We start from the raw sequence: 114,256 nt of genomic DNA, 5'->3' as shown, positions 1-114,256 counted from the left end.
ACGCGGTGCTGACGATCCAGGCCGACGAACGCACGGCCATCGTCGCCCTGACCCACGATCCGCGTCTGGACGACATGGCGCTGCTGACGGCTCTGGATTCCAAGGCTTTCTATGTCGGTGCGCTGGGCTCGCGGGTCAACAGCCTCAAGCGTCGGGATAACCTGGCTCAGCTAGGCTTGTCACCACAGGCCATCGAACGGTTGCACGGTCCGATCGGTTTGCACATTGGCAGCCACAGTCCGGCGGAAATCGCCTTGTCGCTGCTGGCCGAAATTGTGGCGATCAAGAACGGCGTCGAACTCAAGCAGAAGAAGCCGTTGCAGGAGGTTGTATGAGTGAGCCCATCGGCATCATCGTCCTGGCGGCGGGGCAGGGCAGTCGTTTCAGGCAGGTGGCGGGGACGGACAAGGACAAGTTGCTGGCTGATTGCACGGGCCGTGACGGCGTGGTTCGCTCCGTCATCGAGCAAGTCCTGGTGAGCCTGCCTGCTTCGCTGGGGAAGCGAGTGCTGGTGACCACCGAAGATCGTCCCCAAGTGATACGCATGGCTCAGGCGTACGGCTTCGAGATCGTGGTGATCGAGCCTGCCGGGATGGGCGACAGCATTGCTGCCGGGGTGAAGGCGTGTCCGGAGCTGGGTGGCTGGCTGATTGTACTGGGGGATATGCCGTTTATTTTGCCGTCGAGTATTGATCAGGTGCTGACAGGAATTGCTGATGATTGCGTCAGCGTGCCGGTGCATGAAGGAAAGTTTGGGCATCCGGTGGGGTTTGGCCGCCGCTTTGGACCGGGGTTGATGGGGTTGTCCGGCGATCACGGTGCCAAGCCGCTGTTCGCGCAGGGCAGGGTGGTCGAGGTGGCGGTGGATGATCCCGGGGTGTTGTGGGATGTCGATGTCCCGGAGAAATTGCTCTTCAAGTAGCTTCAGCACAAATCCCCTGTGGGAGCGCGGTTATTTACAACGGGAATAAAAAAAGCCCCGCCTGGATTACCAGGCGGGGCTTTTTAGTGGCCGATGGAATCAGACGAGTGGTTTAGGCTCGTGTTCTTTTTCCAGGGCTTGTTGGTGTTGCTCTACCGCTTCCTGTACGGAGCGCGGTGCTTCTTCGATGACCGACTCGGCAACAGGTGCCGAGTCGACCACTTCAGCTGCAACCGGTGCAGGCTCGGAAACCGGAGCCGGAGCCACTTCAGCTGGAGCAGCAGCGGCAGCCAGTTCGGCTTCTTTCTTCAGGCGCTCTTCTTCACGCTTGCGACGACGCACTTCACGCGGGTCGTTAGGCGCACGGCCGCTCGGCGTCAGGGCGCTGACAGGGGCAGCTTCGACTTGCGGTGCAGCCACTTCAGCCACAACCGGCGCTTCCACGACCGGAGCAGGCTCGGCGGCAGCAACCACTGGCTCGGAGACTATCGCTTCAGCCACCGGGGCTTGCACAACAGGTGCTGGAGCTTCGACAGTTACCGGCTCGGCAACCCAGTTGAACGCGGTTTGTTCTTCGCGAACTTCACGGACAGCTTCGGTTACGGTTTCGCTGGAGGTTTCGACAGCTGGCTCGGCGGCAGACACTGGTTCGGCGACAGGTGCAGCTTCAACCACAGGCTGTGCTTCTTCGCGAACTGGAGCTACTTCGATTTCCGGTGCGGCGGTGGCTTCGACCGGAGTCGTTGCTTCAACCACTGGAGCTTCAACCGGAGCTGTTTCCAAAGTAACGGCAGTAGCGCGTTCGGCTTGCTCGTGGGCTTGTGCTTCAGCCGGCGCGCTGATCACGGTGCTGGCAACGGCTGCGGTAACAGCCAGGCCGGCGGCCAGATCGGAAGTGCTTGGCGCTTCGTTGCGGTCGGCAGCTTCGTTGCCTTCGCCAGACTCGGATTCTTCCGAACCTTCGATCACGTTGCCGTTGGCATCACGCTGACGCTCGCGACGGTTGCTGCGACGACGCTGACCACGGGAGCGGCGGCGTGGACGATCGCCTTCGGCGCCTTCCTGACCGTCTTCCTGCAGTTGCTCTTCGTTGGTCACCAATTCTTCTTCGGCGACGGCAGCAGCAGCTTGCTCGGCACGTGGCTGACGTTCTTCACGCGGTGGGCGTGGAGCGCGTTCTTCACGTGGCTGGCGAGCTGGACGCTCTTCAGTGGTAACGGCAGCAGTCGCGACAGCGGCAGCGGTAACTGGAGTGGCATCCAGCGGCTCGCGCAGTTCACGAACCGGACGCTCTTCGCGGTCGCCGCGTGGCTTGCGATCTTCGCGTGGAGCGCGCGGGGCACGTTCTTCGCGAGGGGCGCGTGGTGCGCGTTCTTCACGAGGCGCGCGTTCTTCGCGAGCAACAACAGGCGTTTCTTCACGAGCTTCACGTGGCTCACGTGGTGCGCGCTCTTCGCGTGGTGCACGTTCTTCACGAGGCTTGCGTTCTTCATCGCGGCGACCATTACGGTTGCGGCTCTGCTGACGACCGTTGCGACGCTCTTCGTTGCGGGCCGGACGCTCGGTGGTTGCTGGTTTTTCAACCACAACCGGAGCGACAGGCTCTTCCTTGGTCGCGAACAGGCTGACCAGCGACTTCACCAGACCCTTGAACAGGCTTGGCTCTGGCGCGACGGCCGGTGCAGCGACTGGTGCGGCAGCGACGACTTCGGTCGGAACCGGAGCGTTGGCGCGGGCCGGAGCGGTCTTGACCGCGGCTTCCTGGCGAACCAGGGTGCGGGTCGCGGCGGCTGGCTGGACTTCTTCGACTTCGGCAGCGGCAGCAGCGATTTCGTAGCTGGACTGGCCGACTGCGGCTTCCGGGCTGTCATCGCGCAGACGCTGAACTTCGAAGTGCGGCGTTTCGAGGTGATCGTTCGGCAGAATGACGATGCGAGCACGGGTGCGCAGTTCGATCTTGGTGATCGAGTTGCGTTTTTCGTTGAGCAGGAACGCAGCCACCGGGATCGGCACTTGGGCGCGAACTTCGGCGGTACGGTCTTTCAGGGCTTCTTCTTCGATCAGACGCAGGATCGCCAGCGACAGCGATTCAACGTCACGGATGATGCCGGTGCCGTTGCAACGCGGGCAGACGATGCCGCTGCTCTCGCCAAGCGATGGACGCAGGCGCTGACGGGACATTTCCAGCAGGCCGAAGCGCGAGATGCGACCGACTTGCACGCGAGCGCGGTCGGCTTCCAGGCATTCGCGGACTTTCTCTTCCACGGCACGCTGGTTCTTGGCAGGGGTCATGTCGATGAAGTCGATGACGATCAGGCCGCCGATGTCGCGCAAGCGCAACTGACGGGCGATTTCTTCGGCGGCTTCAAGGTTGGTCTGCAGGGCGGTTTCTTCGATGTCGCTGCCTTTGGTGGCGCGCGCCGAGTTGATGTCGATGGACACCAGGGCTTCGGTCGGATCGATAACGATGGAACCACCGGAAGGCAGTTCGACGACGCGCTGGAAAGCGGTCTCGATCTGGCTTTCGATCTGGAAACGGTTGAACAGCGGAACGCTGTCTTCGTACAGCTTGATCTTGCTGGCGTACTGCGGCATCACCTGACGGATGAAGGTCAGGGCTTCGTCCTGGGCTTCAACGCTGTCGATCAGCACTTCGCCGATGTCCTGGCGCAGGTAATCGCGGATGGCGCGGATGATCACGTTGCTTTCCTGATAGATCAGGAACGGCGCGGAGCGATCCAGCGAGGCTTCTTTGATGGCGGTCCACAGTTGCAGCAGGTAATCGAGGTCCCACTGCATTTCTTCGCTGCTGCGGCCAAGGCCGGCAGTGCGTACGATCAGACCCATGTCGGCCGGGGCAACCAGGCCATTCAGGGCTTCGCGCAGCTCGTTGCGCTCTTCACCTTCGATGCGACGGGAGATACCGCCGGCACGTGGGTTGTTCGGCATCAGCACCAGGTAACGACCGGCCAGGCTGATGAAAGTGGTCAGGGCGGCGCCCTTGTTGCCACGTTCTTCTTTTTCGACCTGAACGATGACTTCCTGGCCTTCGCTCAGGACGTCCTTGATGTTGACGCGGCCTTCAGGGGCTTTCTTGAAGTATTCGCGGGAGATTTCTTTGAGGGGCAGGAAGCCGTGGCGCTCAGAGCCGAAATCGACAAAGGCAGCCTCAAGGCTTGGTTCGATGCGAGTAATCCGGCCTTTATAGATGTTGGCCTTCTTCTGCTCGCGTGCACCGGATTCGATGTCCAGGTCGTAGAGGCGTTGGCCATCTACCAGTGCAACACGCAACTCTTCGGGTTGAGTTGCGTTAATCAGCATTCTTTTCATGTAGTACCGTCGGTTTCCGGGCTGCCGGAAACGGCGTTCGGCACACACGACTTCTCATGGTCGGTGTCAGGTGCGTCGGGAGTGGTTGGCCATTCCCGTGTCCAGCGATGTCTGGCCAATTGGGCCGTTATCGCGACGTACGCGTCCTGCTTGCTGTGGCTACTTAAGCACTCAGTCAGGAGGAGGAATCAACCAGCGGCTGTGGACGAGATGAAGCGTCTTGATAAAGCCTATTGCTACACAGTCCAGCGGTTGTGCATCTCCACCCTACACGTATCCCTGATAATTCGGGTGCTGCCGCGCGCAGAATCCGCAGCGGGTTGGCATTTACCGTGAGCTCCGAAGGGGGAGGTCACGCATCATGGCTAATTTAGGCGGTGTTTCCGAAGCCTTCGCTCGAGGTCGTTCGTCGCTGACTGCACTTTGTGAACTGGCCGTGAATATTGGCTCGCAAAGCGAGTGAAAACTCTGCTTTGTGGCTTGATTCAGGCCTCATGTCACCTGCGCTTGTTACAGCTGCAAACTCCACCGTTACGTAGCGAAAGCCCCGTAGGACGGCCTCGCGTCCTGGTGAATTGCGTTGGTCAGGGCCGGTTTTTGACCGTTAGTCCGCTGTCCAGGCCGCTTTTGGCGGCGTTCGCGACTATAGCAGCAATGATTAAGTGCTTCAATTCCATAAAAAATTGTTATCATCCGCGACATGACGACTACTGCCCCTTCGACCCCAGCCGTACAACTGCTGGAGGTCTCGCCGGAATATGCCGGCCAACGTATTGATAACTTCCTTCTCGCTCGGCTCAAAGGCGTGCCCAAGACTTTGATTTACCGCATTTTGCGCAAAGGCGAAGTGCGGGTGAACAAAGGTCGGATCAAGCCCGAATACAAGCTGCAGGCGGGCGATATCGTGCGCGTGCCGCCGGTTCGCGTGCCTGAGCGCGACGAGCCTGTACCGCTGGCCCAAGGCCTGCTGCAGCGCCTCGAAGCGTCGATTGTCTTCGAGGACAAGGCGCTGATCGTGATCAACAAGCCTGCCGGCATCGCTGTTCACGGTGGCAGCGGCCTGACTTACGGGGTGATCGAAGCCTTTCGTCAGTTGCGTCCCGATTGCAAGGAGCTCGAACTGGTTCACCGTCTCGACCGTGATACCTCCGGCCTGTTGATGATTGCCAAGAAGCGCAGCATGTTGCGCCACTTGCACACTGCCTTGCGCGGCGACGGTGTCGACAAGCGCTACATGGCGCTGGTTCGCGGTAACTGGGCGACATCGATCAAGCAGGTCCGCGCGTCGCTCGGCAAGAGCAACCTGCGCTCGGGCGAGCGCATGGTCGAGGTCGACGAGGAGGAGGGCAAGGAGTCTGTGACCGTATTCAAGGTCCTGCGTCGCTTCGGCGACTTTGCCACCATGGTCGAAGCCAGGCCGATCACCGGCCGGACTCACCAGATTCGCGTTCACACCTTGCACGCCGGGCACTGCATCGCGGGCGATACCAAGTATGGCGATGAAGCGTTCAGCAAGGAAATTCGCGACCTGGGCGGCAAACGCCTGTTCCTGCACGCCTACATGCTGACTGTGCCGCTGCCCGATGGTGGCGAACTGAAGTTGCAGGCGCCTGTCGATGAAATGTGGGCCAAGACCGTGGAGCGCCTGAGTGCACCCCTCTGATTACAGGCTGCTGATATTCGATTGGGACGGCACGCTCGCTGACTCCATTGGTCGGATTGTCGAGGCGATGCATGTCGCCTCCGAGCGATCCGGATTTCAGTTGCGCGATGATTTTGCCGTCAAAGGCATTATCGGCCTGGGCTTGCCCGAGGCCATTCGCACCTTATATCCCGATATTGGCGATGCCGAACTCGTGGCGTTCCGTCAGCACTATGCCGATCATTACATCGCCTCCGAAGCCGTGCCTTCACCGCTGTTCGAGGGGGTTGTTGAGTCGATGGAGGCGTTTCGCGCCGAGGGTTATCATTTGGCCGTGGCAACGGGCAAGGCGCGTCGCGGGCTGGATCGGGTGCTCAAGTCTCATGGTTGGGAAGATTATTTCGATATCACCCGCGCCGCTGACGAAACCGCCAGCAAGCCTCATCCGCTGATGCTCGAGCAGATTCTGGCGCATTGCAACGTCCGCCCCGAGCAGGCGTTGATGGTCGGCGATTCTTCGTTTGATCTGCAGATGGCGCGCAACGCCGGCATGGATTCGGTGGCGGTCAGCTATGGCGCGCAATCGATCGAGGCGCTGAAGTTGTTCGAGCCGGCACTGGCCATTGACCATTTTTCAGAATTGCATGCCTGGCTGGGACAGCGGGCTTAATCGTTTTTTGCTGGGGTAGATGTCATGACCGACGAATGGAAAGCGCCCGCCAAGGCGAGCGCAGAGAGCGGTGACGAAAAAAGCTGGAAGCTGCTGGAAAAAACCTTGCTGGCCAGTGTGCAGGAGCAGCGCCGGTCTCGTCGCTGGGGGATTTTCTTCAAATTGCTGACCTTTGTGTACCTGTTTGGCGCACTGGTCCTGTTCACGCCGCTGATGGACATGGAAAAAAGCGCCACCCGCGGTTCCCACTACACGGCATTGATCGACGTGACCGGCATGATTGCCGACAAAGAGCCGGCCAGCGCAGACAACATCGTCGGCAGCTTGCGTGCGGCGTTCGAGGACGAAAAGGTCAAGGGCATTATCCTGCGCATCAACAGCCCGGGCGGCAGTCCGGTGCAGTCGGGTTATGTGTATGACGAAATCGTCCGTTTGCGCGGTCTGCACCCGGACACCAAGGTGTATGCGGTGATTTCAGACCTGGGCGCGTCCGGTGCCTACTACATCGCCAGTGCCGCAGACCAGATCTACGCCGATAAGGCGAGTCTGGTGGGTTCCATTGGTGTGACGGCGGCCGGGTATGGTTTCGTTGGCACCATGGAGAAGCTTGGCGTTGAGCGTCGGACCTATACGTCGGGCGAGCACAAATCGTTCCTCGACCCGTTCCAGCCGCAGAAACCCGAAGAAACCCAGTTCTGGCAGGGCGTGCTTGATACGACTCACCAGCAGTTCATCAACAGCGTCAAGAAAGGGCGTGGGGATCGCATCAAGGACAAGGAGCATCCAGAGCTGTTCTCTGGTCTGGTCTGGAATGGCGAGCAGGCGTTGCCGCTGGGTTTGATCGATGGTCTGGGTAATGCCAGTTCGGTTGCGCGCGATGTGATTGGCGAGAAGGAGTTGGTGGATTTCACCGTTCAGGAATCGCCGTTCGATCGCTTCTCGAAAAAACTCGGAGCCAGCGTTGCCGAGCAATTGGCGATGTGGATGGGTTTTCACGGTCCGTCGTTGCGCTGATCCTCCGGTTTTTTTCAAGCCAAAAGATCGCAGCCTCGTTGCACTCGACAGCTCCTACAGGAATACGCATTCCAATGTAGGAGCTGTCGAGTGCAGCGAGGCTGTGATCTTTTGACCTTTAAGGTATCTGCACACCTTCGGCCAGCAGCATGTCGATCAGGCGAATCAGTGGCAGGCCGATCAGGCTGGTGGCGTCAGGGCCTTCGGTGCTTTGAAACAGGCTGACCCCTAAACCTTCAGCCTTGAAGCTGCCAGCGCAGTCGTAGGGCTGTTCGGCGCGCAGGTAGCGCTCGATGCGTGCCGGGTCGAGCGTGCGCATGTGTACGGTAAAGGGTACGCAGTCGACCTGGCAGTCGCCGGTCTGGCTGTTGAGCAGTGCCAGGCCGGTGAGGAAAGTGACGCTGGCACCGCTCGAAGCCAGCAGTTGTTCGCGGGCTTTTTCGAAGGTATGGGGTTTGCCGATAATCCTCTCGCCAAGTACGGCGACCTGGTCGGAGCCGATAATCAGATGAGCGGGGTGGCTGGCGGCCAGCGCCAGCGCCTTCTCTTTGGCGAGGCGCTTGACCAGATCAATGGCTGGCTCGCCCGGACGATGGCTTTCGTCGATATCCGGTGAGCTGCACGTGAATGGCAGCTGCAGGCGGGCCAGCAATTCCCGGCGATACACCGAGCTTGAAGCGAGTAATAAAGGCAGCATGCGCATCTCCAAAGGGCAGGTGCGAATTCTAGCGGAGGCGTGCAAGTGACGGACAGGGCTGAATTTCCTTTGACATGGCTGGGGGCATCCCTATAATGCTGCGCCTATGTTGAATGACCCGATTCCACCTCACGTTGACCCGCGCAAATTGGCTGATCGTGGCACCACCCTTCAAGGTGAATTGCTGCTAGCCGATTTGGAGAGACTCTGCGACCCGCTTTCCGACACTGTCGGTACGGTGCAGGCTAAATTCGTTTTTGAACGAGATGAACGTAAATCTGTGGTAATTCACAGCTTTATCGACACCGAAGTCAAAATGGTTTGCCAGCGTTGTCTTGAGCTGGTCACCCTGCCGATCCATAGCGAATGCAGTTATGCTGTGGTGAAGGAGGGTGCGAATACCCAGTCGTTGCCGAAAGGTTATGACGTGCTGGAACTGGGCGAAGATCCATTGGATCTGCAGTCACTGATCGAGGAGGAGCTTCTGCTCGCCTTGCCCATTGTGCCTGCTCATCATCCGGAAGAATGCCAGCAGCCGGCGGGTCTCGATGAGCCCGAACCGAGCGAGGACGAGGTAACGCGGTCCAACCCGTTCAGTGTATTGGCGCAGTTAAAGCGTGACCCAAACGTTTAGGAGTTAATCAATTATGGCTGTTCAGCAGAACAAAAAATCCCGCTCTGCCCGTGACATGCGTCGTTCGCACGACGCCCTGACGGCAAGCACTCTGTCTGTAGAAAAAACCACCGGTGAAATTCACCTGCGTCACCACGTATCGCCAGAAGGCGTATACCGTGGCCGTAAAGTGATCGACAAGGGCGCTGACGAGTAATCACTTGTCTGCTCAAGTCATCGCGATTGACGCAATGGGCGGGGACTTCGGTCCCCGCAGCATTGTTCAGGCCAGCCTTGCTTGCCTGTCTGCTACGCCCTCGCTGCACCTGACCCTCGTCGGTCAACCCTCACTTCTTGAAGAATTGCTCTCCGGCCAATCGGCTGTGGATCGCGCGCGCCTGTCGATTGCTCCGGCATCCGAAGTCATCACCATGGACGAAAAGCCTGCCCAGGCACTGCGTGGCAAGCCCGATTCGTCGATGCGTGTGGCGCTCGAGTTGTTGCGTGACGGCAAGGTCCAGGCGTGTGTCAGTGCCGGCAATACCGGCGCGCTGATGGCGTTGTCGCGGTTTGTGCTCAAGACATTGCCAGGCATCGATCGGCCGGCGATGGTGGCGGCGATTCCGACGCAGAAGGGGTATTGTCAGCTGCTTGACCTTGGCGCCAACGTCGATTGCAGCGCCGAGCATTTGTTGCAGTTTGCGGTGATGGGTTCGGTGGCGGCAGAAACCCTGGGCATCGTTCGTCCGCGTGTGGCGTTGCTGAACATCGGCACCGAAGACATCAAGGGCAATCAGCAGGTCAAGCTGGCCGCGACTTTGTTGCAGAGCGCTCGCGGCATCAACTACATCGGCTTTGTCGAAGGTGATGGTTTGTACCGGGGTGAGGCGGATGTGGTGGTGTGTGACGGCTTTGTCGGCAATATCCTGCTCAAGTCCAGCGAAGGCCTGGCGACCATGATCGCCGGGCGTATCGAGGCCTTGTTCAAGAAAAACCTGGCGTCAAAAATGGTTGGTGCACTGGCGCTGCCGTTGATGAAGCGCCTGCAAGCCGATCTGGCGCCTGCGCGGCATAACGGCGCAAGTTTCCTCGGGTTGCAGGGGATTGTCGTGAAGAGCCATGGTTCTGCTGGTGTTCAGGGGTTTCAAAGTGCGATACAGCGTGCGGTGATCGAGATCCAGGAAAACCTGCCGGAGCGTATTCACGGCCGTCTGGAGGATTTGTTGCTTTAGGCGTTTTCGTCGGACAATGCTTAAATGTGACCGCTCAGTTCAATTGGCCATCCAACTGTCAGTTTCTTGCGTCCCCAAGGCGGGACGTCAATTCTCCGACGACAAGATCATTAGGGGCTTGTTACATGTCTGCTTCCCTCGCATTCGTCTTTCCAGGACAGGGTTCGCAGTCCCTCGGCATGCTGGCCGAGTTGGGCGCGCAACATCCGATTGTCCTCGAAACATTCAAAGAAGCTTCCGATGCTCTGGGTTACGACCTGTGGGCACTGACCCAGCAAGGGCCGGAAGAGCAACTCAATCAAACCGATAAAACCCAACCGGCCATTCTGACCGCCTCGATCGCCTTGTGGCGTCTGTGGCTGGCTGAAGGCGGCGCGCGTCCGGCTTACGTAGCCGGTCACAGCCTGGGCGAGTACAGCGCACTGGTTGCCGCGGGTAGCCTGAGTCTGGGTGACGCCGTCAAGCTGGTTGAGCGCCGTGGTCAACTGATGCAGGAAGCCGTTCCGGCCGGGCAGGGCGGCATGGCCGCTATCCTCGGTCTGGACGATGCTGATGTGCTGGCCGCCTGTGCTGAAGCGGCACAAGGCGAAGTGGTCAGTGCGGTGAACTTCAACTCCCCTGGCCAAGTGGTTATCGCTGGCGCCAAGGCAGCTGTCGAGCGCGCCATTGAAGGCTGCAAGGCCCGTGGCGCCAAGCGCGCCATGCCATTGCCGGTGAGCGTGCCATCGCATTGCGAGTTGATGCGTCCGGCAGCCGAACGCTTCGCCGAGTCGATCGCTGCGATTGACTGGCAGGCGCCGCAGATCCCTGTGGTACAGAACGTCAGCGCCAGCGTGCCGGCCGATCTGGAAACCCTCAAGCGCGATCTGCTCGAGCAGCTCTACAAGCCTGTGCGCTGGGTCGAATCGGTCCAGGCACTGGCTGCCAAGGGCGCGACCCAACTGGTCGAATGCGGTCCTGGCAAAGTGCTGGCTGGCCTGAACAAACGTTGCGCCGAAGGCGTGTCGACATCCAATCTTAATACCCCAGACGCTTTCGCTGCCGCCCGTGCAGCGCTGGCCTGAATCAGGAGAAGCTTGCATGAGTCTGCAAGGTAAAGTTGCACTGGTCACCGGTGCAAGTCGCGGTATCGGCCAGGCCATTGCCCTGGAGTTGGGTCGTCAGGGCGCCATCGTTGTGGGCACCGCGACTTCCGCTTCTGGTGCCGAGCGTATTGCCGCCACCCTGAAAGAAAATGGTATTCAAGGCACTGGCATGGAACTCAATGTCACCAGCGACGAATCCGTTGCGGCGGTGCTGGCGAGCATTTCTGCGCAGTTCGGTGCGCCGGCGATCCTGGTCAATAATGCCGGTATCACCCGCGATAATCTGATGATGCGCATGAAAGATGACGAATGGCATGACGTCGTCGATACCAACCTGAACAGTCTGTTCCGCCTGTCCAAGGGCGTTTTGCGCGGTATGACCAAAGCCCGTTGGGGACGAATTATCAGTATTGGTTCGGTTGTGGGTGCCATGGGCAACGCAGGCCAAGTAAACTACGCAGCCGCCAAGGCCGGTCTGGAAGGTTTCAGCCGTGCACTGGCGCGTGAAGTCGGTTCGCGTTCGATTACGGTAAACTCGGTGGCCCCAGGGTTCATCGACACCGATATGACCCGTGAACTGCCTGAGGCGCAGCGTGAAGCCTTGCAGACGCAGATTCCGCTGGGTCGTCTGGGACAAGCTCAAGAGATCGCGTCTGTGGTCGCTTTTCTTGCATCCGACGGTGCGGCTTACGTTACTGGGGCTACAATCCCGGTGAACGGCGGGATGTACATGAGTTAAATGTGACGGATTGCTTCAAAAAAATGTCATACGAGCTGTCTAAAATCCGTTATAAAGCTGCAATCTATTTATAGGCAGAGGGCCGCCGGGTTTGAGGAGTGAAGCTTTCAGTTGAAATGCTGAAAAGTCTTTCTATACACTTACCCACTGGCCAGCTGCCTGAATTTGTCCATTAGGAGTGAAAACAAGGTATGAGCACCATCGAAGAGCGCGTCAAGAAAATCGTTGCCGAGCAACTGGGCGTTAAAGAAGAAGAAGTGGTCAACACTGCTTCCTTCGTTGAAGACCTGGGTGCTGACTCCCTTGACACCGTTGAGCTGGTGATGGCTCTGGAAGAGGAATTCGAGACCGAAATCCCTGACGAAGAAGCTGAGAAGATCACTACAGTACAAGCCGCAATCGATTACGTTACAAACCACCAGGCTTAATAGCTTGTAATCGTTGCTTGCTGTCATGGAAAAACCGCACTGCCATCACGGCGTGCGGTTTTTTCTTTAGGCCTGATGCAAAGTCGTCATTTGAAAAAGGAGAGTGCTGTGTCGCGTAGACGCGTCGTAGTCACCGGTATGGGTATGTTGTCGCCACTGGGCACGGATGTGCCGAGCAGTTGGCAGGGCATTCTGGCTGGCCGTAGTGGCATTGGTCTGATCGAACACACCGACCTTTCTGCCTATTCCACCCGTTTTGGCGGCTCGGTAAAGGGCTTCAATGTCGAGGAATACCTGTCGGTCAAGGAAGCTCGCAAGCTCGACCTGTTCATTCAGTACGGTCTGGCCGCAGGTTTTCAGGCTGTACGCAACTCCGGTCTGGAAGTCACCGACGCCAACCGTGAGCGCATCGGCGTGGCCATGGGTTCAGGTATTGGCGGTCTGACCAATATCGAAGAAACCAGCCGCACGCTGCATGATTCCGGCCCACGACGGATTTCTCCGTTTTTCGTGCCTGGCTCGATCATCAATATGATTTCCGGTTTTCTGTCCATCCACCTGGGTGCACAGGGACCTAACTACGCCATCGCCACAGCCTGTACCACCGGTACGCACTGCATCGGCATGGCGGCACGCAACATCATGTACGACGAAGCCGACGTGATGATTGCCGGCGGCGCCGAGATGGCGGCTTGCGGTCTGGGCATGGGCGGCTTCGGTGCCTCTCGCGCGCTGTCGACCCGCAACGACGAGCCAACCCGTGCCAGCCGTCCATGGGACAAGGGCCGTGACGGCTTCGTGTTGTCCGACGGTGCCGGTGCGCTGGTTCTCGAAGAACTGGAACACGCCAAGGCGCGTGGCGCGACCATCTATGCCGAGCTGATTGGCTTTGGCACCAGTGGCGATGCCTACCACATGACTTCGCCGCCCGCCGATGGCGCCGGTGCCGCGCGTTGCATCACCAATGCCTTGCGCGACGCGAAGATCAATGGCGATCAGGTCCAGTACGTCAACGCCCATGGCACGTCGACTTCGGCCGGCGACCTTGCTGAAGCGTGTGCGATCAAGTCGGTGTTTGGCGATCACGCTTACAAACTGGCCGTCAGTTCGACCAAGTCCATGACCGGTCACTTGCTGGGTGCGGCGGGCGCAGTCGAGGCGATCTTCAGCGTGCTGGCGATCAACAGCCAGGTGGCGCCACCGACCATCAACCTCGATGAGCCGGACGAAGGCTGCGACCTCGATTTCGTACCTCACACCGCGCGTAACATGGACATTGATGTGGTGCTGTCCAACTCCTTCGGTTTTGGCGGTACCAATGGCTCGCTGGTGTTCCGCCGGTTCGCTGACTGATGGACAGCTGGGTCGACGGTCAGCCGGCTGACGCTTTGTCGCTGAAGGATCGCGGCCTGGCTTACGGCGATGGTCTGTTCGAGACGATCGCAGTCAAGGGCGGGCAGCCGTTGTTGCTGGACCGGCATCTGTCGCGTCTGGCCGATGGCTGTTCGCGCCTGGCAATCACTGCCGATCACGCACTCATCCGCAGCGAGCTGCTGGCCTACGCCAAAGCGCTGGGTGAAGGCGTGCTCAAGCTGATCCTTACGCGCGGTGACGGTCTGCGTGGGTATGCCCCCGATCCCTCGGCTCAGGCCCGACGCATTCTGCAAGGCAATCCTCCCGCGGCTTATCCTGCCGGGCATGGCGAGCAGGGGGTTCGCCTGTTCCCCTGCGCGACACGGCTGTCCCGGCAGCCGCTGCTTGCAGGACTCAAACACCTGAACCGTCTTGAGCAAGTGATTGCCCGCGCTGAATGGCAAGATACGGATCACGCTGAAGGATTGATGCTCGATCAGTCCGGTCGGGTGATCGAAGGCGTGTTCAGTAATCTGTTCCTGGTGCGCGAAGGTGTGTTGATAACGGCCGATTTGAAACGCTGCGGCGTAGCCGGCGTAATGCGTGCCGAATTATTGTTTCAAGCCAAATCACTGGGGATCCCCACCCAAATCACTGACATCAGCCTCGATCAGCTGCAATGGGCTGACGAAGTCTTTGTCTGCAATAGCGTGTATGGCGTTTGGCCGGTGTGCGCCTTTGCAGCTCTGAGCTGGCCGGTTGGGCCGCTCACCCGTAAACTCCAAACCATTGCCCGCGCGCTACTGGATGCTTGATACGTGAGACGTAAACTCTTGCTGCTGCTGGAAACCGGATTGGTTCTGGCGGGACTGTGTCTGGGCGCTGCCGCCTGGAAAATCCATTCGGCGCTGGAACAGCCGCTGAACATTTCCCAGGAGCAGTTGCTGGATGTGCCCAAGGGCACGACGCCGACCCGCACTTTCTATCGACTCGAAGCCGATGGCATCATCAAGGATGCTTTCTGGTTGCGCGTGTATTGGCGGTTCAATCTGACCCGGCAGCCTTTGCATAAGGGCGAGTACCGCATGCAGCCTGGGATGACCGTCGAAGGGTTGATCGATGAGTGGAAGCGCGGTGACATCGTGCAGTACAGCCTGACACTGGTTGAAGGCTGGAATTTCCATCAGGTCCGTGCAGCCCTCGCCAACAATGAAAAACTCGAGCAGACCCTGAACGGTTTGAGCGATAGCGAAGTGATGGACAAGCTCGGTCACGCCGGGATTTTTCCGGAGGGACGTTTCTTCCCTGACACTTACCGCTTCGTGCGCGGGATGAGCGACGTCGAGCTGCTGAAAAAAGCCTACGATCGTCTCGACGAAGTCCTTGCCAAGGAGTGGGAGCAGCGCGCCGTTGATGTGCCGTACACCGAACCCTATCAAGCGCTGATCATGGCCTCGTTGGTGGAAAAGGAAACCGGTGTGCCGCAAGAACGCGGGCAGATCGCCGGTGTGTTCGTGCGGCGTATGGCGATGGGCATGTTGCTGCAGACCGATCCGACGGTGATCTACGGCCTCGGTGAACGCTACAGTGGCAAGCTGACTCGCGCGCACCTCAAGGAGCCGACGCCTTATAACACCTACATGATTTCAGGCCTGCCGCCGACGCCGATTGCGATGGTCGGCCGCGAGGCGATCCATGCGGCATTGAACCCGGTGGCCGGCAACAGTCTGTATTTTGTTGCGCGCGGCGATGGCAGCCATGTGTTCTCCGATGATCTGGAGGCCCATAACAATGCGGTGCGCGAGTTCCAGCTCAAGCGTCGTGCCGATTATCGCTCCAGTCCGGCACCGGTCTCGGCGCCCGAAACGTCGAGTGGTGATACCCCGAATACTGGAGCCCCGGACTCGGAGGCGCCGATTCCGGCTGCGTCTCCCAATCCCGATCCCGAAGCTTTGCCGCAAGTAGCGCCACAAGAGGCGCAGAAAGAACCCGCTGCCGTACCCGCTCCGGAGCCTGCGCCTGTGCCGGATGCCGCGGCGCCGCAAAACCCGCAATGACTTTGATTAAGGACCGCCTGTGACTGGCTTGTTTATTACCCTGGAAGGCCCGGAAGGCGCCGGCAAGAGCACCAATCGCGAATACCTGGCCGAGTGCCTGCGCGCTGCCGGTATCGAGGTTGTGCTGACTCGCGAGCCCGGTGGCACGCCTTTGGCCGAGCGGATCCGCGAGGTGTTGTTGGCGCCAGTCGATGAAGTCATGAACCCGGACACCGAGTTGTTGCTGGTGTTTGCCGCGCGAGCCCAGCACCTGGCCGAAGTGATCCGCCCGGCGCTGGCGCGGGGTGCGGTTGTTTTGTGTGATCGATTTACCGATTCGACTTATGCCTATCAGGGAGGCGGTCGCGGCTTGTCGCTGGCGCGCATCGCGACCCTGGAAACCTTTGTCCAGGGCGATTTGCGTCCGGACCTGACACTGATCTTCGATCTGCCGGTGGAAGTAGGACTGGCCCGCGCCAGCGCACGCGGCCGGCTGGATCGCTTCGAGCTTGAAGGGCGTGCCTTTTTCGATGCCGTGCGCAGCGCGTTCCTGACGCGTGCCGAAGCGGATCCTTCGCGTTATGTCTTGATCGATGCTGCTCAGCCGCTGACACAGGTCCAGCGCTCTCTGGACGCTTTGCTACCACGTCTGCTGGAGCTGGCCCGTGGCTGAAGCCTATCCGTGGCAGGACGGCCTCTGGCAGCAGTTGGCCGGGCGCAAGCAACATGCTCATGCCTATCTGCTGCATGGCCCGGCCGGGATCGGCAAGCGGGCGCTGGCCGAACGGTTGATGGCCAGCCTGCTGTGCCAGCGCCCGACTGCTCAGGATGCGTGCGGTGAATGCAAATCGTGCCTGCTGCTCAAGGCCGGCAGTCATCCCGACAATTACATCCTGGAACCGGAAGAGGCCGACAAGGCGATCAAGGTCGATCAGGTGCGTGATCTGGTCAGCTTCGTGGTGCAGACCGCACAAATGGGCGGGCGCAAGGTGGTGTTGATCGAGCCGGTCGAGTCGATGAACATCAACGCCGCGAACGCCTTGCTCAAAAGCCTTGAAGAACCGTCCGGCGACACCGTTTTGCTGTTGGTCAGTCACCAGCCCAGCCGGTTGTTGCCAACCATCAAGAGTCGCTGTGTGCAGCAGGCCTGCCCGCTGCCGAATCAAGCGATGAGTCTGGCCTGGCTGGCCAAGGCCCTGCCGGACAGCTCGGAAGAAGAACGCATTGAACTGCTGACGCTGGCCGCCGGTTCGCCGCTGGGCGCGGTCAAATTGCAAACCCAGGGCGTGCGCGAACAGCGGGCGTTGGTGGTCGAAGGGGTGAAGAAGTTGCTCAAGCAGCAACAGTCGCCGACGCAGTTGGCCGAAGAGTGGAAAACCATTCCGCAGTTGCTGCTGTTCGACTGGTTCTGCGATTGGTCGAGCCTGATCCTGCGCTATCAGTTGACCCAGGATGAAGAAGGCCTTGGGTTGACCGACATGCGCAAGGTCATTCAATACCTGGCGCAGAAGTCGGCCCAGGAGAAAGTCTTGAATATCCAGGACTGGATCCTTGCCCAGCGTCAGAAGGTCATGAGCAAAGCCAACCTCAATCCAGCGTTGCTGCTGGAAGCGCTGCTGGTGCAATGGGCATCCTTGCCTATCCAGAAGTGATCGTCCGGGCATAGACTCAGGTCATCAGTAACGGAGGTGCGCATGAATGAAGCCGTCAATCCGGGGCCGCGCAACGGCATTTTGTCCCTGACCATCAAGGACAAGTCGGTGCTTTATGCGGCGTACATGCCATTCATCAAGAACGGCGGCCTGTTTATCCCGACCAACAAGAGCTACAAGTTGGGCGATGAGGTGTTCATGCTGCTGAACCTGATGGACGAGCCGGAGAAGATTCCGGTGGCCGGTAAAGTTGCCTGGATCACGCCCAAAGGTGCGCAGGGCAACCGGGCTGCTGGTGTCGGCGTGCAGTTCAACGACGGCGACAACACCGCGCGCAGCCGAATCGAAACCCATCTGGCCGGAGCCCTGAAGTCCGACCGTCCCACTCATACGATGTAAGTTGCAGCCCTTTTATGCTCGTAGATTCCCATTGTCACCTCGATCGTCTTGACCTTGCCGCCCACGACGGCTCACTCGATGCTGCGCTTGATGCGGCCCGGGAACGCGGGGTTGGTCACTTTCTGTGTATCGGTGTCAGCGTCGACAACGCCGCAGACGTCAAAGCCTTGGCTGAACGTTATGACGATGTCGATTGTTCAGTGGGCGTGCATCCGCTGGATGTGCAGCCGGGTGCCGCGCCCGCGCTTGACTGGCTATTGCGCGAACTCAATCACCCGCGTGTGGTGGCGATTGGTGAAACCGGTCTGGATTATCACTACGAGCCGGAAGCGGCAGAGTTGCAGCAGGAGTCTTTCCGTCTGCATCTACAGGCGGCCCGGCAAACCGGCAAGCCCGTGATCATCCACACCCGTGGTGCCCGCGCCGACACGCTGAACCTTCTGCGCGAGGCCGCGTTGCCTCAGGCGGGTGTGCTGCATTGCTTCACGGAAGATTGGGACATGGCCAAAGCAGCGTTGGACATGGGCTATTACATTTCCTTGTCCGGCATTGTCACTTTTCGCAATGCCGATGCGCTGCGCGACGTCGCCAGCAAGGTGCCGGCTGATCGATTATTGGTGGAAACCGACTCGCCGTATCTCGCGCCGATCCCTCATCGCGGCAAGCCGAACCTGCCGCAGTACGTTCGCGAGGTAGCGGAATTTCTGGCAATGTTGCGAGGAGAGTCCTACGAGCGATTTGCCGCGCAAACCACTGAAAACTTTAAGCGGCTGTTTCCGCTGGCGCATGTGAAAGGTTAAATCGCAGGCAAAAAAAACCCGGGTTCTGGGGGGTGAATCCGGGTTAAGACCATTAGGAGTAAAACAAAGGCACGCGGTCCGTTGGTACCTATATCGGCGCGACACTTGGGGGAGATGCCCCGCCGACAGTTGAAGTATTGATCAGTATTGCGCCGAGTCCAGTTTACCAGCCCTGATTTTTAAACAATTTTGGAATACGGGCGCTTCAGAAGAGTTCTCATCAATGGGCAACCCTGTCTGAAATCATCAAGAAACATAGATATGGTCGGATGATCCGTGCATTTTTGCGTAATTTAGGCATAATACGCGGCTTCAAATTTTGACCCCTACAGACCTTTTCTTATGCATAAAGAACCTCGTAAGGTCCGTGAGTTTCGTCGCCGCGAGCAAGAAATTCTCGATACCGCGCTCAAGCTGTTCCTCGACCAGGGTGAAGACAGTGTCACCGTCGAGATGATTGCTGATGCCGTCGGTATCGGTAAAGGCACGATCTACAAGCACTTCAAATCCAAGGCCGAGATCTACCTGCGCCTGATGCTCGACTACGAGCGTGATTTGAACGAGCTGTTGCATTCGGCCGATGTCGACAAGGACAAGGAAGCCCTGTCCCGGGCCTACTTCGAATTCCGCATGCGCGACCCGCAACGCTATCGCTTGTTCGATCGCCTGGAAGAGAAGGTGGTCAAGGGCAATCAGGTGCCTGAGATGGTCGAGGAGCTGCACAAGATCCGTGCCTCGAACTTTGAACGCCTGACATTGCTGATCAAGGGCCGGATCAGCGAAGGCAAGCTCGAAGACGTGCCGCCATACTTCCATTACTGCGCGTCCTGGGCGCTGGTGCACGGCGCTGTTGCGCTGTATCACTCGCCGTTCTGGAGCAATGTGCTGGAAGATCAGGAGGGCTTTTTCCAGTTCCTGATGGACATTGGCGTGCGCATGGGCAACAAACGCAAGCGCGATACCGACACCCCAAGCAGCTGAACCATTCAGTGGCCTTATTGCGCCATGTTTTTGCTACATGGCGCAGTACCTCAGGAATATACTCAGGCATAGGACTTGCTAAAACTTGATTTGTGAGTCAAGTTTTGTGCGTTCAAATTCCTTTTGCCGGAGTGATCCATGATCGTTGACCGTCAAGGCAGGCGTTTTCGCAATTTGCGGATCAGTCTGACTTCAGCCTGCAATTACGCGTGTACCTACTGCGTGCCCAACGGCAAGCGTCTGGTGGCTGCGCAGGATGAATTGTCGGCCGAGGCCATGGCGCGCGGCGTGGCATACCTGATCGAAGCCGCCGGCATCGAGCGTTTGCGCATCACCGGCGGCGAGCCGCTGGTCAGTCCAAAGCTCGAAGCCTTCATGACGGCTGTCGGCAAAATGGGCCTGGAAGACATCAGCCTGACCACCAATGGTCAGCTGCTGGCGAAAAAGCTGCCCTTGCTGGTAGACGCCGGCATCCGCCGCATCAACGTTTCACTCGATACCCTGGATGCCAGTGCTTTTCGCAGCATTGCCCGTGGCGGCGATCTGGCGACGGTGCTCGACGGTATGGATCAGGCCAAGGCCGCCGGCCTGAAGATCAAGGTCAACATGGTGCCGTTGCGTGGCCAAAACCTCGATCAGGTCATGCCGTTGCTCGATTACTGTCTCGAGCAGGGCTATGAGCTGCGCTTCATCGAACTGATGCGCATGGGTCACCTGGCCAGCGATAACAACGCCTTCCTGCAACAGTTCGTCAGCCTTCAGCAATTGCTGAGCCTGATTGGCGAGCGCTACGAATACCTGCAAGCCGACGCCCCCGTGGACGCCACTGCCGTGCGTTACGAAATTCCAGGGCTTGGGCACTTCGGCGTCATCGCCAACGAAAGCGTTCCCTTCTGCCGCACCTGCTCACGGCTGCGCCTGTCGTCCACCGGCTGGTTGCACGGTTGCCTGTCGTCGAGCAACCGTCACTATGTCGGAGACCTGCTGGACAAGCCGCGTCATCAGGCATTGCCGGCCTTGCAGCGTCTTCTGGTCAAAGCCTTGGGCGACAAACAGGAAGTGGCGTTCTCCGGCGGCGCGACCATCATGAAGATCATTGGCGGCTGATCCGTTCTGTCAGGCACCCGATACGCTTGAGCTGGCGCGGAAGCTGCATCCCATGGCCATTCGCCGGTTTTCCGTCACCGGCCTCTGGAGGGTAGGATGCGTAGCCTGGTTTTGCTGCTGGCCGTTTTGGCGCTTGGTGGCTGCATGAATGTCAGCGATATGGCTGAAGGGACTCGCTACCACATGAGCGATGCGGGGCTGCTGGATCACAGCGACAATCACCGGGCCAATAACCTGCGCATTCAGCCGGATTCGTTCATCTACATCGCCCAGGGCGCTTTTGCGCCGCCAGGCAGTGCCTACCCACGGCCCAACGTGGTCGCTGAAGAAGCCTTCAATGGCTTTATCGAATACTTCCCGATGGTGCGCCGTGCCCGTGCCCCCGAAGGGCTGGACCAGGCCATGGGCGAAGCCCGTGCCGCCGGTGCCCATTATCTGCTCTACACCCGATTCGCCAAGGCCGACGACCGGATCGGCAACTCGGATGAGTGGCTCGATCAGGAATACGTGGATCGCCTGGGCATCGACAGCGGGGTGATTCAGATCATGTTGATCGAGACCAGCACCCAGTATTTGATTGATACTGCACGCATCAAGAGTCGTGGCGGTTTACTGACGTTCCACGACAACAAGCCAGAAGATCTGATTGGTCCGCCGCTAGCGCAATACGCGCGCAGCCTGATCGGGCTCAGCGACCAATAATTCAAGGAGAACGCCATGAGTGGCCCGCAAAAAGCCAACGACTTGTTGGGGCAAATCCCCAAAACCAAAGGCTTGCCGCCGGTTCACCTATGGAATCCTGACTTTTGCGGCGACATCGACATGCGCATTGCGCGCGACGGCACCTGGTACTACCTGGGTACGCCGATCGGGCGCAAGCCGATGGTCAAGCTGTTCTCCACCATCATTCGTCGCGACGGCGATGATTACTTTCTGATCACCCCGGTCGAGAAGGTGGGCATCAAGGTTGATGACGCGCCGTTTGTGGCGATTGCCCTGGAAGTGGAGGGCGAGGGCGAAGCCCAGGTCCTGCGCTTCACCACCAACGTCGACGAGGTTGCCGAGGCTGGCGCCGAACACCCGATCCGTGTGGTCATCGATCCGGTCACCCAAGAACCTGCGCCGTACGTGCATGTGCGCACCAACCTCGAAGCGCTGATCCACCGCAATGTGTTCTATCAACTGGTGGAGCTGGCGGTGAGTCGCGACATCAACGGACAACGTTGGCTCGGGGTATGGAGCAGCGGCGAATTCTTCCCGATTGGCCTCGAACCGTAATCGGTAATGTGGGAGCGTCGCTCCCACTTTGATTTTCGCGTGCTTATTCAAAAATCAAATTGACACCCAATCGTATGATGATTAGCGTGGACTCCCATCGCGAACGGCTTTGTGCCGTTCCTGCATCGAGGTGCCCATGTCCAGCAGTTTTCATGCGTCGACCGTCGATTGGCTGGGTTGCTGGATAGCCGCCGGCCAGGTCAAACCCGGTGAAACCATCAAGGTCGAAGCCGACCTCGGCGAACAACTCGGTGTCAGCCGCACGGTCATCCGCGAAGCCATCAAAACCCTGGTCGCCAAAGGCATGCTCGAAGTCGGGCCGAAGGTTGGCACGCGGGTGTTGCCGGTGCGGCGCTGGAATCTCTTTGATCCGCAAGTCGTGGGCTGGCTGTCACGCAGCGGCTTACCGGAAAACTTCGTCGATGACTTGCTCGACCTGCGCCGCACCATCGAACCGATGGCGGTGCGCTGGGCCTGCGAACGGGCGACTGCCGAACAGGTGCAAGCTGTGCTTCAGGCCTATAACGCGTTGGAGCGAGCCGTCGACAGCGGCATCGATTACAACCGCGCCGACCAGTTCTTCCACGAATGCATCCTCGCTGCCAGCCACAATCAATTCATCGAGCAAATGGTCCCGGCCCTCGGTGCGCTCCTGGCCGTGTCGTTTGAAGTGTCGGCCGCCGACCCGGACGAACTGAGACGCACGCTGCCCATTCACAAAGACATGGCCGACGCCATTGCCGCCCGGGATTCGGCGCGTGGAGTCTGGGCGTGCATGACGCTGATCGATAACGCCGACCTGGCGATCAAACGTTTCTACCCGAAAGTCATGGCCGACAAAAAAGCCAGCTGACAACAACGAACCTTGTGCGAGCGAGCCTGTTCACTCCCACCTAACGCACATAGCAGGAGGCTTCATGATGTGGAATGCGGTTACCGGACACCGTGCGCAGCTGGGCGAAGCCCCGTTCTGGGATGCGCCGACCCAAGCGTTGTACTGGGTCGACATCGCCGGTCAGCAGGCGCTAAGGCTGATCGGTGCCAACGTGCAGATCTGGCAGATGCCGGAGCACGTGTCCGCGTTCATTCCCTGCGAAAGCGGCGATGCGCTGGTGACTTTGAGCAGCGGAGTCTATCGACTCGATCTGGATTCGCCGGGCCTTGAGCCGCGCCTGACCTTGTTCTGCGTCGCCGATCCACAACCCGGCAATCGTGCCAACGAAGCCCGCTGCGATGCACTGGGTCGGCTCTGGCTCGGCACCATGCAAAACAATATAGGCGAGCAGGGCGAAGACCTGCCGATCGAGCGGCGCAGCGGTGGCCTGTTTCGCATTGACCGCGATGCCCGGGTCACGCCGCTGCTGCGAGGGTTGGGCATTCCCAACACGTTGCTGTGGAGCGATGACGCAACGACGCTGTATTTCGGCGACAGCCTCGACGGCACGTTGTACCAGCATTTCATTCATACCGACGGCAACCTGGACACCGCGTACGTCTGGTTTGGCCCCCATGCGCGTGGCGGCCCGGATGGTTCGGCGATGGATGCCGAGGGTTTCATCTGGAATGCCCGCTGGGACGGTAGTTGCCTGCTCAGGCTGACCCCGAGCGGGCATGTCGACCGTGTGATCGAGCTGCCGGTCAGCCGCCCGACCAGTTGCGTGTTCGGCGGCGACGACCTGAAAACCCTGTACATCACCAGCGCCGCCAGCCCGTTGAACCATCCGCTGGATGGCGCGTTGCTGTCGATCCGCGTCGATGTGGCCGGGAAACCCTGTACCCGATTTGCTGGATAGATCCCAGAATATGGGATGTAAAATTATATATTGAGATTATTTGGCGGTCGGGTTTATAGTCGGCCATCAGTTACACGCACTCACACTTAAAAAAACAAAACAGGTGAAGTGATGCAGCGATTTTCCAAACAGCCTTATGGCCGGTCATCGACAGATGCCCGGTTTTTGTCGTGTCTGCAAAAAGGGGCGGTGAGCCATGGCTGAACCTCTCTCCTTGCCGCCGGCGCCAGAGCCGCCCAAGGGCGAGCGCCTGAAAAACAAGGTCGTGTTGCTGACAGGCGCGGCGCAAGGCATTGGCGAGGCCATCGTTGCCACTTTCGCGTCGCAACAGGCCAAGCTGGTGATCAGCGATATTCAGGCTGAAAAAGTCGAGAAAGTCGCAGCGCATTGGCGTGAGCAAGGCGCGGATGTGGTCGCCCTCAAAACCGACGTCGCACGCCAGCAAGACCTGCATGCCATGGCCCGGCTGGCGATCGCACTTCATGGCCGGATCGATGTGCTGGTCAATTGCGCTGGGGTCAACGTGTTCCGCGATCCACTGGAAATGACCGAAGAGGACTGGCATCGCTGCTTCGCCATCGACCTCGACGGCGCCTGGTACGGCTGCAAAGCGGTGCTGCCGCAAATGATCGAGCAGGGTATCGGCAGCATCATCAACATTGCCTCGACGCACTCCAGTCACATCATTCCGGGCTGCTTTCCCTACCCGGTCGCCAAGCACGGTTTGCTCGGCCTGACCCGCGCCCTGGGCATCGAATATGCGCCCAAGGGCATTCGCGTCAACGCGATTGCGCCGGGCTACATCGAAACCCAGTTGAACGTCGATTACTGGAACGGCTTTGCCGACCCTCACGCCGAACGTCAACGGGCCTTCGACCTGCATCCGCCGCGCCGCATCGGGCAGCCGATGGAAGTGGCGATGACCGCCGTGTTCCTGGCCAGCGATGAAGCGCCGTTCATCAACGCCTCGTGCATCACCATCGATGGTGGGCGTTCGGTGATGTACCACGACTGAATACAACAGGTTTCAGGCGCGGAACTCCGTCTGAAATCCAATCATCATACGATATGACTATTTGCTGTACCGGCTTTCAAATAACGCCTCAAAAAAAATAACAAGGAGTCAGCTTATGAATCGTCGTCGTGGGATCCGTTCCCTGTGCTGTGCCGCTTTGGCGGTCACTGCGGTCAGCTTGAGCAGTACGTTGCTGGCGGCAGAAGAAGTGAAAATCGGTTTCCTGGTCAAGCAAGCGGAGGAGCCCTGGTTTCAGACCGAATGGGCGTTCGCCGAAAAGGCCGGGAAAGACAAAGGTTTCACCGTCATCAAGATCGCCGTGCCTGACGGCGAGAAAACCCTCTCGGCCATCGACAGCCTGGCCGCCAACGGCGCGAAAGGTTTTGTGATTTGCCCGCCAGACGTCGGCCTCGGCCCGGCTATCGTGGCCAAGGCCAAGGCCAATGGTTTGAAGGTGATCGCGGTCGATGACCGTTTTGTCGATGCCAGCGGCAAGTTCATGGAAGACGTGCCTTATCTCGGCATGGCCGCGTTTGAGGTCGGCGAGAAACAAGGCAGCGCCATGGCCACTGAAGCGAAAAAACGCGGCTGGGACTGGAAAGAAACCTACGCAGTCATTAACACCTTCAACGAACTCGACACTGGCAAGAAACGCACCGACGGTTCCGCCAAGGCACTGCAAGACGCCGGTTTTCCAAAAGACCACATCCTCTTCACCGCACAGAAAACCCTCGACGTGCCGGGCAGCATGGACGCCACCAACTCGGCGCTGGTGAAACTGCCGAGCGGGGCGAAAAACCTGATCATCGGCGGTATGAACGACAACACCGTGCTGGGCGGCGTGCGCGCCACCGAAAGCGCCGGCTTTACAGCTGCCAACGTGATCGGCATCGGCATCAACGGCACCGACGCCATCGGCGAATTGAAGAAAGCCAACAGCGGCTTTTTCGGTTCGATGCTGCCAAGCCCGCATATCGAAGGCTACAACACGGCCAACATGATGTTCGAGTGGGTCACCACCGGCAAAGAGCCGCCGAAATACACCGCGATGGACGACGTGACACTGATCACTCGCGAAAACTTCAAGCAGGAACTGGAAAAGATCGGCCTGTGGAACTGAGGCTCGGTTGATTTCATCGGCGGCCTTGGTCACAGGGCTGCCTGATCTGTGTGATGAGGTGGTTTTATGCACGCGCAAGTACAGACACACGAGCATAGCGTCGGCGGCAGCCTGCGTTTCAACGGAATCGGCAAGACCTTTCCCGGAGTGAAGGCGCTGGACGGCATCAGCTTCGTTGCCCATCCGGGCCAGGTTCACGCCCTGATGGGCGAGAACGGCGCCGGTAAATCCACGCTGTTGAAAATCCTCGGCGGTGCCTACACGCCAAGCAGCGGCGACCTGCAGATCGGCGAACAGACGATGGCCTTCAAGTCCACTGCCGACAGCATTGGCAGCGGCGTCGCGGTAATCCATCAGGAGCTGCACCTGGTCCCGGAAATGAGCGTGGCGGAGAACCTTTTCCTGGGGCACTTGCCGGCCAGTTTCGGCCTGATCAATCGCGGCGCCCTGCGCCAGCAAGCACTGGCCTGCCTCAAGGGCCTGGCCGATGAAATCGATCCGCAAGAGAAAGTCGGGCGCCTGTCCCTGGGCCAGCGGCAGTTGGTGGAAATCGCCAAGGCGTTGTCCCGCGGTGCGCATGTCATTGCATTCGACGAACCCACCAGCAGCCTGTCGGCGCGCGAGATCGATCGCTTGATGGCGATCATCGGACGCCTGCGCGACGAAGGCAAAGTGGTGCTCTACGTTTCCCATCGCATGGAAGAAGTGTTCCGCATCTGCAACGCGGTGACGGTGTTCAAGGACGGTCGCTACGTGCGCACGTTCGAGAACATGAGCGAACTGACCCACGATCAGCTGGTGACGTGCATGGTCGGTCGCGACATCCAGGACATCTACGATTACCGCAGCCGCCAGCGCGGCGCGGTGGCGCTCAAGGTTGACGGTTTGCTCGGGCCGGGGTTGCGCGAACCGGTGAGTTTCGAGGTACACAAGGGCGAGATTCTCGGGCTGTTCGGCCTGGTCGGCGCGGGGCGCACCGAGTTGTTCCGGATGCTCAGCGGGCTGACGCGCAATACCGCTGGACGCCTGGAGCTTCGCGGTCATGAAGTGAAACTGCGTTCACCCCGCGATGCTATCGCGGCCGGCATTCTGCTGTGCCCCGAGGACCGCAAGAAGGAGGGCATCCTGCCGCTTGCCAGCGTCGCCGAGAACATCAACATCAGTGCTCGCGGTGCGCATTCCACCTTCGGCTGCCTGTTGCGCGGCCTGTGGGAAAAGGGCAACGCCGACAAGCAGATCACTGCACTGAAAGTAAAGACGCCGAACGCGGCGCAGAAAATCATGTACCTGTCCGGCGGCAATCAGCAGAAAGCCATTCTCGGTCGCTGGCTGTCGATGCCGATGAAAGTCCTGCTGCTGGACGAGCCCACTCGCGGCATCGACATCGGTGCCAAGGCCGAGATTTACCAGATCATCCATAACCTGGCCGCCAGCGGCATCGCGGTGATCGTGGTGTCCAGCGACCTGATGGAAGTGATGGGGATTTCCGACCGCATCCTGGTGCTCTGCGAAGGCGCGATGCGCGGCGAGCTGTCTCGTGCAGAGGCCAATGAATCCAACCTGCTGCAACTGGCTTTGCCGCGCCAACGCGCTGACGGCGTGGCGAACTGAGAGGTGACTATGACAATCCAAAACAACGCTTTGCCTACCCAGCGAAAACCTCTGGACCTGCGGCGCTTTCTCGATGACTGGGTGATGCTGCTGGCAGCGGTCGGGATCTTCGTCGCCTGTACTTTGCTGATCGACAACTTCCTCTCGCCGCTGAACATGCGCGGTCTGGGCCTGGCGATTTCGACCACCGGGATCGCGGCCTGCACCATGTTGTATTGCCTAGCGTCCGGGCATTTCGACTTGTCGGTGGGCTCGGTGATTGCCTGTGCCGGCGTGGTCGCGGCGGTGGTCATGCGTGACACCGACAGTGTGTTCCTCGGTGTGAGCGCGGCGCTGTTGATGGGCCTGATTGTCGGTCTGATCAACGGGATCGTGATCGCCAAGCTGCGGGTCAACGCGTTGATTACCACGCTGGCGACCATGCAGATCGTACGGGGGCTGGCTTACATTTTTGCCAACGGCAAAGCGGTGGGCGTGTCCCAGGAATCGTTCTTCGTCTTTGGTAACGGCCAGTTGTTTGGCGTGCCCGTGCCGATCCTGATCACCATCGTGTGCTTCCTGTTTTTCGGCTGGTTGCTCAACTACACCACCTACGGCCGCAACACCATGGCCATCGGCGGCAACCAGGAAGCGGCGTTGCTGGCCGGGGTCAACGTTGACCGTACCAAGATCATTATCTTTGCCGTGCACGGCTTGATTGGTGCGTTGGCCGGGGTAATCCTGGCGTCGCGCATGACGTCCGGTCAGCCAATGATCGGCCAGGGTTTCGAACTGACGGTGATCTCTGCTTGCGTGTTGGGCGGGGTGTCGCTGAGCGGCGGGATCGGCATGATCCGGCATGTGATTGCCGGGGTGTTGATTCTGGCGATTATTGAGAATGCGATGAACCTGAAGAACATCGATACGTTCTATCAGTACGTGATTCGCGGTTCGATCCTGCTGCTGGCCGTCGTGATCGATCGCCTCAAACAACGCTGAGATTTGCGCCGATCCTACTGGCGCCATCGCGGGCAAGCCCGCTCCCACAGGATTTATACATGACTTGTGGGAGCGGGCTTGCCCGCGATTGACCGCGCAGCGGTCGCTCCTCCTTCCGTCATTTCCCTTAAATTTTCCTTGCTCGCCTGACCCCGTTTCGGTTATCAATTTGTACATGATTAGACAGGTACGATTTGACAAGAAACAACGGGTGGTCGACGAACTCATTCGGCGCATCGAAAGTGGCCTCATGGAGGACGGCTTTCTGTTGCCGGGCGAGCATCAATTGGCTCAAGAATTCAAAGTCAGCCGCGGCACGCTGCGCGAAGCCCTGGCCGAACTGAAAAGGCGCAAATACATCGCCACGCAAAGCGGAGTCGGTTCCATTGTCACCTTCGACGGTGTGGTACTCGACCAACGCAGCGGTTGGGCCCAGGCGCTGGCCGACAGCGGAGCGCTGATCAATACCGAAGTGCTGCGGCTGGAGGCGGTGACGCGTCCTGACCTGCTGCCGCGCTTTGGCACCGACCAATTCATTACCCTCGACCGACGCCGCCGTTCCACCGACGGCAAACTGGTTTCCCTCGAACGCTCATTGATGCCCGCCACCGGAGGCCTGGAAAGCCTGCCGCGTGTCGGCCTGATCGACAATTCCCTGACCATCACCCTGGCCGCTTACGGCTACATCGGCGAGCGCGGCGATCAATGGATCGGCGCCGAGCCATTGAACGCCGAAGACGCCGAGTTGCTCGGACGTCCCGAAGGCACCGTCTTTCTCAAAGCCTTGCGCACCACGTACGACCGGCAAAACCGCTTCATGGAGCAGGTTGAAAGCCTGCTCGACCCGGTGCATTTTCGTCTGCACCTGCAATTCGGAGAGTCGAGATGACCGCGCTCACCCGTGCACTTGGCGCGTTCTACGGACTCGCCCTGGGTGACGCACTGGGCATGCCGACTCAATCCCTGAGCCGCGCCGAAATCAAGGCGCGCTTCGGCGCAATCACCGACCTGCAAGACGCTGGCCCCGATCAACCGATCGCTGCCAACCTGCCAAAAGGCTCGATTACCGACGACACCGAGCAGGCGATCCTGGTCGGTCAATTGTTGATTGAAGGCAAGGGCTGGATTGAACCGGCCTTGCTCGCTCAACGACTGATCGAATGGGAAGCCGCGATGCAAGCCAAAGGCTCGCAGGACTTGCTCGGGCCGTCGACCAAGCGCGCGATCGAGATGATCCTCGACGGGTACTCGCCGGAAGAAGCCGGGCGCTACGGCACCACCAATGGCGCGGCGATGCGCATCACGCCGGTGGGGATTGCGGCAGATGTCGCCAACCCTGAACGCTTCATTCGTGCCGTGGTACAAGCCTGCCAGGTCACCCACAACACCACGCTGGGCATTTCCAGTGCAGCGGCGGTGGCGGCGGTGGTCTCTGCCGGAATCAATGGCATGGACTTGGGCGAGGCATTGAACCTCGGCCAGCAAATAGCGCAGCAAGCCGAGGGCCACGGTCACTGGGTGGCTGGCGGAAGGATCGCCTCACGTATCAGTTGGGCACGAAGCATTAGCGTCGACAGTGACAAAGAGTTACTGGCGGATTTGCTGTATGACGTGATCGGCACGTCGGTGGCATCGCAGGAATCGGTGGTAGTCGCATTCGCCTTGGCGCAACACGTGGCCATCGGCGAAATGAATGCCTTCGAAGCGTTGTGCATGGCCGCCAGTTTGGGCGGCGACACCGATACCATCGCGGCGGTTCTTGGTGCGATGCTCGGAGCCTGCCTGGGTCTTGAGAGTTGGCCGGTGGCGATGATCGACACGGTCAAGGCCGTTAACGATCTTCAACTGGAACCATTGGTGCAAGGACTTCTCGCCCTACGTTGACTGGACCGACGCCTTCGCGGGCAAGCCCGCTCCCACAAGGTTATTGTGCAAGCCTCAGGTACATGCCCAACCTGTGGGAGCGGGCTTGCCCGCGATGGCCGCACCGCCATTTAATTTGATAACCCCGCAATGGAACGCACGAATACGGCCAGGACGGCCGGGATGTAGTTTCGTCTTCCGTCATTGCCCACAACCACAACAAAGGCAACAGGAGCATTTCACATGAGTTCATCGAACGCCGGGCCAAGTGCCGGGCAACTGGAAACCCGTGGCATCGAGCCGGTGCCCGAAGCGGAGTGCAACGGTCATCCGCTGCAGCTGTTCTGGGTCTGGTTTGCCGCCAACATTTCCATCCTCGGCCTGCCACTGGGCGCTACGCTGGTGGCGTTTCGCGGCTTGGCGATCTGGCAGGCGATCATTGTCGCGATCCTCGGCGCCGCTGGTTCCTTTGCAGTGGTCGGGATCATTTCCATCGCCGGTCGCCGTGGTCGCGCACCAAGCCTGACGCTGTCGCGAGCGATCTTCGGCGTACGCGGCAATATCGGCCCGACCCTGGTCTCGCTGATGTCGCGCCTGGGTTGGGAAACCGTCAACACCACCACGGCCGCGTTCGTGTTGCTGTCGCTGTGCTCGATCCTGTTCGGCTCACCGGTGGAAGCCAAAAGCGCCCCAGTGCTGACCCTGATCTTCATCGCGATTTTCGTCCTGCTGACCTTGTCGGTGTCCGGCCTCGGTCACGCCACGTTGCTGGTGATTCAGAAGTGGGCCACCTACGTGTTCGGCGCGCTGAACATTCTGGTCGGCGGCTTTCTCTGCGCCACCATCGACTGGAGCGCGGTGTTCAACGCCACGCCTGCACCGTTGAGCGCAATGATCATCGGCGTCGGCACCATGGCAGCGGGCACCGGGATCGGTTGGGCCAACGCCGGTGCCGACATGTCGCGCTATCAGCACCGCAGCGTCAAAGCCGTGCGTCTGGTGGCGTCGGCGGCGTTTGGTGCAGGGATTCCGCTGGTGTTGCTGATCACCCTCGGCGGCTTGCTGTCGGTGGGCAACAATGACCTGGCCTCGGCCACTGACCCTATCATCGCAATCCGCGACATGTTGCCGACCTGGATGGCCGTGCCGTACCTGATCACGGCGTTCGGCGGGCTTCTGCTGTCGAACAACCTGTCGGTGTATTCCGCCGGTTTGACCACGCTGACCCTTGGCCTCAAGGTCAAGCGCGTCTACGCCGTGGTGGTCGACATCGTGGCGATCTTCGCCGGTTCGATCTACTTCATGCTGATTGCCGACAGCTTCTACGGCCCGTTCATTACCTTCATTTCACTGTTGGCGGTGCCGATCACGGCGTGGGTCGGGATCTTTGTGGTCGACCTGATTCACCGTCATTACTACAGCCCCAAAGACCTGCTGGACGTGAGCCCGAGCAGCGCCTACTGGTACAACGGCGGTATCGAATGGCGCGCGTTCGGCGCGTGGGCGCTGGCGATCGTGCTGGGTTTCAGCTTCACCACCATCGGCACCACCGAACAGACTGTCTGGTTCCGGGGCTTCCTGTCGGACTCGTGGCTGGGCCATAACGGCCTCGGCTGGATCGTGACGTTCCTGGTGGCTGGTGGGATTTATTTCGTACTCGGTGGGGCCAAGGATCGTCGTGCCGCAATGACCGAGAATGCTCATGCCTAAGATGTTGCACACCGGCCAGGTCATCATCGACCTGGTCATGGCCGTCGATAAACTGCCTCAACCGGGCGGCGATGTCTTGGCGCAGTCCGCCAGTTTCGAAGCCGGCGGCGGCTTCAACGTGATGGCCGCCGCTCAGCGTAATGGCTTGCCAGTGATCTACCTTGGACGTCACGGCACCGGTCGTTTCGGCGATCTGGCCCGGGAAGCGATGCAGGCCGAAGGCATTCGGATCGGCATCGCGCACAAAGCCGAACGGGACACGGGATTGTGCGTTGCAGTGACCGACGCGTCGGCCGAGCGCAGTTTCATTTCCTATATCGGTGCCGAGGGTGAGCTGACAGCGCAGGATCTGGCTAGCGTGTCGGCCGAGGAGGGCGACTACGTTTACGTCAGCGGCTACAGCCTGTTGCACAGCGGCAAGGCCCAGGCGCTGGTGGATTGGGTGCTGGCATTGCCTCGCACAATCAACGTGGTGTTCGATCCGGGCCCGTTGGTGGAATCGCCGGAGGCGCCATTGATGCAAGCGTTGTTGCCGCGCATTGATCTGTGGACCAGCAACAGTGTCGAAGCGCTGCGGTTCACCGGGGCGATGGACATTGCCGAGGCGCTGGACAGGCTGATCGATCATCTGCCGGCCAATGTGCTGATGGTGGTTCGCGATGGACCGCAAGGGTGCTGGATCAGTCAGCGTGGCGACCGTCAGCATGTGCCGGGTTTCAAGGTCGAGGCGGTGGACAGCAATGGTGCCGGTGATGCGCATGCCGGCGTGTTTATCGCCGGTCTGGCGCAAGGCTTGTCGGCAGGCGAGGCGGCCCGGCGCGCCAATGCGGCAGCGGCGCTGGCGGTGACTCGTTGGGGGCCGGCGACTTCGCCAGGAACTGCTGAAGTGGATGCGTTGATCCGCAAGACTTTCGGCGGCTGACCTACCGCTATCGCGGGCAAGCCCGCTCCCACACTGGATCTGAGTCTAGCCACAAATTGGTGGCCAACCCGGATCCCTGTGGGAGCGGGCTTGCCCGCGAAAGGGCCATCCAATTCAGTAAAAATCCTGGATTTATCCAGCCTTGCGCAACGCCTCGATCAACTCCTGCTTGCGCATGCTCGAGCGCCCCGGAATCCTCTTGGCGCTGGCTTCCTTCCTCAAACTGTCGACGGTCTGAGTGTCCCGCGAAGCCTTGCTATTGCGCGGATGACCTTCGCGACTGGCCACCGCTCGGCGCGATGACTCCTTGCGATCTTCGGACTTGGCACTCGCCGGTTTCTTGCGTCCGGAACCACCTTTGCGCTCGCCGCCACCGGACTGCTTGTTCACCGTCGCCCAGGCGCGAGCTTCGGCTTCATCCTTGGAGATGCCTTTTTTCTCGTAGCTGTCTTCGATGTGTTCTGCCTTGCGTTTCTGCTCGGCGGTGTATTTGTCTTTGCTTCCACGAGGCATGGGATTTCTCCTGCTGCTTGTAGAGTCGGTCAAACAGTCGCCGCCGCGCACGACGGCGACCTGATTCAGAGTGTTAAACGTCCAGCTTGCGCGCCGCTTCCACCCCGGCGGCGCTGAGTTTGATCGGCAGGTTCAGCGAGTGCTCGCCGGCCTCGTTGCACGTCACATGCCCGTGCTGGATCAACCCACGGTCCTGCAAAGTGGCGAGAGTGCTGGCCACGACTTTCTCCCCCCGGTAATTGTCCAGGACCTCCTTGCCCAAGCCACCAGGGTGGGCGTGCAGCAGGCGGGTCAAGACTTCTTTTTCCAGGTTTTTATCGACGTTCATGCTTACCTCTTCATGGATGTGGATAGGTGCAACTCGCATCGGCGAACTATTGGCTGGCACCGCCCTCGGAACCCGAACCACCGGTGGTGGTTTTCGAGCCGATGCCGCTGCCGGCGTTGTCGGGCGTCTGGGTATCGGGCTGATTCATTCCACCTTGACGGCCCGCGTCGTTGCCTTGAGTCCGCGGGTCGGTGCCCGTAGAGGGAGGCAGGCCGCTGTCGACGCCCGTGCCGTTGATGTTCAGGCCGGGCGAGCTTTGAGTCGTCGGGGATTTAGGGCTTTCGACCGGGTCGGTCGGGCCGGTCCCCGAGGTGCTGGTTGCGGCGAAGGCGGCAGAGGACAGCAGCGTGGCGAGTGCGAGGGCAGTCAAGCGGAATGTGATCATGGTTCGTCTCCATTTAATAAGAGTCCTTACCTGATGTTGGTCCGCCCTCGATTTAATTTGGTGCCTTATGAACGACGAACGGTCCAGGCCCCTTGCTGGCCGGAGTATTGGATTCAGACGATGCCGATTTCTTCCTCGAACAACTCCATGAAGCCCTTCAACCGATCATGCCGGATACGCGCCAGGCGCTGGCCGGTGACCGTCTGGAAACCGTCCGCCAGATGCAGGAGCTTGGTCTGAAAGTGATCGAGGCAAAAACGCTTGTCATCGTAGTCCCGCGCCTTCGCTTGCGGGTCTTGCGGATCGTACAGCGCGCTGCCCATGCGTCCGGCGATATAGAACGTGCGCGCGACACCGAGCATACCGAGGGAATCGAGCCGGTCGGCGTCCTGCACGATTTTCGCTTCGAGCGTGAGTGGGGCGATGTTGGCGCTAAAGCTGTGCGCTTCGATGGCGTGGGCCACCGCGTTGATTTTTGCGCTGGGCCAATTCATGTCGGCCAACACGGCAGACGCTTTCTCGGCAGCCAGTCGTGACGCCTGCGAGCGCAACGGCGAGTTCTTCTCCACCGCCACGCAATCATGCAAAAGCACCGCCGCCAGCAACACGTCAAGGTCGCCAGCTTCTTCAGCGTGAAGCGTGCGCACGTTGTGCCACACCCGTTGCAGATGGGACAGATCGTGAGCGCCATCCTCCGAGGGCTCGAGTGCGTGGGGCAGTAGCTGCGCTGCGAGGGTTTGCAGTGGCGCGAAAGCATCAGTGGTCATAAACATCCTGTTAAGTGAAAACGTTTCTGGCTGCGGCACATGCTCCACGGATCAGCTTTGCATTTCCAGTGTGACGAGTCCCTCGCGCCGACTTAGTATGGCGTTTTCAAACTTTGACGAAGGCACGTCCATGACGATCGAGATCCGCCCGGCGACCCCCAGCGATGCACCGCAAATCCTCGGGTTCATCACTGAATTGGCCGACTACGAACGTGCCCGCCACGAAGTCATCGCCAGCGTTGCCGACATCGAGCGCAGCCTGTTCAGCGAAGGCGCCACCGCCCATGGCCTGATCTGCCTGCGCGACGGCTTGCCCATCGGCTTCGCCGTGTTCTTCTTCAGCTACTCGACTTGGCTGGGCAGCAACTGCCTGTACCTCGAAGACCTTTACATCACCCCCGAACAGCGCGGTGGCGGCGCCGGCAAAACCTTGCTGCGCCACCTCGCTAAAATCGCCTGCGCCAATGACTGCGGGCGGTTTGAATGGAGCGTGCTGGACTGGAATAAACCGGCCATCGAATTTTACAAGTCTTTGGGGGCGCAGCCTCAGGAAGAGTGGGTTCGGTATCGGATGGACGGGGCGGTGTTGCGCGAGTTTGCCGAGGGCAACTGACTCCCTGAACGATCGCGGCCTTTGGCAGTTTTTACACCCAGGTGTAGGCGCTGACCAAGGCTGCGATTTTTTTTGCCTTTGTCCCATAATATGGGAGAGATATTTATATATTGAGATTTACCCGCTCTCGGGTTTATAGTCCAGCTCACTCACTGCCAATAAACAAAACAGGTGAAGCGATGCTGGCGCAATTGATCGCGCTCGATTGGGGGACAACCTCATTACGTGCTTACAAACTCGCCGCGGGTGGCCAGGTGCTGGAACAGCGTTCGCTGTCGTCCGGGATCATGCAGCTGCCGCGGACGCCGCGAATCATCAACGGCCAGGAATGCCCCGACGGTTTTGAACTGGCCTTCGATGAGGCTTGCGGTGACTGGCTCGACGCTCAACCCGATTTACCCGTGATCGCCTGCGGCATGGTCGGCAGCGCGCAGGGCTGGCACGAAGCGGCCTACTGCGACACGCCGGCGAACGTCGCCCATCTCGGCAACTCCCTGCAATCGGTTCGCAGTCTTCGCGGTATCGATGTGCACATCGTGCCGGGCGTGATTCAGCGTTCGCGCTTGCCGAATGTGATGCGCGGTGAAGAAACCCAAGTGCTGGGTGTCCTGCAGAATCTGCCGGTCGAGCGAGGCACTGATCTGTTGATCGGCCTGCCGGGCAGTCATTCGAAATGGGTGGAAGTGGCCGACGGTTGCATCGTGCATTTCGACACTTTCATGACCGGCGAGATCTTCGCCGTGCTCAGCGAACACAGCATTCTGGGGCGCACCCAGCAACGCGGCGCGTCCTTTGATGGCGAAGCGTTTGACCGAGGCGTGCAGGTCGCCCTGTCGGCGGACGGCGAGATTGGGCCGTTGTCGACACTCTTCAGTGCGCGCAGCCTCGGCCTGACCGGCGAACTGAGTGCCACTGCGCAACCGGACTATTTATCCGGGCTGCTGATCGGCCATGAGCTGTCAGCGCTGGCCAACGTTCAGCGACGCCGACGCAGCAACGCTACGTTGCCCTCGGTCATCCTTATCGGTAATGCCCAACTCTGTGCCCGCTACCGCCGGGCACTCGACGCCTGCGGTTTTGCCCACGTGACGCTGGCTGAAAATGCCACCGAGCGCGGCTTGTGGCAGTTGGCGGTTGCCGCCGGACTGATCACTCCAACCCCATCCCGTTAAACCTGACTGGAGGTCTGACATGCTCAAGCAAGCACTGGCGCAAAACGGTCTGATCGCGATCCTGCGTGGCCTGCGCCCGCAAGAAGCGGCCGCCATTGGCGAAGTCCTTTACGCCGCCGGATTTCGCGTCATCGAAGTGCCGCTCAATTCCCCCGAGCCGTACGACAGCATTCGCATCCTGCGCAGTACGTTGCCCGCCGATTGCCTGATCGGCGCGGGCACGGTGTTGACGCCGGAGCAGGTCGAGCAAGTGAAAGCGGCGGGCGGCCAAGTGATCGTCATGCCGCACAGCGATCCCAAGGTGCTGCGCGCGGCGAAAGCGGCGGGGCTGTTCCTGTCGCCGGGCGTTGCCACGCCGACCGAAGCCTTTGCCGCACTGGCCGAAGGCGCGGACGTGCTGAAGATGTTTCCGGCCGAGCAAATGGGCCCGGCCGTGGTCAAGGCCTGGCTCGCGGTGCTGCCGGCCGGAACCATTCTGGCGCCGGTCGGCGGGATTACACCGGACAACATGCAGGTGTTTATCGACGCGGGCGTCAAAGGTTTCGGCCTCGGTTCCGGGTTGTTCAAACCGGGCATGACCGCGCAAGAAGTGGCAGTCAACGCCAAGGCGTATGTCGCCGCATGGAACGCTCTGCGTTAAGACTTTTTTGGCGCCGAGCGCGCTGCACCTAATAAGAGCTGCATCTACAAAAAGAGAGCACAGATGAAAATCACCAAACTCACCACCTTCATCGTTCCGCCGCGCTGGTGCTTCCTCAAGATAGAAACCGACGAAGGCGTGACCGGTTGGGGCGAGCCCGTGGTCGAAGGCCGCGCGCACACCGTGGCGGCAGCCGTTGAAGAATTGTCCGACTACCTGATCGGCAAAGACCCACGCAACATCGAAGACATCTGGACCGTGCTGTATCGCGGCGGCTTCTACCGCGGCGGCGCGATCCACATGAGCGCGCTGGCCGGCATCGACCAGGCGTTGTGGGACATTAAGGGCAAGGCCCTGGGGGTATCGGTCAGCGATCTGCTCGGTGGTCAGGTGCGGGACAAGATTCGCGTCTATTCATGGATCGGCGGCGATCGCCCGGCAGACACCGCTCGTGCGGCGAAAGAGGCGGTCGAGCGTGGTTTCACCGCCGTGAAAATGAACGGCACCGAAGAGCTGCAATTCCTCGACTCCTTCGAGAAAGTCGACCTTGCCCTGGCCAACGTTGCTGCCGTGCGTGACGCGGTCGGCCCGAACGTCGGCATCGGCGTGGACTTCCATGGCCGGGTGCACAAGCCTATGGCCAAGGTGCTGATGAAGGAACTCGACCCGTACAAATTGATGTTCATCGAAGAGCCGGTGCTCAGCGAAAACTACGAAGCGCTGAAGGAACTGGCGCCGCTGACCAGTACCCCGATTGCCCTCGGCGAGCGCTTGTTCTCGCGCTGGGATTTCAAGCGTGTGCTCAGCGAAGGTTACGTCGACATCATCCAGCCGGACGCATCGCACGCCGGTGGCATCACCGAAACCCGCAAGATTGCCAACATGGCCGAAGCCTACGACGTGGCATTGGCGCTGCATTGCCCACTGGGCCCGATCGCGCTGGCGGCGTGCCTGCAACTGGATGCGGTTTGTTACAACGCGTTCATCCAGGAGCAGAGCCTGGGCATTCACTACAACGAGAGCAACGACCTGTTGGATTACGTCAAGGATCCGCGGGTGTTCGACTATGACAAAGGCTTCGTGAAGATCCCGAATGGCCCGGGCCTGGGCATCGAGATCAACGAAGAGTACGTGATCGAACGTGCGGCGGTCGGCCACCGCTGGCGCAACCCGATCTGGCGTCATGCCGACGGTAGCTTCGCCGAGTGGTGAGTTCCTTCTAACCCACCGCAACCCCCTGTGGGAGCCAGCCTGCTGGCGATTTGGTTGGCACATCCAGCATGCATGTTGCCTGACACACCGCTATCGCCAGCAGGCTGGCTCCCACCGTTTGATCTCCATGGACAGGAGATTTTCGGCAACAACCGATTTCAATTCGACCTCAATAAACATAAGAAGAGGCATCCCTCATGCAACCGCAAACCCTCACCGGGCAGGCGTCGTTGGTGACGCCCAGTCGCAAGCGTTTTTTCATCATGGTCCTGCTGTTCATCACCGTGGTGATCAACTACCTGGACCGCAGCAACCTGTCCATCGCCGCCCCGGCACTGACCAGCGAACTGGGGATCGACCCGATCCATGTCGGGCTGATTTTCTCGGCGTTCGGCTGGACCTACGCCGCCATGCAGATTCCCGGTGGCTGGCTGGTCGACCGGGTGCCGCCGCGCATTCTCTACAGCGTTGCCTTGCTGCTGTGGTCGGTCGCCACGGTCATGCTCGGTTTCGCCGCCAGCTTCATTGCGCTGTTCGTATTGCGCATGGCGGTCGGTGCCCTGGAAGCGCCGGCGTATCCGATCAACAGCCGCGTGGTCACCACCTGGTTCCCCGAGCGCGAACGCGCCACGGCCATCGGTTTCTACACCTCCGGGCAATTCGTCGGTCTGGCGTTCCTGACGCCGGTGCTCGCCTGGCTGCAGCATGAATTTGGCTGGCACATGGTGTTCGTCAGCACAGGTGTAGTCGGCATTCTCTGGGCGGTGATCTGGTACGCGGTGTATCGCGAGCCACGGGATTTCAAAGGCGCCAACGACGCCGAAATCGACCTGATCCGCGAAGGCGGCGGGCTGGTGGATATCCAGGCCGAGCAAGCCAAGGTCAAGGCCAAATTCAGCTGGACCGACCTGCGCGTCGTGCTGACCAAACGCAAGTTGTGGGGCATCTACCTGGGGCAGTTCTGTCTCAATTCGACACTGTGGTTTTTCCTGACATGGTTCCCGACCTACCTGGTGAAATACCGCGGCATGGACTTCATCAAGTCCGGACTGTTGGCGTCGCTACCGTTTCTCGCGGCCTTTGTCGGCGTGTTGTGCTCCGGTTTCTTCTCCGACTTTCTGATCCGTCGCGGCTACACCGTGGGGTTCGCCCGCAAATTGCCTATCATTGGCGGACTGTTGATTTCCACCTCGATCATCGGCGCCAATTTCGTCGAGTCGACGCCACTGGTGATTGCCTTCCTCGCGTTGGCGTTCTTCGGTAACGGCCTGGCCTCGATCACCTGGTCGCTGGTTTCCACGCTGGCCCCGGCGCGCTTGCTCGGATTGACCGGCGGGGTGTTCAATTTCATCGGCAACCTGGCGGCGATTACCACGCCGATTGTCATCGGTTTCCTCGCTACCGGTGATTCGTTCGCTCCGGCGATCACCTACATCTCGGTTCTGGCGTTGATTGGCGCGCTTTCCTACATCTTGCTGGTCGGCAAAGTCGAGCGTATCAAGTTGTAGTGACCGCCGTCGGGCGACCATAATGCCGCCCGTTCACTCGCTCAACGGTAAAGGCTGGATATGCAGGAAGACGCCCCAAAAATCGCCAAGGACGCCGCGCCGACCGGCACCCAGACACTGCTTCGCGGTCTGGGTGTGGTTCAGGCCGTGGCCAGTGGCGCCCGCGATCTCAAGGAAATCGCCCGGTTGATCGGTACGACACGCAGCACCACTCATCGTCTGGCCAGTTGCCTGGTGGACGAGCGCTACCTGCGCGTGGTGCCGCAAGTCGGATATCTGCTGGGGCCGAAGCTGATCGAACTGGGTTTTCAGGCGCGCGAAGAATTGCCGTTGGTGACGCTGGCGGGTCCCTATCTGGATGAGTTGTCGGCGTTGACGGGCGACACCATTCACCTGGCGATACGTGAAGGTGACGAGGTGCTGTACCTGCACAAGAATCCGGGGCGCAATGGCCCGGAAATGCGCTCGCGGGTCGGCCATCGCATGCCGTTGGCGCGCACCGGGATCGGCAAGGCGTTGATGCTCGATGACACGCAGGAAGAATGGAAAAGGCTGTACGAAGTCAGTCTGCCGGCGGGTGGGAAAAATCAATTCTGGCCGCAGCACCCGGAGCAGTCCTGGGAGCAATTTCAGCAGCGCATGATCGAGTATGTCGCGGGTGGTTATGCCTTCGACCTCGAAGACAACGAACCGTCGATCCGCTGTGTCGCGGCGCCGATCCGCGATGCCAGCAAGCGCATCGTCGCCGGCATCAGCATCGCCAGCACCGTGCCGTACATGCCGCTGGAAAAAATGGCCGAGCTGATTCCCCTGATCAAAGGGGTCACGGCCCGGCTCTCGGCGGAGCTTGGCGCTAAGGTTTAGACCTTCAGCGTCGCCATGTCGATCACGAAGCGGTACTTTACGTCACCGGCAATCATGCGGGTGAACGCTTCGTTGATCTGATGGATGTTGAGCATTTCGATGTCGCAGGTGATGTCGTGTTCGGCGCAGAAATCCAGCACTTCCTGGGTTTCGGCAACGCCGCCGATCAACGAACCGGCGAGCACCCGACGGCCCAACACCAGTTTGGCCGCGTGGACCGGTGGATCAATCGGCTCGATCAAACCCACCAGAATGTGCACGCCGTCGAAACGCAGGGTGTCGAGGTAGGGGTTGAGGTCGTGCTGCACCGGAATGGTATCCAGCAGGAAGTCGAAATGACCGGCAGCTGCCTTCATCTGCTCGGCATCGGTGGACACGATCACGTGGTCCGCACCTTGGCGACGACCTTCTTCAGCCTTGCTCGCCGAGCGGGTGAACAGCGTGACTTCGGCGCCCATCGCCTTGGCAAACTTGATACCCATGTGGCCGAGGCCGCCCATACCGAGAATCCCGACCTTATCGCCCGCTTTCACGCCGTAATGCTTGAGCGGCGAGTAGGTGGTGATGCCGGCGCAAAGGATCGGCGCGGCGCTGGCCAGGTCGAGTTTTTCCGGGATGCGCACCACGAAGTGTTCGCTGACCACGATGCTGTCGGAGTAACCGCCCATGGTGTTGCTGCCATCGACCCGGTCCGGGGTGGCGTAGGTCATGGTCGGACCTTCGAGGCAATATTGCTCAAGGTTGGCCTGGCAGGCTTCGCAACTGCGGCAAGAATCGACCATGCAGCCCACGCCGACCAGGTCGCCGATTTTGTGCCGGGTGACATTCGCACCGACGGCGGTAACTTTGCCTACGATCTCGTGACCAGGCATCAGTGGGTAAACAGCAATGCCCCACTCGTTGCGGGCCTGATGGATGTCGGAATGGCAGACGCCGCAGTAAAGAATATCGATGGCAACGTCGTCAGCACGAGGGCTGCGGCGTTCGAATTTTACGGGGGCGAGGGGAGTGGTGGCCGACTGGGCGGCGTATCCGATGGCGGTGTACATGAGGAACCTCGCAAAAGCAGTGACAGGTGAGGCGACGCATTTTGGGCGCCGTGCCGGCCACCGGCCATGGCGATTCCTCCGGGTGTCATGCCTAATCCTCCGGCATCAGCCTTTAATGGGGTGCATTGGCGATCAGACCTGCGATGATGCTTTCATCCCTTTTTCCGCAACTTTTTTGGTGAAGAACTCCCATGTTGTTGACCCGTCATCTCGACGCCAATGCCACGTTGGTTTCGTTGATCCAGCCGCTGACCACTCGCGACGGCTTTGCCCCTACGGCGTTGCCGGGCGTGCAGGTTTTGCGGGCCAGTTGTGATGTGGCGCGTGGTCCACAGATCTACGAGCCGAGCCTGGTGATCATCGCCCAGGGCAGCAAACTGGCGTACCTCGGGCCGCGAACCCTGGAATATGGCGCCGGGCATTATCTGATCCAGGCATTACCGGTGCCTTTCGAGTGCGAAACGTTTTCAGCGCCGGACGGGCCGATGCTCGGGGTTTCGATTGCCATTGATCGGGTCTTGCTCGGTGAGTTGGTGTTGGCCATGGGATTGGCGCCGGGGCGCAATATTGCTGCGCAAACGCCAGAGTCGATGGCCTCGGCCGTGCTCGACGATGACATGCGCGGTTGCGTGGAGCGATTGTTGCGTTGCCTGCACGATCCGCAGGAATGCCAGATCATGGGGCCGGCGCGATTGCGCGAATTATTGTTCGTCGCGTTACGCGGTCCGCAAGCGGATGTATTGCGGGCGCTGGTGGAGCAGCAGGGGCAGTTCGCCAGGATTGCGGCCTCGCTCAACCATCTGCACGGGCATTACACCGAACCGCTGAACGTCGAGACGCTGGCCAGTTGCGCGAACATGAGTGCGTCGACCTTCCATGAGCATTTCAAGCGCAGCACCTTGTTGTCGCCGGTGCAGTACTTGAAGCGCTTACGCTTGCTCAAGGCACAGCAATTGTTGCTCGCCGAAGGCCTGGGTGTGGCGCAAGCGGCGCATCGAGTGGGGTATCAGAGCACGTCGCAGTTCAGTCGCGAGTACAAGCGCTACTTCGAGCGTAATCCAGGGGATGAGCGCGCTGCTTGAGTTGGTAATGAGGCTCTGTGGTGTGGCTTGAATGGCGGGCAACAAAAAGGCCCCCGTTCGGGAGCCTTGATGTTCAGGCGTTCGGCTTACATGTTCGGGTAAGTCGGGCCGCCAGCACCTTCCGGCGCCACCCAGGTGATGTTCTGTGCAGGGTCCTTGATGTCGCAGGTCTTGCAGTGAACGCAGTTCTGGGCGTTGATCTGGAAGCGTTTTTCGCCGTCTTCCTTGGTCACCACTTCGTACACGCCGGCCGGGCAGTAACGCTGGGCTGGTTCATCGTACAGCGGCAGGTTCTTGCCGATGGGGATGCTCGGATCGGTCAGCTTCAGGTGGCACGGCTGTTCTTCTTCATGGTTGGTACCGGAGATGAACACCGAGCTGAGTTTGTCGAAGCTGATCTTGCCGTCGGGTTTCGGGTAGTCGATCTTCTTGCAGTCCGCCGCGAGCTTGAGGCAAGCATAATCCGGCTTGGTGTCGTGCAAGGTGAACGGCAGTTTGCCGCCGAAAATGTTCTGGTCGAGCCAGTTGAAACCGCCGCCAACGATGGCGCCGAACTTGTGGATCGCCGGGCCGAAGTTGCGGCTGGAGAACAGTTCGTCGTAGAGCCAGCTCTTCTTGAATGCGTCGACGTAAGTGGTCAGTTCTTCGGTGCCGTCTTTCTCGGCGAACAATGCATCGGCCACGGATTCAGCGGCGAGCATGCCGGACTTCATCGCCGTGTGGCTGCCTTTGATCTTGGCGAAGTTCAGGGTGCCCAGGTCGCAACCGATCAGAGCGCCACCCTTGAACACCATCTTCGGCAGCGAGTTCAGGCCGCCTTTGCAGATGGCGCGTGCGCCGTAACTGATGCGCTTGCCGCCTTCCAGGTACTGCTTGAGCACCGGGTGATGCTTGAGGCGCTGGAACTCGTCGAACGGCGACAGGTAGGTGTTGCTATAGGAAAGATCGACAATCAGACCGACGACCACTTGGTTGTTTTCCAGGTGATAGAGGAACGAGCCACCGGTGTTCTCGGTGCCCATGATGTCCATCGGCCAACCGGCGGTGTGGACCACCAGGCCAGGCTGGTGCTTGGCCGGATCAACTTCCCAGATTTCTTTCAGGCCGATGCCGTAGTGCTGGGCGTCAGCCTCGCTGTCGAGGTTGAAGCGCTTGATCAGTTGCTTGCCGATGTGGCCACGGCAACCTTCGGCGAACAACGTGTACTTGCCACGCAGCTCCATGCCTGGGGTGTACAGGCCTTCTTTCGGGTGACCTTCGCGGTCGACCCCCAGATCACCGGTGATGATTCCGCGCACCACGCCGTTCTCATCGAACAGCGCTTCCTGGGCGGCGAAGCCCGGGTAGATTTCCACGCCCAGATTCTCGGCCTGCTGGGCGAGCCAGCGGCACAGGTTGCCCAGGGAGATGATGTAGTTGCCTTCGTTGTGCATGGTCTTGGGCACAAAGAAGTCTGGAATTTTTTGCGCGCTGTCGGCGTTCTTGAGAACGAAGATGTCATCGCGGGTGACTGGCGTATTCAGCGGGGCGCCGAGTTCTTTCCAGTCCGGGAACAATTCGTTCAGGGCGCGCGGTTCGAAAATCGCGCCGGAGAGGATGTGAGCACCGACTTCGGAGCCTTTTTCGACCACGCAGACGCTGATTTCCTTACCGGCTTCAGCGGCCTTCTGCTTCAAGCGGCAGGCGGCGGAAAGACCAGCGGGGCCGGCACCGACGATGACGACGTCGAATTCCATGTATTCGCGTTCCACAGGTTATCTCCTACTCAAGGCTCAACAGTTTTTTTTCTAATTGGAGGTTTGGTGTCGCATCCATGAATGACTGCTCAACGCGCAGCACGGACAATCGATTGACCACCTTTCTCTTTGGGTGGCGCATTATATCTACACCACTCCTAGCGTCCAATACAAACGTTTGTTTGAATTGGCTCAAAGCCAGAGAAATCAAAGTCACGCGGCTTATGAACGGCCATTTTGCCGTATTGACCGGAATAAGCGTTCCGGTCAAGATACGGTCGGTTTTGCACTCGCCGTAGGCTGACTGTTGGTATCAAGAGCACCTCTAAAGACAGGGCGATGGCAGTACAAGGTGATTTGTTGCGCAGATTTGGCGCGCAGTTTACACGCCGCGATAATAAATGACTTGTCGGTCACCACTGACGAACGGTCATCTGCCTCGTGAGCAAGGTCACCCGATACACCTGCCAGCGTTTTTAGAGGTGCCCTTGCGCCGATGAGCATCAAACCGCCAGGTTCGCCTAGGCGACTTTCTTTTCACCGGAGAGTAACGAGGAATCCATGAAGGTTCTTGTAGCTGTCAAACGCGTTGTGGATTACAACGTCAAGGTTCGCGTCAAGGCGGACAATTCCGGCGTCGACCTCGCCAACGTCAAGATGTCGATGAACCCGTTCTGCGAAATCGCAGTGGAAGAAGCCGTACGCCTGAAAGAGAAAGGTGTTGCGACTGAAATCGTCGTCGTCTCCGTAGGCCCGTCCACCGCTCAAGAGCAACTGCGCACTGCGCTGGCTCTGGGTGCCGACCGTGCCATCCTCGTCGAATCCGCTGAAGATCTGACTTCCCTGGCCGTTGCCAAGCTGCTCAAGGCTGTTGTCGACAAGGAACAGCCTCAGCTGGTGATCCTTGGCAAACAAGCCATCGACAGCGACAACAACCAGACTGGCCAGATGCTCGCTGCATTGAGCGGCTACGGTCAGGGCACCTTCGCATCGAAAGTCGAAGTGTCCGGCGACACCGTTGCCGTGACCCGCGAAATCGACGGCGGCGCGCAGACAGTTTCCCTGAAGCTGCCGGCCATCGTCACCACCGACCTGCGTTTGAACGAGCCGCGTTATGCGTCCCTGCCAAACATCATGAAAGCCAAGAAGAAGCCTCTCGAAGTGCTGACTCCGGACGCTTTGGGCGTTTCCACCGCCTCCACCAACAAGACCGTGAAAGTCGAAGCGCCAGCTGCACGCAGCGCGGGTATCAAGGTCAAGTCGGTGGCTGAACTGGTCGAGAAACTGAAAAACGAAGCGAAGGTAATCTAAATGACTATCTTGGTTATTGCTGAACACGACAACAAAGTAGTGGCCCCGGCCACACTGAACACCGTGGCCGCTGCCGCCAAAATCGGCGGTGACATTCACGTTCTAGTTGCCGGCCAGGCCGTTGGCGCCGTGGCTGAAGCCGCAGCGAAAATCGCAGGCGTGACTAAAGTGCTGGTGGCCGACAACGCTGCCTACGCTCACCAGTTGCCGGAAAACGTCGCTCCTCTGGTTGCAGAGTTGGGCAAGGGCTACAGCCACATCCTGGCTGCCGCCACTTCCAACGGCAAAAACATCCTGCCGCGCGTAGCCGCTCAGCTGGACGTTGACCAGATCTCCGAGATCATCTCGGTCGAAAGCGCTGATACCTTCAAGCGTCCGATCTACGCCGGTAACGCCATCGCCACCGTTCAATCGAACGCTGCCGTGAAAGTCATCACCGTGCGTGCTACCGGTTTCGATCCAGTTGCTGCCGAAGGTGGCTCCGCTGCTGTTGAAGCGGTTGCTGCTGCACACGACGCTGGCACTTCGAGCTTCGTCGGCGAAGAACTGGCCAAGTCCGATCGTCCTGAACTGACCGCTGCCAAGATCGTCGTTTCCGGCGGTCGAGGCATGCAGAACGGCGACAACTTCAAACACCTGTACGCCCTGGCCGACAAGCTGGGCGCTGCCGTCGGTGCTTCGCGCGCCGCGGTCGACGCAGGTTTCGTACCCAACGACATGCAGGTCGGTCAGACCGGCAAGATCGTTGCTCCACAGCTGTACATCGCCGTCGGTATCTCCGGCGCGATCCAGCACCTGGCCGGCATGAAAGACTCCAAAGTGATCGTTGCGATCAACAAGGACGAAGAAGCGCCGATCTTCCAGGTGGCCGATTACGGCCTGGTGGCGGACTTGTTCGAAGCCATCCCTGAGTTGGAGAAGCTGGTCTAATCCGGCTGCTTCACTTATAAAGAGCCCGGCCTGTTGGTCGGGCTTTTTTTTGTTCTTTTGTAGGAGCTGTCGAGTGAAACGAGGCTGCGATCTTTTGATCTTGGGATTCAAGTGGGCCTGAAAGGATCGCAGCCTCGTTTCACTCGACAGCTCCTACAGCTGGCATAACCGGGATTGAGAGGAGTATTTGGGCATGGATCTGCGTCTCGTGTGGGGCTTGCTGGGATTAGCGGTATTGCCGGCGCTGTCCAGCGCGGCGGGCAAATGCGAACGCCTGGTGGTGACCGGCAGTCCGGACGCACCGCCCTACCTGTGGCAAGACCCGCAGAACCCCAAGCACTTGATCGGTGCCAGTGCTGACCTGTTGCAACAGGTGGCGGGGGAGATGGGCATCAAGGTCGAGCTGCTTTATGCCGGCAAGCGCTCACAGGCACTGGATGAAGTGCGCAGCGGGCGCATGGACATGCTGGCCGACGCGCCTCTCACCACCAGTGAACTGGAAACCCTGGATTACATCCATCCGCCGCTGCTGGAAAATGATTACCTGGTCTGGACCCGTAAAGACTCGGCGCTGGTCTATAACCAAGCGCTGGATCTCCATGGCCATCCCGGCGCGCTGTCGGAAAGGTCTCGAATGACCCAGGCATTTGGCACTTTCGCCGAGCAGCAATTGACCTTGGTACGCACTCCAAACCTGACCCAGGCCTTTCAGAAATTGCTGCTGGGGGAGGTGGAATTCGTCCTCGCCGGGCGCTACTCGGGCATGGCCGCCGCGCAGGCACTGAGCATGGCCAATGACCTGATCCCTCGCCCGCAACCGGTCGACAAGCCCGGCCTGTTCCTCGCGGTTTCCCACAACTCCGCCTGCAACGATCCTTGGTTACGCGGACAGCTGGCCAAAAAGATGACAGAATTGCCCGCGTCCGGACTGACGGAGGCTGTGTTGCAACGCAACATCGAGCGTTGGAAAGCGCAGCAGCAACAACCGCAGCAACTGCCTGTCAGTACCCCAAAACAGTAGGGATTTTTAGTGAGTATTCGACCTCTTTTCGCTGCCCTGGCCGTTCTGGCTCTGGCGGGTTGTGCAGCCGATCCGGCGCCGAATGAACAAATACGCTTGACCGAACAGACCCTCGAACAAGCCAAGGCCGTTGGCGCCACTGCCGACGATGTGCCGGAATTGAAGCTGGCCGAAGAAAAGTTTTCCCGCGCCCAGGGCGACATGGCCGATCATTCGTACAAGCATGCGCGCATGCGGGCCGAGCAGGCCGAGCTGGATGCGCGCCTGGCTGAAGCGAAAGTGCTGACGCTCAAGAGCGAGGAGCAGTTGAACGTGCTCAACACCCGCATCACTCGTCTGCGCAAGCAACTGGGAGATGCCCAATGAGCCTCACGTCCAAAGCACTCGGCGGTTTGATCCTCGCAGGTTGCGCGAGCCTTTATGGTTGCGCCGGTCAACACAGCGAGACCGCGCTGCAGCAGGCCGGCAGCGACTTCCAGAAGGTCAAGGAAGACTCCAACGTGCTGCGAATCGCTCCCAAGGATGTGATCCGCGCCGGTGAGTCCCTGGCCCGCGCCGACCGGCTTTCCAGCTATTGGGGCAGCGGTGCGGACGTGGTGCATTACGCGTACCTGAGCCAGCGCTACAGTGAAATCGCGCGTGAACATACCAATCAAGTACTCAACGAAGAGCGCGCGGCGAAGCTCGAACTGGAGCGTCAGCGCCTGCAACTGGCCTTGCGTGAGTCCAAGTTGCTCAGCGTGCAGCAGCAGGGCAAGTGGCTCGAAGAACAGATCGTTGCACTGGCGACCACGCAGACCGATCGCGGTCTGGTGATGACCCTGGGTGACGTGCTGTTCGATACAGGTGAGGCGGAGTTGAAGAACTCGGCGAACCGTGTGGTGCTCAAGATCGTGCAATTCCTGCAACTCAATCCCAAGCGTGTGGTTCGCATCGAGGGCTACACCGACAGCACTGGCGGCAAACAGGACAACCTCAAGCTGTCCCGTGACCGTGCGCAGTCAGTAGCGGATGTGCTGATGGACCTGGGTATCGACGATAAACGTATCAAAGTCGAAGGCTACGGCGATGAATACCCGGTGGATGTGAACGCTTCCGAGCGTGGTCGCGCGCAGAACCGACGGGTGGAAATTGTGTTCTCCGACGAAAAAGGCCAGCTCGGCGCCGCCCGCTAAGGACCGCGTCACTGGAAAACCCGGCCTGCCTGTCAGCGCCGGGTTTTTTTACGCCTGCCAATAGCTTCACAAAGCAGTACAGTTTTTGCTGACACTGCACTGTACGGTCGACTATTGTGGCAACTGTCCCAGTACACTTCTAAACTGTTCCGGTATTGTTTCACACAAGAATAAAATGCCCGTGAAATCGAGTGCTGCGTCATGACCAATCTCTTGCTCTACCAACGTATTGCTCAGCAACTGGCCGAAGACATCCGCCGTGGCGTCTATCAGCCAGGGGAGCGCGTGCCTTCGGTACGCAAGATGAGCTCGCAGCTCAACGTCAGCCATGCGACCGTGTTGCAGGCTTACGCCAACCTTGAGGATCAAGGGCTGATCCGCGCCCGGCCACAGTCCGGTTACTACGTACACCAGACGCCGGCCCTGACCGCGCCGACCCCGGATATTGCCCGGGTCGAGCGCCCCGGCCTGGTCACGCGCAGCAGCATCATTCAACAAGTGCTCGTCGAGTCGCGCCGCGAGGGTGTTTTTCCCTTGGGGGCGGCGGTGCCAAGCGTCGACTATCTGCCGGTCCGCGCCTTGCACCAGCAGTTGGCCAAAGTCACCCGTTTCCATAGCCCGCGGGCTTTCAGCTACATGTTCAGCCCCGGTTTCGAACCGTTGCGCCGGCAGGTGGCGATCCGCATGCGCGATGCTGGCGTTGTGGTCGACCCGTCCGAAGTGGTGATCACCCACGGTTGCGTTGACGCGTTGCAGATGTCACTGCGGGTGCTGACCCGGCCTGGCGATCTGATTGCAGCCGAATCACCGACCTATTATGGATTGCTGCAGCTGGCCGACCTGCTGGGCCTCAAAGTCATTGAAATCCCGAGCGACCCGGCGACGGGCATGAGTCTCGAAGCCCTGCAACTGGCCGCTAACCAGTGGTCGATCAAGGCGCTGGTACTGACCACTCGTCTGAGCAATCCATTGGGCGGCACCATGCCTGAAGAGCGGCAGAAACAACTGCTGCGCCTGGCTTCGGATTTCGATATCCAGATCGTCGAAGACGACATTTATGGCGAGCTGATGTTTGAGCAGGGGCGCACCAAGTCCCTGAAAGCCTATGACCGGCTGGATCGCGTGATTTATTGCTCAAGCTTCTCTAAAACCCTGTCACCGGGCGTGCGCATTGGCTGGATGATCGCCGGCAAGTATCAGCAGGAAATTCAGCGTTTGCAGACCTTCAGCACGCATTCGGCGTGCAGTGTCACGCAAATGGGGATCGCCGCTTACCTGGAGAACGGCGGTTACGACCGTCACCTGCGCTACATTCGTCAGGAATATCGCAAGAACCTCAGCGCGTTCCAGCTGGCCGTGCAGCAGTATTTCCCGGAAGGCACGCAAATGACCCGGCCTACCGGCGGTTTTATTCTATGGGTCAGTCTGCCGGGGCGGGTCAACACTCAGGAACTGCATGTGCGTGCTTTACAGCAGGGCATCAGCATTGCGCCGGGGTTGATTTTCAGTAATACCGAGCAGTTCAATCACTGCATTCGGCTGAACTGTGGCATACCGTGGAACCGTGAAGCCGAGCGTGCATTGATGACATTGGGAATGTTGGCGACTCAGCTTTGCCAGGAGACGGCCGGCGGCATTTGAAGAGAGCCTGTCCATGCTTGTCTTGTTGCGCGCAACAGGCGAGCATATGGCCCTCTGCCGTTAGACCTGTTGGGTCCATGAAACCGATTTATCCTGCCATCTGGCTGTCGTTATGCCTGTTGATGACCTTTCACGCCGAAGGCGTCATGGGCGCTTCCGTTCAGGAAAAACCGGTAGCCAGTACATCCTCGAAGAAAGCAGCTCCTGTAAAAAAAGTCGCGCCGGTGAAAAAGAAGCCGACGGTGAAAAAGCGCCCGCCCATTGCCTCCAAGTCAAAATCGGCCAGCGAAGTGGTGAAAACCCCACTTCCTCCGGTCAAACTGGACTTGAGCTTGCCTCAAGGCATGGTTGAAGAGCTGAAGCCGATCGGCACGGTGCCGTTGCCCCGGCACGATGCGGTGTTGCCACAAATGTTTGGTGACAAGGCGAGCAGCAGCCCATTTCAGCTCAACGGCCGTCTGCTCAACAACGAAATGCAGTTGCAACGGCGTAACGAAGAACGCCGGGATGTCGAAGGCGCAGCACTGGATTTCGAGTTCAAGCAGTAAACGCCACTGATTCGTGACCCGCGACGCAGACGCTTTGTCGGAGACTGGTCGGTCACGCTCGTTTGAGTGCAAAAACCCCGGTCCAGGTAATTTTAAACGGCTGTTTTAGCGGTTACTCTGTGCCTCGTCCTTTAACACATTGCCCCGCGAGGAGCTTTTCGTCATGAAGTGCCGTGAAGGCTGTGGCGCCTGTTGCATTGCCCCTTCCATCAGTTCGCCGATTCCCGGCATGCCCAATGGCAAAGCCGCTGGCGAACGTTGTATCCAGCTATCGGTCGATAACTTGTGTCGCCTGTTCGGAATGCCGGAGCGTCCGGCGGTCTGCTCGGCATTTGCAGCCGATGTCGAAGTCTGCGGAAGCAGCAGTGACGAAGCGATCAAGTTGTTGGGTTGGTGGGAGCAAGAAACGGCGGCGTGATGTGTTCAACGAACGGAACTTCAACAATAAGGAATAAGACTATGGGTTCGCTGCATCGTATGGCTGTGCTGTGTGGTTTGACGGTGGTGCTGGCCACCTCGGCGGCACACGCCGAAGACTGGAAAGTTGCCAAGAACGAAGACGGTATCAAAGTATCCCTGAGTGAAGTGGCCGGCTCTGACTACAAGGCCTATCAAGGCGTTACGATGATGAAGACCACCGTCGCCAAACTGCGTGCACTGCAGGAAGACGTGGCCGGCGCCTGCGCCTGGATTCACGACTGCAAGACCCAGAAACTGCTCAAGCACGAAGGCGATCAGAATTGGACCTACACCCAGTTCAATACGCCATGGCCGGTAACTCCGCGTGATTCGGTATTGCATGTCACCACCACTGAAGGCGCCGACGGCAGCCTGACTCGCAAACTCGAAGGCGTGCCGAAGTACATTCCGGAAGAAAAAGGTTTCGTGCGGGTCACCAAGGTCGACGGTTTCTGGAAGTTCGTACCCAAGGGTGACCAGGTTGAAGTGACCTATCAGGTGCACACCGAGCCAGGCGGCAGCATCCCGTCGATGGTGGCCAACAAGTTCGTGGTCGATGCACCATTCAACACGCTCAAAGCCCTGAAGGAACGCGCCGAGAAGTAATCGAGCGGCGCTTTCATGTAACGCCCCGACTTTTCGGGGCGTTTGCATTTCTGACGGGGGTGAAACGGGTTTATTTTGTTTCTGGATATACGTTGCACGAAATTTTCACAAAGCCTCCAAGACAATCCGCCCGATCAGCCTGCCAAACAGTAATCATTGGCAATGAGGCGGGTGATCGTGCAACATTTGCGCACCGCGCAAGCCCCGGGGCCGAGAACTGGCCAACAGAGGGCAGGTCGCCACCTTATTTTTGAAACTTCAACTTCCAATGGGTCCTAAAACGACATGGTTAACCCGGACGCCCTGAGTCAGCAGCGAGCTTCTAGTCGCCTGCTGCAACCGACCGTCAAATCGCATCTGGCCTACACGCTGCTGTGCGCTTTTATCATGATGGTCATGTTCAGCCTGCTGCGTGTTGCGCTGCTGGTCTACAACCGCTCGATGATTCTCGATACATCGGCGTCGACCTTCCTTGAAGCCTTCGCCAACGGCCTGCGTTTTGATCTGCGTCTGGTGGTCTACCTCAGCGTGCCGTTGCTGCTGGCGTTGTTCAGTGCCCGGGCGATGGCGGCACGCGGTTTTTTCCGCCTTTGGCTCACCGTCGCTTCGAGTATCGCGCTGTTTCTCGGCTTGATGGAAATGGACTTCTACCGCGAATTCCACCAGCGCCTCAACGGTCTGGTCTTCCAGTATGTGAAGGAAGACCCGTCTACCGTCATGAGCATGCTTTGGTATGGTTTTCCGGTGGTTCGCTACCTGCTGGCCTGGGCCTTCGGGACGCTGATCCTGACTCTCGCGTTCAAGGGTGCGGACCGTGCGACCCGGCCTCGTGGCCCATTCAGCGGCGGCAGCATCGGCACGCGCCAGATCGCCCCGTGGTACGCGCGCATCATGGTGTTCGTGGTCTGCCTGCTGGTCTGCGTGGTCGCCGCTCGTGGCACCTTGCGTCAGGGCCCGCCGCTGCGCTGGGGTGACGTCTACACCACCGATTCGAACTTCGCCAACCAGTTAGGCCTCAACGGCACCCTGTCGCTGATCGCGGCGGCCAAGAGCCGGATGTCCGAAGAGCGCGACAATATCTGGAAAGCCACGCTGCCGCAGCCTCTGGCTCAGCAGACCGTGCGTGACATGCTGGTGATGAAAGACGAAAAACTGGTGGACGCCCAAACCGCCGCCGTGCGTCGCGATTACACGCCACCGGCTGACAAGACCCTGCCGATCAAGAACGTGGTTGTGATCCTGATGGAAAGCATGGCCGGTCACTCGGTCGGCGCGCTGGGCGGCCCGGGCAACATTACGCCGTACCTCGACAAATTGTCGAAGGAAGGCCTGCTGTTCGACCGCTTCTTCTCCAACGGCACCCATACCCACCAGGGCATGTTCGCCACCATGGCCTGCTTCCCCAACCTGCCGGGTTTCGAATACCTGATGCAAACCCCGGAAGGCAGCCACAAACTGTCCGGCCTGCCGCAGTTGCTCAGTGCCCGTGACTACGACGATGTGTACGTCTACAACGGCGACTTCGCTTGGGATAACCAGTCGGGTTTCTTCAGCAACCAAGGTATGACCAACTTCATCGGTCGTAACGACTTCGTGAACCCGGTGTTCTCCGATCCGACGTGGGGTGTGTCCGACCAGGACATGTTCGACCGTGGCCTGGTAGAGCTCAAGGCGCGGGAAAACGGCAAGCCGTTCTATGCCCTGTTGCAGACGCTGTCCAACCACACTCCGTATGCCTTGCCGACGCCATTGCCGGTCGAGCGCGTGACTGATCGCGGCAGCCTCAACGAGCACTTGACCGCCATGCGTTACGCCGACTGGGCGTTGGGTCAGTTCTTCGAGAAGGCGCGTAAAGAGCCGTACTTCAAGGAAACCCTGTTTGTGATCGTGGGTGACCACGGTTTCGGTAACGAACAGCAAATCACCGAAATGGACCTGGGCCGTTTCAACGTACCGATGCTGATGATCGCGCCCGGTATCCAGGAAAAGTTCGGCCAGCGTGACCACACCGTGGGCACTCAGATCGACATCGTGCCGACCATCATGGGTCGTATCGGTGGCGAAGTGCGCCATCAGTGCTGGGGGCGTGACCTGCTCAACCTGCCTGAAGGCGACACCGGTTTTGGTGTGATCAAGCCATCGGGCAGCGAACAGACCACGGCCATTCTCACGGCTGACCAGATTCTGGTGCTGCCCAAAGAGAAGGAAATGGAGCCGAAGATGTACCGCTATGAATTGGGCGCTAAGCCGCACGCCGAGATCGTACCTAACGATCCACGCACCGCGGAGTTGAAGCTCAAGCTTGAATCGTTCCTGCAGACGGCGACCAAGAGCCTGCTCGACAATACCGCCGGTGTGGTAGACGGCAAGCCGGACTAAATTTTCGGCAATAAAAAAGAGGCCCTTTTTCAAGGGCCTCTTTTTTTGCCTGTCAGATCGTTAGATCTTGCCGAGTAACAGCAGAATCAACAGCACTACCAATACCACGCCGATGATACCCGACGGGCCATAACCCCAACTTCTGGAGTGTGGGAAGACCGGCAAACCACCTACCAGTAGAAGAATCAGAATAACGATAAGAATTGTGCCCATGTCTATTTCCTTGTTGGAAGTGTTCCGAAGTGACCTAGCTTTAAACTGTCAGCTGGAAAGCATTTAATTCAAGCTGCTTATAACGTCGGACTGGCGCGTGGGTCAGAAAATTCCAAGTTTTTTTAATGTTTTTCGAAGATAGGCTTATTTCGTTTTTGCAACGTTAATTGTGGCAGGTTTGCCGTGGTTTGCTCGGGCCATTCAGCAATCTGATGGAGCGTGGGTCGGGCAATGTCCTTCGCTACACTCAGCGCATCTTTCCCGGAACGACAAGGCTGTTTGCTATGCAAAATCGCATGATGATCACTGGCGCAGGCTCAGGCCTGGGTCGCGAAATCGCGCTGCGCTGGGCGCGTGAAGGCTGGCAGCTGGCCTTGTCGGATGTCAGCGAGCCTGGCCTGCAAGAGACCCTCAAGCTGGTCAAGGAAGCCGGCGGTGACGGGTTTATCCAGCGTTGCGATGTGCGCGATTACAGCCAGCTGACGGCCTTCGCCCAAGCGTGCGAAGAGAAACTGGGCGGCATCGATGTCATCGTCAACAACGCGGGTGTGGCCTCGGGCGGTTTCTTCAGTGAGCTGTCGCTTGAAGATTGGGATTGGCAGATCGCGATCAACCTGATGGGCGTGGTCAAGGGCTGCAAGGCTTTCCTGCCGCTGTTGGAAAAAAGCAAAGGCAAGATCATCAACATCGCGTCGATGGCCGCCCTGATGCAAGGCCCGGCCATGAGCAACTACAACGTGGCCAAAGCCGGCGTCGTTGCATTGTCCGAAAGCTTGCTGATCGAATTGGCGCAGCAGGAAGTGGGCGTGCATGTGGTCTGTCCTTCGTTCTTCCAGACCAACTTGCTCGACTCCTTCCGCGGCCCGACCCCGGCCATGAAAGCCCAGGTCGGCAAACTACTGGAAAGTTCGCCGATCACCGCGACCGACATTGCCGATTATATCTACGAGCACGTCGCCGCCGGTGAGTTCATGATCCTGCCCCACGAACAGGGCCGCATGGCGTGGGCGCTCAAGCAGAAGAACCCACAACTGCTCTACAACGAAATGACCGTCATGGCCGACAAAATGCGCGCCAAGGCCAAACAAAACGCTGGCTGAACTTGCCCCTGCGCAACACCCTCGTTAGGGTGGCCGCAATCGGTCATCCTCGCGAGACGTTTGCATGCTCAATTACTTGTGGTTTTTCCTCGCGGCGCTGTTTGAAATCGCCGGTTGCTTCGCCTTCTGGATGTGGCTTCGTCAAGGTAAGAGCGCCTTGTGGGTCATACCGGCGCTGCTCAGCCTGACTTTGTTTGCGGTGTTGTTGACTCGGGTCGAAGCGACTTACGCGGGCCGCGCCTATGCCGCTTACGGTGGTATCTACATTGTTGCGTCGATCGGCTGGCTGGCGGTGGTCGAGCGGATTCGTCCTTTGGGCTCGGACTGGCTGGGTGTGGCGTTGTGCGTGATCGGGGCCAGCATCATTTTGTTCGGCCCGCGATTCTCTGCCTCCTGATGCTGGAATGAAGCGATTTGTCAGACGTTTCCGTCGGGGGGAATCGTCGTGCGCTGTAGGGCAGGACTGATTTGCCTTCGCTGCATTGAAGAGCCGCTGTGCGACGGGCATCTTCAAGGGCCGGTAACCCTGAAGGATGAATGCCATGCTTGTACTCAGCCGCGTTGTGGGCGAGATGATTTCCATCGGTGACAACATTTCCGTGCGCATTCTTGCCGTCAACGGAGGGAGTGTGCGTTTCGGCGTCGAAGCCCCCCAAAACGTCAATGTGCATCGCGCCGAAGTCTATGAGCGCATCCAGATCAAACTGGCCAAAAACAAGGGGCGTTGAAAGGCTCAGTCGAACAGATGCTTGGGCACATCATGCTTGAGCATCAACTGGCATTGCTCGCTGTCCGGATCGAAGACAATCAGTGCCTGACCCTTGGTCAGCGCCTGGCGGACGCGTAATACGCGGGTTTCCAGCGGCGTGTCATCGCCGTTGTCCGTCCCGTCACGGGTCACGAAATCCTCGATCAGGCGGGTCAGGGTATCGACTTCAAGTTGGTCGTAGGGAATCAGCATAGGCACCTCGGTTTGACAATGGCGCGATGCTACGGCGAATGATCGGTGACGGCTAGCCTAGGCACATTCATTGCCTGACCTGCCGCCACGGATATGAAGTCGTGAATCAGCTCTCGGAGCGCTGCCCCACCAGACTGTCCACCGACGGCACCCGCGTATCGCTTTCCATCTGCGCGTCGTGTTCGATCTGATGACTGAACCGGTCCAGCGATCCCTTCGCCGGCTGAGCATCGCTGGCAAATACCGGCGGACTCAGAATATAGGCACCCAGCAATCGGCTGAGCGCTGCCAGGCTGTCGATGTGCGTACGTTCATAGCCGTGAGTAGCGTCACAGCCGAAGGCGAGCAGGGCGGTACGAATGTCGTGGCCGGCTGTCACCGCCGAATGCGCGTCGCTGAAGTAATAACGGAACAAGTCACGGCGCACCGGCAGCTCGTTTTCACTGGCTAATCGAAGCAGGTGCCGTGACAGGTGATAGTCATAGGGACCGCCGGAATCCTGCATGGCGACGCTCACCGCGTGCTCGCTGGAATGCTGGCCGGGGGCGACCGGTGCGATGTCGATGCCGACAAATTCGCTGACGTCCCAAGGCAATGCCGCCGCGGCGCCGCTGCCGGTTTCTTCGGTGATGGTGAACAGGGGATGGCAGTCGATCATCAACTCTGCGCCGCTGTCGACGATTGCTTTCATGGCCGCCAGCAGTGCCGCGACGCCGGCCTTGTCGTCCAGGTGGCGAGCACTGATGTGGCCGCTTTCGGTGAATTCGGGCAGCGGGTCGAAGGCGACAAAATCGCCCACGCTGATGCCCAGTGAGTCGCAATCGGCACGGGTCGCGCAATAAGCGTCCAGGCGCAATTCAATGTGATCCCAGCTGATCGGCATCTCATCCACCGCCGTGTTGAACGCGTGCCCCGAGGCCATCAACGGCAATACGCTGCCGCGGATCACGCCGTTGTCGGTGAACAGGCTGACACGGCTGCCCTCGGCAAATCGGCTGGACCAGCAACCGACCGGCGCCAAGGTGAGTCGACCATTGTCTTTCACGGCACGCACCGCCGCACCGATGGTGTCGAGGTGGGCGGAAACCGCGCGATCTGGGCTGTTCTTCTTGCCCTTGAGCGTTGCGCGGATCGTACCGCGCCGGGTCATTTCGAATGGAATGCCCAGCTCTTCAAGGCGCTCGGCGACGTAACGCACAATGGTGTCGGTAAACCCGGTCGGGCTGGGAATGGCGAGCATTTCGAGCAAGACTTTTTGCAGGTAGTTGAGATCCGGTTCAGGGATTTTGCTGGTCATGGAAACTCCTGATGAGTTGTGCGCATCGATGGTTTCGATGAGGAGAGAAAAGATCTCGCCTGAACTGGCGCCTTCGCAAACAGGCGCCATTCCAGGCGTTAATCATTAAGAAGCCGCTGGCTGACTGTGCGGAAACAACAAATCCACGAACCGCTCTGCCGTCGGCTGCGGTTCATGGTTGGCCAGCCCCGCACGCTCGTTGGCTTCGATGAATACGTATTCCGGCTGATCCGCTGCAGGCACCAACAGGTCGAGCCCGACCATTGGAATGTCCAGCGCCCGAGCGGCACGTACGGCGGCATCCACCAGGGTCGGATGCAAGATCGCCGTGACATCCTCAAGGACGCCACCGGTGTGAAGATTCGCCGTACGCCTTACGAACAGATGCTCGCCGGCTGGCAGAATGCTGTTGTAGTCGTAACCCGCCGCCTGCAAGGTGCGCTGGGTCTCGTGGTCCAGAGGGATTTTGCTTTCACCGCTGGTAGCGGCCTGTCGACGACGACTCTGGGCCTCGATCAGCGCACCGATCGAATGCTGGCCATCGCCAACCACTTCGGCCGGTCGGCGAATGGCCGCGGCGACGACTTCAAAACCAATCACCAGAATCCGCAGATCAAGGCCTTCGTGGAAGCTTTCCAATAACACACGGCTGTCGAATTGGCGGGCCGCGTCGATGGCTTGCTGAATGTCCTCGATGGTCTGCAGATCCACGGCAACGCCTTGGCCCTGTTCGCCATCCAGAGGTTTGACCACCACCCGTTCGTGCTCATCGAGAAAGGCCAGGTTGTCATCGGCATTGCCCGCCAGTTGCTGGGACGGCAGGTTCAGCCCGGCGGCCTTGAGCACTTTATGCGTCAGGCTTTTGTCCTGGCACAAGCTCATGCTGATGGCGCTGGTCAGGTCACTCAACGATTCGCGACAACGTACGCGACGTCCGCCATGACTGAGGGTGAACATGCCGGCATTGGCATCATCGACATGCACATCGATGCCACGGCGATGGGCTTCCTCGACAATGATTCGTGCATACGGATTGAATTCGGCTTCCGGGCCCGGACCGAGGAACAACGGCTGGTTGATGCCATTCTTGCGCTTGATGGCAAAGGTCGGGAGGTTGCGGAAACCGAGCTTGGCATAAAGACTTTTAGCCTGACGGTTGTCGTGCAGCACCGACAAGTCCAAGTAGCTCAGGCCACGGCTCATGAAGTGTTCGATCAGGTGGCGTACCAGCACTTCACCGACGCCGGGCCGCGAACAGTGCGGATCCACCGCCAGGCACCAAAGGCTGCTGCCGTTTTCCGGGTCGTTGAAGGCCTTGTGGTGATTGAGGCCCATGACACTGCCAATGATTGCGCCGCTGTCCTCATCTTCAGCCAGCCAATAAACCGGGCCACCTTGATGGCGCGGCGTCAGGAGATGTGCATCGATGGGCAACATGCCGCGTGCGTGATACAGCTGATTGATCGCCTCCCAGTCTGTTTCGCTCTGGGCGCGGCGAATCCTGAAACCACGAAACACGCGCGTTGACTGACGGTAATCGCTGAACCATAGACGCAACGTGTCGGATGGGTCGAGGAACAGTTGAGCCGGCTCCAGCCCCAACACTTGCTGGGGGGCGGCGACGTACAGCGCAATGTCTCGCTCGCCCGGCTGCTCATTGAGCAACTCCTGGGCGAGGCTCGCCGGATCAGGAAACGTGTGGCCGATCAGCAATCGGCCCCAGCCGCAATGCACCGCAATGGGCGCGGTGCCCAGTTCACTGCCGTCTTCGGCCAGTCGCGCCTGCAAGCGTTCATAAGTAGGCGACTGACCGCGCAACAAGCGTTGGCTATACGCCGTGGCGTTAGGTTTCATCGATCAGATTCCTTGTTCACTGAGCCACAGGTTCAGGGCCGCCAACTGCCACAGCTTGGAGCCGCGCAACGGGGTCAACTGGCCTTGCGGATCGGTCAGCAGGCGGTCAAGCATGGCCGGCTTGAACAGACCACGATCCTGACTCGGATCCAGCAGCAGTTCGCGGACCCAGTTCAGCGTGTCTCCTTGCAAGTGCTTGAGGCCCGGCACCGGAAAGTAACCTTTCTTGCGATCAATCACTTCGCTCGGAATGACCAGTCGCGCTGCTTCCTTCAGTACCTGTTTGCCACCGTCCGGCAGTTTGAATTTGCCCGGCACGCGGGCCGACAATTCCACCAGGCGATAGTCCAGAAACGGTGTGCGCGCTTCCAGGCCCCACGCCATGGTCATGTTGTCGACGCGTTTGACCGGGTCGTCCACCAGCATGATCGTGCTGTCCAGGCGCAGGGCCTTGTCGACGGCGGCATCGGCGCCGGGTTGTGCGAAATGTTCCTTCACGAAGTCGCCTGCGGCGTCATTCGCTGTCAGCCATTTCGGCTGCACCGTGGCGGCGTAATCTTCATAGCTACGGTCGAAGAACGCATCGCGGTAAGCGGCATACGGATCGGCGGCGCCGTCGACTTGCGGATACCAGTGATAACCGGCAAACAGCTCATCCGCACCCTGGCCGCTCTGCACCACTTTGCAATGCTTGGCCACTTCCCGGGACAGCAGGTAGAAGGCGATGCAGTCATGACTGACCATCGGCTCGCTCATGGCACGAAACGCCGCGGGCAGTTGTTCGATGATCTCTTTTTCGTCGATGCGCAGTTGATGGTGTTGCGTGTTGTAGTGCTTGGCGATCAGGTCCGAATACTGGAATTCGTCGCCGCGCTCGCCGCCCGCATCCTGGAAACCGATGGAAAACGTCGACAGGTTTTCGACGCCGACTTCGCGCAACAGACCGACCAGCATGCTCGAATCGACGCCACCGGAAAGCAGGACGCCAACGTCGACCGCTGCCCGTTGACGGATCGCCACAGCGTCACGGGTGCTGTCGAGGACACGGTCACGCCAGTCTTCGAGCGTCAGATTCATCTCGTCGGCGTGTGGGCCGTAGGGCAGGGTCCACCAGGTTTTCTGTTCGGTACGACCGTCGGCCTCGATGCGCATCCAGGTCGCGGGCGGCAGTTTTTCAATGCCGGCCAGCAAGGTGCGCGGCGCTGGGACCACCGCATGAAAGTTCAGGTAGTGATTGAGTGCCACCGGATCAAGGATCGGGTTGATATCGCCGCCCTTGAGCAGTGCCGGCAGAGCGGAGGCAAAACGCAGGCGCTGCCCGGTGCGCGACAGGTACAGCGGCTTCACGCCGAGACGGTCGCGGGCGATGAACAGGCGTTGGGCGTCACGTTCCCAGATAGCGAACGCGAACATGCCGTTGAGTTTTGGCAGCAGCGCTTCACCCCAGGCGTGATAGCCCTTGAGCAGCACTTCGGTGTCGCCACCGGAATAGAAGGCATAGCCGAGGCTTTCAAGCTCGGTGCGCAGTTCCGGGAAGTTATAAATCGCGCCGTTGAAGGCCAGGGACAAGCCCAATTGATTGTCGATCATCGGCTGCGCCGAGCCGTCCGACAGGTCCATGATTTTCAGGCGACGATGGCCCAGGGCAATCGGCCCTTGGGCATGAAACCCCCACGCGTCAGGACCGCGTGGTGCCAGGTGATGGGTGATCCGTTCAACGGCCGCCAGGTCCGCAGGTTGATGATCGAAGCGTAACTCGCCAGCTAATCCGCACATAAATTCCTTACCGGTTTTTCCGTTGGGGAGGGTCAATCGATAGTCGGCCAAAGTGCCGGGTACTCAGAAACTGACCCGGTGAAATCGTGGGAGTTTTAGATCGATAAGTAATAAGGGTTCAAGTTCAAGGGGCTGCCCATAACTCAAAATGCGCGGTCGCGTGCGGTAGATAGTTAGGTTATGGATGAGTAATGCTGATGGTTAAGCGGCTGAAAATAATGGGATTTTGCGTTATTCATCGTTCAACGCATTCTCTACGGTAGAGGCTCTTTTGTATGAACAAGGAACACTGCGTAAGTCTGACCGAAAAAGAAGCCGCGCAGACTTCAGTTTTTTCGAGCAGTTGAACCAGACCGCGTAGGGAATTGAAGATCTGGCCATCTGTGCGCTGCCACGCAGTTGAGTTTTATTGGCCCCGGATCAGGCGCCGCAGGGCAAAGCGATTCGGATGACAGGCCTCGGCTACGGCTCTGGGCAGTGGCAATGGTTCGTCGTCGAGCCAGGCCGCCAGCAATTCGCCTGACAAGGGCGCGGTGATCAGCCCACGCGAACCATGGCCACTGTTGACGTACACACCTTCCAGCCATGGGCACGGGATGTCCGGGGTTTGCCGGGCGTCCTTGCCCAAGGAGGCGTAGGCGTCGACGAAGGCCTCACGGTCTGCCAAAGGGCCGACAATCGGCAGGTAATCGGGGCTGGTGCAGCGAAACGCTGCGCGTCCTTCGAGTGCTTCGGGTCGCAAGGTGTCGGCGCCAAGTCGAGCCACCAGGTCCATCGAGATTTCTTCGAGCATGTGCAGATTGCCGGCATGCTCGGCGGCTGTTGGCGTCAGGTCATCGTTGTTGAAATCAAAACTCGCGCCGAGTGTGTGCTCACCCAAGCGAGCAGGCGCGACATAGCCTTCGGCGCAGACCACGGTACTCAAGCCTTGGCTTTCTGGTGTCTGGGGGAGTCGGGTGATTTGGCCGCGAATACGTTTGAGGGGTAAATCGCTACTGAAGTCGAAACGCTTGATGTCGGCTGCACCGGCCAGTACCACCGTCGGCGCGCTGGCCAGCAACCGGTCGCCGTCCCACGCCTGCCAATGCCCCTGCTCACGACGCAATTGCAGTACATCGTGGTGCGTCAGGATCTGGATACCCGGATGCGCTGCTTGCCAGGTGCAAAGTGCGGGCGGGTGCACCCAGCCGCCCTCGGGATAGAACAGGCCGCCCCATTGCAGGTCAATACCGGCGCGAATCCGGGCCTGTTGCTGATCGAGCGTGTGCAATAAATCTTCGGGAAAGGCTTGCGCCAACTGCGCCTGGCGTTGCTCTTCCTTGGCGTTGAACGCCAGTTGCAGCACGCCGCAATCGTCCCAGTCAACGCCGCGCTGCAGATGCTCGAGCAGACGTCGGGTGTAACCGAAACCACTGACAATCAACTGTGACAATGCCGTACCGTGGGCCGAAAGCTTGAGGTACAAAACGCCTTGGGGATTGCCTGAGGCTTCCTGTGCCAGTGCGTCATGTCGCTCCAGCAGACTCACTTGCCAACCCCGCGCCGCGAGGCTGGCGGCAGTCGCGCAACCGGCCAGGCCGGCGCCGATCACCAGCGCATGACGTTCGCCGGGCGCTGGTGTCGGGCGAGCAAACCAGGGCTTGGCGGCAACGGGTACAGCGCTGTCTTCCGGCCACCCCAGGAACACGCCCCGCAGGACTTCCCACTTATGGCCAATACCCGGCGTGCGCTTCATCTTGAACCCTGCCGCATTCAGCAGGCGGCGCACCCAGCCGGTACTGGTGAAGGTGCTGATGGTCGATCCTGGCGCGGCCAGGCGCGCCAGTTCGGCAAACAGTTCGGCGGTCCACATGTCGGGGTTTTTCGCCGGGGCGAAACCGTCGAGAAACCAGGCATCGATCCGTGCATCCAGTTGCGGCAACTGCTCCAGTGCATCGCCGATCAACAAGGTCAGGGTCACGCGGCCATTGTCCAGAACCAGTCGCTGGAAGCCATGATGGATCGCCACGTAGTGCGCCAGCAATTGGTCGGCAAACGGCTTGAGCTCCGGCCATAACGCCAGTGCCCGTTGCAGGTCCGGGGTGCTCAACGGGTATTTTTCGACGCTGACAAAATGCAGCCGCGCACCGGCCACTGCCTGCTGCTCGAACAACTGCCAGGCACACAGAAAGTTAAGCCCGGTGCCAAAGCCGGTTTCGCCAATGACCAGTCGACCCCCGGCCGGCAGCGCCGCAAAACGTTCACGCAATCCGTTCTGTTCAAGGAACACGTAGCGGGTTTCTTCAAGGCCTGACTGGTTGGAAAAATACACATCGTCAAAGACTCGCGAACGCGGGAGTCCCTGGTCGTCCCAGTCAAGTTGGGCGTTAGGCAATACAGGTTTCATGGCAGGCTCTGCAACGGCAAGGTGGCCATTCTAGCCGATCGCCGTGACGACGCTTGATCCATGACAGCTCCTCACCTCATAACCCTGGCCCGAGGGAATTTCTCTACGGACTGGCGGCCCAATCCGCTAGTCTTGCTCAATACGGGAAAGGGAGCTGTCCATGTTCGAATCTGCTGAAATCGGTCACGCTATCGACAAAGAAACCTATGACGCTGAAGTGCCGGCGCTGCGTGAGGCCTTGCTTGAAGCGCAGTTCGACCTTCAGCAGCAAAAACGCTTTGCAGTGATTATTTTAATCAATGGCATCGAAGGCGCCGGCAAGGGTGAAACGGTCAAGTTGCTCAACGAGTGGATGGACCCACGCTTGATCGAGGTCCGCACGTTCGATCAACAGACCGACGAAGAACTGGCGCGACCACCGGCCTGGCGCTATTGGCGGATGCTGCCGGCCAGTGGGCGCATGGGGGTGTTCTTTGGCAACTGGTACAGCCAGATGCTGCAAGGTCGGGTACATGGCTTGTTCAAGGACGCGGTGCTGGATCAGGCGATTAACCAGTCCGAACGCTTTGAAAAAATGTTGTGCGACGAAGGCACGCTGATCTTCAAGTTCTGGTTCCACCTTTCCAAAAAACAAATGAAGGCGCGACTCAAGGCGCTCGCCGACGATCCGCTGCACAGTTGGCGCATCAGTCCGCTGGACTGGCAGCAATCGGCCACTTTTGACAAGTTCGTTAAATACGGCGAGCGCGTGTTGCGCCGCACCAGTCGTGACTACGCACCCTGGCATGTGATTGAAGGAGTGGATGCGCATTATCGCAGCCTGACGGTGGGCAAGATCCTGCTCGAAGGTTTGCAAAATGCCCTGCAGCGTCCCCAGGTGCACGCGGACAAGGTCAACGCAGCGCCGCTGCCGATCCATGTCGATCAGTTGAACCTGCTCGACAGCCTGGACCTGACCCTGAATCTGGAGAAGGAAGATTACGAAGAACAACTGATCACCGAGCAGGCGCGGTTCTCGGGCTTGATGCGCGACAAACGCATGCGCCGACACGCCTTGGTGGCGGTGTTCGAAGGCAATGATGCGGCGGGCAAGGGCGGGGCGATTCGTCGGGTCGCCGCGGCGCTCGACCCCCGTCAGTACAACATCGTGCCGATTGCCGCGCCCACCGAAGAGGAACGGGCGCAGCCCTATCTGTGGCGTTTCTGGCGGCACATCCCGGCCAAGGGCAAGTTCACGGTGTTCGATCGATCGTGGTACGGCCGGGTATTGGTCGAGCGCGTTGAGGGCTTCTGCCCGCCCGCCGACTGGCTGCGGGCTTACAGCGAGATCAATGATTTCGAAGAGCAGATTTCCGATTCGGGCGTTATCGTGGTCAAGTTCTGGCTGGCTATCGACAAGGTGACGCAACTTGAGCGATTCCAGGCGCGCGAAAATATTCCCTTCAAGCGTTTCAAGATCACCGAAGACGACTGGCGCAATCGCGACAGATGGGACGCTTACCGCGCGGCGGTGGGCGACATGGTTGACCGCACCAGCACCGAAATCTCGCCGTGGACCCTGGTGGAAGCCAATGACAAGCGCTGGGCTCGGGTCAAAGTCCTGCGCACGATCAACCATGCGCTGGAAGAGGCGTTCGAGAAATCAGACAAACAGGCGAGGAAAGCGAAAAAACGCAAGCAGTGAGGCGATGGTTACGCATACGCGGGGTGAATGATTGTCGCGGTCGGTTATGCGGTGGACTTATGCTCGGTCCACTCTCAACCGACAACAACAATGAGGTATGCCATGCGTGAAGTGGTGATCGTCGACAGCGTGCGGACCGGCCTGGCCAAATCCTTTCGCGGCAAGTTCAACCAGACCCGTCCGGACGACATGGCGGCGCATTGTGTCAATGCGCTGTTGGAACGCTCAGGCATTGACCCTGCCAGCGTCGAGGATTGCATCGTCGGTGCAGGTTCCAACGAAGGCGCGCAGGGCTTCAACATCGGGCGCAATGTCGCGGTGTTGTCGCGGTTGGGCATCGGCACCGCCGGCATGACCTTGAACCGTTTCTGCTCCTCGGGCTTGCAGGCCATCGCCATTGCCGCCAACCAGATCGCCTCGGGTTGCAGCGACATCATTGTTGCCGGTGGTGTGGAATCCATCAGCCTGACCATGAAAAGCGTCAACACCGATAACCTCATCAACCCGCTGCTGAAAGAGCAGGTGCCGGGCATTTATTTCCCGATGGGGCAGACCGCCGAAATCGTTGCGCGCCGTTACCACGTCAGCCGTGAAGAGCAGGATCTGTACGCCCTGCAAAGTCAGCAACGAACCGCTCAAGCGCAGGCCGCTGGATTGTTCGACGATGAAATTGTGCCAATGGCGGTGAAGTATCGGGTTGAAGACAAGGCCACCGGCCAGATTCAGATCCTCGACGGTATCGTCGATCACGACGACTGCAATCGCCCGGACACCACGCTGCAAAGCCTGGCCGGGTTGAAGCCGGTGTTTACTGAAGACGGCTCGGTGACGGCGGGCAACTCTTCGCAATTGTCCGATGGCGCGTCGATGACGCTGGTGATGAGCCTGGAAAAAGCGCTGGAACTGGGTCTGAAGCCTAAGGCGTTTTTTCGTGGGTTCGCGGTAGCTGGGTGCGAGCCGGACGAAATGGGGATCGGCCCGGTGTTCTCGGTGCCCAGGTTACTCAAGGCCAAGGGTTTGCAGGTGGCGGACATTGACCTTTGGGAGCTCAACGAAGCCTTCGCTTCGCAGTGCCTGTACAGCCGCAATCGCCTGGAGATCGATAACGACAAGTACAACGTCAATGGCGGCTCGATATCCATCGGTCACCCGTTCGGCATGACCGGATCGCGTCAGGTCGGGCATATCGTGCGTGAGTTGCAACGGCGCAATGTGCGCTACGGCGTGGTCACCATGTGCGTGGGTGGCGGGATGGGGGCGACCGGGTTGTTTGAGGCGGTGCGTTAAGTACTTCAAGATTTGTAGCGGTTGTTAAATAGCTATCGCGGGCAAGCCCGCTCCCACAGTGGATCGCATTCCAATGTGGGAGCGGGCTCGCCCGCGATGCAGTCGCCTCGGTCTACAGGCTCATACGCACAAGCAGCCTGCGTTCGATGTAAGCCTGGATCTCCTGCGCCGCCTTCTCCCGGTTTTCAAACGGCCCCTCGAGGGTGTTCTCCCGGGTGACGAAAAACAATTGTCCATTCACACGGCACAAACGGTCACTGCGAAAGTACGTGGCGGGAGCTGGGTCCTTGGCGCGCATGCCGTACATGGCTGTCTCCTGTTGGATGTTGCTGTTAGCAGACCCAATGAGCTTATGCATGAACCACTTGCGGCGCCTGTCCAGCTGATCGACGGCACTTCGCCAGATTTTTGATGCGACCTGCACAGTTTCATTCGCGGCCTGGCGGTAACTGTGCCTGTGTCGCACTCCGGTCTGAGCCTAGAATGGTGTCTCTTGCTATCTGGCTTTTTCGGGGTTCGCATGCACATTTCATCCGGTCGCTGGGTTTACGGTCTCTGCCTGGCCTTGCTGACCGCGTTGTTGTGGGGAATCCTGCCGATCAAACTCAAACAAGTGCTGCTGGTGATGGACCCGGTGACGGTGACCTGGTTTCGCCTGATCGTGTCCGGCGGTTGCCTGTTCATTTCATTTACCTGGCCGCGACCAGGCGCCTGCCCAGCCGTAAAGTCCTCGGCCCGCGCGGTGGCTGGCTGGTGGTGATGGCGGTGCTCGGTCTGGTCGGTAACTACGTGCTGTACCTGACGGGCCTGAACCTGCTCAGCCCCGGCACCGCGCAACTGGTAGTGCAGATGGGCCCGATCATGTTGCTGATCGCCAGTCTGTTTGTGTTCAAGGAACGGTTCAGCGTGGGGCAGGGGATAGGCCTGCTGGTGCTGTTGATTGGCTTCGGGCTGTTTTTCAACCAGCGTCTGGTCGAGTTGCTGACGTCGCTGAGCGATTACACCGCGGGCGTGTTGCTGGTGTTGTTGGCCTCAACCGTCTGGACCTTTTACGCGTTGGGGCAGAAGCAATTGCTGACGGTGTGGAATTCATTGCAGGTGATGATGGTGATTTACCTGTTCTGTGCTCTGTTGCTAACGCCATGGGTGCATCCGCTGGAAGCGCTGCAACTGAGTCCGCTTCAAGGTTGGCTGCTGCTGGCGTGCTGCATGAACACGCTGATTGCCTACGGCGCATTTGCCGAAGCGCTGGCGCATTGGGAAGCGTCACGGGTCAGTGCTACGTTGGCGATTACACCGTTAGTGACGTTCGCTGCTGTCGCTTTGGCGGCGTGGTTGTGGCCGGAGTATGTGCACGCCGAGACGATCAATGGTCTGGGGTATGGCGGGGCGGTGCTGGTGGTGCTGGGATCGGCGCTGGTGGCATTGGGGCCGTCGTTGATGGCGGGGCTTCGGGCCCGGCGCGTTCGGATGTCCGTGAGCTGATCGTTCCCACGCTCTGCGTGGGAATGCCTCAATGGACGCTCCGCGTCCGCTTCGGCAGGGACGCGGAGCGTTCCGGGCTGCATTCCCACGCAGAGCGTGGGAACGATCAACTCAATCACTACAAGATTCAGCCTTTGGCCCCGGCCTCCAGCATATTCTCCGGCCGCACCCACGCATCAAACTCTTCATCGGTCAGATAGCCCAACTGCAATGCCGCTTCCCGCAGCGTCAGCCCTTCGGCGTACGCCTTCTTGGCAATCTCCGCCGACTTGTCGTAGCCGATATGCGGGTTCAGCGCCGTCACCAGCATCAATCCGCGTTCCAGGTGCTCGGCCATTTTCGCCGCGTCCGGCTCAAGGCCGGCGATGCAATGTTGCTGGAAGTTGCTGCAGCCATCGCCCAGCAATCGGATCGATTGCAGCAGGTTGTGGATGATTACCGGTTTGAACACGTTCAATTGCAAGTGGCCCTGACTCGCCGCAAAACCGATGGCGACGTCGTTGCCCAAGACCTGACACGCAAGCATCGACAGCGCTTCGCACTGCGTCGGGTTGACCTTGCCCGGCATGATCGAGCTGCCCGGTTCGTTGGCCGGCAGCTTCACTTCAGCGAACCCGGCTCGCGGCCCGGAACCCAGCAGGCGCAGATCGTTGGCGATCTTCATCAGGGTCACGGCAAGGGTTTTCAGTGCCCCGGACAACGTGGTCAGCGGCTCATGACCGGCCAGCGCGGCGAATTTATTCGGTGCGGTGACGAACGGCAGGCCGGAGAGGGCGGCCAATTCGGCAGCGATCGCCTCGCCGAAACCATGCGGCGAGTTCAGCCCGGTGCCGACGGCGGTGCCGCCCTGTGCCAGCTCGCACACTGCCGGCAGCGCACTGCGGATCGCCCGTTCGGCGTAATCCAGTTGCGCGATGAATGCCGAGACTTCCTGGCCGAAGGTGATCGGCGTGGCATCCATCATGTGGGTCCGGCCGGTCTTGACCAGTTTCATGTGCCGCGCCGACAGCTCGGCCAACCCGCCAGACAGCTCGCTGATGGCCGGCAGCAAATGCTGCTGGACCGCCTGAACGGTGGCGATGTGCATGGCCGTCGGGAAGCAGTCGTTGGAGCTTTGGGAGCGATTGACGTGATCGTTGGGGTGAACCGGCGACTTGCCGCCGCGTGGGTTGCCGGCCAATTCGTTGGCACGTCCGGCAATCACTTCGTTGACGTTCATGTTGCTCTGGGTGCCGCTGCCGGTCTGCCAGACCACCAGCGGGAACTGGTCGTCGTGGCTGCCGTCGAGCACTTCGTCGGCGGCCTGTTCGATCAGCCGGGCGATGTCGGCCGGCAGATCACCGTTGCGGTCATTGACCCGCGCCGCGGCTTTCTTGATCAGCGCCAGTGCATGCAGCACAGCCAGCGGCATGCGTTCGTTGCCGATGGCGAAGTTAATCAGCGAGCGTTGCGTCTGAGCGCCCCAGTAGGCTTCATCCGGGACTTCCACCTGGCCAAGGCTGTCGGTTTCGATACGGCTCATCTTGCACACTCCTGTAGGTCGATAGCGCAGTTTAGGCCGTGATCGCCGGCCGTGGTTCCATCAGTCTGGATTTTGACCGTTCAACCCCTCTAAATCAGACCCGACAAGGCTTGGGGTTGAGTGACACACTTTTTTAGGCGCAGAATGGACGCCCTTGGGGTTTTACCTCGCCTGCTAGAAAAGGAAACTCGATGACTCGTCTTCGTGCCATCTGTACCGCGGTTGCACTGGTTTGCGCCAGCGGCCCTGTTTTTGCCGATACCGCCAGCCACAACGCCAGTGCCGAAGCTTTCCTGACCCTGGCGCACGCTGACAAATTGGGCACTCCGGTGTACATGCAAGTGCAGCAAATGTTCGCTCAGCGCTTTGAACAGACCAAAGCCCCTGAATCGAAAAAAGCCTTGTTGGAAACTTACCAAGCCAAAGCCAACGCAGCGCTGGACCAAGCCATTGGCTGGAACAAGCTGAAGCCGGACATGGTCAAGCTCTACACCACCAACTTCAGCGAATCCGAGCTCAAGGACCTGGTTGCTTTCTACCAGTCGCCACTGGGCAAGAAAGTCCTGGAAAAAATGCCGCAGCTGACTCAGCAATCGGCCCAGATGACCCAAGCCAAGCTGGAAAGCGCAGTGCCTGTGGTCAACAAACTGCTGGCTGACATGACGGCCGAGCTGGAGCCTAAAGGCGCCGCTGCTCCTGCCAAGAAAAAGCCATAAGCGGAGTTCGGTATGACCATGCAACAACGCATTGAATCGACGCTGGGCCTGTTACAGCCCGAGCACCTGCAAGTGCTGGATGAAAGCCACATGCACAGCCGTGGGTTGCAGACCCATTTCAAGGCCGTGGTGGTCAGCCAGCAGTTCGAGGGGCTCAACCGCGTCAAGCGTCACCAAAAAGTCTACGGCACGCTCGGCGAGCTGATGGGCGAGTTCCATGCGTTGGCGCTGCATACCTACACGCCAGAAGAATGGGCACAGATCGATGCGGCTCCGGCCTCGCCAACCTGTGCTGGAGGAAAGCAGTAAAAAGCAGCTTCAAGCTGCAAGCTGCAAGATTACGGTGACCTGCTTCAACTTGCCGCTTGAAGCTTACCGCTCGAAGCTGCTTTCTTGCTAAAATCCGCAACGCGCCGCTCACCCGGCGCGTTTTTTTTCGCATCCGGTTCACCCTTTGCGAGGGTAGCCACCTGGAGAATCACCCATGACACAAAAGATTGTCGTGGCGGCACTGTATAAGTTCGTCACTCTGGAAGATTACGTCGCCCTGCGCGAGCCATTGCTGCAAGCGATGGTCGATAACGGCGTCAAAGGCACGCTGCTGATCGCCGAAGAAGGCATCAACGGCACCGTGTCCGGCAGCCGTGAAGGCATTGACGGGCTTATGGCCTGGCTCAAGAACGACCCGCGCATGGACGACATCGACCACAAAGAGTCGTACTGCGACGATCAGCCGTTCTACCGCACCAAGGTCAAGCTCAAGAAAGAAATCGTCACCCTCGGCGTCGAAGGCGTGGACCCGAACAAAAAGGTCGGCACCTACGTCGATCCGCAGAACTGGAATGCGCTGATCAGCGATCCTGAAGTGCTGTTGATCGACACCCGCAACGATTACGAGGTCTCGATCGGCACCTTCGAAGGCGCCATCGATCCGAAAACCACCAGTTTTCGTGAATTCCCTGATTACATCAAAGCCAATTTCGACCCTGCCGTGCACAAGAAAGTCGCGATGTTCTGCACCGGCGGCATTCGTTGCGAGAAGGCGTCGAGCTACATGCTCAGCCAGGGCTTCGATGAGGTTTACCATCTCAAGGGTGGCATCCTGAAGTACCTCGAAGAGGTGCCGCAGGAAGAAACCAAATGGCAGGGCGACTGCTTTGTGTTCGACAACCGCGTGACCGTGCGTCATGACCTCAGCGAAGGCGACTACGATCAGTGTCATGCCTGTCGTACGCCGGTAAGCGTCGAAGACCGCGCCTCCGAGCACTACGTGGCCGGCATCAGTTGCCCGCATTGCTGGAACACGCTGAGCGAGAAGACCCGGCGCAGTGCCATTGATCGGCAGAAGCAGATCGAACTGGCCAAGGCGCGCAACTTGCCTCACCCGATCGGCTACAACTACAAGCAAACCCCTTCCGAGGCTTGAATCATGTCTGTACGCCGCCTGCTCTATGTGATGGACCCGATGTGTTCCTGGTGCTGGGGCTTTGCGTCGGTGGCCAATGCGCTGGTCGAGCAGGCGCATGCGGCAGGCGTGGAGGTGCATTTGGTGGTCGGCGGTTTGCGCACCGGCAGTGGCTCGGCGCTGGAGCCGACCACCCGGCGCTACATTCTTGAACACTGGCAGGCGGTCAAAGAGGCCACCGGCCAGCCGTTCAAAATTGAAGGCGCGTTGCCAGACGGGTTTGTCTACGACACCGAGCCTGCCTGCCGGGCACTGGTGACCGCGCGCAGCCTGGCGCCGGATTGCGCGTGGAAACTACTCGGGCTGATTCAGCATGCGTTCTACGCCGAAGGTCGCGATGTCACGCACGCCAGTGTGCTGGTGGAACTGGCTGAGAAAGCCGGTCTGCCACGCATCGAATTTGCCGCCGCGTTCGACCGTGCCGATCAGCACGCCGCGACCGCTGCTGATTTCACTTGGGTTCAGGACCTGGGCATTGCCGGCTTCCCGACATTGCTGGCTGAACGTGACGGTCAACTGGCGCTGTTGACCAACGGTTACCAACCCTTGATTGAGTTGTCGCCGTTGCTTGGCCGTTGGCTGGAGCGCGCCGCCTGTGCATGACCTGCCCGATGGCGCGCCCGTTCCCAAGCGTGTCGATCGGCTGAGTTGGGCCGAAATCCGTCGATTGGCCCTGCACCATAAAAAATCCCTGTGGATCGCCAATGGCGTCGCGGTGCTGGCTACTTTGTGCAGCGTGCCGATTCCGTTGCTGCTGCCATTGCTGGTCGACGAAGTGTTGCTGGGGCACGGCGACGCAGCCCTGAAGATCATGAATCACGCACTGCCCCAAGGCTGGCAGAAAGCAGCAGGCTACATCGGCCTGATGCTGCTGGTGACCTTGTTGCTGCGCTGTGGCGCCTTGTTGTTCAACGTGGTGCAGGCGAAGTTGTTTGCGGCGTTGGCCAAGGACATCGTCTATCGCATTCGCGTGCGGTTGATCGAGCGGCTCAAGTGCATTTCCCTGGGCGAATACGAAAGCCTGGGTAGCGGCACGGTGACCACGCACCTTGTCACCGACTTGGACACGCTGGATAAATTCGTCGGCGAAACCCTCAGCCGTTTTCTCGTCGCCATGCTGACGCTGGTGGGCACCGCATCGATCCTGATGTGGATGCACTGGAAGCTGGCGCTGCTGATTTTGCTGTTCAACCCGTTGGTGATTTACGCAACGGTGCAGTTGGGCAAGCGGGTCAAGCACCTGAAGAAACTCGAGAACGACAGTACTTCGCGCTTCACCCAGGCGTTGACCGAAACACTCGATGCCATTCAGGAAGTGCGCGCCGGCAACCGTCAGGGGTTTTTCCTCGGGCGTCTGGGACAGCGCGCCCGGGAAGTGCGCGATTACGCCGTGAATTCGCAGTGGAAAACCGATGCCTCCAACCGTGCAAGCGGTTTGCTGTTCCAGTTCGGCATCGATATTTTCCGTGCGGCAGCGATGCTCACCGTGCTGTTTTCCGACCTGTCCATCGGCCAGATGCTGGCGGTGTTCAGCTACCTTTGGTTCATGATCGGTCCGGTGGAGCAACTGCTCAATTTGCAGTACGCCTATTACGCCGCCGGCGGTGCACTGTCACGGATCAACGAACTGCTGGCCCGCGCCGATGAGCCGCAATACCCCGGTGGGGTCGACCCGTTCCAGGGGCGTGAGACCGTGGGCATTGAAGTCCGGGGGCTGAGCTTCGGCTATAGCGACGAGCTGGTATTAAACAAGATGGACCTGTCCATCGCACCCGGTGAAAAAGTGGCCATCGTCGGTGCCAGTGGCGGCGGCAAAAGCACCTTGGTGCAATTGCTGCTGGGGCTGTACACGCCGCTTGCCGGGAGCATTCGCTTCGGCGGTTCGACTCAGCAGGAGATCGGTCTGGAGGTCGTGCGGGAAAATGTTGCCGTGGTCTTGCAGCACCCTGCGCTGTTCAACGACACCATCCGTGCCAACCTGACGATGGGCCGTCTGCGCAGCGACGAGGCCTGCTGGCAGGCGCTGGAAATTGCGCAGTTGCACCAGACCGTTCGAGAGTTGCCCGATGGTCTGGACAGCATCGTCGGACGTTCCGGGGTGCGTTTATCCGGAGGTCAGCGTCAACGACTGGCCATTGCACGGATGGTGCTTGCCGAGCCCAAGGTCGTGATTCTCGATGAGGCCACCTCGGCGCTGGACGCGGCCACCGAATACAACCTGCACCAGGCGTTGGCGCGGTTCCTGAGCCACCGCACCACGCTGATCATCGCGCATCGGTTGTCGGCGGTGAAGCAGGCCGATCGCGTGCTGGTGTTCGACGGAGGACAAATTGCCGAGGATGGCGACCATCAGCAACTGATTGCCGAAGGTGGTTTGTACGCCAAGCTTTATGGGCATTTGCAGCAACATTGAGTGAAGTGCGTCGCACTTCAGAATCATCCTGCGTCGGTTTTTGGAACTGTGAAGGCTGTTTCCCGGTCTGCCAATTAACTGATTTTGCACAGTATTGCTGTCAGCCTGTTGGTCGTCGACACGCACGCCTCGATGGTGCGTTGAAGCGGATTTCCGGCTCGTGGGTAGTTCCAGGTTGTCAGATTCAACGCCTGCAGATGCGCTAGTATGTGGCCGACGGGAGGGAGACCCCGTTTCAGCCCGAATGAATAAAAAATGCGGTACAGGTCCACGGCTCGACGGCGAAGCGCTGATCGGTCGCAGGCACGTGTATGCGCAAAATATGGGCGCTGGCTTGCCGGGATCGATTACGCACCCTAGTCTAGCTTTAGCGATCACGTGGAATGATGATCTGGTAGTGCTAATACAAGGGACCTCATGAAGCAAAAGCGGACTCTCGGAACGCCAAGGTTGTTGGGCATCGTCTGGCCATTTATCGCGGTAGTGCTGTTTCAGGCGCTATTGGGTGGGGTCAGTCTGTATGTGCTTTCGGCGGTTCGCGGCTATGTCGCCGGAGAAAGCCTCTGGTCCAAGGGCCAGAAGGATGCCATCTATTACCTTAATCTCTACGCGGACAGCCGTGATGGGGCGATTTTTCTCAAGTACCAGAACGCCATTGCCGTCCCTCAGGGGGGCCACGAGTTGCGGTTGGCGCTGGACCACGAACCGCCGAATATCGAAGCTGCGCGTGTAGCCATTCTTAAAGGTGGCAACCACCCTGACGACGTCTCCAGCTTGATCTGGCTGTACCTCAATTTCAGGCACTTCAGTTACCTGGAAAAGGCCATTGATCGTTGGACGGTGGGTGATGCCTATCTGGTGCGGCTCGATGACGTCGCCCAGGAGATGCATCAGCGCATTACCGAAGGCCAGGCATCGGACGCCGACATCCAGCGCTGGAAGGCGCAGATTTTTGCGATCAACGACGGTGTGACGCCTGCCGCCAAAGCGTTCAGTGATGCCTTGGGCGAGGGCTCGCGTCTGATTTTGCGCCTGCTGCTGGTGACGAACCTCGCCACGGCCCTGGGCTTGATTGCATTGGCCCTGATGCGCACGCACAAACTGCTCAAGCAGCGCCACGCTTTCGCCGAGGCCTTGCAGTTGGAGAAGGACCGGGCGCAGATCACGTTGCAATCCATTGGCGACGGGGTCATTACCACGGATGTCGAGGGGGCGATCGCCTACATGAACCCGGCGGCCGAGGCACTGACCCACTGGAAAGGCGAGCAAGCCATGGGCTTGCCGCTGGCAGCCTTGTTCAATCTGCTGGATGAAAACGCTCAGGCGGATGGGTTCACGCTGATTGAACACATCCTGAGCGGTCAGCTCAGTGGTGGCAGCGAACATTCCAAACTGATCCAGCGCCTGGATGGCAGCACCGTCTCGGTCACCCTGGTCGGCGCGCCGATCCGTAATGCCGGCAAGGTCAGTGGCACGGTGCTGGTGTTGCATGACATGACTCAGGAGCGCCAGTACATCGCCAATCTGTCCTGGCAGGCGACCCATGACGCCTTGACCGGGTTGGCCAACCGCCGGGAGTTTGAGTATCGCCTGGAGCAGGCAATGCACAATCTGACGCGGCACTCCGGTCGCCACGCGTTGATGTTTCTCGATCTGGATCAATTCAAACTGGTCAACGATACCTGCGGCCACGCGGCGGGCGATGAACTGTTGCGGCATATCTGCGCGCTGCTGCAATCGGGCTTGCGCGAAGGTGACACCCTGGCACGACTGGGTGGCGACGAGTTCGGTATTCTGCTGGAAAACTGTCCGCCGGAAGCGGCCGAGAAAATTGCCGAGAGCCTGCGTCAGACCGTGCAGAATCTGCATTTCGTCTGGAAAGGCCGGCCTTTCGTGACAACGGTCAGCATCGGGCTGGTTCATGTCGCGCAAACGCCGACCACCCTTGAAGCCTCGTTGCGCGCCGCGGATATGGCCTGTTACATGGCCAAGGAGAAGGGGCGTAATCGTGTGCAGGTCTATCATGCCGATGATTCGGAGTTGTCCCTGCGATTCGGTGAAATGGCGTGGGTGCAGCGCCTGCACATGGCGCTGGAAGAAGACCGCTTTTGCCTCTACTCCCAGGAAATCGCGCCGCTTGGACACACTCAACAAGGGGGCGGGCATATAGAAATCCTGCTACGTCTGCATGACGAAGCCGGGCGCATGATATTGCCTGACAGTTTCATTCCGGCGGCAGAGCGTTACGGGCTGATGACTGCGCTGGACCGTTGGGTGGTGGAAAACGTTTTCAAGATCATTGCCCAATGTATTGCAGAAGAACGCAAAGGCCCGTTGGCCATGTGTGCGATCAATCTGTCAGGCACTACTATCGGAGATGATGCGTTTCTGGACTTCTTGCGTGAGCAATTCGTTGTGTGGTCCATTCCTCCTGAAATGATTTGTTTTGAAATTACAGAAACCAGTGCAATTTCAAATTTGGGAAGCGCCATTAGATTTATCAACGAACTCAAAGGTTTAGGTTGCCATTTTTCATTGGATGACTTCTGCGCCGGGATGTCCTCGTTCGCCTACTTGAAACATTTACCTGTAGACTTCTTGAAGATCGATGGAAGTTTCGTGAAGGATATGCTGGACGACCCGATTAACCGCGCCATGGTAGAAGTGATCAATCACATCGGCCATGTCATGGGTAAACGCACGATTGCCGAGTTTGTGGAGACGCCCCAGATCGAGCAGGCATTGCTGGAGATCGGGGTCGATTTCGCTCAAGGGTATGTCATTGAACGCCCGCATCTGTTTACCTGCGATAGTTTGCAAAGTCGTCCCGCCAGGCCCCAACCTTTGTTATTCAAGGCGCCTGGTACGTTCCGTTGAAATCTCTAGCTGATCCTAACAATCACAATCAAAAGGAGCCCGACAGTGATCGACACATTCAACCGAACCGGACCACTCATGGAAGCTGCAAGTTATCCTGCCTGGGCGCAACAGCTCATCAAGGATTGCAGCGAGAGTAAGCGCCGGGTTGTAGAACACGAACTGTATCAGCGCATGCGAGATAACAAACTCAGCGCAAAAACCATGCGTCAGTACCTCATTGGTGGCTGGCCGGTGGTTGAGCAGTTCGCGTTATACATGGCACAGAACCTGACCAAGACCCGCTTTGCCCGCCACCCCGGTGAGGACATGGCGCGTCGCTGGCTGATGCGCAACATTCGTGTCGAATTGAACCATGCCGATTACTGGGTGAACTGGAGTCGGGCACACGGCGTCAGCCTGGAAGATCTGCAGGCGCAAAACGTTGCCCCGGAACTTCACGCGTTGAGTCACTGGTGCTGGCACACCAGCTCGGCGGATTCTCTGATCGTTGCCATCGCCGCCACCAACTATGCGATCGAAGGCGCCACCGGAGAGTGGTCGGCACTGGTCTGTTCCAGTGGCGTGTATGCGGCTGCCTTCCCTGAGGAGGATCGTAAGCGGGCCATGAAGTGGTTGAAGATGCACGCCCAGTACGATGACGCCCATCCATGGGAAGCGCTGGAAATCATCTGCACGCTGGCCGGCATGAACCCGAGCAAGTCGCTGCAAGTGGAATTGCGCCAGGCTGTCTGCAAAAGCTATGACTACATGCACCTGTTTCTGGAGCGCTGCATGCAACTGGAGCATTCGGAAAAGGCTCCCGTGGCACGTGAACGCATGGCGTTTGCCGAGAGCTGATCCATAGGCAGCACAAACAAAAAATGAGGGAGCGAGTTTACTCGCTCCCTCATTTTTTTATGGTGTTGCTGATGTTCTCAGCCCGCCATCTGCAGCCGGTTACGGCCCTCGCGCTTGGCGACATACAGCGCGCTGTCGGCTCGTCGCAACAAACTTTCGGCAGACTCTCCGGGCAGCAGGGTCGAACAACCCAGGCTGACCGTCAGTTCGACCAGGTTGCCGTCGGCCTTGTAGTCCTGGGCCTGTGCTGCAAACCGCAGTCGTTCGCCGACCATGGCCGCTGCTTCCCGATTGGTATTGGAAAGCAGGATCAGGAATTCTTCGCCCCCAAAGCGAAACACCATGTCCACGTTTCGCAATTGATTCTTGATCGAAGCTGCGACAGCCTTGAGCACGTCATCGCCTGCGCTGTGTCCGTAGTTGTCATTTACATTTTTGAAATGATCGATATCCAGCATCAGTAGCGACAACGGCATCAAGTGCCTTCGCGACATCTCGATTTCACGCTGCAACGTCTGATCCATCGCGATGCGATTACCGGTACCGGTCAGTGGATCGCGCAATGCGCTTTGAGTCGCGGCCCGATAGAGCAGGGCGTTGCGGATCGGGAACAGCAAGGTGGGCAGCAACGATTCCAGCGAGGCCTGTTCGTATTCGCTGAATCGCTGGTTGCGGCGGAAAATCAGATCACCCAGGTTCTCATCTTCATGGACGAGGCTATAGGTGACCGAATGGTGGCCGCGCTGCCCGAGCTCCAGGCGCAAGTCGCTGGCGGTGTGCTTGTAAGTCAGCGCATCCAGTGGCACGACACGCTGAATCTCGCGGAAGAAAAGTCCGAGAATGCGTTGTGGCTCAAGGCTGGTCTGCAGTTGCTGGCCAAGTTGCTGACGCAATTGTGCGAGGCTGAATGGCCGCTCCAGAACGGGAGGCTTTTGACCAAAGCCCAGGCGCTGCAATTTGGCGTTATCGAAGTCAATTGCGTTGGTCTGGGATGGTGATTTCATATGGCGTGAGCCCCTAAGCAGTAAGGCTGTCTTACAGGCTGGGTGAGAGCGGCTTTGGGCTGCGCGTCATACTGGTCCATCAGTCCCGTAGGACATTTGGCGCAAGTTTAGTCCGCTTTGTCGAATATTAGTAACCAATCGACTGAGGCGTCCGCCCGATAGCTTTCACACGGCGTGTCTGAGCAAATTTAGAGCGAAAGTCATGCCAATGAGTTCCTTCGGATAAAAAGCCTTTTTAATCAACGTGTTATTAGGTGTGCTGGACTTATTTGCAGAATAAGTGACGGCGAATTGACAGAAGTGGGTGTGATTAAGGCGGGCTTTAAGTGCCGCGCCGAAATGTCGACGCGACACAAAAAAGCGACGTGCGGCTGTTATTGAGCGTTGAAAGCCTGGCCATTGATGCCGGTACTGTCCGGGCCCATCAGGTACAGGTACACCGGCATGATTTCTTCCGGCGTAGGGTTGTTCAGCGGATTTTCTCCCGGATAAGCCTGGGCACGCATGCTGGTGCGGGTGGCGCCGGGGTTGATGCTGTTGGAGCGCACGGGGGCGACGGTGTCGACTTCGTCAGCCAGGGTTTGCATCAAGCCTTCGGTTGCAAACTTGGACACGCCATAAGCGCCCCAGTACGCGCGACCCTTGCGGCCCACGCTGCTGGAGGTGAACACCACTGACGCGTCTTGAGACAGCTTGAGTAGGGGCAGCAGGGTGCTGGTGAGCATGAACATGGCGTTGACGTTGATGTGCATGACGCGCATGAAGTTCTCGCCGGACAGCTGCTCAATCGGCGTGCGCGGACCAATGATCGAGGCGTTATGCAGCAAGCCGTCAAGGTGGCCGAATTCTGTTTCGATCATCGCCGCCAGCTCATCGTATTGATGGGGCAGGGCGGTTTCCAGGTTGAACGGGATCACGACCGGCTGAGGATGCCCGGCGGCCTCGATGTCGTCATAGACCTGCGTCAGATTGGCTTCGGTCTTGCCCAGCAGCAATACGGTGGCGCCATGGGCGGCATAGGTTTTCGCCGCTGCTGCGCCGATGCCGCGGCCCGCGCCGGTGACCAGAATAATCCGGTCCTTGAGCAATTCAGGACGTGCGGAGTAATCGAACATAAGAAACCTCAACAAAACAAAAGACAGATGGCGTCAGTCTTCTCGCCATATTCCCGGAACCTGAAAGCGGCGGTCAGCAGCCACACAGGGCGCTATCGAGCACCTTGCGCAGCTCCATTGGATGATCCACCACCACATCCGCGCCCCAATGCCGAGGGTTGTCTTCCGGGTGAATGTAGCCGTAGGTCACGGCCGCCGTTTTGGTGCCGGCATCACGACCCGACTCGATGTCGCGCAAATCGTCACCCACGAACAGCACGCTGGCCGGGTCCAGGTCGAGCATCTTGCACGCCAGGATCAACGGCTCAGGGTCCGGCTTGCTGTTCGTTACGTGATCCGGGCAGATCAATAAGGCCGAGCGTTCGGCAAGACCCAATTGCTGCATGATCGGCTCGGCGAACCGCAGTGGCTTGTTGGTAACCACACCCCAGATCAGGTTGGCCTTCTCGATGTCGGCCAGCAGTGCTTCCATGCCGTCGAACAGCTTGCTGTGAACCGCGCAGCCGATGAGGTAGCGCTCCAGGAACTCCAGACGAAGCTCTTCGAAGCCTGGCGATTCGGGGTCCATGGAGAAGGTCACCGCGACCATCGCCTTGGCGCCGCCGGAAATCTCGTCGCGAATGTGCTTGTCGTTCATCAGCGGCAAACCGCGATCAGCGCGCATCGCCTGACAAATGGCGATGAAGTCCGGCGCGGTGTCGAGCAGGGTGCCGTCCATGTCGAAAAGGACTGCTCTGATACGCATCGGCTTACTCCTCGCGCAGGGTCTGGATCATGTAGTTGACGTCAACATCGGCCGCCAGTTTGTAGTGCTTGGTCAGCGGGTTGTATGTCAGCCCGATGATGTCCTTGACGGTCAGACCGGCCATGCGGCTCCAGGCGCCCAGTTCGGAAGGACGGATGAATTTCTTGAAGTCGTGAGTGCCGCGCGGCAGCAGCTTCATGATGTATTCGGCGCCGACGATGGCGAACAGGTACGCCTTCGGATTGCGGTTGATGGTGGAAAAGAACACCTGGCCGCCGGGCTTGACCATGCGGAAGCAGGCGCGGATTACCGAGGACGGGTCCGGCACGTGTTCAAGCATTTCCAGGCAAGTGACCACGTCAAACTGCTCGGGCATTTCTTCTGCCAGTGCTTCGGCGGTGATCTGCCGGTATTCGACGCTCACGCCCGATTCCAGTTGATGCAGTTGTGCGACGGCCAGTGGCGCCTCGCCCATGTCGATGCCCATAACCGTGGCGCCACGCTGGGCCATGGCTTCACTGAGGATGCCGCCGCCGCAACCGACATCGAGGACTTTCTTGCCGGCCAGATTGACCCGTTCGTCAATCCAGTTGACCCGCAGCGGGTTGATGTCGTGCAGCGGTTTGAACTCGCTTTCGCGGTCCCACCAGCGATGCGCCAGGGCTTCGAATTTGGCGATTTCGGCGTAGTCGACGTTGCTCATGGTTCAGTCCTCTAAAACTTGAAAAATCCTGTTGCCCCGGGGGTGAGTCCGGAGTCATTGCTATTCGGTGCGGCCGCTGATGCGCTGGCCCCAGGCCTTGGTCGTGGCGCAAAGTTGTTCTTCGTCCAGGCGGGTCAGGCGGCGGTCGTCGAGCAGTTGCTTGCCGGCGACCCACAGGTGCTTCACGCAGTCCCGGCCGGTGGCATAAATCAATTGTGAAACCGGATCGTAGACAGGTTGCTGCGCCAGGCCCGACAGATCGAATGCGACGATGTCCGCTGCTTTGCCGATTTCCAGCGAGCCGACCTCAGTCTCGATTCCCAACGCGCGGGCACCGTTGAGGGTGGCCATGCGCAATGCGCGGTGGGCGTCCAGCGCGGTGGCCGAGCCGGCGACCGCTTTGGCCAACAACGCGGCAGTGCGGGTCTCGCCAAGCAGGTCGAGGTCGTTGTTGCTGGCTGCGCCATCGGTGCCGACCGCAACATTGACGCCTGCTTGCCACAGGCGCTCGACCGGGCAGAAGCCGCTGGCGAGCTTGAGATTGGATTCCGGGCAATGAATCACATTGGTGTTGCTTTCTACCAGCAATGCCAGGTCTTCCTCGCTGATCTGGGTCATGTGTACTGCCTGGAAGCGCGGGCCGAGCAGACCCAGGCGACCGAGGCGAGCCAATGGGCGTTCACCTCGCTGTTCGACCGACTGTTGAACCTCGAAGGCGGTTTCGTGGACGTGCATATGAATGGAGGCGTCCAGCTCTTCGGCAATCACCCGGATTTTCTCCAGGTTTTCATCGCCCACGGTATACGGGGCGTGGGGGCCGAAGGTCACTTTGATGCGCTCATGGTGCTTGAGATCGCCGAACAGTTCGACGCCCTGACGAATGGCTTCGTCGGCTGTGCTGGCGCCCGGGATCGGGAAGTCGAGGATCGGAATTGCGATCTGTGCACGAATTCCGCTGTTATGGACGCGCTCGCTGGCAACCTTCGGGAAGAAATACATGTCAGAGAAGCAAGTGATGCCACCTTTTATCTGCTCGGCGATCGCAAGATCAGTGCCGTCGCGTACAAAGGCTTCGTCGACCCATTTGGCTTCAGCGGGCCAAATGTGGTTTTCCAGCCAGGTCATCAACGGCAGATCGTCGGCCAAGCCGCGGAACAGCGTCATCGCCGCATGCCCGTGGGCATTGATCAGGCCGGGACTGAGCAGCACGTCCGGCAGCTCACGTACTTCGGTTGCGTTAAGCTTCAGCGCAGCCGACCGTGGGCCGATAAACACAATGCGCCCGTCGCGGATGCCCAGGCCATGCTCTTTGAGGACAACGCCGGCGGGTTCGACGGGTACCAGCCAGGTCGGCAGCAATAACAGGTCGAGCGCAGCGGCAGTGTTCGGCATCGAGGGTCGGTTCCAGTGCTTTTGTAAAGGATGGCGAAGTATACCCGAGCGTCTTCGCGGGGGGATCGCTATAATCGGCGGCTTTTGTTCATGAGTGCGGGGTGTGGGATGCGCGATCGACTGTTGGCTGCGGAGAAGGTAAAGGCCATCGATTGGCGTGATGGCGCCCTGTACCTGTTGGATCAGCGTGTTTTGCCGTTCGAAGAAACGTGGATCGCCTACACCAGTGCAGCAGGTGTCGCCGAGGCGATCCGCTCGATGGTGGTGCGTGGCGCGCCGGCCATCGGCATCAGTGCGGCCTATGGCGTGGTGCTGGCAGCACGTAGCCGGTTTGCCGAGGGGGGCGACTGGCAGGCGGCGCTGGAAGAAGATTTCGCTCTGCTTGCCGACTCCCGTCCGACGGCGGTCAACCTGTTCTGGGCCTTGGGCCGCATGCGTGAACGGCTTGAGCGTCTGAAGCACCATGCCGATCCGCTGGCGGTGCTTGAGGCAGAGGCCATCGCCATTCATGAAAGCGATCGCGAAGCAAACCTGACCATGGCGCAGTTGGGAGTGGACTTGATCCGCAAACACCAGGGCAATGCACAGGCGATCCTGACCCACTGCAACACCGGCGCGCTGGCCACGGGCGGTTTCGGCACGGCGCTGGGGGTGATTCGCGGCGCCTATATCGAGGGCATGGTCGAGCGTGTTTATGCCGACGAAACCCGCCCTTGGCTGCAAGGTTCGCGATTGACTGCCTGGGAGTTGGCCAATGAAGGCATTCCGGTCACGGTGAATGCCGACTCCGCCGCCGCGCACATCATGAAAACCAAAGGTGTGACCTGGGTGATCGTCGGTGCCGACCGGATCACCGCCAATGGCGACGTGGCGAACAAGATCGGCACTTATCAACTGGCGGTGAGCGCAATGCACCACGGTGTGCGCTTCATGGTGGTGGCGCCGAGTTCGACCATCGACATGAACCTGGCCAGCGGCGATGAAATTCCTATTGAAGAGCGCGATGGCCGTGAGTTGCTGGAAGTCGGCGGCAAGCGAGTCGGGGCGGATGTCGATGCCTTCAACCCGGTATTCGACGTGACGCCTGCGGACCTGATCGATGCGATCGTCACTGAAAAAGGCATCGTCGAGCGCCCGGATACGGCGAAAATGGCCCAGTTGATGTGCCGCAAGCGTCTGCATTGAGAGCGTCCGGCGCCTTGTAAATCGACATCGCCAGCAGGCTGGCTCCCACGGGTTTTGTGGTCGACACCGATCCTGTGGGAGCCAGCCTGCTGGCGATGAGGTCCTAAAAGTCAATAAACATCCTAATTCAGCTGCCAATTTTGCATTTGGAGCGGCTCTAAGCCTCTCTCGTCCCCTTTCAGCCTGTCACCGGTCAACTAACTATGCTCCATGCGCATCTGGGGGATAGGTGCGTGGCGGCTCTTGTGATAACATCCGGCGTTTTCCGAGGCAGTCCCACGGGGTTGTCTTTACTGCGCAAATCCATGGTTCAACTTGTTGATTTGTCGTAAGTCGGTGCATGGCACTCAGCCTGCAGCGGCGAGCTTCGTTCGTCCCATATGGATGTGACGAAGTTTCACCAGAAAAAGGAATCGAGCTTCTCATGGGCGAACTGGCCAAAGAAATCCTCCCGGTCAATATCGAAGACGAGCTGAAGCAGTCCTACCTCGACTACGCGATGAGCGTAATTGTCGGGCGGGCCCTGCCGGATGCGCGCGATGGCTTGAAGCCCGTGCACCGGCGCGTGCTGTTCGCGATGAGCGAGCTGGGCAACGACTTCAACAAGCCGTACAAGAAATCTGCCCGTGTTGTCGGTGACGTAATCGGTAAGTACCACCCGCACGGTGATACCGCGGTGTACGACACCATCGTCCGTATGGCGCAGCCATTCTCGCTGCGCTACCTGCTGGTAGACGGTCAGGGCAACTTCGGTTCCGTGGACGGCGACAACGCTGCAGCCATGCGATACACCGAAGTGCGCATGACCAAGCTGGCGCACGAGCTGCTGGCTGACCTGCATAAAGAAACCGTGGACTGGGTGCCGAACTACGACGGCACCGAGATGATCCCGGCGGTCATGCCGACCCGTATTCCCAACCTGCTGGTCAACGGCTCCAGCGGTATCGCCGTGGGCATGGCGACCAACATCCCGCCGCACAACCTCGGTGAAGTCATCGACGGTTGCCTGGCCCTCATCGACAACCCCGAGTTGACCATCGATGAGCTGATGCAATACATCCCCGGTCCGGACTTCCCGACCGCCGCGATCATCAACGGTCGTGCCGGCATCATCGAAGCCTACCGCACCGGTCGCGGGCGCATTTACATGCGTGCCCGCTCGATCATCGAGGACATCGACAAGGTCGGTGGCCGTCAACAGATCGTCATCACCGAACTCCCTTACCAGCTGAACAAGGCCCGTCTGATCGAGAAGATCGCCGAGCTGGTAAAAGAGAAGAAGCTTGAAGGCATTACCGAACTGCGCGACGAGTCTGACAAGGACGGTATGCGCGTCGTGATCGAACTGCGTCGTGGCGAAGTGCCTGAGGTGATCCTCAACAACCTCTACGCCCAGACCCAGCTGCAAGCCGTATTCGGTATCAACATCGTTGCGCTGATCGACGGCCGTCCGCGGATCCTGAACCTCAAGGACCTGCTGGAAGCCTTCGTGCGTCACCGTCGCGAAGTCGTCACCCGCCGTACCGTGTTCGAGCTGCGTAAAGCCCGCGAACGTGGCCACATTCTGGAAGGTCAAGCGGTTGCCCTGTCGAACATCGACCCGGTTATTGCCCTGATTAAAGCCTCGCCAACGCCGTCGGAAGCCAAGGAAGCGCTGATCAAGACTGCGTGGGAATCTTCCGCCGTGGTTGCGATGGTTGAGCGTGCCGGTGCCGATTCGTGCCGTCCAGAGACCCTGGACCCGCAATACGGTCTGCGCGAAGGCAAGTACTTCCTGTCGCCGGAACAGGCGCAAGCCATTCTGGAACTGCGTTTGCACCGTCTGACCGGTCTGGAACACGAAAAGCTGCTGGCCGAGTATCAAGAGATCCTCAACCAGATCGGCGAGCTGATCCGCATCCTCAGCAGCGCCACGCGCCTGATGGAAGTGATCCGCGAAGAGCTGGAAGTGATCCGCGCCGAATACGGCGACGTGCGTCGCACCGAGATTCTCGATGCCCGTCTCGACCTGACCCTGGGTGACATGATCCCGGAAGAAGAGCGCGTCGTGACCATTTCCCACGGTGGCTACGCCAAGACCCAGCCATTGGCTGCGTACCAGGCTCAGCGTCGTGGCGGTAAAGGCAAATCGGCGACTGGCGTCAAGGATGAGGACTACATCGCTCACCTGCTGGTTGCCAACAGCCATACCACGCTGCTGCTGTTCTCCAGCAAGGGCAAAGTGTACTGGCTGAAAACCTACGAAATCCCGGAAGCCTCCCGCGCTGCCCGTGGTCGTCCGCTGGTCAACCTGCTGCCGCTGGACAGTGATGAATACATCACCACCATGCTGCCGGTCGACGAATACACCGAAGGTCACTTCATCTTCATGGCTACCGCCAAAGGCACCGTGAAGAAGACCCCGCTGGAATCCTTCAGTCGTCAACGCAGCGTCGGCCTGATCGCGCTGGAACTGGATGAAGGCGATGTGCTGATTTCTGCTTCCATCACCGATGGCAGCCGCGAAGTCATGCTGTTCTCCGACGGCGGCAAGGTCACTCGCTTCAAGGAAACCGACGTTCGCGCCATGGGCCGTACCGCTCGTGGTGTGCGTGGCATGCGTCTGCCGGAAGGCCAGAAGCTGATTTCCATGCTGATCCCGGAAGAAGGCAGCCAGATCCTCACCGCTTCGGCCCGTGGTTACGGCAAGCGTACGGCGATCACCGAGTTCCCTGAATACAAACGTGGCGGTCAGGGCGTTATCGCCATGGTCAGCAACGACCGCAACGGCCGTCTGGTTGGCGCGGTCCAGGTGCTCGACGGCGAGGAGATCATGCTGATTTCCGACCAGGGCACCCTGGTTCGTACTCGTGTCGACGAAGTTTCCAGCCTGGGTCGTAATACCCAGGGCGTGACCCTGATCAAGCTGGCCAGCGATGAAACGCTGGTAGGTCTGGAGCGGGTTCAGGAGCCGTCGGAAGTCGAAGGCGAAGAACTGGAAGGCGAAGAGGGCGAAGAGGGTGCAGTGTTCGACGGTGAGGTCGTGATCGACGACATCGTCGAAGATCAGCAGCTCGACGCCGCAGCCGACGAAGAACCGCAGGAATAAGCGGGCAAACAGGGGGCGGATGAAAATTCGCCCCCTTCTTGTTTCTCCTGTTTGAATGTAGGAGCTGTCGAGTGAAACGAGGCTGCGATCTTTTGATCCAGCTTCGCAGGTGCACGGAAAGGATCGCAGCCTCGTTTCACTCGACAGCTCCTACAGAGTTTCAGAGTTTTCAGATTTATTGCGTGATTACCACCAAATCAGAGCGAGATTGGATGTGAGCAAGAGAGCCTATAACTTCTGTGCCGGTCCTGCGGCACTTCCCGAAGCTGTCCTGCAGCGCGCCCAGGGTGAACTCCTTGATTGGCACGGCAAGGGCCTCTCGGTCATGGAAATGAGCCATCGCAGTGATGAGTTCGTGTCCATCGCCACCAAGGCCGAGCAGGATCTGCGTGATCTGCTGAATATCCCTTCGAACTATAAAGTGCTGTTTCTGCAAGGTGGCGCCAGCCAGCAATTTGCCCAGATTCCGCTGAACCTGTTGCCGGAAAACGGCACTGCCGACTATATCGACACCGGCATCTGGTCACAGAAAGCCATCGAAGAAGCTTCGCGCTACGGCCGCGTCAACGTTGCCGCTACCGCCAAGCCTTACGACTATTTTGCTATCCCGGGCCAGAATGAATGGAGCCTGTCGAAGGATGCGGCCTACGTTCACTACGCGCCGAACGAAACCATCGGCGGTCTGGAATTCAGCTGGGTCCCGGAAACCGGTGATGTTCCTCTGGTCGCCGACATGTCCTCGGACATTCTTTCGCGTCCAGTCGATGTTTCGCGCTTCGGCATGATCTACGCCGGTGCCCAGAAAAACATCGGCCCGAGCGGCATCGTCGTCAACATCGTTCGCGAAGACCTGCTGGGGCATGCCCGTTCCATTTGCCCGACCATGCTCAACTACAAGGTCGCGGCCGACAACGGCTCGATGTACAACACCCCGCCGACTCTGGCTTGGTACTTGTCTGGCCTGGTATTCGAGTGGCTGAAAGAGCAGGGCGGTGTTGAAGCAATCGGCAAGCTCAATGAAGTGAAACAGCGCACGCTGTACGACTTCATCGACGCCAGCGGCTTGTACAGCAACCCGATCAACAAGTCGGATCGCTCGTGGATGAACGTGCCGTTCCGTCTGGCTGACGACCGTCTTGACAAGCCATTCCTGGCTGGTGCCGACGAGCGTGGCTTGTTGAACCTCAAGGGTCACCGCTCCGTGGGCGGCATGCGCGCCTCCATCTATAACGCCGTCGACATCGTTGCGGTCAACGCACTGATTTCGTACATGGCAGAGTTCGAGAAGGAACACGGCTAATGTCTGAGCAAGAACTCAAGGCACTGCGCCTGCGCATTGATGCCCTGGACGAGAAAGTCCTGGAGCTGATCAGTGAGCGCGCACGCTGCGCCCAGGAAGTTGCGCGAGTAAAGATGGCCTCGCTGGCCGAAGGCGAAGTGCCGGTGTTCTATCGTCCTGAGCGTGAAGCCCAGGTGCTCAAGCGCGTGATGGAACGCAATCAGGGCCCGCTGGGTAATGAAGAGATGGCGCGGTTGTTTCGCGAAATCATGTCCTCGTGCCTGGCGCTCGAGCAGCCGCTGAAAGTGGCTTACCTCGGCCCTGAAGGCACCTTCACCCAGGCGGCGGCCATGAAGCATTTTGGCCACGCCGTGATCAGCAAGCCGATGGCCGCGATCGACGAAGTGTTCCGTGAAGTGGCGGCCGGTGCGGTGAACTTTGGCGTGGTCCCGGTGGAGAACTCCACCGAAGGCGCGGTCAACCACACCCTCGACAGTTTCCTCGAACACGACATGGTCATCTGTGGCGAAGTCGAGTTGCGGATTCACCATCACTTGCTGGTGGGTGAAAATACCAAGACCGACAGCATCAGCCGCATCTATTCCCACGCCCAGTCCCTGGCCCAGTGCCGCAAGTGGCTGGACGCCCATTACCCGAATGTCGAGCGCGTGGCGGTGTCGAGCAATGCCGAAGCGGCCAAGCGGGTCAAGGGTGAGTGGAACTCGGCGGCGATTGCCGGCGACATGGCCGCAGGCTTGTACGGGCTGACCCGTCTGGCCGAGAAAATCGAGGATCGCCCGGACAACTCCACGCGATTCCTGATGATCGGCAGCCAGGAAGTGCCGCCGACGGGCGATGACAAGACGTCGATCATCGTCTCCATGAGCAACAAGCCCGGCGCGCTTCACGAGTTGCTGGTGCCGTTCCACGACAATGGTATCGACCTGACGCGGATCGAAACCCGCCCGTCGCGCAGCGGCAAATGGACCTACGTATTCTTCATCGACTTCGTCGGCCACCATCGCGACCCGCTGGTCAAAGGTGTGCTGGAAAAGATCAGTCAGGAAGCAGTGGCACTCAAAGTGCTGGGTTCCTACCCGAAAGCAGTTCTCTAAGGGGTAGCAAATGAGTGGTGACTTCCTCGCTCTGGCACAGCCGGGCGTGCAACAACTTTCGCCGTACGTCCCGGGCAAGCCCGTGGACGAACTGGCGCGTGAGCTGGATCTCGATCCGGCCAGCATCGTCAAACTGGCCAGCAACGAAAACCCGCTGGGCGCCAGTCCAAAGGCTTTGGCGGCGATTCGTGACGCACTGGCCGAGCTGACCCGTTATCCGGACGGCAACGGTTTTGCGCTCAAGACCTTGCTGGCTGAGCAGTGCCGTGTCGAGCTCAATCAGGTGACGCTGGGCAATGGTTCCAACGACATCCTCGAGCTGGTTGCCCGCGCCTATCTGGCGCCGGGTCTGAACGCGGTGTTCAGCGAGCACGCGTTCGCGGTCTACCCGATCGTGACCCAGGCCGTGGGTGCGGAGGCCAAAGTGATTCCGGCCAAGGACTGGGGTCATGACCTGTCGGCCATGCTGGCGGCGATCGATGCCAATACCCGCGTGGTCTTTATCGCCAACCCGAACAACCCAACCGGGACCTGGTTCGATGCCGAGGCGCTGGACGAATTCCTCCAGGATGTACCGGCACACGTGCTGGTGGTGCTGGACGAGGCCTACATCGAATATGCCGAAGGCAGCGATTTGCCGGACGGCCTGGATTATCTGGCGGCTTATCCGAACCTGTTGGTCTCGCGCACGTTCTCCAAGGCTTACGGCCTGGCGGCGCTGCGGGTGGGTTATGGTTTGTCCACCGCTGTGGTCGCGGATGTGCTGAACCGTGTGCGTCAGCCGTTCAACGTCAACAGCCTGGCCCTGGCTGCTGCGTGCGCTGCCTTGCAAGACACCGATTACCTGGCCGAAAGCCGTCGTCTGAACGAATCCGGCATGCAGCAGCTTGAAGCGGGTTTTCGCCTGTTGGGGCTGAGCTGGATTGCGTCCAAGGGCAACTTCATTTGCGTCGATGTCGGTCGTGTTGCAGCGCCAGTGTTTCAGGGCCTGCTGCGCGAAGGCGTGATTGTGCGTCCTGTGGCCAATTACGGCTTGCCGAACCACCTGCGTATCACCATCGGTTTGCCGGCTGAAAACAGTCGCTTCCTTGAGGCGCTGACCAAGGTTCTGGCTCGTGGGTGATGTCACTGCTCTGCAATCTGCTGAACCTATGATCGGTCGCCTGGTGGTGGTCGGTCTGGGGTTGATTGGCGGTTCGTTTGCCAAGGGCCTGCGTGAAAGTGGCCTGTGCCGTGAAGTGGTCGGGGTCGATCTCGACCCGCAGTCACGCAAGCTGGCGGTTGAGTTGGGCGTGGTGGATCGCTGCGAAGACGACCTGGCCGTTGCGTGCCAGGGCGCTGACGTGATTCAGCTAGCCGTGCCGATCTTGGCGATGGAGAAAATGCTTGGCCGACTGGCTGGCATGGACCTTGGGCAAGCGATTCTGACCGACGTCGGCAGCGCCAAAGGCAACGTCGTTCGGGCGGCCACCGAGGCGTTTGGCGGCATGCCCGCGCGTTTCGTGCCTGGGCATCCGATTGCCGGTTCCGAGCAGAGCGGGGTGGAAGCTTCCAACTCGGATCTGTTTCGTCGCCATAAAGTGATTCTGACGCCGCTGGATCAAACCGATCCGGGCGCGCTGGCCGTGGTCGACCGTTTGTGGCGCGAATTGGGCGCCGACGTCGAGCACATGCAGGTCGAGCGTCATGACGAAGTGTTGGCGGCAACCAGCCATTTGCCGCACTTGCTGGCGTTCGGTTTGGTCGATTCACTGGCCAAACGCAATGAAAATCTTGAGATCTTCCGTTACGCTGCCGGCGGTTTCCGTGATTTCACAAGAATCGCGGGAAGCGACCCGGTCATGTGGCACGACATCTTCCTCGCCAACCGCGAAGCTGTCCTGCGCACACTCGATACATTTCGCAGCGACCTCGACGCCTTGCGCGACGCGGTCGATGCAGGGGATGGGCACCAATTGTTGGGCGTATTCACTCGCGCCCGGGTTGCCCGCGAACATTTCAGTAAAATCCTGGCCCGCCGGGCTTATGTGGACGCTATGAACTCCAACGACCTGATTTTCCTGGCACAACCTGGTGGCCGCCTGACTGGGCGGATTCGTGTACCGGGCGATAAATCGATTTCCCACCGTTCGATCATGCTGGGCTCCCTGGCCGAAGGCGTCACCGAAGTCGAAGGCTTCCTCGAGGGCGAAGACGCCCTGGCGACCCTGCAGGCTTTCCGTGACATGGGCGTCGTGATCGAAGGTCCGCACCACGGTCGCGTGACGATTCACGGCGTCGGCCTGCACGGCCTGAAGCCTGCGCCTGGCCCGATCTATCTGGGCAACTCCGGCACTTCGATGCGTCTGCTGTCCGGCCTGCTGGCTGCGCAGAGCTTCGACAGCACCCTGACCGGTGATGCCTCGCTGTCCAAGCGTCCGATGAATCGCGTGGCCAATCCGCTGCGTGAAATGGGCGCTGTGATCGAGACCGCCGCTGATGGTCGTCCACCGATGACCATCCGTGGTGGCAATAAGCTCAAAGGCCTGGCTTACACCATGCCGATGGCCAGCGCGCAGGTTAAATCCTGCCTGCTGTTGGCGGGTCTGTACGCCGAAGGCAAGACCACCGTCACTGAGCCGGCTCCGACGCGCGACCACACCGAGCGCATGCTGCGTGGTTTCGGCTATCCGGTCACCGTCAACGGCGCGACTGCGTCGGTTGAGTCCGGCCACAAGCTGACCGCGACCCATATTGAAGTGCCAGGTGATATCTCGTCGTCGGCGTTCTTCCTGGTGGCGGCGTCGATCGCTGAAGGTTCGGAGCTGGTGCTTGAGCACGTCGGCATCAACCCGACCCGTACTGGCGTGATCGATATTCTGCGCCTGATGGGCGCTGACATCACCCTGGAAAACCAGCGTGAAGTCGGCGGTGAACCCGTGGCGGATTTGCGCGTACGGGCAGCTAAACTCAAAGGTATAGAGATTCCGGAAGCGCTGGTGCCACTGGCCATCGACGAATTCCCGGTGCTGTTCGTGGCGGCGGCCTGTGCTGAAGGGCGCACCGTTCTGCGTGGTGCCGAAGAATTGCGCGTCAAGGAATCGGATCGTATTCAGGTCATGGCCGATGGCTTGCTGGCCTTGGGCGTGAAATGCGAACCGACCCCGGACGGCATCATCATCGACGGCGGCCAGATCGGCGGCGGCGAAGTTCACGGTCACGGCGACCACCGGATTGCCATGGCTTTCAGTGTGGCATCGCTGCGCGCCACTGCGCCGATCCGTATTCATGATTGCGCCAACGTTGCGACGTCGTTCCCGAACTTCCTCGCGCTGTGCACGCAGGTCGGTATTCGTGTAGCACAAGAGGCACAGTCGTGATCATCAAGCCACCGGTCATCACCATCGACGGACCCAGCGGTTCGGGCAAGGGCACGATTGCCGGGATTCTGGCCAAGCGTCTGGGCTGGTGCCTGCTGGATTCCGGTGCGTTGTACCGTTTGCTGGCATTCGCGGCACGCAACCACGGTGTTGATCTGACCAATGAAGAGTCGCTGAAACTGCTGGCCGCTCATCTGGACGTGCAGTTCGTCGGAGCGACTGAAGGGCATCCGCAGCGGATCATTCTTGAAGGTGACGATGTCACTGACGATTTGCGCAATGAGCAGGTGGGGGCCTGGGCTTCCCAGGTCGCCGCGTTGCCGGCCGTTCGCGACGCTTTGCTTCAGCGTCAACGGGCGTTTCAGGAACCTCCGGGATTGGTCGCCGATGGTCGCGACATGGGCACGGTGGTTTTCCCGGATGCGCCACTGAAGATATTCCTCACTGCCAGTGCCGAGGAGCGTGCGCGCCGTCGATACTTGCAGTTGAAGGGCAAAGTCGATGGTGTTAGTCTGTCGAGTCTGCTAGATGAGATACGTGTTCGCGATGAGCGTGACACCCAGCGAGCGGTAGCCCCGCTCAAGCCGGCGGCTGACGCCATACAGCTGGATTCCACGGAATTATCCATCGAGCAGGTGCTGGAACGCATCATGAGTGAGATCGCCATTCGCGATATCGCCGGGTGACCAAGAAGCTTTGCAGGGGACCAGTCATAGTCTTGCAAGGCTTCTTTAAATGAACATAACCCACGTCGTCTGGGATGTGGAGATGGGCGTATCCTTCGCCCTTATTCAACAGGAATTAAAATGAGCGAAAGCTTTGCGGAACTCTTTGAAGAAAGCCTAAAAACCCTGAACCTTCAGGCAGGCTCCATCATCACCGGTGTTATCGTTGATATCGATTACCAAGCTCGCTGGGTAACCGTTCACGCTGGCCTGAAGTCTGAAGCACTCATCCCGCTTGAGCAGTTCTACAACGATGCTGGCGAACTGACTATCAACGTCGGTGACGAAGTTCACGTTGCTCTGGACTCGGTTGAAGACGGCTTTGGTGAAACCAAGCTGTCCCGTGAAAAAGCCAAGCGCGCTGAATGCTGGATTGTTCTGGAAGCAGCCTTCGCAGCCGAAGAAGTGGTCAAGGGCGTTATCAACGGTAAGGTTAAAGGCGGCTTCACTGTCGACGTTAACGGCATCCGTGCGTTCCTGCCAGGTTCTCTGGTTGACGTCCGTCCTGTGCGCGACACCACGCACCTGGAAGGCAAAGAGCTGGAATTCAAGGTCATCAAACTCGACCAGAAACGCAACAACGTTGTCGTTTCCCGTCGTAGCGTCCTCGAAGCCGAGAACTCCGCTGAGCGTGAAGCTCTGCTGGAATCCCTGCAGGAAGGCCAACAAGTCAAAGGTATCGTCAAGAACCTCACCGATTACGGCGCATTCGTCGATCTGGGTGGCGTCGATGGCCTGCTGCACATTACCGACATGGCTTGGAAGCGTATCAAGCATCCTTCCGAAATCGTCAACGTTGGCGACGAGATCGATGTAAAGGTTCTGAAGTACGATCGCGAACGCAATCGTGTTTCCCTGGGCCTCAAGCAACTGGGCGAAGATCCATGGGTTGCTATCAAAGCCCGTTACCCAGAAGGCACTCGTGTTACCGCTCGCGTAACCAACCTGACCGACTACGGCTGCTTCGCTGAGCTGGAAGAAGGCGTTGAAGGCCTGGTACACGTTTCCGAAATGGACTGGACCAACAAGAACATCCACCCTTCGAAAGTCGTACAAGTCGGCGACGAAGTGGAAGTTATGGTTCTGGACATCGACGAAGAGCGTCGTCGTATCTCCTTGGGCATCAAGCAGTGCAAATCTAACCCATGGGAAGATTTCTCTGGCCAGTTCAACAAGGGCGATAAAATCTCCGGCACCATCAAGTCGATCACCGATTTCGGTATCTTCATTGGTCTGGATGGCGGCATCGACGGTCTGGTTCACCTGTCCGACATCTCCTGGAACGAAGTGGGCGAAGAAGCCGTTCGCCGCTTCAAGAAGGGCGACGAGCTGGACACCGTTATCCTGTCGGTTGACCCAGAGCGCGAGCGCATCTCCCTGGGTATCAAGCAGCTGGAAAGCGATCCGTTCTCCGAATACGTTCAAGAGAACGATAAAGGCGCCATCGTTAAAGGCATCGTGAAAGAAGTTGACGCTAAAGGCGCCATCATCACTCTGGCCGACGATATCGAAGCGACTCTGAAAGCCTCCGAAATCAGCCGTGACCGCGTTGAAGACGCGCGCAACGTTCTGAAAGAAGGCCAGGAAGTAGAAGCCAAGATCATCAGCGTTGATCGTAAGAGCCGCGTAATTCAGCTGTCGATCAAATCGAAAGACGATGCTGAAGAGAAAGAAGCAATCCAGAGCCTGAAAACTGGTTCGGATAGTGAAGTTCCAGCTGACACCACCATGGCGGCACTGCTGCGCCAGGCAATGGCTAAACAGAACTAAGTTCTGTCGGACCATTGAAAAAGGGCGACTTCGGTCGCCCTTTTTTGTGCCCGGAATTTGACGGATTTGCCTGGCATGGCTAACCCATGTGGGGAAGGTGTGAAACCAATAAGGTCAACAAGTTGTCCGATTCTTTAATCGGATCAATCGTTTATTAACAGCTAACCTTTAGTCTGTAGAGAACGACAGTCGGGCGGGCCGTCCGGCGTAAGGAAGTGAATGAACAAGCTCATTGTCGCAATCGCGTTACTGACATTGGCGGGCTGTGCCGCAAATGCCAAGACTCACGTTGTGCGCGGGGTCAGTGGCATCGAGATTGATTGTTCGGGGTTGGGATCAGGGTGGGAGAAATGTATCAAGCGCGCGAACAAGGAGTGTAAGGCGTCAGGGTATAAGGTTGTCGCGCGGTCTGATGATGTCAAGGATGAAGATGAATTCCCCTTTGGCTTCAATCCTGCCGGCTATCTGACGCGCACCATGCTGGTTATTTGTAGATGAGCGGTGTGGTTGGTGTTTTGAAGCCTTGGTGTCGGGTGCTCCAGCGCTGGCAAATATATGTCGAAACCCGGGCTGTTCAAATTCATCCGGGCGTGCTAAAACCTTTGAAGCGCTGATCTAGCTGCTTGAAAAAGAAGGGAAAAATATGACGAAGTCGGAGTTGATCGAACGAATTGTCACCCATCAAGGGCTGCTCTCATCTAAAGATGTGGAGCTGGCCATCAAGACCATGCTCGAGCAAATGTCCCAATGTCTGGCCACGGGTGATCGTATCGAAATCCGTGGGTTTGGCAGCTTCTCCCTGCACTACCGCGCGCCGCGCGTAGGCCGTAATCCGAAAACCGGTCAGTCGGTTAGTCTGGATGGCAAATTCGTTCCGCATTTCAAGCCTGGTAAAGAGCTGCGCGATCGTGTGAACGAGGATGAGGAGGAGGGGCTTTGACGGCTGTCGTAATTCAAGGAGCCGCTCATGCGTAATGTAAAGCGCGTACTGCTTGCCATATTGGTTTTGTTGCTGGTTGTAGCGACTCTTGCATTTGTTCTTGAGAATCAGCAATCGGTATCCTTGCTGTTTCTAGGGTGGGAAGGGCCGCGGTTGCCGGTATCGCTGGTCATGGTTCTTTCGTTGCTGATCGGCATGGTGATCGGACCAATTCTTGGTTGGTTCCTAGGACGTACGTCCAGGGCGTCGCGCAAGCGTTTGGTCTGACTGCGATATCGCATGAGACACGTCGAATTTGCGTCACAGCTTGTCTATATCCATTAGTAAAACCTTCATTTAGCTGTAAAATGCTGCGGTTGTCCGATAGTGGCATATTCCCACGTCGGTTCAGACTGACTCTGTCAGAAGCCTCAGCGAACTTGATGGCTTTTGCATTCATGGATTCGACAGTGCTCGGTTGGCGGCCCTGTCAGCAACTCAAGGGTATAGGCTCGCGTGAAAATTCTAGTTACCGGCGGCGCCGGGTTTATCGGCTCGGCAGTTATCCGTCATATTATTTCGAACACCTCTGACGCTGTCGTTAACGTCGATAAGCTGACTTATGCTGGCAATCTTGAGTCGTTGGCCGAAGTCAGCGAAAACCCGCGCTACGCATTCGAGCGTGTCGATATCTGCGATCGTGATCAAATCGACCGTGTCCTGCGTGAACACCAACCGGATGCCATTATGCACCTGGCCGCAGAGTCCCACGTTGATCGCTCGATCTCCGGACCGTCTGAATTCATCCAAACCAACATTATTGGCACTTACACCCTGCTTGAAGCTGCGCGCCACTACTGGGCAGCGCTGGATGACGCGCGTAAAGCCAGCTTCCGCTTCCACCACATTTCGACTGACGAAGTTTACGGAGACCTTGAAGGTCCGGAAGACCTCTTTACCGAAACAACGCCATATCAGCCAAGTTCGCCTTACTCCGCGAGCAAGGCCAGTTCCGATCACTTGGTTCGAGCCTGGAGCCGTACTTATGGCTTGCCGACCCTGGTCACCAACTGCTCGAACAACTATGGCCCATGCCACTTCCCTGAGAAGTTGATCCCGCTGATCATTCTCAATGCACTGGAAGGCAAGCCGCTGCCGGTCTACGGCAAGGGGAATCAGGTCCGTGACTGGCTATACGTCGAAGACCACGCTCGTGCGCTTTACAAAGTCGTGACCGAAGGCGTTATCGGCGAGACGTACAACATCGGTGGCCATAACGAAAAGCAAAATATCGAAGTCGTGAACACCTTGTGTGCGCTGCTCGACGAATTGCGTCCGGATTCCGCATACCGGCCACATGCCAGCCTTATTACATACGTTCAGGATCGTCCAGGTCACGACCAGCGTTACGCCATCGACGCCAGCAAAATCCAGCGGGAGCTGGGTTGGTCGCCGGAAGAGACCTTCGATACGGGCATCCGTAAGACTGTCGAGTGGTATCTCAGCAATACTGAGTGGGTTGCTCACGTGAAGAGCGGCAGCTATCAACAGTGGATTGACCAGAACTACAGCGATCGTTCGAGCAAGGCATGAAGATCCTCCTGCTTGGAAAAAACGGCCAGGTCGGATGGGAGTTGCAGCGCTCCCTTGCGCCACTCGGTGAGTTGATCGCACTTGACCGGCATGCTGAAGAAGGGCTGTGCGGAGACCTGCTGAACCTTGAAGGGCTACGTGCGACGATTCGTCGAGTCAAACCCGATGTTATCGTTAATGCGGCGGCATACAACGCCGTCGACAACGCCGAGTCTGAGCCTGAATTGGCCAGTGCTGTAAATGCAATGGCAGTTCAAGTTATGGCTGAGGAAGCCAAGATGATGGACGCCTGGCTGATTCACTATTCGTCTGACTACGTTTTAGGCGGCCAAGGGCAGACTCCGTGGCGAGAAGCGGATCTCGCTTGCCCGCTAAATCTCTATGGCAAAAGTAAACTGGCAGGTGAACAGGTAATACAAGCCTCAGATTGTAACCACCTGATCTTTCGCACTAGCTGGATTTACGGAGCGCGTGGCCATAACTTTGCGAAAACGATATTGCGCCTGGCAAAAGAGAGAGAAGCCATTAGCGTCATTGCAGACCAGATCGGTGCACCAACCGGAAGCGATCTTATTGCGGACGTGACAGCATTTGCGCTTCAGCAAGCCCTGCGGCGCCCTGAGTTGTCAGGGTTGTATCACCTGGCCGCCAGCGGTGAAGTGTCTTGGTATGGTTATGCGAGTCATGTGATCGATGTTGCTAGGGCTCATGATGAACGGCTTGCCGTAAAGTTGATCAATCCAATTGAGACCAGCGCATATCCAGCCGCAGCCCGCCGTCCTCTGAACTCACGTTTAAATACTCAAAAACTACGTGACAACTTTTCTCTACACCTGCCGGACTGGCGAAGTGGTGTAACCCGAATGCTTAGGGAAGTTTTAAACAAATGATTACGACCAATCGTAAAGGCATCATCCTCGCAGGTGGCTCCGGAACTCGCCTTCACCCTGCAACGCTGGCGATATCCAAGCAGCTTTTGCCTGTTTTCGACAAACCGATGATTTACTACCCGCTAAGTGTCCTGATGCTTGCAGGAATACGAGATATTCTTATTATTTCGACGCCTCAAGACACTCCTCGATTCGAGCAGTTGCTGGGGGACGGCAAACGCTGGGGTATCAATCTGGAATACGCCGTTCAGGACTCGCCCGATGGCCTTGCCCAAGCATTTGTTATTGGTGAAGAATTCCTTGCGGGTGGGTCTTGTGCGTTAGTCTTGGGCGATAACATTTTCCATGGTCACGATTTCCACAACCTCCTCAAGAATGCGATGTGCCGCACTGAGGGGGCAAGTGTATTTGCTTATCATGTCAACGACCCGGAGCGGTATGGTGTAGTCGAATTTGACAATAAGGGAAAGGTGATCAGCCTCGAAGAAAAGCCATCGGTGCCTAAGTCGAGCTATGCGGTAACCGGTTTGTATTTCTATGATTCGCAAGTTGTAGAACTTGCCAAGTCGTTAAAACCGTCCGCCCGGGGTGAGCTCGAAATCACTGACTTGAATAGACTCTATCTGGAAAAAGGCCAGTTAGATGTTGAAATCATGGGCAGGGGGTATGCTTGGCTAGATACCGGAACGCACGAATCGCTACTTGATGCAGGCCAATTTATTGCGACGATGGAAAGCCGCCAAGGCTTGAAAGTCGCATGCCCTGAAGAAATTTCATTCCGCCAGGGATGGATTAATGATGAGCAGTTGGAGGCGCTCGCGACGCCATTAGCAAAAAATGGATATGGTAAGTACCTCCTGGCCATTCTGAAAGAAATAAAGAGCACACGAGCTTAATGAAGCCCCGTCAGAATGAGTGTTAAAAAGGGCGTGTTCTGCTAGTTATAAGGGAAAAAATGAAACTATATTATAGTTTGGATGTTGATAGGGTCTCTGAGGTGGTCGGGTGATTAATAAGGCATTTAGGCAGCTTTTCGAGCTGTATAGTAGCCGCGCCGTACTATGGCAGTTAGTTCGTCAACATTTGATCCTGCGGTATCGTAGGACTGCTCTGGGCTATCTTTGGACATTGATTAATCCGCTGATGATGATGACCGTCACGGCGGTGGTATTTTCGACTTTGTTCAAGGCAGACCTGAAGACTTATGCCGTGTTCTTGTTTGCAGGGATGATTCCCTGGAATTGCTTCAGTGGCATAGTGACGCAATCGGGGGCCGCGTTCATCAATAACGAAAGCTTGATAAAAAAGATATATCTACCCAAGCTTATCTTTCCGTTGAGTGTTGCTCTCGGAGTTTTGATAGATAGTTGTCTTTCCTTTGTTGCTCTGTTTTTGATAATTTTTGCAATCGGTGGGCACCTGACATGGGCGCTTCTGTCTATTCCGTTCGCCTATATACTGCTGTTTGTGTTTGCGCTAGGTATTGCTCTATTTATCTCAATTGCGACAGTTTTTTTTCGGGACCTGCAACATATCATTTTGATTGCAATGCAAGCCTGGTTTTTCCTGACGCCAATCATGTACAAAAATGACGCTCTGATGGGGAAGGTGGCTTGGTTAGTTAGCTTTAATCCGGTCGTTCCGTTTGTGGATATGTTTCGAGCTCCCTTGACTCAAGGCGTCTTGCCAAACTCTACAACGGTTATGATTTGCATGGCTCTGGCAGCAGGCAGTCTTTTTCTCGGGTTTGTATTTTTTCTCCTTAAAGAGAAAAAAATTATCTTTAGGCTGTAAATAAAATGTCGAATATCTCAATTGTCGATTTATCAATTAAGTTTCGTATTTATCACGATTCGACGCCATCATTTAAAGACTATTTTACCGGCATATTCAAGAAGAAGAGCAAGTCGGCATATTCGGATTTTCTCGCGGTGAATAATGTTTCCTTTAATTTGAATGCAGGCGACCGCGTCGGGATTGTCGGGCACAATGGCGCGGGAAAAAGTACGTTATTGAAAGCGTTGTGTCGAATATATGAGCCGTCAGAGGGCGCGATAAAAGTATCGGGACGTATCGCGCCGTTGTTGGAAATTGGTGCGGGCTTTCACCCGGAGTTTACAGGGCGAGAAAACATCTACCTGAATGGTTCGATTCTGGGTTATACCAAAGCTCAATTGGCCGAGATTGAGCCGGAAGTGATCGCGTTCGCCGAACTTGAAGATTTTATTGATACACCGGTTAAATACTATTCTACAGGTATGTATATGCGCCTGGCATTTTCGCTAGCAACAGCTGTACACCCTGAAGTGCTAGTGCTGGACGAGATTTTTGCAGGTGGCGATGCGGCCTTTATGGAAAAGGCCAAGGCGAGAATGCATTCGATGATCGCTAAGGCAGACATTATGATTATGGTTTCTCACGATCATAATTTGGTTAAGTCGTTATGTAATCGCGTCATCTGGATGGATCACGGAAAGAAGGTTGCTGATGGTGATCCTGCGGAAATTATAGAAATGTACCTCAAGGGGGCACCTACTCATGGATGAACTAAGTAATGATGAGTTAAAAAAGCAGTTAGCGCTTCTTGAGACAAAAGTAGAGCGGCACGAAGAGCAACTGCGCTCGTTGAGCATATTACTTAACGCGCAGGGTCGCATCTTTGAAGTTTCCAGATGGACGCCAGCATCTAGAGGATCAGATACAAAAGTTGAGGCGGTTGAAACGACAGTTGAAAGGCTCGATTTCAATCCGGAGAAACCTCATAACAGGGTTGAACGATTAAGAAACACGGCAGTCGGCAAGTTTTATTTAAAGCATCTTAAACAGAATGTTTTTGTTCGTTGGGTTGTGCTGTGGATTTGGCGGAACGGATACCCAATTTATGCGAATGTTCGCGCGCATATGTCAGGTAGCAAAAATCAGAGATGGCGAGAACTCACCAGTCATAAAAATTATGTAGCATCGCATGATTTGAGTCCACTGGTGCTTGTGACGGCGGAGCGAGTCGAAACACCTGCGCCACGAGTTCTTCCCGCGGAAGATCAAGACTATTTAGTCTCGCCGCATACGTCGTATGTATATCCGGCAATTTATGTTTTTTCCGTTGATAATGCAATTGTATACGGCGGGTCAAACTTCGTATTGGTCGACAATAAAATACTGCATCACGATCTTTATGATTTTAATCGAGATTATACCAGTGAAGAACTGCACGGCCGGTTGGTTTTCGATCGCGCGCTCAGCAGAGGACGTTGGTTATCACACGATGCAGCACCGGAAGTCATCGAGGTGGCTGCTTCATTTCTTGATTCCTGTGCATCCAACTACGCGCACTGGATGACTGAAGTATTACCTCGCGTCGCTGTTTTTTGTGCGAATGAGGCTTATAAGGATGTTCCGATTCTTATAAATGATGGGTTGCATCGGAACTTGATGGAGTCGCTACGAGTTATCACAGGGAGCGAGCGTAAAATTCTGGCAATACCAACAGGTAAAGCTGTTGCTGTCGTCCAGTTGTACGTCACATCGGTAGCAGGTTATGTGCCATTCGAGCGCCGTAATACAGCGTTGGAGGGGCATTCGCATGGTCAGTTTAGCCCTTCTGCATTTGATCTGCTCAAATCGAGTGCTGAAAGTCAGGCTGGTGAGTCGGATGGCAACTGGCCAGAAAAAATTATTCTCAGGAGAAGAACAGGAGCCCGGCTGGTCAGCAATTTTGTGGATCTGGAGTCGGCGCTTGTTCCCAAAGGGTTTAAAGTTGTAGAAGCGGAAAGCCTTACGTTTATTGAGCAAGTCGCTCTATTTAGCCGTGCTAAAATAATTATTGGATCGTCGGGGGCGGCGTTGGCAAGCCTGGTGTTCGCTCCAAAAGACGCAAAAATATTCATTCTGATAAGCAAGTTTCCTGACACCAGTTACTGGTATTGGCAAAATATGGCATGCTCCTCCGGGAAGCAAATAAATTATGTATTGGGAGCGGCAGATTCCACTGGAAAGGGTATCCATGCCGATTTCAGTATTGATTTGAAAGACTTTTTAGGTGTGCTTGAAACTGATGCGAATGTGTGAATTACGTGACCCGAAAAGAGGAGGCGCTGGAAATGAATTTGGACAAGTGTGAAATATTAACCTTGCCGAGAATCAATGACCCTCGTGGGAATCTCACTTATGTCGAGGCGGGTCGCCATATTCCGTTTGATATAAAGAGGGTTTACTACCTTTATGATGTTCCAGGTGGAGCAGAGAGAGGTGGACACGCTCACAAAGCGTTGCATCAGTTGATTATCGCCATGTCAGGCTCTTTTGATATCCATATTGATGATGGGTTCGGCAAGAAAACGATTCATATGAATCGCAGTTACTCTGGCCTATATATCTGTCCGATGATCTGGCGAGAAATTGATAACTTTTCTTCAGGTGCGGTATGTATGGTTTTAGCGTCAGACTTTTATGATGAAGAAGACTATTACCGAAATTATGAAAAGTTTCTAGCTGACGCTAATCCAGGTCTCGGCATTAGTTAACATGAATATGACTAAGCCCTGATCGCAGGGCTTGGTTTTTTTATTAAGCGATAGTAGCTACTTTAGCTCCCCGTTTCGCCAGCGCAGTTTCAATTCTCGGCAACGGCTCGTCTATTATTTTCAGTATCTGTGGTTGCTCGTAGCGTGGTCATCTCTGTGCTTGAGTGGTTAGCGAACGCGTACCATTTGGGCCGCAGTGACGCAGTATATGCCGCTAGAGGTGGGCGTTATTAACGGCTGATAGTTAACCGGTCTTAAGACTTTCTGGTGTTTTTAACAGTGGCCCGCTACAATAATTTCTGTGCGGTCGCTCTCTGTGGTGCTGCTCAATCGATGACCCGGTGTATCTGATGAGCCCGATAGGTCAGGTAACCAACTAATGAGCAGTGTGTATTGGTGGTAAATTAACGCCAATTTTACATTGATGGAGAAATGCGTAGTGAATTTAGAGCATTCCACAATAGGCCTCAGGTTGGTTGAGGTGACGGACGCGGAGTTCATCCTGAGTCTGCGTTTGGATGATAGATATAATAAGTTTTTGTCAGGGGTTTCTCCAGATCTCGAATCGCAAAAAGCCTGGATTGCAAAGTATAAAGCTGATGAAGCTGACAAAAAGCAGTTTTATTTTATTATACAGAGGCTTGACGGCACACCATGCGGAACCGTTCGAATCTACGATATTCGCTCTGATTCGTTCTGTTGGGGGAGCTGGATTCTCAATGAAAATAAAACACGCTTTTCGGCAATCGAAAGTGCGTTTTTAGTCTACAAATTCGGTTTCGAGCAGCTAGGATTCAAGAAAAGCCATTTCGATGTAATGAAAGGTAACGACAAAGTCATATCCTTTCATAAAAAAATGGGCGCTGTTCAAGTTGGTGAAGATGACGCCAACTATTATTATGAAATTACAAATGATGCAGTTAAGCATTCAGAGCAGAAACTTTCGGTGATTTTTAAATGACAACTATTCCATTTCTTGATTTGGCTTCTGTAAACAGGACGTTACGTAGTGAATTGATTGAAGCTACGACTCGGGTAATTGATTCCGGGTGGTACATCGGCGGGCAAGAACTGGAAAAGTTTGAGGCTGACTTCGCTAGTTACTGCGAGGTTAAGCATTGCATTGGTGTTGCTAACGGGCTCGATGCCCTTATCCTGACGTTGCGCGCGTGGAAAGAACTCGGCAAGTTGAAGGATGGTGACGAAGTTATCGTGCCAGCAAATACATACATCGCCAGTGTGTTAGCTATTACCGAAAATAATCTCACGCCTGTGTTTGTAGAGCCGGACAGTAAGACGTTCAACCTTTGCCCTGAAAATGTTAGGGCGTCGCTGACCGACAAAACGCGCGTGCTCATGTGCGTTCACTTGTATGGTCAACTCGCAGATATGCCGAATCTGATGACTATTGCGAAGGAACATGATCTGCTGGTGCTGGAAGACTCCGCCCAATCCCATGGCGCCAGTATCGATGGCAAACGCGCCGGTAACTGGGGTGATGCCTCAGGGTTCAGTTTCTACCCTGGCAAGAACCTCGGCGCATTGGGTGACGCAGGGGCTATCACTACTAATGATTCTGAATTAAATAATACCCTTCGCGCTATTCGTAACTATGGCTCACATGAGAAATATAAAAGTTTGTATCAGGGTGTCAACAGTCGACTGGACGAAATCCAGGCAGCAATGCTCAGCGTTAAGTTGAAATACCTTGATCAGACCGTTGCCCATCGTAGAGAAATTGCGAGTATCTATACGAAAGGCATTGATAATAACTTTATCGTCCTGCCGGTCAGCAAAGATTCAGACGTGATTAATATGCATCAACATGTCTGGCATTTGTATGTTGTGAGAACCGAACATCGCGAACAGCTACAAGCTCACCTGTCGAAACTTGGGATTCAAACGCTGATTCACTACCCTATTCCGCCACATAAACAGCAAGCCTATTCGCAGTTTAGCACATTGGATTTACCTATTACTGAACAAATTCACAATGAGGTTCTTAGCTTGCCAATGGGGCCAACCCTGAGCCTAGAGCAAGCTGAGGAAGTAGTTCGCGCGTGTAATTCATTTAAGTTGGCCAACTAATTTTATGCTCATAGGCCTGTCAGGCTAAGTAAAGTTTGGCAGGCTGCACGGAATGCATTTAGCGTTTGTGCGATTCTGGGAAAATACAATGTACTCCAGCAGTGTCGGGCCGCTTGTTAGCGTTTGCATTCCTGTTTTTAATCACTCGGATTTTGTGGCGGAGTGCATCGAAAGTGTGATTGCACAGTCCTATCCGAATATTGAACTAATTATTATAGATGATGGCTCAACTGATTCGTCCTATGCGATAGTTGAACACTATATCGACGCTTGTAAATCACGTTTTCGACGATTCAAAGTTATCTCTCGTCCTAATATCGGGGTGTCCGAGACGCTGAATGAGGGCTTACGATGGGCCGAGGGCAAGTACTTTTGTGGCTTGGCCTCTGATGATGTGATTTTCCCCAATAAGACCAGCGTCCTGGTTGATTATCTGGAAAGTAGTCCTGATACGGTTGCTGCCTTTGGTTCTGTTTATCTAATAGATGAGGACTCAAAAAAAATAGGTCAGCGGACGGCCAGTGCAACCTATAATTTCAAAGACATTTTTCTGCTTCGCGCCGAGCTTCCGGCTCCCGCCGCGTTAATTAGACGCAGTGAATTGGATAGTGTCGGCGGATTCGACAAGAACACCAAAGTCGAAGATTGGGACATGTGGTTAAAGCTTTCGATAGGCAGGCACACCGCTATTGCAGTAGTGTCTGATGTGTTGGCGGGTTACCGCGTCCATTCGTCCAATACGTGGAAGCAGCTTGATGCCATGCATGCAGCCAAAGTAAAGATTATTGAGCAGTATTCAGAACATGAATATTATGCTCAAGCGCGCGCTGTTGTTGAGTGTGCGCGATTCAGGGATTTATCAATTACTCGAAAAAAAGAGTCATTGAAGGTTTTTTTTAGTATTGCAAGAGTTCCTCGGGTTTATAAGGAGCTGCGTTTTTATCAAGGTTTATGTTATCTTTTTTTTCGTTGGTAGCTTTACCTTTTATACCTTTTTACATGGATGCGGATGACAGTCCACTGCGCTTTTATTAAAGGAGGAGTATGAAGTTTTTTGTTACGGGAGGCAGCGGCTTCATCGGCAGAGCATTGTGCCGCGCTCTTGTAGCTCGCGGAGACGAAGTAGTTGTTTTAAGCCGAAAGGTTGAGCTACTAATTCCGAACGTTGAGGTGATCCACGGTGATGTTTCTGATTGGGAGGGCGAGCTATCTCCCCGGCTCCATGATGTTGATGTGGTTATTAACTGCATGGGAGAGGTCGGAGCAGAAACAAAGATGTACGAGTTACATGTCAACGGCACTAGAAAGCTGATCAACAGCTTTTTGCGTCATTCAAAGAATACAAAAAGATCGATTCACTTTGTGCAGCTTAGCAGTGTCGGTGCTTATGGAATGGCCTCGAGATCCCACGGGCGTAAAATAACGGTTAATGAACAGTCCGTTCCTTATCCTGTAGGCCAGTACGAGGTCTCCAAGACTATCGCAGATGAAATAGTTGTTACCGCCTGCACAGCAGATCCCGCTTTGAGTTTTACTATTCTCCGTCCCACAAATGTTGTCGGGCAGGGTATGGCTAACAGGTCATTTCACCAACTGGCCAACATGGTGCGCAGACGCGTATTTTTTTATATCGGTGACTCAGCTACTGTCGTGAACTATGTACATGTAGAAGATGTTGTTCGAGCACTTGTGCTTTGTGCGACAGACGAGCGCGCTAAAAACAAGACATACATTGTGTCAAGCGACGGCATGTTGCGTGATGTTATTGTTGCGATGGCCAAGTATTACGATGTTCGATCCCCTTGTCTAATAGTCCCCTTGTGGTTAGCTCGGTTATTGGTTGGCTTTTTTTCGGTAATACCGAAGTTTCCGCTAACTACTCGGAGAATTGACGCTTTGGTTTCGAAAGTTAACTATTCGAGTGAATTAATAAAGGCGGAACTAGGGTTTTCTGCCAATTTTTATATTCCAGATTTTGTTCCTTCCATTTTGGAGGAGCAAAACTGATGAAAAGAAAAAAGATTTGTATCGTTTCGACTGTGCCTGTTGTCCTGAATGTTTTTATGCATTCTCATATTTTAAAACTTTCAGAGTATTTTGATGTCACGCTAGTTACATCTGGCACTGGAGACAGTGTTGAAAAATTGCTTTCCGCACATGTTAATTTTGTGCGTTTGGATATCGAAAGGAAAATATCCATTGGAAAGGATATTCGAGCGCTTATTTCATTATCAAAACATTTACGAATGACCAAGTATGATTGTGTATTTTCCCTTATGCCGAAATCGGGATTGATCGGAATGCTGGCGGGGTTTATAGCAAGAACACCTGTGAGGCTGCACATTTTTACTGGACAAGTTTGGGCGACTAAATCCGGGCTGTTCCGTGTTCTTCTATCCACGCTGGATAGGCTTTTGGCGTTGTGCTCGACTCATCTCTTGGCGGATAGCCACTCACAAAAACGTTTCCTGGAAGTTCATAGAGTTGCTCCTGTAGGCAAGATTAAAGTATTGGGTAATGGCTCGATCAGCGGTGTCGATACCAATAGGTTTTCTGCCAATACATTATTTAGATGCGAGATAAGGGAAAGGTTAGGAATTAAGGAATCCGATGTTGTTTTCCTTTTCCTAGGACGTGCTTCGCGTGCAAAGGGGGTTATTGATCTGGCACGCACCTTCAGCAAACTGTCAGCGCAATTTGAAGATGTACACCTGCTTTTGGTGGGGCCCGACGACGACGGTGTTGATGAGGAATTAAGCTCTATCCTTCTGGGTAAAGAAAGGCGCTACCATCGGATTGGATTTACGGACATCCCGGAAGTATGGATGGCTGCTGCTGATGTTTTTTGTCTACCCAGCTATCGGGAGGGTTTTGGAACGGCGGTCGTGGAAGCGGCTAGTGTCGGATTACCTGCGATAGTCTCAAAAATCTATGGACTCACTGATGCGGTTGATGAAGGTAAAACCGGCGTTTTTCACCCGTCAGGCGACATAGATGAAATATTTAACTGTATGAAAAAGCTCTACGAGGATCCGTTATTCAGAAACCGGCTGGCAGAGCAGGCTCATCAGCGTGCGGTGAATTTTTTTTCGCAAGACTATGTAACTACTGAAATGTCTTTTTATTTGAAATCTATTTTGAAGTGATGACGTGTTCTACTATTTGGAAGAATGCCAGTGAATATATTAATGACAGGTGCAACAGGTTTTGTCGGCAGCGCGCTGCTGCGTAAAATTTGCGATGTGTCCAACGACAACATCATCGCGCTGTCACGGCGAACTATTGAAGATGCGCCCGCTAATGTGAAGGTAGTGATTTCAGATGATTTTTCCGTTCCCGAATCGGACCTGCCGTTATTGAAAGATATTGACGTGGTTGTGCATTGTGGAGCCCGTGCTCATCAAATGCACGATGATCCTAATACGTGCTTAGAAGAATATCGTCGCGTTAACGTGTTCGAAACCATGAAGTTGGCAAAACAGGCGGTTGACGCCAATGTTAAACGATTCATATATATCAGTTCTATCAAGGTTAATGGGGAGTTGACTGAGAAGGGCAGGGAGTTTAGCGCAGAAGATACCCCTGAACCTGTTGATCCTTATGGTATTTCCAAAATGGAGGCAGAGCGTGAGTTGCAAAGTCTCGTGGCTGGCACTCATATGGAATTGGTGATAATAAGACCCGTATTGGTTTATGGTCCCGGTGTAAAGGCTAATTTTCTAACGCTTATAAGATTGATTAACCGGAGGATTCCGCTACCTTTTGCTAGAGTCCGAAACAAACGTAGCTTTATTTATCTGGGTAATCTGGTCGAATTTATCAAGTTGTGTATGGTGCACCCTGCTGCCGCCAGCAACGTATTTTTAATAAGCGACGGAGAGGACCTTTCTACGCCAGGCCTGGTTTCAAAGATATCAGTAGCTTTAGGTCGATCAACCGTTTTGATACCTGTACCCGTACGATTTATGAGTTTTTGTGCAATGGTTTTGGGCCGAAGTGTTATCACAACTCGGTTGTTTTCATCCTTGCAAGTTGATGTCAGTAAAAATTCCAGGCTATTAAATTGGAAACCACCTTATAGCGTGGATCAGGGCATAGAAAATACTGTTAAAGCTTTTATTGAGAATGGCAGAGCATGATCCAGTACCTGTTCGTAGTTTTTGTTGTTTTGCTTTCGCTTGCGCTGACTTTTGGATTACGTCGTTACGCGATAGCACGCAAACTTATTGACGTGCCTAATTCAAGAAGCTCTCATGTGATTCCAACACCGAGAGGTGGGGGGGTAGCGATTGTTATTTCTTTTTTGCTGGCGAACGTGGCTTTGCTAGCGGTAGGCGTGATTTCACTTCCATTTTTTATGGTAGTTTTTTTTCCAGGGGTGGTGGTTGCAACATTAGGTTTTGTAGATGATCACGGTCATGTCTCTGCGCGTTGGCGATTGCTCGGCCATTTTGCTGCAGCGTTGGGAGTTCTATTTTGTTTTGGTGGCAGTCCCTCTATTACCATAGGGGGGGGATCATTGACTCCTGGTTCATCTGTGGGTTTCTTGCGATGTTCTATTTAGTCTGGATGATAAATTTATATAATTTCATGGACGGTATCGATGGTTTAGCAAGTGTCCAAGCGCTGACGGTAACGCTTTCTGCGGCTTTTCTATATTGGTTAACGGGGCTGGATAATCTGATCTGGGCACCTTTGGTCATGGCTGCTTCGGTTTCAGGTTTTCTCTTTTTCAATTTTCCTACTGCGCGAATATTCATGGGGGACGCAGGCAGTGGGTTTATTGGACTGATGCTGGGGGTTTTGTCAGTAAGCGGAGCAATGGCAGCCCCTCAGTTCCTGTGGGGCTGGATAATACTGCTGGGCGTCTTCATTGTTGATGCTACTTATACATTGGGTCGGCGCTTGTTACGTGGAGAAAAAATCTATGTAGCCCACCGAAGCCATGCCTATCAGTCCGCATCCAGAAGGCATGGTAGTCACGTGATTGTTACAATGACTGTAGGCTTAATCAATCTATGTTGGCTTTTGCCCATTGCGACAGCGGTGGTGTGTCTTAAGCTTGAAGGGTGGCTGGGGGGGGGGATCGCCTACTTACCTTTGTTGGTTCTTGCGCACAGATACCGTGCCGGAATACCGGAGTAAGTTTGTCCACCAAGCTGTGTTGAATAGCTGTAAACCTATTCGTGTAGAGTCGTACGATCCATAATCCGATTTTAACGGTTACGGATCGCTATGCTAGTTCTTTGTCGGAATACTGAGGAGGGCAGGAGTATTCGTTTGAGAATTTTCAGGTTTAGCGACGCGCTTTGTTTGATAACGTTTGTTAATCCAGATTCTTGCTGGTTCTTCGATAAAATGATGAGCAAGAGCGGAAGCACCGACGAGTATTAAAAGTGCGCACACCATCAGGATCTTTGGATTGTTTAAGGCACTATAATGTTGCACGACAGAGTCGTGGTGTTTCACCAGCGGGACGATAATTAAGAACTGTAATGAATAGAAGCAATAACTTATTTTACCCAGCCATACAATAATTCTTGATGACAGTAGTTTTGCTAGAGCACTGTTTCCGACAGAGAATGATATTAGTAAGAAGGCGATGGATGGTACGATGATCCAGTTGTGTCCGACATAGAGCGGCATTTTGCTTCCCACGACACATAAATATACTGCAACAGTGAGAATAATAAATATTTGAATCGCTGGGCCGCAGAATTTTTTGTTTCCGCGTAGAAAGAATATACAGGCGCAAATTCCAACGATGAATTCTGGAAGTCTGAATATCGGGATTGAGTAGAAAACCTTATTGGCTGGATCATCAAAAAGTGCCGCGCTTACACCAATCATTGCGGAAAACGCCACGCAGGCTGCACTTAGTATGAAAAGGCGCTTGTTGTCTATATTGGTCAACTTTGGCAGTATGAAAGGGAGAAGAAAGTAACAAAAAACTTCAACTGAAATAGACCAACTTGCCCCGTCGTTCCAGTAGCTGAACATTTGCGGGAACCATGCCTGAATAACAAGGATGTTCGCGATAAACAGCAAGGCAATTTTCGTGAGCGCTGTGGTTGTATCGATAGCTGAGCCACTACCGAAGTCAACGCCAATCCATGGAAGCGTTGCAATCGCGGTGAACGCATAAATTGGGTATATTCGAGAGAATCTATTGATCAGGTATGATCGGTAAGTTGTGTTGCTATTTGAGTATCTATAGGCAAGTACAAAGCCCGAAAGAATGAAGAATAGACTCATCCCGATAGCACCTTGTTCCAATATGTTTTTTATATAAGTGTTATCAGACAGTGGCCAACGAATATGCATGTGAAATAGGAAAACATATAGTGCCGCAAAAAATCTCAACCCGGTAAGTGGTAGGATTTCAGATTTTGCCATCATATTACTGAGTCCGTTTGGTATTTTCGCTAATCTTAACATGTAGGAGCACCGACCTGTGTCTGCTTTTGAAGGGGCAAGTCCACCACCTATCCTTTGCCGTTTCTAAGTAAGTGCTCCATAAACCTCACATTCAAAGTCACCACCTGATCCCCGATGCTGTGCTCCCGATTCCTTTCCTGAGCCAGTACCTCATGATGCGTCCCGACGCAAAAGTCGAAAAAATCTATCTCTACCCCAAGCCCGTCGACTTCCGAAAATCCATCGATGGCCTCGCCGCTCTGGTCGAACTGGGCGTCAAGGTCGCGGTGTTTGACCCGGTGCTTTTCGTGTTCCTCAACAAGCCTCGAAACCGAGTGAAGATTTTGTATTGGGAGCGCAACGGCTTCGTAACCGCTCCACGAATCCCACATTGAACGCCGCGATTTGATGCCTGATGCTGTGCTCCCGATCTCTTTCAGTAGCCAGCGGCCATGGTGCGTTCCGATGCCAAAGTTGAAAAAGTATACCTCTACCCTAAACCTGTGGACTTTCGAAAATCCATCGACGGCCTAGCCGCGCTGGTGGAGTTGGATATCAAAGTGGCGGTGTTCGATCCGGTGCTTTTCGTCCTTCTCAACAAACCCCGCAATCGGGTGAAGATTTTGTATTGGGAACGCAGCAGCTTTTGCCTTTGGCTCAAACGCCTTGAATCCGAACGCTTGAAAACATCGCCTGACCATACCGACGAAGCCATCGTGCTAACAGTCCAGGAGCTGAACTGGCTGCTCGATGGTTTTGATCTGTGGCGCAACCGTCCAAATCAGGTTTTGACAGCTCGATTTGTCGCCTGATTCGGTATAATCCACGGCATGATGTCCATGCCCGACAACCTTCCCGATGACCTGACTGCGCTCAAGCAATTACTTGCTCAGATGCAGTCCAAGGTTGTTCATCTCGAAGAAGAAAATGCGCTGCTCCGTCAGCGCCTCTTCGGGCGTAAATCCGAACAAACAGTGGATAGTGGCCCCGCAATTGGCTCTTTTTAATGAAGCCGAAAGTGTCGCTGAACCTGCCGCCGAAGAGGCGGAGGAAGAAGTCGTCGCTCCAACCAATGAAAAAAGCATGGCCAGTCCCAGTGTGTTGGCGATGTTGCTGACCACCAAATACGTCGACGGTCTGCCGCTGCATCGCTTCGAAAAAGTACTCGCTCGCCACTGCGTCGTATTCCACGACAAACCTTGGCACGTTGAGTCATCCAGTGCGGCGAATACCTGCGACCGCTGTTCAACTTGATGCGCGACCGGCTGCTGGAAAGTCGCGTAATCCGCTGCGACGAAGCGCGTGTCCAGGTGATGAAAGAGCCTGATCGAGAGCCGACCAGTCAGTCCTGGATGTGGGTACAAACCGGCGGACCGCCGAATCAGCTAGTGATCCTTTTTGATTACTTGACCAGCCGAGCGCAAGAGGTGCCGGCGCGCCTGCTCGAAGGTTATCGCGGCTATCCGATGACCGGCGATTACGCCGGCTATAACGCCTTGGGCGCGCAGGCTGGTGTCGAACGTTTAGGCTGCTGGGCCCAT

The 114,256-nt window shown here is 57.4% G+C and carries 109 protein-coding genes and 3 pseudogenes (2 of these 112 cut by a window edge); 90 read left to right on the top strand and 22 right to left on the bottom strand.

Annotation, left to right across the window (positions count from 1 at the left end; all coding sequences use genetic code 11):
• Both BLQ41_RS27155 and BLQ41_RS27150 read left to right on the top strand, forming a co-directional pair.
• Positions 1–335 carry the 3' portion of an XdhC family protein gene (locus tag BLQ41_RS27155; RefSeq protein ID WP_090186788.1) on the top strand. The gene continues 649 nt to the left of window position 1, outside the view, so only the last 335 of its 984 coding nucleotides appear in the window; the start codon falls outside the window, past its left edge; the stop codon is at positions 333–335.
• On the top strand, positions 332–922 hold the full coding sequence (locus BLQ41_RS27150) for a nucleotidyltransferase family protein (protein ID WP_090186785.1): 591 nt from the start codon (positions 332–334) through the stop codon (positions 920–922). Before BLQ41_RS27155 ends, BLQ41_RS27150 begins: the two co-directional genes overlap by 4 nt.
• A 99-nt stretch (positions 923–1,021) precedes the next feature.
• Here the strand turns inward: BLQ41_RS27150 and rne are convergent, their stop codons facing one another.
• The gene (rne, locus tag BLQ41_RS27145) at positions 1,022–4,252 is read right to left on the bottom strand and encodes a ribonuclease E (RefSeq protein WP_090186783.1); all 3,231 of its coding nucleotides are present in this window, start codon (positions 4,250–4,252) and stop codon (positions 1,022–1,024) included.
• A gap of 700 nt (positions 4,253–4,952) precedes the next feature.
• Here rne and rluC point away from each other — a divergent pair.
• Genes rluC through BLQ41_RS27130 form a run of 3 tightly spaced genes read left to right on the top strand, consistent with a single transcriptional unit; the run spans position 4,953 to position 7,578 of the window.
• Positions 4,953–5,915 (top strand): 23S rRNA pseudouridine(955/2504/2580) synthase RluC, encoded by a 963-nt coding sequence (gene rluC / locus BLQ41_RS27140; RefSeq protein ID WP_090186781.1) that lies wholly within the window; start codon positions 4,953–4,955, stop codon positions 5,913–5,915.
• Complete coding sequence (locus tag BLQ41_RS27135) at positions 5,902–6,564, top strand: HAD-IA family hydrolase (RefSeq protein ID WP_090186778.1); 663 nt, start codon at positions 5,902–5,904, stop codon at positions 6,562–6,564. Before rluC ends, BLQ41_RS27135 begins: the two co-directional genes overlap by 14 nt.
• A gap of 24 nt (positions 6,565–6,588) precedes the next feature.
• Complete coding sequence (locus BLQ41_RS27130; protein WP_090186776.1) at positions 6,589–7,578, top strand: S49 family peptidase; 990 nt, start codon at positions 6,589–6,591, stop codon at positions 7,576–7,578.
• Between the two features lie 118 nt (positions 7,579–7,696).
• Here the strand turns inward: BLQ41_RS27130 and BLQ41_RS27125 are convergent, their stop codons facing one another.
• Positions 7,697–8,275, bottom strand: a complete 579-nt coding sequence (locus BLQ41_RS27125; RefSeq protein ID WP_090186773.1) for a Maf family protein — start codon at positions 8,273–8,275, stop codon at positions 7,697–7,699.
• A 106-nt stretch (positions 8,276–8,381) separates the two neighbouring features.
• Between BLQ41_RS27125 and BLQ41_RS27120 the strand changes: the two genes are divergently transcribed.
• From BLQ41_RS27120 to BLQ41_RS26990, 27 genes are all read left to right on the top strand, one after another.
• Complete coding sequence (locus BLQ41_RS27120; protein WP_004371317.1) at positions 8,382–8,909, top strand: YceD family protein; 528 nt, start codon at positions 8,382–8,384, stop codon at positions 8,907–8,909.
• Positions 8,910–8,922: 13 nt separating this feature from the next.
• Positions 8,923–9,105, top strand: a complete 183-nt coding sequence (gene rpmF, locus BLQ41_RS27115; protein ID WP_008152339.1) for a 50S ribosomal protein L32 — start codon at positions 8,923–8,925, stop codon at positions 9,103–9,105.
• 4 nt (positions 9,106–9,109) lie between these two features.
• Positions 9,110–10,120 carry a phosphate acyltransferase PlsX gene (gene plsX / locus BLQ41_RS27110; RefSeq protein ID WP_090186770.1) on the top strand — a complete coding sequence of 337 codons (1,011 nt, stop codon included), beginning with the start codon at positions 9,110–9,112 and terminating at the stop codon, positions 10,118–10,120.
• 125 nt (positions 10,121–10,245) lie between these two features.
• Positions 10,246–11,184: an ACP S-malonyltransferase gene (gene fabD, locus BLQ41_RS27105; protein ID WP_090186768.1), complete on the top strand. Its 939-nt coding sequence runs from the start codon at positions 10,246–10,248 to the stop codon at positions 11,182–11,184.
• A gap of 16 nt (positions 11,185–11,200) precedes the next feature.
• On the top strand, positions 11,201–11,944 hold the full coding sequence (fabG, locus tag BLQ41_RS27100) for a 3-oxoacyl-ACP reductase FabG (protein ID WP_090186765.1): 744 nt from the start codon (positions 11,201–11,203) through the stop codon (positions 11,942–11,944).
• Between the two features lie 191 nt (positions 11,945–12,135).
• The gene (gene acpP / locus BLQ41_RS27095; protein ID WP_003442511.1) at positions 12,136–12,372 is read left to right on the top strand and encodes an acyl carrier protein; all 237 of its coding nucleotides are present in this window, start codon (positions 12,136–12,138) and stop codon (positions 12,370–12,372) included.
• Positions 12,373–12,480: 108 nt separating this feature from the next.
• A complete protein-coding gene (gene fabF, locus BLQ41_RS27090; RefSeq protein WP_033056953.1) occupies positions 12,481–13,725 on the top strand; it encodes a beta-ketoacyl-ACP synthase II in 1,245 nt (414 codons plus the stop codon).
• Positions 13,725–14,540, top strand: coding sequence for an aminodeoxychorismate lyase (gene pabC / locus BLQ41_RS27085; protein WP_090186762.1), 816 nt, complete (start codon positions 13,725–13,727; stop codon positions 14,538–14,540). The genes fabF and pabC overlap by 1 nt, the downstream gene beginning before the upstream one ends.
• Before the next feature lie 3 nt (positions 14,541–14,543).
• Positions 14,544–15,782, top strand: a complete 1,239-nt coding sequence (gene mltG / locus BLQ41_RS27080) for an endolytic transglycosylase MltG (protein ID WP_090186760.1) — start codon at positions 14,544–14,546, stop codon at positions 15,780–15,782.
• Between the two features lie 19 nt (positions 15,783–15,801).
• Positions 15,802–16,434 (top strand): dTMP kinase, encoded by a 633-nt coding sequence (tmk, locus tag BLQ41_RS27075; protein ID WP_090186757.1) that lies wholly within the window; start codon positions 15,802–15,804, stop codon positions 16,432–16,434.
• Positions 16,427–17,413, top strand: a complete 987-nt coding sequence (locus BLQ41_RS27070; RefSeq protein ID WP_090186754.1) for a DNA polymerase III subunit delta' — start codon at positions 16,427–16,429, stop codon at positions 17,411–17,413. The genes tmk and BLQ41_RS27070 overlap by 8 nt, the downstream gene beginning before the upstream one ends.
• A gap of 42 nt (positions 17,414–17,455) precedes the next feature.
• Positions 17,456–17,812 (top strand): PilZ domain-containing protein, encoded by a 357-nt coding sequence (locus tag BLQ41_RS27065; protein ID WP_090186752.1) that lies wholly within the window; start codon positions 17,456–17,458, stop codon positions 17,810–17,812.
• A 14-nt stretch (positions 17,813–17,826) separates the two neighbouring features.
• On the top strand, positions 17,827–18,612 hold the full coding sequence (locus tag BLQ41_RS27060; RefSeq protein ID WP_090186749.1) for a TatD family hydrolase: 786 nt from the start codon (positions 17,827–17,829) through the stop codon (positions 18,610–18,612).
• Between the two features lie 342 nt (positions 18,613–18,954).
• On the top strand, positions 18,955–19,593 hold the full coding sequence (locus BLQ41_RS27055; protein ID WP_008152317.1) for a TetR/AcrR family transcriptional regulator: 639 nt from the start codon (positions 18,955–18,957) through the stop codon (positions 19,591–19,593).
• A gap of 138 nt (positions 19,594–19,731) precedes the next feature.
• Entirely contained in the window at positions 19,732–20,700 is a 969-nt protein-coding gene (locus BLQ41_RS27050) for a GTP 3',8-cyclase MoaA (RefSeq protein ID WP_090186745.1), read from the top strand.
• 96 nt (positions 20,701–20,796) lie between these two features.
• Positions 20,797–21,402, top strand: a complete 606-nt coding sequence (locus BLQ41_RS27045; RefSeq protein WP_090186742.1) for a DUF4823 domain-containing protein — start codon at positions 20,797–20,799, stop codon at positions 21,400–21,402.
• A gap of 15 nt (positions 21,403–21,417) precedes the next feature.
• Complete coding sequence (locus BLQ41_RS27040) at positions 21,418–21,978, top strand: DUF1285 domain-containing protein (protein ID WP_090186739.1); 561 nt, start codon at positions 21,418–21,420, stop codon at positions 21,976–21,978.
• A 136-nt stretch (positions 21,979–22,114) separates the two neighbouring features.
• Positions 22,115–22,831, top strand: a complete 717-nt coding sequence (locus BLQ41_RS27035; RefSeq protein WP_090186736.1) for a FadR/GntR family transcriptional regulator — start codon at positions 22,115–22,117, stop codon at positions 22,829–22,831.
• A gap of 64 nt (positions 22,832–22,895) precedes the next feature.
• Positions 22,896–23,771: an SMP-30/gluconolactonase/LRE family protein gene (locus tag BLQ41_RS27030; protein WP_090186733.1), complete on the top strand. Its 876-nt coding sequence runs from the start codon at positions 22,896–22,898 to the stop codon at positions 23,769–23,771.
• A 196-nt stretch (positions 23,772–23,967) separates the two neighbouring features.
• Positions 23,968–24,786 (top strand): SDR family oxidoreductase, encoded by an 819-nt coding sequence (locus BLQ41_RS27025; protein WP_090186728.1) that lies wholly within the window; start codon positions 23,968–23,970, stop codon positions 24,784–24,786.
• A 115-nt stretch (positions 24,787–24,901) separates the two neighbouring features.
• Positions 24,902–25,906, top strand: coding sequence for a substrate-binding domain-containing protein (locus tag BLQ41_RS27020; protein ID WP_090186726.1), 1,005 nt, complete (start codon positions 24,902–24,904; stop codon positions 25,904–25,906).
• Positions 25,907–25,972: 66 nt separating this feature from the next.
• Positions 25,973–27,517 carry an L-arabinose ABC transporter ATP-binding protein AraG gene (gene araG / locus BLQ41_RS27015; protein WP_090186723.1) on the top strand — a complete coding sequence of 515 codons (1,545 nt, stop codon included), beginning with the start codon at positions 25,973–25,975 and terminating at the stop codon, positions 27,515–27,517.
• A gap of 9 nt (positions 27,518–27,526) precedes the next feature.
• The gene (gene araH / locus BLQ41_RS27010; RefSeq protein ID WP_090186721.1) at positions 27,527–28,495 is read left to right on the top strand and encodes an L-arabinose ABC transporter permease AraH; all 969 of its coding nucleotides are present in this window, start codon (positions 27,527–27,529) and stop codon (positions 28,493–28,495) included.
• Positions 28,496–28,670: 175 nt separating this feature from the next.
• Positions 28,671–29,384, top strand: coding sequence for a GntR family transcriptional regulator (locus BLQ41_RS27005; RefSeq protein WP_090186718.1), 714 nt, complete (start codon positions 28,671–28,673; stop codon positions 29,382–29,384).
• Complete coding sequence (locus BLQ41_RS27000; RefSeq protein ID WP_090186716.1) at positions 29,381–30,379, top strand: ADP-ribosylglycohydrolase family protein; 999 nt, start codon at positions 29,381–29,383, stop codon at positions 30,377–30,379. The genes BLQ41_RS27005 and BLQ41_RS27000 overlap by 4 nt, the downstream gene beginning before the upstream one ends.
• A gap of 222 nt (positions 30,380–30,601) precedes the next feature.
• Entirely contained in the window at positions 30,602–32,068 is a 1,467-nt protein-coding gene (locus BLQ41_RS26995) for a purine-cytosine permease family protein (RefSeq protein WP_090186712.1), read from the top strand.
• On the top strand, positions 32,061–32,990 hold the full coding sequence (locus BLQ41_RS26990) for a PfkB family carbohydrate kinase (RefSeq protein WP_090188860.1): 930 nt from the start codon (positions 32,061–32,063) through the stop codon (positions 32,988–32,990). The genes BLQ41_RS26995 and BLQ41_RS26990 overlap by 8 nt, the downstream gene beginning before the upstream one ends.
• Before the next feature lie 132 nt (positions 32,991–33,122).
• On the opposite strand, the gene BLQ41_RS26985 is transcribed toward BLQ41_RS26990, so the two are convergent.
• The 4 genes from BLQ41_RS26985 to BLQ41_RS26970 all read right to left on the bottom strand — a co-directional run bounded on the left by BLQ41_RS26985 (position 33,123) and on the right by BLQ41_RS26970 (position 34,983).
• On the bottom strand, positions 33,123–33,503 hold the full coding sequence (locus BLQ41_RS26985) for a Rho termination factor N-terminal domain-containing protein (RefSeq protein WP_090186710.1): 381 nt from the start codon (positions 33,501–33,503) through the stop codon (positions 33,123–33,125).
• A 73-nt stretch (positions 33,504–33,576) separates the two neighbouring features.
• Positions 33,577–33,831 carry a hypothetical protein gene (locus BLQ41_RS26980; protein ID WP_090186707.1) on the bottom strand — a complete coding sequence of 85 codons (255 nt, stop codon included), beginning with the start codon at positions 33,829–33,831 and terminating at the stop codon, positions 33,577–33,579.
• A gap of 46 nt (positions 33,832–33,877) precedes the next feature.
• On the bottom strand, positions 33,878–34,216 hold the full coding sequence (locus BLQ41_RS26975; RefSeq protein WP_090186703.1) for a hypothetical protein: 339 nt from the start codon (positions 34,214–34,216) through the stop codon (positions 33,878–33,880).
• Between the two features lie 113 nt (positions 34,217–34,329).
• The gene (locus BLQ41_RS26970; protein ID WP_090186702.1) at positions 34,330–34,983 is read right to left on the bottom strand and encodes an HD domain-containing protein; all 654 of its coding nucleotides are present in this window, start codon (positions 34,981–34,983) and stop codon (positions 34,330–34,332) included.
• Between the two features lie 130 nt (positions 34,984–35,113).
• On the opposite strand from BLQ41_RS26970, the gene BLQ41_RS26965 reads away from it, so the two are divergent.
• The 6 genes from BLQ41_RS26965 to BLQ41_RS26940 all read left to right on the top strand — a co-directional run bounded on the left by BLQ41_RS26965 (position 35,114) and on the right by BLQ41_RS26940 (position 40,992).
• Positions 35,114–35,596: a GNAT family N-acetyltransferase gene (locus BLQ41_RS26965; RefSeq protein ID WP_090186699.1), complete on the top strand. Its 483-nt coding sequence runs from the start codon at positions 35,114–35,116 to the stop codon at positions 35,594–35,596.
• Between the two features lie 179 nt (positions 35,597–35,775).
• Positions 35,776–36,768: a 2-dehydro-3-deoxygalactonokinase gene (locus BLQ41_RS26960; RefSeq protein WP_090186696.1), complete on the top strand. Its 993-nt coding sequence runs from the start codon at positions 35,776–35,778 to the stop codon at positions 36,766–36,768.
• Between the two features lie 19 nt (positions 36,769–36,787).
• Positions 36,788–37,408, top strand: coding sequence for a 2-dehydro-3-deoxy-6-phosphogalactonate aldolase (locus tag BLQ41_RS26955; RefSeq protein ID WP_090186692.1), 621 nt, complete (start codon positions 36,788–36,790; stop codon positions 37,406–37,408).
• Between the two features lie 63 nt (positions 37,409–37,471).
• A complete protein-coding gene (gene dgoD / locus BLQ41_RS26950) occupies positions 37,472–38,620 on the top strand; it encodes a galactonate dehydratase (RefSeq protein WP_090186690.1) in 1,149 nt (382 codons plus the stop codon).
• Positions 38,621–38,817: 197 nt separating this feature from the next.
• Complete coding sequence (locus tag BLQ41_RS26945; RefSeq protein ID WP_090186687.1) at positions 38,818–40,128, top strand: MFS transporter; 1,311 nt, start codon at positions 38,818–38,820, stop codon at positions 40,126–40,128.
• A gap of 60 nt (positions 40,129–40,188) precedes the next feature.
• Positions 40,189–40,992, top strand: coding sequence for an IclR family transcriptional regulator (locus tag BLQ41_RS26940; protein WP_090186684.1), 804 nt, complete (start codon positions 40,189–40,191; stop codon positions 40,990–40,992).
• On the opposite strand, the gene BLQ41_RS26935 is transcribed toward BLQ41_RS26940, so the two are convergent.
• Positions 40,989–42,041, bottom strand: coding sequence for an NAD(P)-dependent alcohol dehydrogenase (locus BLQ41_RS26935; RefSeq protein ID WP_090186682.1), 1,053 nt, complete (start codon positions 42,039–42,041; stop codon positions 40,989–40,991). The two genes, BLQ41_RS26940 and BLQ41_RS26935, sit on opposite strands and share 4 nt — an antisense overlap.
• 191 nt (positions 42,042–42,232) lie before the next feature.
• Between BLQ41_RS26935 and BLQ41_RS26930 the strand changes: the two genes are divergently transcribed.
• Positions 42,233–43,123 carry an AraC family transcriptional regulator gene (locus BLQ41_RS26930; protein WP_090186679.1) on the top strand — a complete coding sequence of 297 codons (891 nt, stop codon included), beginning with the start codon at positions 42,233–42,235 and terminating at the stop codon, positions 43,121–43,123.
• An 86-nt stretch (positions 43,124–43,209) separates the two neighbouring features.
• Here BLQ41_RS26930 and BLQ41_RS26925 read toward each other — a convergent pair whose 3' ends face one another.
• Positions 43,210–44,874, bottom strand: a complete 1,665-nt coding sequence (locus BLQ41_RS26925; protein WP_090186676.1) for an electron transfer flavoprotein-ubiquinone oxidoreductase — start codon at positions 44,872–44,874, stop codon at positions 43,210–43,212.
• A gap of 546 nt (positions 44,875–45,420) precedes the next feature.
• Here BLQ41_RS26925 and BLQ41_RS26920 point away from each other — a divergent pair.
• From BLQ41_RS26920 to BLQ41_RS26875, 10 genes are all read left to right on the top strand, one after another.
• Positions 45,421–46,170: an electron transfer flavoprotein subunit beta/FixA family protein gene (locus BLQ41_RS26920; RefSeq protein ID WP_090186674.1), complete on the top strand. Its 750-nt coding sequence runs from the start codon at positions 45,421–45,423 to the stop codon at positions 46,168–46,170.
• Entirely contained in the window at positions 46,171–47,100 is a 930-nt protein-coding gene (locus BLQ41_RS26915) for an electron transfer flavoprotein subunit alpha/FixB family protein (protein WP_090186671.1), read from the top strand. It abuts the gene before it with no gap.
• 193 nt (positions 47,101–47,293) lie between these two features.
• Positions 47,294–48,121, top strand: a complete 828-nt coding sequence (locus tag BLQ41_RS26910; protein ID WP_090186668.1) for a substrate-binding periplasmic protein — start codon at positions 47,294–47,296, stop codon at positions 48,119–48,121.
• A 9-nt stretch (positions 48,122–48,130) separates the two neighbouring features.
• Positions 48,131–48,487: a DUF4398 domain-containing protein gene (locus BLQ41_RS26905; RefSeq protein WP_090186667.1), complete on the top strand. Its 357-nt coding sequence runs from the start codon at positions 48,131–48,133 to the stop codon at positions 48,485–48,487.
• Positions 48,484–49,296: an OmpA family protein gene (locus BLQ41_RS26900; RefSeq protein ID WP_090186664.1), complete on the top strand. Its 813-nt coding sequence runs from the start codon at positions 48,484–48,486 to the stop codon at positions 49,294–49,296. Before BLQ41_RS26905 ends, BLQ41_RS26900 begins: the two co-directional genes overlap by 4 nt.
• Positions 49,297–49,497: 201 nt before the next feature.
• Positions 49,498–50,937, top strand: a complete 1,440-nt coding sequence (locus BLQ41_RS26895; RefSeq protein ID WP_090186661.1) for an aminotransferase-like domain-containing protein — start codon at positions 49,498–49,500, stop codon at positions 50,935–50,937.
• A 77-nt stretch (positions 50,938–51,014) separates the two neighbouring features.
• Positions 51,015–51,485 carry a translation initiation factor 2 gene (locus BLQ41_RS26890; protein ID WP_090186659.1) on the top strand — a complete coding sequence of 157 codons (471 nt, stop codon included), beginning with the start codon at positions 51,015–51,017 and terminating at the stop codon, positions 51,483–51,485.
• Positions 51,486–51,648: 163 nt separating this feature from the next.
• Positions 51,649–51,903 (top strand): YkgJ family cysteine cluster protein, encoded by a 255-nt coding sequence (locus BLQ41_RS26885; protein ID WP_090186656.1) that lies wholly within the window; start codon positions 51,649–51,651, stop codon positions 51,901–51,903.
• A 41-nt stretch (positions 51,904–51,944) separates the two neighbouring features.
• Positions 51,945–52,550: an START domain-containing protein gene (locus BLQ41_RS26880; protein ID WP_090186654.1), complete on the top strand. Its 606-nt coding sequence runs from the start codon at positions 51,945–51,947 to the stop codon at positions 52,548–52,550.
• Positions 52,551–52,835: 285 nt separating this feature from the next.
• The gene (locus BLQ41_RS26875; protein ID WP_090186652.1) at positions 52,836–54,929 is read left to right on the top strand and encodes an LTA synthase family protein; all 2,094 of its coding nucleotides are present in this window, start codon (positions 52,836–52,838) and stop codon (positions 54,927–54,929) included.
• 60 nt (positions 54,930–54,989) lie between these two features.
• Here BLQ41_RS26875 and BLQ41_RS26870 read toward each other — a convergent pair whose 3' ends face one another.
• Entirely contained in the window at positions 54,990–55,148 is a 159-nt protein-coding gene (locus BLQ41_RS26870) for a DUF3309 family protein (protein ID WP_169858239.1), read from the bottom strand.
• A gap of 278 nt (positions 55,149–55,426) precedes the next feature.
• Here BLQ41_RS26870 and BLQ41_RS26865 point away from each other — a divergent pair, with 278 nt between their 5' ends.
• The 3 genes from BLQ41_RS26865 (at position 55,427) to csrA (ending at position 56,970) form a co-directional block, all read left to right on the top strand.
• On the top strand, positions 55,427–56,242 hold the full coding sequence (locus tag BLQ41_RS26865) for an SDR family oxidoreductase (RefSeq protein WP_090186649.1): 816 nt from the start codon (positions 55,427–55,429) through the stop codon (positions 56,240–56,242).
• Between the two features lie 64 nt (positions 56,243–56,306).
• Positions 56,307–56,639, top strand: a complete 333-nt coding sequence (locus BLQ41_RS26860; protein WP_090186646.1) for a YnfA family protein — start codon at positions 56,307–56,309, stop codon at positions 56,637–56,639.
• Positions 56,640–56,784: 145 nt separating this feature from the next.
• On the top strand, positions 56,785–56,970 hold the full coding sequence (gene csrA, locus BLQ41_RS26855; protein WP_090186644.1) for a carbon storage regulator CsrA: 186 nt from the start codon (positions 56,785–56,787) through the stop codon (positions 56,968–56,970).
• A gap of 5 nt (positions 56,971–56,975) precedes the next feature.
• On the opposite strand, the gene BLQ41_RS26850 is transcribed toward csrA, so the two are convergent.
• From BLQ41_RS26850 to mnmC, 5 genes are all read right to left on the bottom strand, one after another.
• Complete coding sequence (locus BLQ41_RS26850) at positions 56,976–57,203, bottom strand: YheU family protein (RefSeq protein WP_010461751.1); 228 nt, start codon at positions 57,201–57,203, stop codon at positions 56,976–56,978.
• 106 nt (positions 57,204–57,309) lie between these two features.
• Positions 57,310–58,500: an osmoprotectant NAGGN system M42 family peptidase gene (locus BLQ41_RS26845; protein WP_090186641.1), complete on the bottom strand. Its 1,191-nt coding sequence runs from the start codon at positions 58,498–58,500 to the stop codon at positions 57,310–57,312.
• A 105-nt stretch (positions 58,501–58,605) separates the two neighbouring features.
• Positions 58,606–60,354 (bottom strand): N-acetylglutaminylglutamine synthetase, encoded by a 1,749-nt coding sequence (gene ngg, locus BLQ41_RS26840; protein WP_090186637.1) that lies wholly within the window; start codon positions 60,352–60,354, stop codon positions 58,606–58,608.
• Positions 60,355–60,357: 3 nt separating this feature from the next.
• Positions 60,358–62,130, bottom strand: a complete 1,773-nt coding sequence (locus tag BLQ41_RS26835; protein ID WP_090186635.1) for an N-acetylglutaminylglutamine amidotransferase — start codon at positions 62,128–62,130, stop codon at positions 60,358–60,360.
• 406 nt (positions 62,131–62,536) lie between these two features.
• The gene (gene mnmC, locus BLQ41_RS26830) at positions 62,537–64,516 is read right to left on the bottom strand and encodes a bifunctional tRNA (5-methylaminomethyl-2-thiouridine)(34)-methyltransferase MnmD/FAD-dependent 5-carboxymethylaminomethyl-2-thiouridine(34) oxidoreductase MnmC (protein WP_090186633.1); all 1,980 of its coding nucleotides are present in this window, start codon (positions 64,514–64,516) and stop codon (positions 62,537–62,539) included.
• A 160-nt stretch (positions 64,517–64,676) separates the two neighbouring features.
• Between mnmC and pap the strand changes: the two genes are divergently transcribed.
• Complete coding sequence (gene pap, locus BLQ41_RS26825) at positions 64,677–66,200, top strand: polyphosphate:AMP phosphotransferase (RefSeq protein WP_090186630.1); 1,524 nt, start codon at positions 64,677–64,679, stop codon at positions 66,198–66,200.
• Between the two features lie 102 nt (positions 66,201–66,302).
• The gene (locus BLQ41_RS26820) at positions 66,303–67,487 is read left to right on the top strand and encodes a thiolase family protein (protein WP_090186627.1); all 1,185 of its coding nucleotides are present in this window, start codon (positions 66,303–66,305) and stop codon (positions 67,485–67,487) included.
• A 112-nt stretch (positions 67,488–67,599) separates the two neighbouring features.
• Here BLQ41_RS26820 and BLQ41_RS26815 read toward each other — a convergent pair whose 3' ends face one another.
• Entirely contained in the window at positions 67,600–67,794 is a 195-nt protein-coding gene (locus BLQ41_RS26815; RefSeq protein ID WP_090188857.1) for a DUF6316 family protein, read from the bottom strand.
• A gap of 213 nt (positions 67,795–68,007) precedes the next feature.
• Between BLQ41_RS26815 and BLQ41_RS26810 the strand changes: the two are divergent.
• Positions 68,008–68,972 (top strand): annotated as a pseudogene (locus BLQ41_RS26810) (DMT family transporter).
• 127 nt (positions 68,973–69,099) lie between these two features.
• Here BLQ41_RS26810 and BLQ41_RS26805 read toward each other — a convergent pair.
• Positions 69,100–70,494, bottom strand: a complete 1,395-nt coding sequence (locus BLQ41_RS26805) for a class II fumarate hydratase (RefSeq protein WP_090186624.1) — start codon at positions 70,492–70,494, stop codon at positions 69,100–69,102.
• A gap of 191 nt (positions 70,495–70,685) precedes the next feature.
• On the opposite strand from BLQ41_RS26805, the gene BLQ41_RS26800 reads away from it, so the two are divergent.
• From BLQ41_RS26800 to BLQ41_RS26770, 7 genes are all read left to right on the top strand, one after another.
• The gene (locus tag BLQ41_RS26800; RefSeq protein WP_033055281.1) at positions 70,686–71,210 is read left to right on the top strand and encodes a DUF2059 domain-containing protein; all 525 of its coding nucleotides are present in this window, start codon (positions 70,686–70,688) and stop codon (positions 71,208–71,210) included.
• A 12-nt stretch (positions 71,211–71,222) separates the two neighbouring features.
• Positions 71,223–71,519, top strand: a complete 297-nt coding sequence (locus tag BLQ41_RS26795; protein ID WP_090186621.1) for a BolA family protein — start codon at positions 71,223–71,225, stop codon at positions 71,517–71,519.
• A 175-nt stretch (positions 71,520–71,694) separates the two neighbouring features.
• Positions 71,695–72,636 carry an oxygen-dependent tRNA uridine(34) hydroxylase TrhO gene (trhO, locus tag BLQ41_RS26790; protein WP_090186618.1) on the top strand — a complete coding sequence of 314 codons (942 nt, stop codon included), beginning with the start codon at positions 71,695–71,697 and terminating at the stop codon, positions 72,634–72,636.
• 39 nt (positions 72,637–72,675) lie between these two features.
• Positions 72,676–73,278 carry a DsbA family protein gene (locus tag BLQ41_RS26785; RefSeq protein ID WP_197678964.1) on the top strand — a complete coding sequence of 201 codons (603 nt, stop codon included), beginning with the start codon at positions 72,676–72,678 and terminating at the stop codon, positions 73,276–73,278.
• Positions 73,271–75,088, top strand: a complete 1,818-nt coding sequence (locus BLQ41_RS26780; protein ID WP_090186613.1) for an ABC transporter ATP-binding protein — start codon at positions 73,271–73,273, stop codon at positions 75,086–75,088. The genes BLQ41_RS26785 and BLQ41_RS26780 overlap by 8 nt, the downstream gene beginning before the upstream one ends.
• Positions 75,089–75,505: 417 nt before the next feature.
• On the top strand, positions 75,506–77,965 hold the full coding sequence (locus BLQ41_RS26775; protein WP_090186610.1) for an EAL domain-containing protein: 2,460 nt from the start codon (positions 75,506–75,508) through the stop codon (positions 77,963–77,965).
• 78 nt (positions 77,966–78,043) lie between these two features.
• Positions 78,044–78,805, top strand: a complete 762-nt coding sequence (locus BLQ41_RS26770; RefSeq protein ID WP_390899676.1) for a TenA family transcriptional regulator — start codon at positions 78,044–78,046, stop codon at positions 78,803–78,805.
• A 77-nt stretch (positions 78,806–78,882) separates the two neighbouring features.
• Here BLQ41_RS26770 and BLQ41_RS26765 read toward each other — a convergent pair whose 3' ends face one another.
• From BLQ41_RS26765 to BLQ41_RS26745, 5 genes are all read right to left on the bottom strand, one after another.
• Positions 78,883–79,809: a GGDEF domain-containing protein gene (locus BLQ41_RS26765; protein WP_090186605.1), complete on the bottom strand. Its 927-nt coding sequence runs from the start codon at positions 79,807–79,809 to the stop codon at positions 78,883–78,885.
• 374 nt (positions 79,810–80,183) lie between these two features.
• Complete coding sequence (locus BLQ41_RS26760; protein WP_090186602.1) at positions 80,184–80,924, bottom strand: YciK family oxidoreductase; 741 nt, start codon at positions 80,922–80,924, stop codon at positions 80,184–80,186.
• A gap of 73 nt (positions 80,925–80,997) precedes the next feature.
• Positions 80,998–81,669 (bottom strand): N-acetylmuramic acid 6-phosphate phosphatase MupP, encoded by a 672-nt coding sequence (gene mupP, locus BLQ41_RS26755; protein ID WP_090186599.1) that lies wholly within the window; start codon positions 81,667–81,669, stop codon positions 80,998–81,000.
• Between the two features lie 4 nt (positions 81,670–81,673).
• Entirely contained in the window at positions 81,674–82,372 is a 699-nt protein-coding gene (gene ubiG, locus BLQ41_RS26750) for a bifunctional 2-polyprenyl-6-hydroxyphenol methylase/3-demethylubiquinol 3-O-methyltransferase UbiG (RefSeq protein WP_046042598.1), read from the bottom strand.
• Positions 82,373–82,432: 60 nt separating this feature from the next.
• Positions 82,433–83,764: a TRZ/ATZ family hydrolase gene (locus BLQ41_RS26745; protein WP_090186596.1), complete on the bottom strand. Its 1,332-nt coding sequence runs from the start codon at positions 83,762–83,764 to the stop codon at positions 82,433–82,435.
• Between the two features lie 108 nt (positions 83,765–83,872).
• On the opposite strand from BLQ41_RS26745, the gene mtnA reads away from it, so the two are divergent.
• From mtnA to BLQ41_RS26620, 25 genes and pseudogenes are all read left to right on the top strand, one after another.
• Positions 83,873–84,949, top strand: coding sequence for an S-methyl-5-thioribose-1-phosphate isomerase (mtnA, locus tag BLQ41_RS26740; protein WP_090186594.1), 1,077 nt, complete (start codon positions 83,873–83,875; stop codon positions 84,947–84,949).
• A 424-nt stretch (positions 84,950–85,373) separates the two neighbouring features.
• Positions 85,374–88,037 (top strand): DNA gyrase subunit A, encoded by a 2,664-nt coding sequence (gyrA, locus tag BLQ41_RS26735; protein ID WP_090186592.1) that lies wholly within the window; start codon positions 85,374–85,376, stop codon positions 88,035–88,037.
• A 214-nt stretch (positions 88,038–88,251) separates the two neighbouring features.
• The gene (gene serC, locus BLQ41_RS26730) at positions 88,252–89,337 is read left to right on the top strand and encodes a 3-phosphoserine/phosphohydroxythreonine transaminase (protein ID WP_090186590.1); all 1,086 of its coding nucleotides are present in this window, start codon (positions 88,252–88,254) and stop codon (positions 89,335–89,337) included.
• Positions 89,337–90,431, top strand: a complete 1,095-nt coding sequence (gene pheA, locus BLQ41_RS26725; protein WP_007899727.1) for a prephenate dehydratase — start codon at positions 89,337–89,339, stop codon at positions 90,429–90,431. The genes serC and pheA overlap by 1 nt, the downstream gene beginning before the upstream one ends.
• Before the next feature lie 10 nt (positions 90,432–90,441).
• The gene (hisC, locus tag BLQ41_RS26720; RefSeq protein WP_090186588.1) at positions 90,442–91,554 is read left to right on the top strand and encodes a histidinol-phosphate transaminase; all 1,113 of its coding nucleotides are present in this window, start codon (positions 90,442–90,444) and stop codon (positions 91,552–91,554) included.
• A 28-nt stretch (positions 91,555–91,582) separates the two neighbouring features.
• Positions 91,583–93,790 (top strand): bifunctional prephenate dehydrogenase/3-phosphoshikimate 1-carboxyvinyltransferase, encoded by a 2,208-nt coding sequence (locus BLQ41_RS26715; protein ID WP_231997132.1) that lies wholly within the window; start codon positions 91,583–91,585, stop codon positions 93,788–93,790.
• A complete protein-coding gene (cmk, locus tag BLQ41_RS26710) occupies positions 93,787–94,476 on the top strand; it encodes a (d)CMP kinase (RefSeq protein WP_090186583.1) in 690 nt (229 codons plus the stop codon). The genes BLQ41_RS26715 and cmk overlap by 4 nt, the downstream gene beginning before the upstream one ends.
• Positions 94,477–94,596: 120 nt before the next feature.
• On the top strand, positions 94,597–96,285 hold the full coding sequence (rpsA, locus tag BLQ41_RS26705) for a 30S ribosomal protein S1 (protein WP_090186580.1): 1,689 nt from the start codon (positions 94,597–94,599) through the stop codon (positions 96,283–96,285).
• A 219-nt stretch (positions 96,286–96,504) separates the two neighbouring features.
• Positions 96,505–96,783 carry a hypothetical protein gene (locus BLQ41_RS26700; protein ID WP_090186578.1) on the top strand — a complete coding sequence of 93 codons (279 nt, stop codon included), beginning with the start codon at positions 96,505–96,507 and terminating at the stop codon, positions 96,781–96,783.
• A 145-nt stretch (positions 96,784–96,928) separates the two neighbouring features.
• Entirely contained in the window at positions 96,929–97,225 is a 297-nt protein-coding gene (ihfB, locus tag BLQ41_RS26695; RefSeq protein WP_003369729.1) for an integration host factor subunit beta, read from the top strand.
• Between the two features lie 27 nt (positions 97,226–97,252).
• Complete coding sequence (locus BLQ41_RS26690; RefSeq protein ID WP_090186575.1) at positions 97,253–97,492, top strand: LapA family protein; 240 nt, start codon at positions 97,253–97,255, stop codon at positions 97,490–97,492.
• Between the two features lie 228 nt (positions 97,493–97,720).
• A complete protein-coding gene (gene rfbB / locus BLQ41_RS26685; RefSeq protein WP_090186571.1) occupies positions 97,721–98,797 on the top strand; it encodes a dTDP-glucose 4,6-dehydratase in 1,077 nt (358 codons plus the stop codon).
• On the top strand, positions 98,794–99,687 hold the full coding sequence (gene rfbD / locus BLQ41_RS26680; RefSeq protein WP_090186568.1) for a dTDP-4-dehydrorhamnose reductase: 894 nt from the start codon (positions 98,794–98,796) through the stop codon (positions 99,685–99,687). Before rfbB ends, rfbD begins: the two co-directional genes overlap by 4 nt.
• On the top strand, positions 99,684–100,583 hold the full coding sequence (rfbA, locus tag BLQ41_RS26675; protein ID WP_090186566.1) for a glucose-1-phosphate thymidylyltransferase RfbA: 900 nt from the start codon (positions 99,684–99,686) through the stop codon (positions 100,581–100,583). The genes rfbD and rfbA overlap by 4 nt, the downstream gene beginning before the upstream one ends.
• A gap of 109 nt (positions 100,584–100,692) precedes the next feature.
• Positions 100,693–101,481, top strand: a complete 789-nt coding sequence (locus BLQ41_RS26670; protein ID WP_090186563.1) for an ABC transporter permease — start codon at positions 100,693–100,695, stop codon at positions 101,479–101,481.
• A gap of 5 nt (positions 101,482–101,486) precedes the next feature.
• Entirely contained in the window at positions 101,487–102,233 is a 747-nt protein-coding gene (locus BLQ41_RS26665; RefSeq protein WP_090186561.1) for an ABC transporter ATP-binding protein, read from the top strand.
• A complete protein-coding gene (locus BLQ41_RS26660) occupies positions 102,226–103,755 on the top strand; it encodes a glycosyltransferase family 61 protein (RefSeq protein ID WP_090186558.1) in 1,530 nt (509 codons plus the stop codon). Before BLQ41_RS26665 ends, BLQ41_RS26660 begins: the two co-directional genes overlap by 8 nt.
• Positions 103,756–103,787: 32 nt before the next feature.
• Positions 103,788–104,210 (top strand): sugar 3,4-ketoisomerase, encoded by a 423-nt coding sequence (locus BLQ41_RS26655; protein ID WP_090188855.1) that lies wholly within the window; start codon positions 103,788–103,790, stop codon positions 104,208–104,210.
• Positions 104,211–104,649: 439 nt separating this feature from the next.
• Positions 104,650–105,171 carry a GNAT family N-acetyltransferase gene (locus BLQ41_RS26650; RefSeq protein ID WP_197678904.1) on the top strand — a complete coding sequence of 174 codons (522 nt, stop codon included), beginning with the start codon at positions 104,650–104,652 and terminating at the stop codon, positions 105,169–105,171.
• Positions 105,168–106,298, top strand: a complete 1,131-nt coding sequence (locus BLQ41_RS26645) for a DegT/DnrJ/EryC1/StrS family aminotransferase (protein WP_090186553.1) — start codon at positions 105,168–105,170, stop codon at positions 106,296–106,298. Before BLQ41_RS26650 ends, BLQ41_RS26645 begins: the two co-directional genes overlap by 4 nt.
• 88 nt (positions 106,299–106,386) lie before the next feature.
• Positions 106,387–107,274, top strand: a complete 888-nt coding sequence (locus tag BLQ41_RS26640; RefSeq protein ID WP_157695047.1) for a glycosyltransferase — start codon at positions 106,387–106,389, stop codon at positions 107,272–107,274.
• A 68-nt stretch (positions 107,275–107,342) separates the two neighbouring features.
• Complete coding sequence (locus BLQ41_RS26635) at positions 107,343–108,305, top strand: NAD-dependent epimerase/dehydratase family protein (protein WP_090186548.1); 963 nt, start codon at positions 107,343–107,345, stop codon at positions 108,303–108,305.
• Entirely contained in the window at positions 108,305–109,444 is a 1,140-nt protein-coding gene (locus tag BLQ41_RS26630) for a glycosyltransferase (RefSeq protein WP_231997072.1), read from the top strand. Before BLQ41_RS26635 ends, BLQ41_RS26630 begins: the two co-directional genes overlap by 1 nt.
• Positions 109,445–109,474: 30 nt before the next feature.
• Entirely contained in the window at positions 109,475–110,437 is a 963-nt protein-coding gene (locus tag BLQ41_RS26625; protein ID WP_090186542.1) for an NAD-dependent epimerase/dehydratase family protein, read from the top strand.
• Positions 110,434–111,443, top strand: a pseudogene (locus BLQ41_RS26620) (MraY family glycosyltransferase). The gene BLQ41_RS26625 and the pseudogene BLQ41_RS26620 overlap by 4 nt, the downstream one beginning before the upstream one ends.
• A gap of 93 nt (positions 111,444–111,536) precedes the next feature.
• Here BLQ41_RS26620 and BLQ41_RS26615 read toward each other — a convergent pair.
• Positions 111,537–112,697: an acyltransferase family protein gene (locus BLQ41_RS26615; protein WP_157695046.1), complete on the bottom strand. Its 1,161-nt coding sequence runs from the start codon at positions 112,695–112,697 to the stop codon at positions 111,537–111,539.
• Between the two features lie 191 nt (positions 112,698–112,888).
• Between BLQ41_RS26615 and tnpB (BLQ41_RS26610) the strand changes: the two genes are divergently transcribed.
• The 3 genes and pseudogenes from tnpB (BLQ41_RS26610) to tnpC form a co-directional block, all read left to right on the top strand.
• Positions 112,889–113,110, top strand: coding sequence for an IS66 family insertion sequence element accessory protein TnpB (tnpB, locus tag BLQ41_RS26610; protein WP_231997071.1), 222 nt, complete (start codon positions 112,889–112,891; stop codon positions 113,108–113,110).
• Between the two features lie 57 nt (positions 113,111–113,167).
• A complete protein-coding gene (tnpB, locus tag BLQ41_RS26605) occupies positions 113,168–113,527 on the top strand; it encodes an IS66 family insertion sequence element accessory protein TnpB (protein WP_090186535.1) in 360 nt (119 codons plus the stop codon).
• A gap of 18 nt (positions 113,528–113,545) precedes the next feature.
• Positions 113,546–114,256: pseudogene (gene tnpC / locus BLQ41_RS26600) on the top strand (IS66 family transposase) (it continues 554 nt past the right edge of the window).

The sequence above is a fragment of the Pseudomonas arsenicoxydans genome (assembly GCF_900103875.1).
Taxonomy (GTDB): Bacteria; Pseudomonadota; Gammaproteobacteria; order Pseudomonadales; family Pseudomonadaceae; genus Aquipseudomonas; species Aquipseudomonas arsenicoxydans.
This window is presented reverse-complemented; position numbering and strand designations above follow the sequence as displayed.

Coding starts and splice junctions, on each gene's coding strand:
- BLQ41_RS26940 (WP_090186684.1), top strand. CDS start 40,189: ATGCAGGAAGACGCCCCAAAAATCGCCAAGGACGCCGCGCCGACCGGC.
- BLQ41_RS26930 (WP_090186679.1), top strand. CDS start 42,233: ATGTTGTTGACCCGTCATCTCGACGCCAATGCCACGTTGGTTTCGTTG.
- BLQ41_RS27030 (WP_090186733.1), top strand. CDS start 22,896: ATGATGTGGAATGCGGTTACCGGACACCGTGCGCAGCTGGGCGAAGCC.
- BLQ41_RS26980 (WP_090186707.1), bottom strand. CDS start 33,831: ATGAACGTCGATAAAAACCTGGAAAAAGAAGTCTTGACCCGCCTGCTG.
- BLQ41_RS26935 (WP_090186682.1), bottom strand. CDS start 42,041: ATGTACACCGCCATCGGATACGCCGCCCAGTCGGCCACCACTCCCCTC.
- pabC (WP_090186762.1), top strand. CDS start 13,725: ATGGACAGCTGGGTCGACGGTCAGCCGGCTGACGCTTTGTCGCTGAAG.
- BLQ41_RS27065 (WP_090186752.1), top strand. CDS start 17,456: ATGAATGAAGCCGTCAATCCGGGGCCGCGCAACGGCATTTTGTCCCTG.
- BLQ41_RS26660 (WP_090186558.1), top strand. CDS start 102,226: ATGGATGAACTAAGTAATGATGAGTTAAAAAAGCAGTTAGCGCTTCTT.
- BLQ41_RS26815 (WP_090188857.1), bottom strand. CDS start 67,794: ATGTACGGCATGCGCGCCAAGGACCCAGCTCCCGCCACGTACTTTCGC.
- BLQ41_RS26985 (WP_090186710.1), bottom strand. CDS start 33,503: ATGCCTCGTGGAAGCAAAGACAAATACACCGCCGAGCAGAAACGCAAG.
- rfbA (WP_090186566.1), top strand. CDS start 99,684: ATGATTACGACCAATCGTAAAGGCATCATCCTCGCAGGTGGCTCCGGA.
- ubiG (WP_046042598.1), bottom strand. CDS start 82,372: ATGAGCAACGTCGACTACGCCGAAATCGCCAAATTCGAAGCCCTGGCG.
- BLQ41_RS27025 (WP_090186728.1), top strand. CDS start 23,968: ATGGCTGAACCTCTCTCCTTGCCGCCGGCGCCAGAGCCGCCCAAGGGC.
- ihfB (WP_003369729.1), top strand. CDS start 96,929: ATGACGAAGTCGGAGTTGATCGAACGAATTGTCACCCATCAAGGGCTG.
- BLQ41_RS26645 (WP_090186553.1), top strand. CDS start 105,168: ATGACAACTATTCCATTTCTTGATTTGGCTTCTGTAAACAGGACGTTA.
- BLQ41_RS27055 (WP_008152317.1), top strand. CDS start 18,955: ATGCATAAAGAACCTCGTAAGGTCCGTGAGTTTCGTCGCCGCGAGCAA.
- BLQ41_RS26775 (WP_090186610.1), top strand. CDS start 75,506: ATGAAGCAAAAGCGGACTCTCGGAACGCCAAGGTTGTTGGGCATCGTC.
- acpP (WP_003442511.1), top strand. CDS start 12,136: ATGAGCACCATCGAAGAGCGCGTCAAGAAAATCGTTGCCGAGCAACTG.
- BLQ41_RS26835 (WP_090186635.1), bottom strand. CDS start 62,130: ATGTGCGGATTAGCTGGCGAGTTACGCTTCGATCATCAACCTGCGGAC.
- BLQ41_RS26885 (WP_090186656.1), top strand. CDS start 51,649: ATGAAGTGCCGTGAAGGCTGTGGCGCCTGTTGCATTGCCCCTTCCATC.
- BLQ41_RS26765 (WP_090186605.1), bottom strand. CDS start 79,809: ATGAAATCACCATCCCAGACCAACGCAATTGACTTCGATAACGCCAAA.
- mupP (WP_090186599.1), bottom strand. CDS start 81,669: ATGCGTATCAGAGCAGTCCTTTTCGACATGGACGGCACCCTGCTCGAC.
- BLQ41_RS26915 (WP_090186671.1), top strand. CDS start 46,171: ATGACTATCTTGGTTATTGCTGAACACGACAACAAAGTAGTGGCCCCG.
- BLQ41_RS27120 (WP_004371317.1), top strand. CDS start 8,382: ATGTTGAATGACCCGATTCCACCTCACGTTGACCCGCGCAAATTGGCT.
- BLQ41_RS26850 (WP_010461751.1), bottom strand. CDS start 57,203: ATGCTGATTCCCTACGACCAACTTGAAGTCGATACCCTGACCCGCCTG.
- tnpB (WP_090186535.1), top strand. CDS start 113,168: ATGGTGCGTTCCGATGCCAAAGTTGAAAAAGTATACCTCTACCCTAAA.
- BLQ41_RS26860 (WP_090186646.1), top strand. CDS start 56,307: ATGCTCAATTACTTGTGGTTTTTCCTCGCGGCGCTGTTTGAAATCGCC.
- csrA (WP_090186644.1), top strand. CDS start 56,785: ATGCTTGTACTCAGCCGCGTTGTGGGCGAGATGATTTCCATCGGTGAC.
- BLQ41_RS26955 (WP_090186692.1), top strand. CDS start 36,788: ATGCTCAAGCAAGCACTGGCGCAAAACGGTCTGATCGCGATCCTGCGT.
- BLQ41_RS26920 (WP_090186674.1), top strand. CDS start 45,421: ATGAAGGTTCTTGTAGCTGTCAAACGCGTTGTGGATTACAACGTCAAG.
- BLQ41_RS26865 (WP_090186649.1), top strand. CDS start 55,427: ATGCAAAATCGCATGATGATCACTGGCGCAGGCTCAGGCCTGGGTCGC.
- BLQ41_RS26945 (WP_090186687.1), top strand. CDS start 38,818: ATGCAACCGCAAACCCTCACCGGGCAGGCGTCGTTGGTGACGCCCAGT.
- BLQ41_RS26630 (WP_231997072.1), top strand. CDS start 108,305: ATGAAAAGAAAAAAGATTTGTATCGTTTCGACTGTGCCTGTTGTCCTG.
- BLQ41_RS26635 (WP_090186548.1), top strand. CDS start 107,343: ATGAAGTTTTTTGTTACGGGAGGCAGCGGCTTCATCGGCAGAGCATTG.
- BLQ41_RS27020 (WP_090186726.1), top strand. CDS start 24,902: ATGAATCGTCGTCGTGGGATCCGTTCCCTGTGCTGTGCCGCTTTGGCG.
- BLQ41_RS26890 (WP_090186659.1), top strand. CDS start 51,015: ATGAAACCGATTTATCCTGCCATCTGGCTGTCGTTATGCCTGTTGATG.
- fabD (WP_090186768.1), top strand. CDS start 10,246: ATGTCTGCTTCCCTCGCATTCGTCTTTCCAGGACAGGGTTCGCAGTCC.
- BLQ41_RS26900 (WP_090186664.1), top strand. CDS start 48,484: ATGAGCCTCACGTCCAAAGCACTCGGCGGTTTGATCCTCGCAGGTTGC.
- BLQ41_RS26880 (WP_090186654.1), top strand. CDS start 51,945: ATGGGTTCGCTGCATCGTATGGCTGTGCTGTGTGGTTTGACGGTGGTG.
- BLQ41_RS26615 (WP_157695046.1), bottom strand. CDS start 112,697: ATGATGGCAAAATCTGAAATCCTACCACTTACCGGGTTGAGATTTTTT.
- BLQ41_RS27045 (WP_090186742.1), top strand. CDS start 20,797: ATGCGTAGCCTGGTTTTGCTGCTGGCCGTTTTGGCGCTTGGTGGCTGC.
- BLQ41_RS26785 (WP_197678964.1), top strand. CDS start 72,676: ATGTGTTCCTGGTGCTGGGGCTTTGCGTCGGTGGCCAATGCGCTGGTC.
- BLQ41_RS26820 (WP_090186627.1), top strand. CDS start 66,303: ATGCGTGAAGTGGTGATCGTCGACAGCGTGCGGACCGGCCTGGCCAAA.
- BLQ41_RS27050 (WP_090186745.1), top strand. CDS start 19,732: ATGATCGTTGACCGTCAAGGCAGGCGTTTTCGCAATTTGCGGATCAGT.
- BLQ41_RS26715 (WP_231997132.1), top strand. CDS start 91,583: ATGATCGGTCGCCTGGTGGTGGTCGGTCTGGGGTTGATTGGCGGTTCG.
- BLQ41_RS26970 (WP_090186702.1), bottom strand. CDS start 34,983: ATGACCACTGATGCTTTCGCGCCACTGCAAACCCTCGCAGCGCAGCTA.
- BLQ41_RS26690 (WP_090186575.1), top strand. CDS start 97,253: ATGCGTAATGTAAAGCGCGTACTGCTTGCCATATTGGTTTTGTTGCTG.
- BLQ41_RS27035 (WP_090186736.1), top strand. CDS start 22,115: ATGTCCAGCAGTTTTCATGCGTCGACCGTCGATTGGCTGGGTTGCTGG.
- BLQ41_RS26795 (WP_090186621.1), top strand. CDS start 71,223: ATGACCATGCAACAACGCATTGAATCGACGCTGGGCCTGTTACAGCCC.
- BLQ41_RS26965 (WP_090186699.1), top strand. CDS start 35,114: ATGACGATCGAGATCCGCCCGGCGACCCCCAGCGATGCACCGCAAATC.
- rluC (WP_090186781.1), top strand. CDS start 4,953: ATGACGACTACTGCCCCTTCGACCCCAGCCGTACAACTGCTGGAGGTC.
- dgoD (WP_090186690.1), top strand. CDS start 37,472: ATGAAAATCACCAAACTCACCACCTTCATCGTTCCGCCGCGCTGGTGC.
- araG (WP_090186723.1), top strand. CDS start 25,973: ATGCACGCGCAAGTACAGACACACGAGCATAGCGTCGGCGGCAGCCTG.
- trhO (WP_090186618.1), top strand. CDS start 71,695: ATGACACAAAAGATTGTCGTGGCGGCACTGTATAAGTTCGTCACTCTG.
- BLQ41_RS26910 (WP_090186668.1), top strand. CDS start 47,294: ATGGATCTGCGTCTCGTGTGGGGCTTGCTGGGATTAGCGGTATTGCCG.
- BLQ41_RS26745 (WP_090186596.1), bottom strand. CDS start 83,764: ATGCCGAACACTGCCGCTGCGCTCGACCTGTTATTGCTGCCGACCTGG.
- rpsA (WP_090186580.1), top strand. CDS start 94,597: ATGAGCGAAAGCTTTGCGGAACTCTTTGAAGAAAGCCTAAAAACCCTG.
- BLQ41_RS26975 (WP_090186703.1), bottom strand. CDS start 34,216: ATGATCACATTCCGCTTGACTGCCCTCGCACTCGCCACGCTGCTGTCC.
- BLQ41_RS26960 (WP_090186696.1), top strand. CDS start 35,776: ATGCTGGCGCAATTGATCGCGCTCGATTGGGGGACAACCTCATTACGT.
- BLQ41_RS26760 (WP_090186602.1), bottom strand. CDS start 80,924: ATGTTCGATTACTCCGCACGTCCTGAATTGCTCAAGGACCGGATTATT.
- BLQ41_RS26990 (WP_090188860.1), top strand. CDS start 32,061: ATGCCTAAGATGTTGCACACCGGCCAGGTCATCATCGACCTGGTCATG.
- pheA (WP_007899727.1), top strand. CDS start 89,337: ATGTCTGAGCAAGAACTCAAGGCACTGCGCCTGCGCATTGATGCCCTG.
- BLQ41_RS26665 (WP_090186561.1), top strand. CDS start 101,487: ATGTCGAATATCTCAATTGTCGATTTATCAATTAAGTTTCGTATTTAT.
- BLQ41_RS27060 (WP_090186749.1), top strand. CDS start 17,827: ATGCTCGTAGATTCCCATTGTCACCTCGATCGTCTTGACCTTGCCGCC.
- BLQ41_RS27150 (WP_090186785.1), top strand. CDS start 332: ATGAGTGAGCCCATCGGCATCATCGTCCTGGCGGCGGGGCAGGGCAGT.
- BLQ41_RS26655 (WP_090188855.1), top strand. CDS start 103,788: ATGAATTTGGACAAGTGTGAAATATTAACCTTGCCGAGAATCAATGAC.
- BLQ41_RS26640 (WP_157695047.1), top strand. CDS start 106,387: ATGTACTCCAGCAGTGTCGGGCCGCTTGTTAGCGTTTGCATTCCTGTT.
- tnpB (WP_231997071.1), top strand. CDS start 112,889: ATGATGCGTCCCGACGCAAAAGTCGAAAAAATCTATCTCTACCCCAAG.
- BLQ41_RS27000 (WP_090186716.1), top strand. CDS start 29,381: ATGACCGCGCTCACCCGTGCACTTGGCGCGTTCTACGGACTCGCCCTG.
- BLQ41_RS27125 (WP_090186773.1), bottom strand. CDS start 8,275: ATGCTGCCTTTATTACTCGCTTCAAGCTCGGTGTATCGCCGGGAATTG.
- fabG (WP_090186765.1), top strand. CDS start 11,201: ATGAGTCTGCAAGGTAAAGTTGCACTGGTCACCGGTGCAAGTCGCGGT.
- BLQ41_RS26805 (WP_090186624.1), bottom strand. CDS start 70,494: ATGAGCCGTATCGAAACCGACAGCCTTGGCCAGGTGGAAGTCCCGGAT.
- rfbD (WP_090186568.1), top strand. CDS start 98,794: ATGAAGATCCTCCTGCTTGGAAAAAACGGCCAGGTCGGATGGGAGTTG.
- BLQ41_RS26700 (WP_090186578.1), top strand. CDS start 96,505: ATGAACAAGCTCATTGTCGCAATCGCGTTACTGACATTGGCGGGCTGT.
- BLQ41_RS26800 (WP_033055281.1), top strand. CDS start 70,686: ATGACTCGTCTTCGTGCCATCTGTACCGCGGTTGCACTGGTTTGCGCC.
- pap (WP_090186630.1), top strand. CDS start 64,677: ATGTTCGAATCTGCTGAAATCGGTCACGCTATCGACAAAGAAACCTAT.
- mnmC (WP_090186633.1), bottom strand. CDS start 64,516: ATGAAACCTGTATTGCCTAACGCCCAACTTGACTGGGACGACCAGGGA.
- rne (WP_090186783.1), bottom strand. CDS start 4,252: ATGAAAAGAATGCTGATTAACGCAACTCAACCCGAAGAGTTGCGTGTT.
- BLQ41_RS27130 (WP_090186776.1), top strand. CDS start 6,589: ATGACCGACGAATGGAAAGCGCCCGCCAAGGCGAGCGCAGAGAGCGGT.
- BLQ41_RS26875 (WP_090186652.1), top strand. CDS start 52,836: ATGGTTAACCCGGACGCCCTGAGTCAGCAGCGAGCTTCTAGTCGCCTG.
- hisC (WP_090186588.1), top strand. CDS start 90,442: ATGAGTGGTGACTTCCTCGCTCTGGCACAGCCGGGCGTGCAACAACTT.
- BLQ41_RS27005 (WP_090186718.1), top strand. CDS start 28,671: ATGATTAGACAGGTACGATTTGACAAGAAACAACGGGTGGTCGACGAA.
- rpmF (WP_008152339.1), top strand. CDS start 8,923: ATGGCTGTTCAGCAGAACAAAAAATCCCGCTCTGCCCGTGACATGCGT.
- BLQ41_RS26845 (WP_090186641.1), bottom strand. CDS start 58,500: ATGACCAGCAAAATCCCTGAACCGGATCTCAACTACCTGCAAAAAGTC.
- mtnA (WP_090186594.1), top strand. CDS start 83,873: ATGCGCGATCGACTGTTGGCTGCGGAGAAGGTAAAGGCCATCGATTGG.
- araH (WP_090186721.1), top strand. CDS start 27,527: ATGACAATCCAAAACAACGCTTTGCCTACCCAGCGAAAACCTCTGGAC.
- BLQ41_RS26995 (WP_090186712.1), top strand. CDS start 30,602: ATGAGTTCATCGAACGCCGGGCCAAGTGCCGGGCAACTGGAAACCCGT.
- ngg (WP_090186637.1), bottom strand. CDS start 60,354: ATGAAACCTAACGCCACGGCGTATAGCCAACGCTTGTTGCGCGGTCAG.
- BLQ41_RS26895 (WP_090186661.1), top strand. CDS start 49,498: ATGACCAATCTCTTGCTCTACCAACGTATTGCTCAGCAACTGGCCGAA.
- gyrA (WP_090186592.1), top strand. CDS start 85,374: ATGGGCGAACTGGCCAAAGAAATCCTCCCGGTCAATATCGAAGACGAG.
- BLQ41_RS27040 (WP_090186739.1), top strand. CDS start 21,418: ATGAGTGGCCCGCAAAAAGCCAACGACTTGTTGGGGCAAATCCCCAAA.
- BLQ41_RS26770 (WP_390899676.1), top strand. CDS start 78,044: ATGGAAGCTGCAAGTTATCCTGCCTGGGCGCAACAGCTCATCAAGGAT.